At 63.0% G+C, this 112701-nt stretch carries 110 protein-coding genes and 2 pseudogenes (2 of these 112 running past the window's edge); 57 read left to right on the top strand and 55 right to left on the bottom strand.

Annotated elements, in window-relative coordinates:
* Positions 1 to 1022, top strand: partial view of a Do family serine endopeptidase gene (locus QA637_RS10635; protein WP_153436459.1) — the 3' portion only. The gene continues 481 nt to the left of window position 1, outside the view; the window shows 1022 of its 1503 coding nt (coding positions 482–1503); its start codon lies beyond the left edge, outside the window; it ends in the stop codon at positions 1020 to 1022.
* A gap of 313 nt (positions 1023 to 1335) precedes the next feature.
* Here the strand turns inward: QA637_RS10635 and QA637_RS10630 are convergent, their stop codons facing one another.
* Both QA637_RS10630 and serB read right to left on the bottom strand, forming a co-directional pair.
* Positions 1336 to 1908 (bottom strand): GNAT family N-acetyltransferase, encoded by a 573-nt coding sequence (locus QA637_RS10630; protein ID WP_184108547.1) that lies wholly within the window; start codon positions 1906 to 1908, stop codon positions 1336 to 1338.
* Positions 1905 to 2792, bottom strand: coding sequence for a phosphoserine phosphatase SerB (gene serB / locus QA637_RS10625; RefSeq protein WP_153436460.1), 888 nt, complete (start codon positions 2790 to 2792; stop codon positions 1905 to 1907). Before serB ends, QA637_RS10630 begins: the two co-directional genes overlap by 4 nt.
* On the opposite strand from serB, the gene miaA reads away from it, so the two are divergent.
* The gene (gene miaA, locus QA637_RS10620; protein ID WP_153436508.1) at positions 2791 to 3702 is read left to right on the top strand and encodes a tRNA (adenosine(37)-N6)-dimethylallyltransferase MiaA; all 912 of its coding nucleotides are present in this window, start codon (positions 2791 to 2793) and stop codon (positions 3700 to 3702) included. The two genes, serB and miaA, sit on opposite strands and share 2 nt — an antisense overlap.
* Before the next feature lie 17 nt (positions 3703 to 3719).
* Here miaA and QA637_RS10615 read toward each other — a convergent pair whose 3' ends face one another.
* The 4 genes from QA637_RS10615 to QA637_RS10600 form a co-directional block, all read right to left on the bottom strand.
* On the bottom strand, positions 3720 to 4151 hold the full coding sequence (locus tag QA637_RS10615) for a DUF6841 family protein (RefSeq protein ID WP_153436461.1): 432 nt from the start codon (positions 4149 to 4151) through the stop codon (positions 3720 to 3722).
* Between the two features lie 231 nt (positions 4152 to 4382).
* Positions 4383 to 5921, bottom strand: coding sequence for an MBL fold metallo-hydrolase (locus QA637_RS10610; protein WP_283061377.1), 1539 nt, complete (start codon positions 5919 to 5921; stop codon positions 4383 to 4385).
* A gap of 12 nt (positions 5922 to 5933) precedes the next feature.
* Entirely contained in the window at positions 5934 to 8069 is a 2136-nt protein-coding gene (locus QA637_RS10605; protein ID WP_283061375.1) for a gluzincin family metallopeptidase, read from the bottom strand.
* 223 nt (positions 8070 to 8292) lie between these two features.
* Positions 8293 to 10332, bottom strand: coding sequence for an ATP-binding protein (locus QA637_RS10600; RefSeq protein WP_153436464.1), 2040 nt, complete (start codon positions 10330 to 10332; stop codon positions 8293 to 8295).
* A 328-nt stretch (positions 10333 to 10660) separates the two neighbouring features.
* Here QA637_RS10600 and QA637_RS10595 point away from each other — a divergent pair, with 328 nt between their 5' ends.
* Together QA637_RS10595 and ilvN are read left to right on the top strand one after the other, a co-directional pair.
* Positions 10661 to 12439, top strand: a complete 1779-nt coding sequence (locus tag QA637_RS10595) for an acetolactate synthase 3 large subunit (protein WP_153436465.1) — start codon at positions 10661 to 10663, stop codon at positions 12437 to 12439.
* A gap of 22 nt (positions 12440 to 12461) precedes the next feature.
* The gene (gene ilvN / locus QA637_RS10590; RefSeq protein ID WP_153436466.1) at positions 12462 to 13034 is read left to right on the top strand and encodes an acetolactate synthase small subunit; all 573 of its coding nucleotides are present in this window, start codon (positions 12462 to 12464) and stop codon (positions 13032 to 13034) included.
* A 165-nt stretch (positions 13035 to 13199) separates the two neighbouring features.
* Here the strand turns inward: ilvN and QA637_RS10585 are convergent, their stop codons facing one another.
* Entirely contained in the window at positions 13200 to 14045 is an 846-nt protein-coding gene (locus QA637_RS10585) for an aldo/keto reductase (protein WP_153436467.1), read from the bottom strand.
* A gap of 349 nt (positions 14046 to 14394) precedes the next feature.
* On the opposite strand from QA637_RS10585, the gene QA637_RS10580 reads away from it, so the two are divergent.
* Together QA637_RS10580 and QA637_RS10575 are read left to right on the top strand one after the other, a co-directional pair.
* Complete coding sequence (locus QA637_RS10580) at positions 14395 to 14604, top strand: cold-shock protein (protein ID WP_173509830.1); 210 nt, start codon at positions 14395 to 14397, stop codon at positions 14602 to 14604.
* 155 nt (positions 14605 to 14759) lie between these two features.
* On the top strand, positions 14760 to 14990 hold the full coding sequence (locus tag QA637_RS10575; RefSeq protein WP_153436468.1) for a hypothetical protein: 231 nt from the start codon (positions 14760 to 14762) through the stop codon (positions 14988 to 14990).
* A 27-nt stretch (positions 14991 to 15017) separates the two neighbouring features.
* Here QA637_RS10575 and QA637_RS10570 read toward each other — a convergent pair whose 3' ends face one another.
* Positions 15018 to 15746 (bottom strand): class I SAM-dependent methyltransferase, encoded by a 729-nt coding sequence (locus QA637_RS10570; protein ID WP_153436469.1) that lies wholly within the window; start codon positions 15744 to 15746, stop codon positions 15018 to 15020.
* 505 nt (positions 15747 to 16251) lie between these two features.
* Between QA637_RS10570 and QA637_RS10565 the strand changes: the two genes are divergently transcribed.
* Complete coding sequence (locus QA637_RS10565) at positions 16252 to 16845, top strand: LysE family translocator (RefSeq protein ID WP_153436470.1); 594 nt, start codon at positions 16252 to 16254, stop codon at positions 16843 to 16845.
* Here QA637_RS10565 and QA637_RS10560 read toward each other — a convergent pair.
* Both QA637_RS10560 and QA637_RS10555 read right to left on the bottom strand, forming a co-directional pair.
* Positions 16837 to 17306 (bottom strand): annotated as a pseudogene (locus tag QA637_RS10560) (DUF2269 family protein). The gene QA637_RS10565 and the pseudogene QA637_RS10560 overlap by 9 nt on opposite strands.
* Before the next feature lie 2 nt (positions 17307 to 17308).
* Complete coding sequence (locus tag QA637_RS10555; protein WP_283061369.1) at positions 17309 to 18592, bottom strand: SDR family oxidoreductase; 1284 nt, start codon at positions 18590 to 18592, stop codon at positions 17309 to 17311.
* Positions 18593 to 18787: 195 nt separating this feature from the next.
* On the opposite strand from QA637_RS10555, the gene QA637_RS10550 reads away from it, so the two are divergent.
* From QA637_RS10550 to QA637_RS10535, 4 genes are all read left to right on the top strand, one after another.
* Positions 18788 to 19279 carry a GNAT family N-acetyltransferase gene (locus QA637_RS10550; protein WP_283064950.1) on the top strand — a complete coding sequence of 164 codons (492 nt, stop codon included), beginning with the start codon at positions 18788 to 18790 and terminating at the stop codon, positions 19277 to 19279.
* A 103-nt stretch (positions 19280 to 19382) separates the two neighbouring features.
* Entirely contained in the window at positions 19383 to 20024 is a 642-nt protein-coding gene (gene nthA / locus QA637_RS10545; RefSeq protein ID WP_153436473.1) for a nitrile hydratase subunit alpha, read from the top strand.
* Complete coding sequence (nthB, locus tag QA637_RS10540; RefSeq protein ID WP_153436474.1) at positions 20021 to 20680, top strand: nitrile hydratase subunit beta; 660 nt, start codon at positions 20021 to 20023, stop codon at positions 20678 to 20680. Before nthA ends, nthB begins: the two co-directional genes overlap by 4 nt.
* Before the next feature lie 13 nt (positions 20681 to 20693).
* Positions 20694 to 21080, top strand: coding sequence for a nitrile hydratase accessory protein (locus QA637_RS10535; protein ID WP_153436509.1), 387 nt, complete (start codon positions 20694 to 20696; stop codon positions 21078 to 21080).
* A 53-nt stretch (positions 21081 to 21133) separates the two neighbouring features.
* Here the strand turns inward: QA637_RS10535 and QA637_RS10530 are convergent, their stop codons facing one another.
* The 4 genes from QA637_RS10530 to QA637_RS10515 all read right to left on the bottom strand — a co-directional run bounded on the left by QA637_RS10530 (position 21134) and on the right by QA637_RS10515 (position 24140).
* Positions 21134 to 21943, bottom strand: coding sequence for an anti-sigma factor family protein (locus QA637_RS10530; RefSeq protein WP_153436475.1), 810 nt, complete (start codon positions 21941 to 21943; stop codon positions 21134 to 21136).
* Positions 21940 to 22494 (bottom strand): RNA polymerase sigma factor, encoded by a 555-nt coding sequence (locus QA637_RS10525; RefSeq protein WP_153436476.1) that lies wholly within the window; start codon positions 22492 to 22494, stop codon positions 21940 to 21942. The genes QA637_RS10530 and QA637_RS10525 overlap by 4 nt, the downstream gene beginning before the upstream one ends.
* Positions 22478 to 22852 (bottom strand): COG4315 family predicted lipoprotein, encoded by a 375-nt coding sequence (locus tag QA637_RS10520; RefSeq protein ID WP_153436477.1) that lies wholly within the window; start codon positions 22850 to 22852, stop codon positions 22478 to 22480. The genes QA637_RS10525 and QA637_RS10520 overlap by 17 nt, the downstream gene beginning before the upstream one ends.
* 199 nt (positions 22853 to 23051) lie before the next feature.
* Entirely contained in the window at positions 23052 to 24140 is a 1089-nt protein-coding gene (locus QA637_RS10515; RefSeq protein WP_153436478.1) for an AbrB family transcriptional regulator, read from the bottom strand.
* 312 nt (positions 24141 to 24452) lie between these two features.
* On the opposite strand from QA637_RS10515, the gene QA637_RS10510 reads away from it, so the two are divergent.
* From QA637_RS10510 to QA637_RS10485, 6 genes are all read left to right on the top strand, one after another.
* Positions 24453 to 25580: an ATP-dependent DNA helicase gene (locus tag QA637_RS10510; protein ID WP_153436479.1), complete on the top strand. Its 1128-nt coding sequence runs from the start codon at positions 24453 to 24455 to the stop codon at positions 25578 to 25580.
* Between the two features lie 278 nt (positions 25581 to 25858).
* A complete protein-coding gene (locus tag QA637_RS10505) occupies positions 25859 to 28954 on the top strand; it encodes an ATP-binding protein (RefSeq protein WP_283061366.1) in 3096 nt (1031 codons plus the stop codon).
* A complete protein-coding gene (locus tag QA637_RS10500) occupies positions 28938 to 30176 on the top strand; it encodes a YcaO-like family protein (protein WP_167528116.1) in 1239 nt (412 codons plus the stop codon). Before QA637_RS10505 ends, QA637_RS10500 begins: the two co-directional genes overlap by 17 nt.
* Positions 30177 to 30184: 8 nt before the next feature.
* Positions 30185 to 30952, top strand: a complete 768-nt coding sequence (locus QA637_RS10495) for a TfuA-like protein (protein WP_153436482.1) — start codon at positions 30185 to 30187, stop codon at positions 30950 to 30952.
* Positions 30953 to 30985: 33 nt separating this feature from the next.
* Positions 30986 to 32170: a gluzincin family metallopeptidase gene (locus tag QA637_RS10490; protein WP_153436483.1), complete on the top strand. Its 1185-nt coding sequence runs from the start codon at positions 30986 to 30988 to the stop codon at positions 32168 to 32170.
* 20 nt (positions 32171 to 32190) lie between these two features.
* Positions 32191 to 32916: a hypothetical protein gene (locus QA637_RS10485; protein WP_283061363.1), complete on the top strand. Its 726-nt coding sequence runs from the start codon at positions 32191 to 32193 to the stop codon at positions 32914 to 32916.
* Between the two features lie 169 nt (positions 32917 to 33085).
* Here the strand turns inward: QA637_RS10485 and QA637_RS10480 are convergent, their stop codons facing one another.
* The 7 genes and pseudogenes from QA637_RS10480 to QA637_RS10450 form a co-directional block, all read right to left on the bottom strand.
* On the bottom strand, positions 33086 to 34711 hold the full coding sequence (locus tag QA637_RS10480) for a methyl-accepting chemotaxis protein (protein WP_153436485.1): 1626 nt from the start codon (positions 34709 to 34711) through the stop codon (positions 33086 to 33088).
* Positions 34708 to 35052 carry a hypothetical protein gene (locus tag QA637_RS10475; protein WP_153436486.1) on the bottom strand — a complete coding sequence of 115 codons (345 nt, stop codon included), beginning with the start codon at positions 35050 to 35052 and terminating at the stop codon, positions 34708 to 34710. Before QA637_RS10475 ends, QA637_RS10480 begins: the two co-directional genes overlap by 4 nt.
* Before the next feature lie 450 nt (positions 35053 to 35502).
* Complete coding sequence (locus QA637_RS10470; RefSeq protein WP_153436487.1) at positions 35503 to 35856, bottom strand: EF-hand domain-containing protein; 354 nt, start codon at positions 35854 to 35856, stop codon at positions 35503 to 35505.
* 17 nt (positions 35857 to 35873) lie between these two features.
* Positions 35874 to 36113 carry a YMGG-like glycine zipper-containing protein gene (locus QA637_RS10465; protein ID WP_153436488.1) on the bottom strand — a complete coding sequence of 80 codons (240 nt, stop codon included), beginning with the start codon at positions 36111 to 36113 and terminating at the stop codon, positions 35874 to 35876.
* A gap of 292 nt (positions 36114 to 36405) precedes the next feature.
* Positions 36406 to 37071, bottom strand: a complete 666-nt coding sequence (locus tag QA637_RS10460; RefSeq protein ID WP_153436489.1) for a MerR family transcriptional regulator — start codon at positions 37069 to 37071, stop codon at positions 36406 to 36408.
* Between the two features lie 376 nt (positions 37072 to 37447).
* Positions 37448 to 38557 carry a hypothetical protein gene (locus tag QA637_RS10455; protein WP_153436490.1) on the bottom strand — a complete coding sequence of 370 codons (1110 nt, stop codon included), beginning with the start codon at positions 38555 to 38557 and terminating at the stop codon, positions 37448 to 37450.
* Between the two features lie 245 nt (positions 38558 to 38802).
* Positions 38803 to 39506, bottom strand: a pseudogene (locus QA637_RS10450) (DUF899 family protein).
* 181 nt (positions 39507 to 39687) lie between these two features.
* On the opposite strand from QA637_RS10450, the gene QA637_RS10445 reads away from it, so the two are divergent.
* From QA637_RS10445 to QA637_RS10435, 3 genes are all read left to right on the top strand, one after another.
* The gene (locus QA637_RS10445) at positions 39688 to 40440 is read left to right on the top strand and encodes a pyridoxine 5'-phosphate synthase (RefSeq protein WP_153436492.1); all 753 of its coding nucleotides are present in this window, start codon (positions 39688 to 39690) and stop codon (positions 40438 to 40440) included.
* Between the two features lie 96 nt (positions 40441 to 40536).
* A complete protein-coding gene (locus tag QA637_RS10440; protein ID WP_153436493.1) occupies positions 40537 to 41934 on the top strand; it encodes an aminotransferase-like domain-containing protein in 1398 nt (465 codons plus the stop codon).
* Positions 41935 to 42129: 195 nt separating this feature from the next.
* On the top strand, positions 42130 to 42555 hold the full coding sequence (locus QA637_RS10435) for a DUF983 domain-containing protein (protein ID WP_283061360.1): 426 nt from the start codon (positions 42130 to 42132) through the stop codon (positions 42553 to 42555).
* A 19-nt stretch (positions 42556 to 42574) separates the two neighbouring features.
* Here QA637_RS10435 and QA637_RS10430 read toward each other — a convergent pair whose 3' ends face one another.
* The gene (locus tag QA637_RS10430) at positions 42575 to 43213 is read right to left on the bottom strand and encodes an NrsF family protein (protein WP_153436495.1); all 639 of its coding nucleotides are present in this window, start codon (positions 43211 to 43213) and stop codon (positions 42575 to 42577) included.
* Between the two features lies 1 nt (position 43214).
* Entirely contained in the window at positions 43215 to 43748 is a 534-nt protein-coding gene (locus QA637_RS10425; RefSeq protein WP_184108549.1) for a sigma-70 family RNA polymerase sigma factor, read from the bottom strand.
* Between the two features lie 255 nt (positions 43749 to 44003).
* On the opposite strand from QA637_RS10425, the gene QA637_RS10420 reads away from it, so the two are divergent.
* From QA637_RS10420 to QA637_RS10405, 4 genes are read left to right on the top strand one after another with little or no spacing between them, the layout of a single operon-like run.
* Complete coding sequence (locus QA637_RS10420; RefSeq protein ID WP_153436496.1) at positions 44004 to 44327, top strand: BufA1 family periplasmic bufferin-type metallophore; 324 nt, start codon at positions 44004 to 44006, stop codon at positions 44325 to 44327.
* Between the two features lie 38 nt (positions 44328 to 44365).
* Positions 44366 to 45295 (top strand): MNIO family bufferin maturase, encoded by a 930-nt coding sequence (gene bufB / locus QA637_RS10415; protein WP_153436497.1) that lies wholly within the window; start codon positions 44366 to 44368, stop codon positions 45293 to 45295.
* Positions 45282 to 46082: an HvfC/BufC N-terminal domain-containing protein gene (locus tag QA637_RS10410; RefSeq protein ID WP_153436498.1), complete on the top strand. Its 801-nt coding sequence runs from the start codon at positions 45282 to 45284 to the stop codon at positions 46080 to 46082. Before bufB ends, QA637_RS10410 begins: the two co-directional genes overlap by 14 nt.
* 4 nt (positions 46083 to 46086) lie before the next feature.
* Positions 46087 to 46593 (top strand): DoxX family protein, encoded by a 507-nt coding sequence (locus QA637_RS10405; RefSeq protein ID WP_380784557.1) that lies wholly within the window; start codon positions 46087 to 46089, stop codon positions 46591 to 46593.
* A gap of 207 nt (positions 46594 to 46800) precedes the next feature.
* On the opposite strand, the gene QA637_RS10400 is transcribed toward QA637_RS10405, so the two are convergent.
* Together QA637_RS10400 and QA637_RS10395 are read right to left on the bottom strand one after the other, a co-directional pair.
* A complete protein-coding gene (locus tag QA637_RS10400) occupies positions 46801 to 47412 on the bottom strand; it encodes a 2-hydroxychromene-2-carboxylate isomerase (protein WP_283061350.1) in 612 nt (203 codons plus the stop codon).
* Positions 47413 to 47561: 149 nt separating this feature from the next.
* Positions 47562 to 48449 (bottom strand): SDR family oxidoreductase, encoded by an 888-nt coding sequence (locus tag QA637_RS10395; RefSeq protein ID WP_153436500.1) that lies wholly within the window; start codon positions 48447 to 48449, stop codon positions 47562 to 47564.
* Between the two features lie 155 nt (positions 48450 to 48604).
* Between QA637_RS10395 and QA637_RS10390 the strand changes: the two genes are divergently transcribed.
* Positions 48605 to 49009, top strand: a complete 405-nt coding sequence (locus tag QA637_RS10390) for a winged helix-turn-helix transcriptional regulator (RefSeq protein WP_153436501.1) — start codon at positions 48605 to 48607, stop codon at positions 49007 to 49009.
* Between the two features lie 179 nt (positions 49010 to 49188).
* Here QA637_RS10390 and QA637_RS10385 read toward each other — a convergent pair whose 3' ends face one another.
* A complete protein-coding gene (locus tag QA637_RS10385) occupies positions 49189 to 49908 on the bottom strand; it encodes an aspartate/glutamate racemase family protein (protein WP_153436502.1) in 720 nt (239 codons plus the stop codon).
* A 220-nt stretch (positions 49909 to 50128) separates the two neighbouring features.
* On the opposite strand from QA637_RS10385, the gene QA637_RS10380 reads away from it, so the two are divergent.
* The 3 genes from QA637_RS10380 to QA637_RS10370 all read left to right on the top strand — a co-directional run bounded on the left by QA637_RS10380 (position 50129) and on the right by QA637_RS10370 (position 53008).
* Complete coding sequence (locus QA637_RS10380; RefSeq protein ID WP_180938312.1) at positions 50129 to 50593, top strand: Lrp/AsnC family transcriptional regulator; 465 nt, start codon at positions 50129 to 50131, stop codon at positions 50591 to 50593.
* Between the two features lie 102 nt (positions 50594 to 50695).
* Positions 50696 to 51964 carry an NAD(P)/FAD-dependent oxidoreductase gene (locus QA637_RS10375; RefSeq protein WP_283061346.1) on the top strand — a complete coding sequence of 423 codons (1269 nt, stop codon included), beginning with the start codon at positions 50696 to 50698 and terminating at the stop codon, positions 51962 to 51964.
* Positions 51965 to 52138: 174 nt separating this feature from the next.
* Positions 52139 to 53008, top strand: a complete 870-nt coding sequence (locus QA637_RS10370) for an aminoglycoside phosphotransferase family protein (protein ID WP_283061345.1) — start codon at positions 52139 to 52141, stop codon at positions 53006 to 53008.
* A 30-nt stretch (positions 53009 to 53038) separates the two neighbouring features.
* Here the strand turns inward: QA637_RS10370 and QA637_RS10365 are convergent, their stop codons facing one another.
* Both QA637_RS10365 and QA637_RS30880 read right to left on the bottom strand, forming a co-directional pair.
* Positions 53039 to 53770: a thermonuclease family protein gene (locus QA637_RS10365; RefSeq protein WP_153436505.1), complete on the bottom strand. Its 732-nt coding sequence runs from the start codon at positions 53768 to 53770 to the stop codon at positions 53039 to 53041.
* A 700-nt stretch (positions 53771 to 54470) separates the two neighbouring features.
* Entirely contained in the window at positions 54471 to 55796 is a 1326-nt protein-coding gene (locus QA637_RS30880) for a hypothetical protein (protein WP_346283756.1), read from the bottom strand.
* Positions 55797 to 56100: 304 nt separating this feature from the next.
* Between QA637_RS30880 and QA637_RS10355 the strand changes: the two genes are divergently transcribed.
* Positions 56101 to 56667, top strand: coding sequence for a transglutaminase-like cysteine peptidase (locus QA637_RS10355; RefSeq protein ID WP_153441363.1), 567 nt, complete (start codon positions 56101 to 56103; stop codon positions 56665 to 56667).
* A gap of 216 nt (positions 56668 to 56883) precedes the next feature.
* Here the strand turns inward: QA637_RS10355 and QA637_RS10350 are convergent, their stop codons facing one another.
* The 4 genes from QA637_RS10350 to QA637_RS10335 form a co-directional block, all read right to left on the bottom strand.
* Positions 56884 to 57327 (bottom strand): TIGR02594 family protein, encoded by a 444-nt coding sequence (locus QA637_RS10350; protein ID WP_283061343.1) that lies wholly within the window; start codon positions 57325 to 57327, stop codon positions 56884 to 56886.
* 567 nt (positions 57328 to 57894) lie between these two features.
* A complete protein-coding gene (locus tag QA637_RS10345; protein ID WP_153441365.1) occupies positions 57895 to 59838 on the bottom strand; it encodes a MacB family efflux pump subunit in 1944 nt (647 codons plus the stop codon).
* 8 nt (positions 59839 to 59846) lie between these two features.
* Positions 59847 to 61109: a macrolide transporter subunit MacA gene (macA, locus tag QA637_RS10340; RefSeq protein WP_283061342.1), complete on the bottom strand. Its 1263-nt coding sequence runs from the start codon at positions 61107 to 61109 to the stop codon at positions 59847 to 59849.
* Between the two features lie 145 nt (positions 61110 to 61254).
* Complete coding sequence (locus QA637_RS10335; RefSeq protein ID WP_153441367.1) at positions 61255 to 61866, bottom strand: cysteine hydrolase family protein; 612 nt, start codon at positions 61864 to 61866, stop codon at positions 61255 to 61257.
* An 85-nt stretch (positions 61867 to 61951) separates the two neighbouring features.
* Here QA637_RS10335 and QA637_RS10330 point away from each other — a divergent pair, with 85 nt between their 5' ends.
* From QA637_RS10330 to QA637_RS10315, 4 genes are all read left to right on the top strand, one after another.
* Positions 61952 to 62800 (top strand): LysR family transcriptional regulator, encoded by an 849-nt coding sequence (locus QA637_RS10330; protein WP_153441368.1) that lies wholly within the window; start codon positions 61952 to 61954, stop codon positions 62798 to 62800.
* A gap of 176 nt (positions 62801 to 62976) precedes the next feature.
* Positions 62977 to 63624, top strand: coding sequence for a TetR/AcrR family transcriptional regulator (locus QA637_RS10325; protein WP_184108551.1), 648 nt, complete (start codon positions 62977 to 62979; stop codon positions 63622 to 63624).
* 111 nt (positions 63625 to 63735) lie between these two features.
* Positions 63736 to 64755 (top strand): ketol-acid reductoisomerase, encoded by a 1020-nt coding sequence (ilvC, locus tag QA637_RS10320; RefSeq protein WP_136509725.1) that lies wholly within the window; start codon positions 63736 to 63738, stop codon positions 64753 to 64755.
* A 392-nt stretch (positions 64756 to 65147) separates the two neighbouring features.
* On the top strand, positions 65148 to 65924 hold the full coding sequence (locus QA637_RS10315; RefSeq protein ID WP_153441369.1) for a sulfite exporter TauE/SafE family protein: 777 nt from the start codon (positions 65148 to 65150) through the stop codon (positions 65922 to 65924).
* Positions 65925 to 65982: 58 nt separating this feature from the next.
* Here QA637_RS10315 and QA637_RS10310 read toward each other — a convergent pair whose 3' ends face one another.
* The 3 genes from QA637_RS10310 to QA637_RS10300 form a co-directional block, all read right to left on the bottom strand.
* Entirely contained in the window at positions 65983 to 66237 is a 255-nt protein-coding gene (locus QA637_RS10310) for a hypothetical protein (protein ID WP_153441370.1), read from the bottom strand.
* A 161-nt stretch (positions 66238 to 66398) separates the two neighbouring features.
* Positions 66399 to 67370: an aldo/keto reductase gene (locus tag QA637_RS10305; RefSeq protein WP_153441371.1), complete on the bottom strand. Its 972-nt coding sequence runs from the start codon at positions 67368 to 67370 to the stop codon at positions 66399 to 66401.
* A gap of 130 nt (positions 67371 to 67500) precedes the next feature.
* Positions 67501 to 68532 carry a hydroxyacid dehydrogenase gene (locus QA637_RS10300; protein ID WP_283061337.1) on the bottom strand — a complete coding sequence of 344 codons (1032 nt, stop codon included), beginning with the start codon at positions 68530 to 68532 and terminating at the stop codon, positions 67501 to 67503.
* Between the two features lie 156 nt (positions 68533 to 68688).
* Here QA637_RS10300 and QA637_RS10295 point away from each other — a divergent pair, with 156 nt between their 5' ends.
* From QA637_RS10295 to QA637_RS10245, 11 genes are all read left to right on the top strand, one after another.
* A complete protein-coding gene (locus tag QA637_RS10295; protein WP_153441373.1) occupies positions 68689 to 69750 on the top strand; it encodes a LacI family DNA-binding transcriptional regulator in 1062 nt (353 codons plus the stop codon).
* A gap of 77 nt (positions 69751 to 69827) precedes the next feature.
* A complete protein-coding gene (locus QA637_RS10290) occupies positions 69828 to 70811 on the top strand; it encodes a sugar ABC transporter substrate-binding protein (RefSeq protein WP_153441374.1) in 984 nt (327 codons plus the stop codon).
* Positions 70812 to 70920: 109 nt separating this feature from the next.
* Positions 70921 to 71913, top strand: coding sequence for an ABC transporter permease (locus QA637_RS10285; RefSeq protein WP_153441375.1), 993 nt, complete (start codon positions 70921 to 70923; stop codon positions 71911 to 71913).
* Entirely contained in the window at positions 71910 to 72686 is a 777-nt protein-coding gene (locus tag QA637_RS10280; protein ID WP_153441376.1) for an ATP-binding cassette domain-containing protein, read from the top strand. Before QA637_RS10285 ends, QA637_RS10280 begins: the two co-directional genes overlap by 4 nt.
* A 4-nt stretch (positions 72687 to 72690) precedes the next feature.
* The gene (locus QA637_RS10275) at positions 72691 to 73545 is read left to right on the top strand and encodes a sugar phosphate isomerase/epimerase family protein (RefSeq protein ID WP_153441377.1); all 855 of its coding nucleotides are present in this window, start codon (positions 72691 to 72693) and stop codon (positions 73543 to 73545) included.
* Between the two features lie 215 nt (positions 73546 to 73760).
* A complete protein-coding gene (locus QA637_RS10270) occupies positions 73761 to 74006 on the top strand; it encodes a DUF982 domain-containing protein (RefSeq protein WP_153441378.1) in 246 nt (81 codons plus the stop codon).
* A 186-nt stretch (positions 74007 to 74192) separates the two neighbouring features.
* Positions 74193 to 74855 (top strand): CBS domain-containing protein, encoded by a 663-nt coding sequence (locus QA637_RS10265; RefSeq protein WP_153441379.1) that lies wholly within the window; start codon positions 74193 to 74195, stop codon positions 74853 to 74855.
* Between the two features lie 256 nt (positions 74856 to 75111).
* Positions 75112 to 75633: a metal-dependent hydrolase gene (locus tag QA637_RS10260; protein WP_153441380.1), complete on the top strand. Its 522-nt coding sequence runs from the start codon at positions 75112 to 75114 to the stop codon at positions 75631 to 75633.
* A gap of 243 nt (positions 75634 to 75876) precedes the next feature.
* Complete coding sequence (locus QA637_RS10255; RefSeq protein ID WP_153441447.1) at positions 75877 to 76794, top strand: ABC transporter substrate-binding protein; 918 nt, start codon at positions 75877 to 75879, stop codon at positions 76792 to 76794.
* A gap of 47 nt (positions 76795 to 76841) precedes the next feature.
* Positions 76842 to 77492 (top strand): L,D-transpeptidase, encoded by a 651-nt coding sequence (locus QA637_RS10250; protein ID WP_153441381.1) that lies wholly within the window; start codon positions 76842 to 76844, stop codon positions 77490 to 77492.
* Positions 77493 to 77542: 50 nt separating this feature from the next.
* The gene (locus QA637_RS10245) at positions 77543 to 77863 is read left to right on the top strand and encodes a hypothetical protein (protein ID WP_380784560.1); all 321 of its coding nucleotides are present in this window, start codon (positions 77543 to 77545) and stop codon (positions 77861 to 77863) included.
* A gap of 525 nt (positions 77864 to 78388) precedes the next feature.
* On the opposite strand, the gene QA637_RS10240 is transcribed toward QA637_RS10245, so the two are convergent.
* Both QA637_RS10240 and QA637_RS10235 read right to left on the bottom strand, forming a co-directional pair.
* Entirely contained in the window at positions 78389 to 78997 is a 609-nt protein-coding gene (locus QA637_RS10240) for a class I SAM-dependent methyltransferase (protein ID WP_153441382.1), read from the bottom strand.
* 88 nt (positions 78998 to 79085) lie between these two features.
* Positions 79086 to 80069: a threo-3-hydroxy-L-aspartate ammonia-lyase gene (locus QA637_RS10235; RefSeq protein ID WP_153441383.1), complete on the bottom strand. Its 984-nt coding sequence runs from the start codon at positions 80067 to 80069 to the stop codon at positions 79086 to 79088.
* Between the two features lie 295 nt (positions 80070 to 80364).
* Between QA637_RS10235 and QA637_RS10230 the strand changes: the two genes are divergently transcribed.
* From QA637_RS10230 to QA637_RS10220, 3 genes are all read left to right on the top strand, one after another.
* The gene (locus QA637_RS10230) at positions 80365 to 81591 is read left to right on the top strand and encodes an aminotransferase-like domain-containing protein (protein WP_283061331.1); all 1227 of its coding nucleotides are present in this window, start codon (positions 80365 to 80367) and stop codon (positions 81589 to 81591) included.
* 255 nt (positions 81592 to 81846) lie between these two features.
* Positions 81847 to 82308, top strand: a complete 462-nt coding sequence (locus QA637_RS10225; RefSeq protein ID WP_153441385.1) for a nuclear transport factor 2 family protein — start codon at positions 81847 to 81849, stop codon at positions 82306 to 82308.
* Between the two features lie 579 nt (positions 82309 to 82887).
* The gene (locus QA637_RS10220; protein WP_283061328.1) at positions 82888 to 84882 is read left to right on the top strand and encodes an acyltransferase family protein; all 1995 of its coding nucleotides are present in this window, start codon (positions 82888 to 82890) and stop codon (positions 84880 to 84882) included.
* A gap of 81 nt (positions 84883 to 84963) precedes the next feature.
* Here QA637_RS10220 and QA637_RS10215 read toward each other — a convergent pair whose 3' ends face one another.
* Genes QA637_RS10215 through QA637_RS10205 form a run of 3 tightly spaced genes read right to left on the bottom strand, consistent with a single transcriptional unit; the run spans position 84964 to position 87885 of the window.
* Complete coding sequence (locus QA637_RS10215) at positions 84964 to 85662, bottom strand: ABC transporter ATP-binding protein (protein ID WP_153441387.1); 699 nt, start codon at positions 85660 to 85662, stop codon at positions 84964 to 84966.
* Positions 85659 to 86900 (bottom strand): ABC transporter permease, encoded by a 1242-nt coding sequence (locus QA637_RS10210; RefSeq protein WP_153441388.1) that lies wholly within the window; start codon positions 86898 to 86900, stop codon positions 85659 to 85661. Before QA637_RS10210 ends, QA637_RS10215 begins: the two co-directional genes overlap by 4 nt.
* Positions 86901 to 86907: 7 nt before the next feature.
* On the bottom strand, positions 86908 to 87885 hold the full coding sequence (locus QA637_RS10205) for an efflux RND transporter periplasmic adaptor subunit (RefSeq protein WP_234887021.1): 978 nt from the start codon (positions 87883 to 87885) through the stop codon (positions 86908 to 86910).
* Positions 87886 to 88119: 234 nt separating this feature from the next.
* On the opposite strand from QA637_RS10205, the gene QA637_RS10200 reads away from it, so the two are divergent.
* Positions 88120 to 88806, top strand: coding sequence for a TetR/AcrR family transcriptional regulator (locus QA637_RS10200; RefSeq protein ID WP_283061327.1), 687 nt, complete (start codon positions 88120 to 88122; stop codon positions 88804 to 88806).
* Between the two features lie 3 nt (positions 88807 to 88809).
* Here QA637_RS10200 and QA637_RS10195 read toward each other — a convergent pair whose 3' ends face one another.
* Both QA637_RS10195 and QA637_RS10190 read right to left on the bottom strand, forming a co-directional pair.
* A complete protein-coding gene (locus QA637_RS10195) occupies positions 88810 to 89499 on the bottom strand; it encodes an RES family NAD+ phosphorylase (RefSeq protein WP_153441391.1) in 690 nt (229 codons plus the stop codon).
* Positions 89496 to 89900 (bottom strand): antitoxin Xre-like helix-turn-helix domain-containing protein, encoded by a 405-nt coding sequence (locus tag QA637_RS10190; protein WP_153441392.1) that lies wholly within the window; start codon positions 89898 to 89900, stop codon positions 89496 to 89498. Before QA637_RS10190 ends, QA637_RS10195 begins: the two co-directional genes overlap by 4 nt.
* A 291-nt stretch (positions 89901 to 90191) precedes the next feature.
* Here QA637_RS10190 and QA637_RS10185 point away from each other — a divergent pair, with 291 nt between their 5' ends.
* Positions 90192 to 92039, top strand: coding sequence for an adenylate/guanylate cyclase domain-containing protein (locus QA637_RS10185; protein ID WP_283061326.1), 1848 nt, complete (start codon positions 90192 to 90194; stop codon positions 92037 to 92039).
* A gap of 8 nt (positions 92040 to 92047) precedes the next feature.
* On the opposite strand, the gene QA637_RS10180 is transcribed toward QA637_RS10185, so the two are convergent.
* From QA637_RS10180 to QA637_RS10170, 3 genes are all read right to left on the bottom strand, one after another.
* Positions 92048 to 93097, bottom strand: a complete 1050-nt coding sequence (locus QA637_RS10180; protein WP_283061324.1) for an aldo/keto reductase — start codon at positions 93095 to 93097, stop codon at positions 92048 to 92050.
* Between the two features lie 71 nt (positions 93098 to 93168).
* Positions 93169 to 93843: a glutathione S-transferase family protein gene (locus QA637_RS10175; protein WP_153441395.1), complete on the bottom strand. Its 675-nt coding sequence runs from the start codon at positions 93841 to 93843 to the stop codon at positions 93169 to 93171.
* A 301-nt stretch (positions 93844 to 94144) separates the two neighbouring features.
* Positions 94145 to 94720: a TetR family transcriptional regulator gene (locus QA637_RS10170; protein ID WP_283061322.1), complete on the bottom strand. Its 576-nt coding sequence runs from the start codon at positions 94718 to 94720 to the stop codon at positions 94145 to 94147.
* A gap of 83 nt (positions 94721 to 94803) precedes the next feature.
* Between QA637_RS10170 and QA637_RS10165 the strand changes: the two genes are divergently transcribed.
* From QA637_RS10165 to QA637_RS10135, 7 genes are all read left to right on the top strand, one after another.
* A complete protein-coding gene (locus QA637_RS10165) occupies positions 94804 to 95712 on the top strand; it encodes an SDR family oxidoreductase (protein WP_153441397.1) in 909 nt (302 codons plus the stop codon).
* Positions 95713 to 95803: 91 nt separating this feature from the next.
* Positions 95804 to 96616, top strand: coding sequence for a class I SAM-dependent methyltransferase (locus QA637_RS10160; RefSeq protein ID WP_283061320.1), 813 nt, complete (start codon positions 95804 to 95806; stop codon positions 96614 to 96616).
* 27 nt (positions 96617 to 96643) lie between these two features.
* Positions 96644 to 97441 (top strand): citryl-CoA lyase, encoded by a 798-nt coding sequence (locus QA637_RS10155; RefSeq protein ID WP_153441399.1) that lies wholly within the window; start codon positions 96644 to 96646, stop codon positions 97439 to 97441.
* 2 nt (positions 97442 to 97443) lie between these two features.
* Positions 97444 to 98607, top strand: coding sequence for a phenylacetate--CoA ligase family protein (locus QA637_RS10150; protein ID WP_234887015.1), 1164 nt, complete (start codon positions 97444 to 97446; stop codon positions 98605 to 98607).
* Positions 98588 to 98749 (top strand): acyl-CoA synthetase family protein, encoded by a 162-nt coding sequence (locus QA637_RS10145; RefSeq protein ID WP_283061318.1) that lies wholly within the window; start codon positions 98588 to 98590, stop codon positions 98747 to 98749. Before QA637_RS10150 ends, QA637_RS10145 begins: the two co-directional genes overlap by 20 nt.
* A gap of 59 nt (positions 98750 to 98808) precedes the next feature.
* Positions 98809 to 99390 carry a VOC family protein gene (locus tag QA637_RS10140; protein ID WP_153441400.1) on the top strand — a complete coding sequence of 194 codons (582 nt, stop codon included), beginning with the start codon at positions 98809 to 98811 and terminating at the stop codon, positions 99388 to 99390.
* Between the two features lie 30 nt (positions 99391 to 99420).
* Positions 99421 to 100110, top strand: coding sequence for a glutathione S-transferase family protein (locus tag QA637_RS10135; RefSeq protein ID WP_153441401.1), 690 nt, complete (start codon positions 99421 to 99423; stop codon positions 100108 to 100110).
* Positions 100111 to 100387: 277 nt separating this feature from the next.
* Here QA637_RS10135 and QA637_RS10130 read toward each other — a convergent pair whose 3' ends face one another.
* From QA637_RS10130 to QA637_RS10090, 9 genes are all read right to left on the bottom strand, one after another.
* A complete protein-coding gene (locus QA637_RS10130; RefSeq protein ID WP_153441403.1) occupies positions 100388 to 101464 on the bottom strand; it encodes a diguanylate cyclase domain-containing protein in 1077 nt (358 codons plus the stop codon).
* Between the two features lie 360 nt (positions 101465 to 101824).
* A complete protein-coding gene (locus QA637_RS10125) occupies positions 101825 to 102901 on the bottom strand; it encodes a diguanylate cyclase domain-containing protein (RefSeq protein ID WP_153441404.1) in 1077 nt (358 codons plus the stop codon).
* 233 nt (positions 102902 to 103134) lie between these two features.
* Positions 103135 to 106362 (bottom strand): efflux RND transporter permease subunit, encoded by a 3228-nt coding sequence (locus QA637_RS10120; protein ID WP_283061314.1) that lies wholly within the window; start codon positions 106360 to 106362, stop codon positions 103135 to 103137.
* 3 nt (positions 106363 to 106365) lie between these two features.
* The gene (locus tag QA637_RS10115) at positions 106366 to 107484 is read right to left on the bottom strand and encodes an efflux RND transporter periplasmic adaptor subunit (RefSeq protein WP_153441406.1); all 1119 of its coding nucleotides are present in this window, start codon (positions 107482 to 107484) and stop codon (positions 106366 to 106368) included.
* 88 nt (positions 107485 to 107572) lie between these two features.
* The gene (locus tag QA637_RS10110; protein WP_234887017.1) at positions 107573 to 108730 is read right to left on the bottom strand and encodes an AI-2E family transporter; all 1158 of its coding nucleotides are present in this window, start codon (positions 108728 to 108730) and stop codon (positions 107573 to 107575) included.
* 570 nt (positions 108731 to 109300) lie between these two features.
* Positions 109301 to 109537, bottom strand: coding sequence for a 30S ribosomal protein S21 (gene rpsU, locus QA637_RS10105; protein ID WP_153441407.1), 237 nt, complete (start codon positions 109535 to 109537; stop codon positions 109301 to 109303).
* A gap of 149 nt (positions 109538 to 109686) precedes the next feature.
* Positions 109687 to 109974, bottom strand: a complete 288-nt coding sequence (locus tag QA637_RS10100) for a cold-shock protein (protein WP_283061313.1) — start codon at positions 109972 to 109974, stop codon at positions 109687 to 109689.
* A 126-nt stretch (positions 109975 to 110100) separates the two neighbouring features.
* On the bottom strand, positions 110101 to 110310 hold the full coding sequence (locus QA637_RS10095) for a cold-shock protein (protein WP_153441409.1): 210 nt from the start codon (positions 110308 to 110310) through the stop codon (positions 110101 to 110103).
* A 304-nt stretch (positions 110311 to 110614) separates the two neighbouring features.
* Positions 110615 to 111517: a LysR family transcriptional regulator gene (locus QA637_RS10090; protein WP_153441410.1), complete on the bottom strand. Its 903-nt coding sequence runs from the start codon at positions 111515 to 111517 to the stop codon at positions 110615 to 110617.
* A gap of 91 nt (positions 111518 to 111608) precedes the next feature.
* On the opposite strand from QA637_RS10090, the gene QA637_RS10085 reads away from it, so the two are divergent.
* Positions 111609 to 112289 carry a DUF924 family protein gene (locus QA637_RS10085; RefSeq protein WP_153441411.1) on the top strand — a complete coding sequence of 227 codons (681 nt, stop codon included), beginning with the start codon at positions 111609 to 111611 and terminating at the stop codon, positions 112287 to 112289.
* A gap of 302 nt (positions 112290 to 112591) precedes the next feature.
* On the opposite strand, the gene QA637_RS10080 is transcribed toward QA637_RS10085, so the two are convergent.
* Positions 112592 to 112701: the 3' portion of an NUDIX hydrolase gene (locus tag QA637_RS10080; RefSeq protein ID WP_234887018.1), read on the bottom strand. 286 nt of this gene lie beyond the right edge of the window; 110 of the gene's 396 nt are visible here — the last part of the coding sequence; the start codon falls outside the window, past its right edge; its stop codon occupies positions 112592 to 112594.

The raw sequence follows: 112701 nt of genomic DNA, 5'->3' as shown, positions 1-112701 counted from the left end.
CGCTCAAGGCCGTTTCCTTCGGAGACTCGCGTAAGATCCGGATCGGTGATTGGGTGATGGTGGTCGGTAATCCGTTCGGCCTCGGTGTGTCCGTTTCGGTCGGTGTTGTCTCGGCGCGCGGGCGCAACATCAATGCCGGTCCCTATGACAGCTTCATCCAGACCGACGCGGCGATCAACCGCGGCAATTCGGGCGGCCCGCTGTTCAACATGCGGGGCGAGGTGATCGGCATCAACACCGCGATCCTCTCCCAGACCGGCATGTCGGTTGGCATCGGCTTCGCCGTACCGACGGAATTGGCGATGAACGTCGTCAATCAGCTCAAGGAATTCGGCGAGACCCGGCGTGGTTGGCTTGGCGTTCGCATCCAGCCGGTTACCGACGATATCGCCGAAAGCCTGAAGATGGAGAGGCCGCATGGTGCGCTGGTCTCCGGTATCATCGAAGGCGGTCCGATCGCCAAGGGCGAGATCAAGGCAGGCGATATCATTACCCGTTTCGATGGGACCGATGTCGCGGAGATCCGTGACCTGATGCGCGCGGTCGGCGAGAGCCCTGTCGGCAAGATGGTCGACGTGGTCATCATTCGTGACGGCAAGGAGCAGACGGTTCGCGTCACGCTTGGCCGGCTCGAGGACGGCGAGCATCTTGCCAATGTGCAGACGAACGAGAACGGCGAGGGCGCAAAGCCCACGGAGCCGCCCGCTGCCCAACTGCCAGCAACCGACGCCGTACTCGGCATGAAGCTCGCAGTGCTCGACGCCGGTCGCCGCAAGAGCTTCGGCATTGCCGAAGACGTCAAAGGCGTCGTGGTCACCGAGGTCCAGCCGAATTCCGCCGCGGCCGAGCGCCGGGTGGCAGTCGGCGACGTGATCGTCGAGGTCGGCCAGGAGGCAATGGACACGCCGGAGGACGTTTCGGCGCGGATCGAGGAACTAAAGGGCGATGGCCGCCGCAACGCGCTTCTGATGATCGCCAACAAGACCGGCGAGTTGCGCTTCGTTACCGTGCAGATGGAATAGGGGCGGGCGCGCGTCCTTTCCATGCAGCATTCCGAGGGCTTTGATTTCAAGGTCACCCTAAAGAGCTCAAGCGAGCCTCCGATCGTACTCCTCCATGGCAGCAGCGGAAGGGAGACGGACTGGAGTGATTTCGCGCAACATGTGGCCCCCAGTTCCACTTGTCTCTCGGTTCGTGGTCCAATCCCCTCGGAGCAAGGTTTCACATTCTTGCCTTCTGGCTGGTTGCGCGGCGGTTCGATGCGCTCTCCGAACCCGCCAGACGTTTCGTCGCGTGGGTCGAGCGGTGTTATGCTGATAGGTCTCGAAACGGTGCCTAACCCTGCGCCGGGACGCGCCGCGTCCACTCATCCGCCGTGATCGCGTAGAGCACGTGGCGCTTCAGATGGGCATGCGTGTCGGGGACGCGCGGGTGGTCGAAGTCGCGGTTCGGGTCCGGCCGCATGCCGAGCCGTTTCATCACGGCGGTGGAGCGGGTGTTTGCGGGCACGGCGAAGGAAACGATTTCGCCGAGGCTCCGTTCGGTAAAGCCGTAGTCGAGGAGGGCCGCTGCCGCCTCGGTCACATAGCCCTTGCCCCAGAAGGGCAGGGCGAGCCGCCAGCCGATCTCGATCGTGCCGTTCGGCAGATGCGGCTCCAGATCGGTCAGCGCAAGACCGCAGAAGCCGACCGGGGTGTCGCTGTCGCGCAATGCGAGGGCAAAGAAGCCGAAGCCGGTTTCGCTGATACCGCGGCCGATGCGATCGAACAGCGCATCGGATTCCGTGCGGCTGCGGCGGAAGGCGAAGAATTCCATCACCTTCGGATCGCTGTTGATCTCGGCAAAGAGGTCACGATCGGTCTCGTTCCAGCCGCGAATGCGCAGCCTGTCGGTTTCGCGGATGATCACGCCACGAAATCCGTCTTGCGATAGCCCTGCAGGTAGAGAAGGGCCGTCAGGTCGCCGTGGTCGATGCGGATCTTCGCCTGTTCGGCGACCACGGGTTTCGCGTGCAGCGCGACGCCGCTGCCGGCAAGCTGCAGCATGCCGAGATCATTGGCGCCATCGCCGACGGCAATCACTTCGGCGGTCGAGATGCCGAGCTTGCGGGAAATGTCGACGAGCGCGTCGACCTTGGCCTGCTTGCCGAGGATCGGATGGGCGACCTCGCCGGTAAGCGTGCCGTCCTTTTCGATCAGCACATTGGCGCGGTTCTCGTCAAAGCCGAGTTTCGTCGCGATGGGGTCGGTGAAGACGGTGAAGCCGCCGGAGACGAGGGCGGTATAGTAGCCCTTGGCCTTCATGGTCGCGATCAGCTCTCGGCCTCCCGGCGTCAGCGTGATGCGCTTGGCAATCACCTCGCCGATGACACTGCCGGGCAGGCCCTTCAGCAAGCCCACGCGCTCGATCAGCGCCGGCTCGAAGGCGATCTCGCCATTCATGGCGCGGGCGGTGATCGCGGCAACCTTTTCCTTCAGACCCACTTCGGCGGCAAGCTCGTCGATGCACTCCTGGCCGATCATGGTGGAGTCCATGTCGGCGATCAGGAACTTCTTGCGACGGCTTTCGGCATCCTGCACCGCGACGTCGATCGGAAAGCCGTTCACCTCCGCGCGCAACCGCATCTCGGCGGCGTCCGGATCGGTGCCGTCCGTGAGCGGGATGTCGCAGGCGACGCCGTCCGCCAGCCAATAGACCCCGGATGCTTTTATGGCGCTCGCTGCCGCTTCCGCCAGCTCAGGCGTCAGAACAGGATTTGACGGATTGGCGATAAGCGTGGCAACGAGAGCCATGATCAAGAACCTTGAAAGAGACACGGACGCGATCCTGATAACCGGGCCGACCGCCAGCGGCAAGTCCGCGCTTGCGGTGGAACTCGCGGGGCGGCACGGCGGCGTGGTGATCAACGCCGACAGCATGCAGGTCTACGACACACTGAAGATCCTGACCGCTAGGCCGGACGAGAAGGAGATGGGCGGGATAGAGCATTTTCTCTATGGCCATGTGCCGGCCGGACAGGCCTATTCGACCGGCGCATGGCTGCGCGAAGCCGAGGCCCTTGTCATGCGGTTGCGCGAGGAGGGGCGGATGCCAGTGTTCGTCGGCGGTACCGGCCTCTATTTCAAGGCGCTGACAGGCGGGCTTTCCGATATGCCGGAGATACCGGCGACCACCCGCGATGCACTGCGGGCGCGGCTGAAGGAGGAGGGGGCCGAGGCGCTCCATGCGGAGCTTGCCGCGCGAGACCCGCAAACGGCCGCGCAATTGCGGCCGGGCGACGGACAGCGGATCGTTCGCGCGCTCGAGGTGATCGAAGCGACCGGCAAGCCGATCCATCTCTTCCAGCAGAGCCGCGGCCCCATGATCGTCGATCCCGACAAGGCGCAAAAGATCGTCGTGCTGCCGGACCGCGCCCTCCTGCATGGCCGGATCGACCGACGGTTCGAGACCATGCTTGAGCGCGGTGCAGTCGACGAAGTGCGGGCACTCCTTGCGCTCGACCTCTCGCCCGACATGCCGGTGATGAAGGCGATCGGCGTCCAGCAGATTGCCGCGATGCTGAGGGGCGAGATCAGTGAGGAGGAGGTCATCGCCACCGGCGCAGCCGCGACGCGGCAATATGCCAAGCGTCAGATGACCTGGTTCCGCAACCAGCTCGATGAAAGCTGGCAGCGGATCGACAGGCCGGAGAGCCTACTGTAACACTTTGAATTGCTGTATCAGCCGATGCCGTGCTCCTTCAGCACGGCTTCCTCATCGCCACTGATCCAGCCGAAGATCTTGGGCTCGTCGTTGCGTACCTGGACCAGATAGTGGACCTCGAAATCGATAGCCACGTCCGGGCTGTCCTCAACGTCGTAGGTGGAGCGCCAGTCGATCTTGACGAGGAAATGCTGGTTGTCGATCGGCGTGACGGTGGTCTTGCGGATCTTCAACTCCTTGGTGCCGATCGCGCGATAGCGGGCATAGCCCCTCGCCATCGAGACCTGCAGGCTGTCGTCGTTCTTGCCGGCAAGCACACCTGCAGGCGAAGCGGCGATGAACTCCGAGGCGAAAGCGAAGGTCGTCTCGTCAACGTCAATTTCGTTGGCGAGCACGCGATTGGCCATGGTTTCGTACCGCTCGAAGAAGCGTCGGAGGATCTCTTCCATGATTCCGGTCCTGGATTTTATTTAAGCAGTTTGAATGAAAACGCGCGCCCGTGCCGCGCGGTTCCTACGACGTGCCGGCAGCGCCGGCCCATCAGCCAGTCGCCGCTTGCTGGTGCTGCACGAGTTTCCAACCGACCCCGGTATCGCAATAGGTCGAGGTGCAGTAGGCGAAGTAGGGCTTCCTATCCGGGCGAGGCCTTCGGCGCGATATGAAGGGTCTCCCATCGCTGCCTATGCCGCGGTGTCGGCGACGGTGTATCCAAAGAAGAGGTCGGTTTCGGTCCGCTTGAATCTTTGCCACTCGTCGGCAGCGATGTCACCGGGTTTAGCGACATGGTCGACATCGCTGCGGAACACGCGACCGCGAGCCTTTTGCAGGAGCCTCTCCTCGATGAAGCGAAGCGGGTGCTCCCACGGCTTGTCCTTGTGCGCCGCCCAGGGCGTATTGGCCGGGATCATCGCCACGAATTCGTCCTGGAAGGCGTTGCTTGCCAGCCAGGAAAGGTTGGCATAGTCCGCCGCCACGCTGCCGTCGAGCGTGGCATTGTGGCTGCCGTGATGGCCGACCTTGTAGAGAACCGTGCGGCCGAGAAGATCGCGCGCCGTGATGATCCTGCCATTGACATTCCATTTGAGCGGCGCCCAGGAGACCCAGTTGCCACGCTGGGCGTCGCCGGTGAAAAGCAGCACCTTGCCGGTTCCGGGAAGTTCGATCGCGATAACGAGGCTGGTGTTGTTCACCTCGTCATTCAGCCGGAGAGCCAGCGTTTCCCCGCTCTCAAGCCAGTCGCTATCGATCTGCCGCCAGGCCTCGGCGGAACCCCGCTTGCCTTTGACGCCGTAGTGGTCGGCAAAAAACGCCTTCAGAAACGCATCAGGCCCCTGTTCGACGTTCTTGCGCGAAATGCCGAAGCGCGGGTCGAAGGCGCGGTTGGCGTCCTCCGGGCCGCCGTCGACCGTCGCCGCAAGCAGGCTCAGCGTCGCTCCGTCGGCCGACAGTCTGAATTCCTCCTCGCCCTGAGGTTCCAGCGAAAGCAGCAGCTCGATGTCGCGCGGCGGTCCGAGCGCGTAGACTCGCACGCCATCGACGCCCGGCAGTCGGTAGGGCTCATGGTCGGGTCGCAGGAAAACCGGATCGCCGGCAATGCGGTCGCGCAAATATTTGATGGCGCGCTTGTTGGTGATCCCTTCGATGGCAAGCGCGCCCTGTCTTCGAGGAGAGAGTGCCGGGTGTTGCCGTTTGACCTTTCTGAAGCGTTCGCGAAGCGCGTCGGCTGCATCCTCTCCGGTCTCGAAGGAAAGGAGATCGCGCAGCATCGTGCGGTTCGGCGAATGGATACCGAAGCCCGCACGCTCGAGCCGCTCGTCGGCGCCCATCAGGGCGAGCAGCGTGTCGTGGAAGCGCTCGCGCAGGCTGTTGGCGAACGGATCATCACCATCCTCGGTCCATCCCAGCCAGAGCTCGCCGATCTCGATCGGGTCGAAGCATGGCTTTCTCGTCGCGGGATCCTTCGCCGCAAAGCCGTTGACGTGATCCATGTGCTCATGGGTCACCAGCACGACGTCCAATCGGTTGGCGGTCGCTTCGGCGATGTCGGCGATCACCTTGTCGATCGTCTGGTCGGGCTTGATTTCGGAGTTCGTCCACAGGCCGCAGTCGATCAGCATGTAAAAGGCACTGCCGTCCACCTTGCGCATCGCCAGAAGAAAACAGTCGCCATGGCCTTGCCGATACATGCGCACCGTGACACCGGACTCGGGCGCCTCCATTCTGGGCATCTCCTAGCTCCCCTGTCGGTGAAGATGGGCGAAAATCTCAGGTCGAACGGGTTTGCTCCCGCCAGCGGTGAAGGCGTTTTCCCGCCTCCGCGCCTGTCGGGTCAGGTAGGCCCGCATTCTTTCGAGCTCGGCGTCGTCGCAGATGTCGCCGGGCGTGCGGATGACCCGGCGGATCTCGAAAGTCTCGGCGTCGATGAGCAGCGTGCAGCCGCGGCGAAAATAGAAATCGTGGGGACCTCTCGGCGGCTTACCCTTGTCCGCCGCCTCCTGCTTCTTGGGGTCGAGGTAACCATGGCGGGTCTGCGTCAGTTCGACGACATATTCGCGCTCCATCTGGTCGCGGTTGCCGCGGCGTGCGGCCATGCGGACGCTGTGCACCTCGATGGCCGGACTGTCGACGATCTTGCTGCGCCGGACCGTCGCCGGTGCGTCGACGTCGGTCCTGATGCGGATGATATCGCGAAGCGGCGCATTCTTGGCCTCGGTGATCAATCCCCAGAACAGCCGCCCGTAGAGGTCGCGCGCCAGCCATTCGACCTTGCGGTCGGCCTCGAGGCCGAGCTCCAGGAGATTGCGTCCGAGGATTTCCCGGAGCGACGATTTCGACCGCTTGGCGGTCTGCGGCAGGCGGTTGCCCATCGCCTTGTTCAGTTCATTAAAAATTTCCTGTGCGGTGCGGTCCAGCCCGTCGAGGAATTTCTGGCCCTCGCTGTCGTGGAAATCGCTGCGACTTTTGAGTTCGTCGATCATTTCGAGTGGCCGCGAAAGCAGATAGGCGACATCAGCTTTGAGATCGCTGAGGCTGGGAAAGGCGGCTTTGTAGTCGGCCGCTGCTTCGGCCATCGTCGGCCAGAGCAGCGTCTGGACCGAGACGATCGGCATGTCGCGCGGAACAATACCCCAAGCCAAAAAGGCCTCCATCACTGCGACGCGGTAGTTGTGCTCGTCCTCAGGGTAGAGATCGCGATCGGCGGTAATGATCGCGCGCAGATAGTCGCCGAAGGTGACGTCGACGGGCGGACAGTAGTCGAGCGCGCGGATGCACATCTGCAGGATGTGCCGGGCCGATTTCGATGCCTCCTTGGCCAGCCGGTTGATGAGATCGGGGTGCAGTGCGCCCGCCGGCAAAATGCCCGTGCCGCTCGACGCGATGCGCAGGAGATCGGATATGCGCGCGCGATAAATCGACAGGAACGCCCGGAACACGGCGGCCACCAGAATGGCACCGCGGTCATGCACCTCTTCCGTCTCGCGCAGAAGCCTCGGATTGGGCTCGTGCGCTCGCCAGATGCCGTCCTTCCAGCCGCCGAGCGCGTCGCGCAGCGCCGTTCCGCGGCCGAGGACCTGGCCGAATTCCTGGGCGAGCTGGCCGAGCAGGTTCTGGCTCTCGAGGTCGCCGCGCGTGCGGGCGATCTGGTCCTTCAACACGTCCGGATAGGAGAAATGCTGGAAGATCGCGACGATGTCCGCGAAGGCTTCGTGCAGCGCCAGCACGTCCGGATTGGTCGCCTCGCTGAAGCGGGGATGCATGCCGTCGAGCAGGGCATGCGACGTTTCGTGGGCGATGATGTCGTGGGAGAGGCACGTGAATATGATGGTCCCGGCAGGCGCCCCGGATTGGCCTTCTCCGGCCGCGAAATAGCCGAAAAGCAGGGCCTTTTTCTCGGGGCTGTAATAGGCATTGGCGTCACGCAGCGCATGCGGATAGATGCGCAGGCGCTGCACATATTGCGGATTGATCCAGCGGCCTTTTTCGTCGCGGTCGCGCGGCGCCCAGAGCGCGACACGGCCAAGGGCGCTTTCGAAATTGACGATGGTGTTCATCGCCACGGCATAGGTCATCTGCTGGTGGAATTGCGGGTTCCATTCCGCGGGCCTTAGACCATTGTCGGCGAGCAAGCTCGGATCGTGCAGATTGACCGGCCTGTAGACGAGATCGAGCGACGGGTCGAAGTCAACGACCTCGACATATTCGCCGACCGGACCGACGAACGGAACGCCGGGGTCGAGCTTGTCCATCTCCCAAGGGATCGAAACGATCACTTCGTTGAGCGGCAGCGTTTCGTGTCGTCGCCCCATGCTCGGGTCGAAGGCGAAGATTCGGAGTTTGCGCGGAGGCATGGTCGACAAAACGGACATCTGCTCCTCCCGGGATTGCCGCCGCTATGTGCTGTCCAGTCGATGCATTCCTTGAAGTTCGGCCGCCTTGATGTTGCAACAGGAAGGATTCGTCCGCGTCACAGGTTTGTCAACTCACGATTGCAAGCGCGAGTGAAGGAAGGTGACTTGCCTGGGCGTTCACCGGCGCGGACGCGCCGTGACGACCGCGAGGTGAGGGGAAGGCATTCCGCGTTGTCGCGACCTATTTGCGGATGAGGCTGCCGAGCGGGCGTTTGAGCAGGCTCTCGCGCAGCGACGAGCCCTCGCGGCGCGGCTCGGTTGCCGGCTGCGCGAGGCGTGGGTCCGGGGCTTGCGGTCTCGGACCGCTGTCCCTTTCGGCCTGGCCGGAGAGGATCTGCTCGCGGATCTGGTTGAAACGCTCGAGCTGCGGGTTAACCGGCTCGGCGCGCGGAAGCATGTCCGGCCGGTAGGGCTCGATCTCCGGCTCGTGCCAAGCTTCAGGCTCGGATGGCTGGATGGCGCCGTGGGCGATTTCCTGAATAGGCCAATCGTCTTCAAGGGTCGGGGCCTTGGCGCTCTGCGCTGCCAGGTAGCTCTGCTGGAAGTTTGAGATGTCAGGCCCGGAGATCGCCCGCATCCGGCTGACGATCGACCGCAGGTCGACGCTCGGGGACGCATCCTCGTCCGGCTTGTCGGTGATGCCGTGGGCACGCGGAAGGTGCCGGTCCTCGACGCGGGTGAAGCGCATGCGCATTGGCACAGCGACTGCCTCACCGAAGGCGATGGCTTCGCCGTTGCCAATCGAGGAGATGAAGCTGGTGGTGGAGATCGACGAGTTCGAGATCGCCGAGCGGATGATCTCCTGGTCGCGATCATTGGCAAGTCGCATGGCGAAGACGGTGGAGCATTGCGACAGGATCGTGGGGTCGAGCTCACCCGGACGCTGCGTGATGATGCCGAGCGAAACGCCGTATTTGCGGCCTTCCTTGGCGATGCGCGCGATCGCCTGACGGGTCGGCAGGAAACCGAGCGAGGCGTCGGCCGGAACGTAGCGGTGCGCCTCTTCGCAGACGACCAGCATGTGGATGCCGCCGTCGCTCCAGAGCCCGATTTCGAAAGCCATGCGGCAGAGCACCGATGCGACCGAATTGACGACTTCCGAAGGGATGCCGGCGAGTTCGAAAGTGGCAATCGGCCGGCCTTCGCCAGGGATGCGGAAGATTTTGGCGATCGTGTCCTGGATCGTATCAGTGATCGTGTTCGACGAGAACATGAAATGGTAGCGCGGATCGTTGATCGCGGAGATGATCTTGATCTTGAGCGAACGCAGATGCGGCTTGTCCGTGCGGCCCTCCAGCCGGCCGATGCGCTCGTCGATCATCGCCAGAAGATCGGCGATCCGATAGGGCACCGGTGTGTCGACCGTGATCGAACTCTTTTCGTTCTGGCGGCGCATCAGGCCGGATTCGCCGCCCTTGAAGGCCTTCTTCGCATCGGGAATGACATCGCGCAGGATGTCGAGCTCTTCCGGAACGGGCGGCCGACCGCGGAAAATCACTTCAGCGAATTCTTCCAGCCGGAAGAGCCAGAAGGGGAGGTCGAGCGTGTCCGTGTCGATGACGACTGCATGCTCCGGGAAAGCGGCAGCGAACTCATTGTGCGGGTCGAGGATCAGCACACGCAGCTTCGGGTCGGCGGCAATCGCCTTGTGCAGAAGCAGCGTGACGGCGGTCGATTTGCCGACGCCGGTCGTTCCGACGATGGCAAAATGCTTGGCGAGCATCGACGGCACGTGGATCGTGGCGTCAAGGCTCTCGTCCTGGGTCAGCTTGCCGATAACGCAACTGTCCGTCTGGCTCGACTCATAGATGCGGGCAAGGTCGGTGGCGCGGATGCGGTGGGCGATCGCGCCGAGATAGGGATATTGGCTGATCCCGGTGGAGAAGGATTCGCGCCCGTCGGGGTCGGTTTGGACCTCGCCCATCAACTCGACCTCGATGCGGAAGGTGTTGTTCGCTTGCTCGCCCCATTCGCTGGCGACCGTCTGCATTGCATAGACGAGCGCCACGACGCGGTTGGCGCCCACGGAAATGGAAATCAGGCGACCGACCGACCAGAGCTCCGTCAGCGAGGTTTCGCCGTTTTCGGCAACTGCGGCGATCGTTGCGCGCGAACCGCTGCAGCCAACGACACGGCCGAGGAAGCGATTACCTGGTTTAAGGGTGTCACGGCGATCCTGCTCTCCGGCACGGACCGAGGAATGAAGATTACTGTCGAGCAACTCAGCACCTCACGCGACGAATAGCTCGATAGATTAGCGGGGCGGATTTAATAAGTGGTTTCGTGCTCTTATCGAAGTATGTCGCTGTTTTCCGCCGTTCTGCGCGCAGTCGGAAAAGGCGTTGACGGGCAGGATTTTTCTGTTTATCAAATCGCCCCATGAAAAATTTCGCGGTTATTCTTGTGGTGGGACGGCGCATGGGCAGGATGGTGTAACCATCCGGCAGTAGCCACCCATGCGCTGAACGAGGCTCCTGAAGGGGCCTTTTTTTATGCCCTGAGAAAAGCTAATCACACCCCAAACCTTGAAAAGGGACGGAAGCAGGCCAATGAGCGGAACAGAAAACCAGATGACGGGCGCGGAGATCGTTCTCCAGGCACTGAAGGACAACGGCGTCAAGCATATCTTCGGCTATCCCGGCGGTGCCGTGCTTCCGATCTATGACGAGATCTTCCAGCAGGAAGAGATCGAGCACATTCTGGTCCGCCACGAGCAGGGGGCCGGCCATATGGCCGAGGGCTATGCCCGCTCCACCGGCAAGGTCGGCGTCATGCTCGTCACCTCCGGCCCCGGCGCGACCAACGCGGTCACGCCGCTCCAGGACGCGCTGATGGATTCGATCCCGCTCGTCTGCATCTCCGGCCAGGTTCCGACCCCGCTGATAGGATCGGATGCCTTCCAGGAATGCGACACCGTCGGTATCACCCGGCCTTGCACCAAGCACAACTGGCTGGTCAAGGACGTCAACGATCTCGCCCGCATCATCCACGAGGCTTTCCGCATCTCGCAGTCCGGCCGTCCCGGTCCGGTCGTCGTCGACATTCCGAAGGACGTCCAGTTCGCGACCGGCACCTATACCCCGCCTTCGGCCGTCCCGACCCAGAAGAGCTACCAGCCGAAGACGCAGGGCGACCTGAAGAAGATCGAGGAAGCCGTCGAACTGATGAAGAACGCCCGCCGGCCGATCATCTATTCCGGCGGCGGCGTCATCAATTCTGGCCCGCAGGCATCGCATTTCCTGCGCGAGCTGGTCGAACTCACCGACTTCCCGATCACTTCGACGCTGATGGGGCTAGGCGCCTATCCGCATTCCGGCAAGAACTGGCTCGGCATGCTCGGCATGCACGGCACCTACGAAGCCAACATGGCCATGCACGACTGCGACGTCATGGTCTGCATCGGCGCCCGTTTCGACGACCGCATCACCGGCCGCCTCAACGCGTTTTCGCCGAACTCGAAGAAGATCCACATCGACATCGACCCATCCTCGATCAACAAGAATGTCCGCGTCGACATTCCGATCCTCGGCGACGTCGCGACGGTCCTGGAGGACATGGTCCGCCTGTGGCGCGCTGCGGCGAAGACCGTCGACAAGGCGCGGCTCGAGGACTGGTGGAGCGGCATTGCCAAGTGGCGAGCGCGCAATTCGCTGGCCTACACGCCGAATGACGACGTCATAATGCCGCAATATGCGATCCAGCGGCTCTATGAACTCACCAAGGACCGCGACACCTACATCACCACCGAAGTCGGCCAGCACCAGATGTGGGCGGCGCAGTTCTTCGGTTTCGAGCAGCCGAACCGCTGGATGACCTCGGGCGGCCTCGGCACCATGGGTTATGGCTTCCCGGCCGCCGTCGGCGTCCAGGTAGCGCATCCGGAAAGCCTCGTCATCGACATCGCCGGCGACGCCTCGATCCAGATGTGCATCCAGGAAATGTCCTGCGCGGTCCAATACGGCTTGCCGGTCAAGATCTTCATTCTCAACAACCAGTATATGGGCATGGTCCGGCAATGGCAGCAGTTGCTCCACGGCAACCGCCTGTCGCACTCCTATACGGAAGCGATGCCGGATTTCGTCAAGCTCGCCGAAGCCTATGGCGGTGTCGGCATCCGCTGCGAAAAGCCCGGCGAACTGGACGAGGCGATCCGCCAGATGATCGACACGCCGCAGCCGGTCATCTTCGACTGCCGCGTCGCCAACCTTGCCAACTGCTTCCCGATGATCCCGTCGGGCAAGGCGCACAACGAAATGCTGTTGCCCGACGAGGCGACGGACGAGGCGGTCGCCAACGCGATCGACGCCAAGGGCCGCCAGCTCGTTTGATGAAAAGGTAGGAACGAACAAAATGAGTGCACATCTTCAGCCGACGGGCTCTGCCTATTTCATCGCCAAGGAGACGGAGCTTGCGGAAACGCACACGCTCTCCGTTCTCGTCGACAATGAGCCGGGCGTGCTCGCCCGCGTGATCGGCCTCTTTTCCGGCCGCGGCTACAACATCGAGAGCCTGACGGTTTCCGAGACCGAACACGAGGCGCATCTGTCGCGTATCACCATCGTCACGCGCGGTACGCCGCATGTGCTGGAGCAGATCAAGCACCAGCTCGAACGCTTGGTGCCCGTGCATCGGGTCGTCGACCTCACGGTTCGTGCCGCCAACCTCGGCCACGACCGGCCGATCGAGCGGGAGCTGGCGCTTGTCAAGGTGCACGGCTCCGGTGATCACCGGGTGGAGGCGCTGCGGCTCGCGGATGCCTTCCGCGCCTCCGTCATCGACGCCAATATCGAGCACTTCGTCTTCGAGATCACCGGCAAGCCGTCGAAGATCGAGCAGTTCATCGCCATCATGAAGCCGCTCGGTCTGATCGAGGTCTGCCGCACCGGTATCGCCGCGATGAACCGCGGCCCGCAGGGGATGTGAGGCGTAACGCTGCGTTGCGATGGCAATTGCCCCTCACCCTAACCCTCTCGCCGCAGGCGGGGAGAGGGGACTTGGGGCGGCGCGGCATATCCCTTCTCCCCGCAAGCGGGGAGAAGGTCGCGGCAGGCGGGATGAGGGGCCATTTCGGCTCGTCAATCACCAGAATCAAATAACCTCCAACCGCATCTTCCTCCTTGGCGGCGGAAAAAGCCGGTCCAATTCGGCGACGTTCTCGGCCGTGAAGTGAATGTCCATCGCGTCGCGGTTTTCGTGCGCGCGTTCGGCCGATCCGGTCTTCGGGATCGAGATGACGCCCGGGCGGCTCTTCAGGAAGGCGAGCGCCACCTGCGCTGGCGTCGCCTGGTGCGCCTTGGCGATGTGGATCAGGTCGGTGTTGTGAAGCAGCCGGCCCTCGTCGAGCGGCGAATAGGCCATGACCGGTACACCGCGGTCGCGGCACCAGGGCAGGAGGTCGTATTCGATGCCGCGGCGGGCGAGGTTGTAGAGCACCTGGTTGGCGGCGACATTGCTGCCGTCCGGGACCGCTTCCAGCTCCTCCATATCGTCGACGTCGAAATTCGAAACGCCCCAGGCGGCGATCTTGCCAGCCTTCTTCAGCGTCTCGAAGGCGGCGACGGTTTCGGCGAGCGGGTATACGCCGCGCCAATGCAGAAGATAGAGATCGATCCGGTCGGTACCGAGACATTTGAGGCTGCGTTCACAAGCGGCAACGGTGCCGGAACGGCTGGCATTGGAGGGCAGCACCTTGCTGACGATAAAAACCTCGTCGCGACGGCCCCTGATCGCCTCGCCGACTATGCGCTCCGCGCCGCCATCTCCGTACATTTCCGCCGTGTCGATCAGCGTCATGCCGAGGTCGAGCCCGATTTGCAGGCTACGGATTTCCTCCGCCGCCCTTGCGCGGTTCTCGCCCATGCGCCAGGTGCCTTGGCCAAGTACTGGAACCGTGCGGCCGTCGGGAAAGGTGGTGGTCGGGATTGGATCGTGCATCGGAAATCGTCCTGAGGTTGGCTCGACACTTCAAGTTTAAGATCCGATGCGAGAAAGTCCATCAGGACAAGCGCTGCTATCGTGGCGGAAAGTGCGTTCGTGTCGCTGCATCCTCCCGTTGCGGTAAGATGACAATATCGGCGCGGCGCCGCTAACTCGTCGAGAAATAAAAATAAATCGCGGCCTTGCAAGGGACACAATTGTAACCTACATAGTTGTAATCGATATTGATCGACGATATTTGTTTCTGCGCCTTGGCGTATCGTCACGAAGATCCTGACAAAATCGGTTTCAATACATCGCGGAAACGCGATGTTGTTTTTCCATGAGCGATTGAAAGGATGCTGACGTGGCTTCCGGAACAGTAAAGTGGTTCAATAGCACCAAGGGCTTCGGGTTTATTCAGCCGGATGATGGAGCCTCTGACGTGTTCGTGCATATCTCGGCCGTTGAGCGCGCCGGCCTGTCCACTCTCAAGGACGGCCAGAAGGTGAGCTTCGAACTCGCTCAGGATCGCCGCACGGGCAAGACGTCGGCGGAAAACCTGCGCGCCCTTTGAGTTTGCGCACGCGATTGTGCTCCATGATCGCATTAGACGAGATTATCATCTCCCGGCCTTTGACCACGGATGTACTGGCACTGGCAGGTTGAGATGATGAGGGAAGGTCGGGTTCGCCCGGCCTTTTTTTGTTGCCGTCAGTAAGGAGTAAATTGATGAAGGAAAGTCAGGCCAACAGCGTCTTCAAGCAGGGCAAGAAAACTCCGTCCGACCGCGCTGACCAGGCGACGATCGCCTCGCGCGCCATTATGGAACAGGAGAAGGTCGCTCGCGAGAAGAAGACGGCCCGTCTCCGGCAATTGCGGCTGGAAAAGGAAGCCGCCGAGGAGGCGGCAAATCCTGCCCCTGTGCCGAAAGAGAAGCGAAAGGCCCAAAAGCGGAAATAGATAATCCGCTTTCCGGATACTCGTTGCCTAACGCTGGGCGGCGATGAGAAGCATCATTGGCCGGTCGACTTCTTCCGCGAGATCGGGCGTAGCGGCGATCTGTTCGGCTTTCGGGCTCCACTCCTCGACATGGCGGATCGAGAAGCCGGCCTTGACGAGGGCGTTAACCGTAGTGCCGATCGTGCGGTGATATTTGACGACACCCTTGGCGAGCCAGTCGGTGACGCGTTTCCCCTCGGCCGAGTAACGGTCGAGCGGCCAGACGCGGCGGCCTTCGGCGTCCGTCAACCAGCCGGGGTTCGTCGGTGCCATGAAGATCGGATGCTCGATCGTGAAGACGAAACGCGAGCCGGGAACGAGACCCGCGTGGATCGTCCGCACCATCCGGTCGAAGTCCTCGATGTAGTGGAAGGCGAGCGAGCTATAGGCGAAATCGAAGCTCGCCTCCGGCAAGGCCAGGAGCTCGAGATCGGCGATGCGGTATTCGATCGCCGGGTCGCTCGTATCCTTCCTCGCCCGAGCGATCATGTTTTCGGAAAGGTCGAAGCCGATTACCTGCGCGGCGCCGTTTTCCCGCGCCCAGCGTGCGAACCAGCCGAACCCGCAGCCGAGGTCGACCACACGCAGGCCCTTGAGGTCCGGCAACACGGCCCGGATCGCCGGCCATTCGGGGGCGCCATCGAGCCCGTGTACGGATCGCGGGAGCTGTCCGTAGCCCGCGAAGAATTCGGGTTTGTCGTAGATATTTTGTGCCATCCAAGCGTTCCATGTCGTGCGCGCGTCCAATTTCCACGCGTTACTGCATGATCCCTTAAATCGGAATCGATCTAAGGACGAAATCATGCAGCAGTTCAAAGTGCTACAGCGACGTTTGCGCGTCCGGTCATCGTAGACGACAGCAGCATAGTTTTCTTCGCCGTCATCCCTGTGTTTGTCACAGGGAATCCAGCAGCGGCCCATGTCCGCGGCGCGGAAGAGTCTTTTCAGCCCAAGCACTTGGGCTGGCAGGATTCTTGTGACCGCGGCGTCCGACGCGCCGCGCTGTGGGAACAAGGAAACGGCGAAAAGCCGGATCATCCGTCCGAAGACGCCCACCAAATCCCGTTTTGTAACCATGACAAGAATTGGCTGGTCATCGCATTTACGGCAGGTAGGCTGACCTAAATTATCTAGAACCGATTCCGGTTCTGACGGATTGCCAAGATAAATCAGATGGATGTGGCGCGTCGCCACGGCGGTGCCGCGCTGCTGGAGGAAATTCATGCAACTGGATACGCTGCTCGCGCTGTTCCTGTTTGCCTTCACGACGTCGATCACGCCGGGGCCGAACAACATGATGCTGTTTGCCTCAGGCGTGAACTTCGGCTTCGCGCGCACCATTCCGCACATGCTCGGCATCGGTGTAGGCTTCTTCGTGCTTTTGCTGGCAGTCGGCCTCGGCCTCGGCGCGCTGCTCCACTCGGTACCGCTCGTCTACACCACGCTGAAATTTGCCGGCGGCGCCTATCTCGTCTGGATCGCCTGGAAGATCGGCTCGTCGCGATCGCTTGGCGAGGGCATGGCGAGTGCGCGGCCGATGACCTTCCTGCAGGCGGCCGCCTTCCAATGGGTCAACCCCAAGGCCTGGGTGATGGCGGTCTCGGCCATGGCCACGTACACGAGCGGCGACAGCTATCTCGTCAGTGTGCTCTTCGTCGGTCTCGTCTTCGCGCTCGTCAATGTGCCGAGCGTTTCGACCTGGGCTGGCTTCGGCTCGGCACTGCGGCAATGGCTTTCGGAGCCGTCGCGGCTCAAATGGTTCAATATCACCATGGCGGCGCTGCTCGTCGTCAGCCTCTGGCCGATGCTAAAATAGGGTGATGTCGGGCTTCGTCAGCATCAGCCAGAAAATCGCAATCACCGAAGCAAAGGCGGGAAACCCGCAGGCGAACCAGATGCGATAGAGCCTATCGAAGGCCGGCGGCAGGGGCGCCTTTGCTGCGACGGCCTGCTTCGCCAGGTCCCGCAGTCGAATCTGGATCCAGACCACCGGCAGCCAGAAGAGGCCGGCCAGGACATAGAGTGCCAGCGACAGTACGATCCAGCCCTCGCTAAGCGGCCAGCCGATCGCGCGCGCCAGCCGGTCAGCGGCTGCAGCACGACCGCGGTCGCGGTGAAGACCGTATCGGCGATGACCACAGTCCCGGCGACATGAGCGATGATGCGCGGATCGCGGCTGCGTTGGGCCATGACCATGAAAAAGGCGATGCCGGCGCCAGTGCCGAGTAGCACGGTGGCACCGAGCACGTGCAGAAGTCTCAGCAGATCTTCAAGGATCATCAGCGTTCGTCCAGTATGGCAAGCGCGGCGAGCGTCAGCAGGATCGACGGTGGAACCTTGACCAGCGGGCCGAGCGGATCGAGCCAGAGTGCAGGTTCGGCAAGCGTTGCCGCAAGCAGGTAGGCAAGCGTCAACAAAAGCATGCCGAGGAGCGCCCGCTTTGCCGAGGGCCGGACGAGAACCGCAAGCCCGAGCGCGATATCGGCAAAAGAGGTCGCGATCGTCGCCGCGCTTGCAAGCGGCGCCGGCAGGAAGGCCGCGAAATGAATGCTCGCCGCACCGAAGGCGAAAAACGGCACGAGGCCGGAGATGAGCCAGAAAAGCGAGAGGGCTACGATAATCAGCGGCTTCAACAGGTAGAGCCTGGCAAACCAGAGATCCTGGATGCCTGACGGGGCGGCGGCCAGCATTTCAGCGGCGGACGACAGTCCCGGCTTGAAATCCGACGATGGCCTGCTCGCGATGCCGCCGGACATGGTCGTCATCGCGGTGGAGCGCAGTGGTGAGCGCCAGCCGAGCATGCCGGCCGCATCCGCGAGCCAGGTAACCGGTCGCGCCAAGACGGGCGGCAGGACAATTACCGGAGCGGGCGGGAGGCCGAGCCAGCGGCGATGAATGACAACGAGATCCTTCAACGTCAGGCCTTCGCCGCTGCCGAGCGCAAGATCGGAGCCGGCCGGCAGGTCGCCGTTGACAGCGTCGCTGGCGGTGTTTGCGACATCGTCGAGCGCGACTGTTGCTACCGAATTTTCGGCATGGACGAGCGGGATCGCAAAGGGGAGGGCGGCAAGGGCTCTCAGCAGCGCGGAGCCACCATGGGCGTTGCGGCCGATGACCAGCGCCGGACGCAGGATGACAAAGGGTAGCCCGCTCGATGCGAGCGCCGCGTCCGCCCTGCGCTTGGTCGCCAGAAAGGCGAGATCGCTGGCGGCGCCCTCGGTTTCTGCCGATACCTGCACGACAAGCCGCAGTCCGCTGTCGCGTGCGGCCTCGTAGAGCGCCAACATCGCGTCCTCCTGGGTGGCGACGAGGTCGTCCGAAAGGCCGTCCTGCAGGGCGCCGGCACAATTGACGACCACATCCTGGCCCTCCAGTGCGTCTCGCCAATTCCCACTCGCCGTCATGCCGGCAAGGTCGGCTCTGATCCAGCGAAAGACAGGCATCTTCACCGCGGCGCGCGAAGGGTCGCGGCCAAGCCCGGTGACCTGGTGGCCGTCGTCAACGAGTTTTCTTGCGATCGCGGAGCCGATGAAGCCGGTTGCGCCGAGAATCAGGACGTTCATGGCACGACCTTAGCTGAAACCGGTAGGCGCGAAAGTACCGCTTGCAACCTCGCCGCTAGCGTCCATGTCAAGCGGAGCTTGTGCTTGCCGCTCTTCTGAGCCATGCCAGTCGGAAAGCAGCGAATGAGGAGATGAGCGGTGCCACCCATTCTCGAAGGACCGAGCATCACGCTCCGGCCCCCTTGTGACGCGGATATCGAGGCTCGCCTTCTTTTAGGGAGCGATCCGAAGATCGCCGAAATGTTCGGGGTCAGCAGAGAAGACGTGCGGCCGATAACGAGAGACAAGGCGGCCGCCTGGGTCCGGAACTTGGGTGAGCACCCACATGCCTGGATCATTGAAATTCAGGGGAGGTGCGCTGGTGAGATCAGGCTGGACCGCGTCGACCAGCATGATCGGCGCGCCTCGATGGCAATCGGAATATACGACAGCGCCTTGCTTGGGCGTGGGTTTGGCAGCGAGGCAATCGGCCTTCTTCTGAGGCATGCCTTTGGTCCGATGGGGCTTCATCGAATTGGAATACGTGTGCTCAGCTACAACGAACGGGCGATCAGGGCGTATGAAAAGTCCGGCTTTGTTGTCGAAGGGAGAGAGCGCGAGGCCGCCCTCGTCAACGGGGCGTGGCACGACGATGTGATGATGGGCTTGCTCGATCATGAATTCCTCGGCAAGGTTCCCATCGAGTGAGTTCCATCGTGACAACTTTCGGTGTCAATCGGTTCAGAAATCGATTCCGGTTCTTGTGCTAATGCACTAAAAAGAACGGCGTTTCCGGCAGAGGAGCGGCGGAATGTCAGAACATCATCATGGTGAAGGCCATGGGCACGATCACCATCACGACAATCATTTCTCCGACATCGAAGCGCGAGTGAAGGCGCTGGAAACGGTGCTGACGGAAAAGGGGTTGATCGACCCTGCGGCAATCGATGCGATCGTCGAGACCTACGAGACCAAGGTGGGGCCGAGGAACGGTGCGCGCGTTGTCGCAAGGGCCTGGAGCAACCCCGAGTTTTCCGACTGGCTGAAGCGCGACGCAACGGCGGCGATCGCGAGCCTCGGCTTTACCGGACGGCAAGGCGAGCACATGCGCGCCGTGTTCAACACGGCCGACACGCACAATCTCGTCGTCTGCACGCTCTGCTCCTGCTATCCATGGTCGGTGCTGGGCCTGCCGCCTGTCTGGTACAAGGCGCCGCCTTATCGTTCGCGCGCGGTCATCGATCCGCGCGGCGTGCTGTCCGAATTTGGGCTCGAACTGCCGGCGGAGAAGAAGATTCGCGTCTGGGATTCGACGGCGGAACTGCGCTACCTCGTCGTGCCCGAACGGCCGGACGGAACCGAAGGCTTCAACGAGGAGCAACTGGCCGACTTGGTGACGCGGGACTCGATGATCGGCACCGGCCTCGCGCTTTCGCCGGAGGTGGTGCGATGAACGGGCCGCACGACCTCGGCGGCCAGCATGGTCTTGGGCCGATCGCGCCCGAAAAGGACGAGCCCTATTTCCATGCGGAATGGGAGAAGCGGGCGCTCGGCGTTACGCTCTGCTGCGGCGCCTTCGGCGCATGGACGATCGACGAGAGCCGGCATGCGCGCGAAAGTCTACCCCCCGCGACCTATCTGTCGGCAAGCTATTACGAGATCTGGACCCGCGCGCTGGAGATCTTGCTCAAGCGCCATGGCTTTGTCACGCAGGCCGAACTCGACGCTGGCCGTATGTTGGAAAAGGGGACGGAACCAAAGCGGGTGCTGAAGGCCGAGATGGTGGCAGGCGTGCTCGCCAGGGGCGGTCCCTGTGACCGACGGGTCGCACCGCCGCCGCGTTTCGTCGTCGGAGAGAGGGTGCGCACGAAGAATTTCAATCCCGAAACCCACACGCGCCTGCCGCGCTATGCCCGCGCCAAAACGGGCGTTGTAGAGGCCGTGCAGGGTGGCTTCGTCTTTCCGGACGACAATGCTCACGGCTGGGGCGAGAACCCGCAATGGGTCTATACGGTCGTGTTCGAGGGCAGCGAGATCTGGGGTGAGGCGGCGGATCCGACGCTGACGGTCTCGATCGACGCCTGGGAGAGCTATCTTGAGCGTGTGTAAGACTTCTTCGCGATTGGACGGGAGTGCGGAGGGTAAACCGGCGTTCACTTCCCCACTGCTCGCTTCGACGGAACTGCCGAAATCCACAGAGGGCGATCCCGTCTTTGCCGAACCCTGGCAGGCGGCCGCTTTCGCCATGGCCCTCAGCCTGCATGAGCAGGGCGTGTTTTCCTGGGGCGAGTGGGCGGAAGCGCTCTCGGCCGAACTCCACAAGCCCGGCCGCAAGGCCGACGCGAGCGATTACTACGATTGCTGGGTGGCTGCACTTTCCCGGCTGATAGCGGAGCGCTCCATCGCTTCCGGATGTGAACTCGAGGCGCTCACCCGAAGCTGGCAGCGCGCGGCCGAAGCCACGCCGCACGGCAAGCCGATCATCATCGAGAACGATCCGCTGAGGTGAACGGGCAGGGCGTGCGGTAAAGCGTTGCTCTGCTCGCACCCTTGCTCCTCTCTTTACGACTCTGATGACCCCTCGAACTGCCGGTAGCATTCATGGGCGACCTTCTGCAAAAGGTCGCGTGACACCTCGCCGGTGACGGCGTAGCCGATCCCGCTGTCGATCCAGTAGAAGGTTTCGACGCCGCTTTGGCTGGCAATGCGGAAGCTCGTTTCGCGGTTCTCGGTGTCGCGGCCGAGAAGGACGGTCAGCCGCTGGCCGGTGCCGTCCTCGTACATCAGCATGGCGCCTGCCTTGCCGTTGACCGGAACGAGCCGCCCGCCGACGAGCGAGAAGCCGAGTGTGGAGAGATCGGGAATCCTCAGCGCATAGTCGAGCCGCTTGCCGAGCCAGTTGGCGAGATGCCCCTGCTCGTCGGCGCCCACCTCGACCGGGTGGCGCACCTCGCTTGCATAGATGAGGAACGCCGACTGTGCCTGCCGGGGCAGTGTTTCGCGCTCTTCAGCGATCTGAAGCGGCCTGTCGGGTGCCACGATCGCGGGTGTATAGAGGCCGGTGAGCGCGCCCGCAGCAAAAATCAGCAGACCGGCGGCGGCGCGTCTAACAATGCCACTCGATATCGCCCCGACCTTGGGCGCTGCCCGGCGCGTGGCGACGAGCACCCGATCGCTGTCGTCACTGCGGGCGTAGCTGGCGAAGTGCGATTTCAGCGCCGCGGCCTGCGCCTGCCATTGCCGCACTTCCTCTGCGCGCGCCGGGTGCCTTTCGAGCCAAGCCTCGATGCGCTCCCGCTCCGGCTGGCTCAACTGGCCATCGACATAGGCGTGCAGCTCGTCTTCGGAGACAGTGTTGAAGTCGTCGGTCATTTCGGTCTCCGCAGGGCAACCACGTTGTCGTCCTTCATCGCTTCGGCGAGCTGGCGGCGGGCACGCGACAGGCGCGACATGACCGTGCCGATCGGGATCGCCATCATCTCCGCCACGTCCTGGTAGCGGTACCCCTCGATCACCACCAGCATCAGCACCGAGCGGTTTTCAGCCGAAAGCCTGTCGAGCGCGCGTTCGAGGCGCAGCTTCTCCAGCGGGTCGGCGTTGTCTTCGGTGGCGGCGAGACCGAGGTCCTCATCGAGCTCCACCTCCGGATGCTGCGCCCTGTGCCTGTGCCGGTTGCGGTAGAGATTGGTCATGATCGTGAAGGCCCAGGCGCGCAGGTTCACCCCGCGCCACTGCGCGCGGCGCGCCAGAACCTTCTCGACGCAATCCTGCAGCAGATCCTCGCCGTCCGGATCGGAACGGGTGAGGCTGCGCGAATAGCGCCGCAGCGCAGGCATCAGGGCGAGGACTCCCTCCTCGAATGCATCGGGGGCGGTGGGGTCCGTCCCCGCGCCCCCCTCCTGACCGTCACGGCCGTGCGACATCCCATTCGCCCTTCACACCGTCGCCGGTGACATCACCCATCTTCTTGTCCTTGATGAAGAAATAGAGCGGCATGCCATCCTTCGCCCACTGCTTGCCGCCATCCTTGCGGTCGACGATGGTGTAGCCGCCTTCGGCCATGGCTTTTCCTTCGACCAGGAAGGGCGGCCAGTTCTTCGCACATTTGTCGTAGCAGCTGGAAACACCACCGTGGTCGTCCTTATAGGTGTAAAGCGTCATGCCGTTCGCTGCGGCCAGCACATTGCCCTTTTTCGATTCAACCGTCTTGACCGGCGGTGCGGCGAGGGCGGAAGTGCTTGCGACAAGGCAAATGGCGATGACTAATGGAAACGTTCTCATGGGGGCCTTCCTTCCTCAATAGGTTTCTCTCGCGGGGCAAGGATTCCCTCGTCCCGTCCTCGCTGAAGCGGAACCGCGTTCTGGCAGGTTCACAGATAAGACACGGAGGACGCAGGATTTATTCCCTATGCGCTCGTGATGGTTGAGGCGGCTGCGGGAAGGAACCGTTCGCGGCGCACAGGAGCGCGATACCGTCTGCTCAGGCGCGGTCGGCGACGAAGCGGGCGAGAGCCGGGCCGAGCAGGGTGATGATCAGCACCCGTACCGTCTGTAGTGCCATGACGAAGGACAAATCGACATTGCTCGACGAGGCGATGACAGCGATCGAATCGAGGCCGCCGGGGCTGGTGGCGAGATAGGCCGTCAGCGGATCGATGCCCGCGGCGAAGATCAGGAGAACCGCAAGCAATCCGGAAAAGGACATCAATGCCAGGATGGAGATGACCGTCGGCACCAGTGCCCGGCGCGCATGGGCCAGAATCGCACGCGTGAAACCGAGGCCGATGTTCCAGCCGAGCATGACGGAGCAGAGCGCGATCAGCCATTGCGGCAGTTCCGTCGTCAGCGCGCCGGTGATGTTGAGAACAGAGCCGATGGCGAAAGGCACGAGGAAGACGCCGCCCGGAACACGCAGGACCTTGCCAAGGAAGCCGCCGGCAAGGCCGACGGCAAGCGTTGCCAGGAAGGGGAGGCCGGCGATCGGCGCAAACCAGTCGGTCGTGGCGCTGACCTCGGCGCCGGTGACCCACAGATGGGCGACCAGCGTGGCGGCGCTGGCGACGAAGACGACGCGCAAGTACTGCATGAAGGCAACCAGCCTCGCATCGGCACCATAGGCATCCGCCATCAACAGCATGGTCGAAGCCGCACCGGCCGAGGAGCCCCATATCGCGGTCGTGCCGGGCAGGATGCGCATCCGCGTCATGATCCAGCCGCAAAGCGTGCTGACGCCAATGACGGCGAGAACGACGGCGAGGAAGAGGAGCCAGTTACCGGAAAAGGCGACCAACAGCGCGGGCGTCATCGAACCGGCGATCATCATCGCCAGGATGAACTGGACGCAGAAGTAGAGCTGACGCGGCAGGCGGATCGTGCCGCCGTTCATGCCGACGAGCGCGCCGGCGAGCATCGGGCCTATCAGCAGTCCGGCCGGAAGGCCGATCGTCTCAAGTATCGCCGTAAAGACGGCCGAAAAAGGTGCGAGCACGCACCACTGCAACGCCGGCGGCAATCGACCGATCCCTGCGTTTTCCGGCGGGGAGGGCGTTGCGGGGTGTTCCGGTCTCAAAGGCCTTCTCCGGTGTTCGCTGGCGTGTGCGGCGGGCGAACGATATGGCGGCGCAGGGTTCGGAACGGTTGGTAGCGCATAAGCGGAAAATCGGAAATCGATTTTGGGAAAAAGCGCCTGCGCGATTTCATGGTGCCACTGCTTCTAGCCGCGTTGAATGCCGCGCAGGGTAGAAGCATTTGCGACCGGTTCAAGGTGCACCGCAAAAAAGTGCCACAGCCGGATGGGTCCTTTTTAGAAGCTGCCTCGTCGAGGGCCGTGATTGCGAAATCCGCACTTGCGCACCGCCCCCGAATCCTGACACTGCGGGCCATGCAGTTCGCTCCGCAACAGGATGAGGCCTTGCAGGCCGTTTCGCGCTGGCTGAAGGAAGGGCGCTCACCGCTCTTCCGGCTGTTCGGCTATGCCGGAACCGGAAAGACCACGCTTGCCCGCCATTTCGCCGAGCACGTGGACGGCGAGGTGCTGTTTGCCGCCTTCACCGGCAAGGCAGCGCAGGTGCTGCGTTCCAAGGGCGCGAGCAATGCCAAGACCATCCACTCGCTGATCTACCGGCCGCGCGGAGAGGAGGAGGTGGAGGACGAGGAAACCGGCAAGACCTCGATCGCGCCGATGTTCTCTATCAACCGGCAGAGCCCGGTCGCGAAAGCCGCGCTGATCATCGTCGACGAGTGTTCGATGGTCGACGAGGCGCTCGGCAAGGACCTGATGAGCTTCGGCACGCCGATCCTCGTTCTTGGCGACCCGGGACAGTTGCCGCCAGTTTCGGGCGGCGGTTACTTCACCAATCAGGAACCGGATTACCTGCTGACGGATATCCACCGCCAAGCGCGCGACAATCCGATCATCCAGCTGGCCATGCAGGTGCGCGAGGGCAGCGAGATCATGCATGGCGACTACGGCACGGCGCAGGTGATCGGGCGAGGGCAGGTGACGCAGGAACTGGTGCTGGAGGCCGACCAGGTGCTCGTCGGCACCAACAGGACGCGGCGGCGCTACAACCAGCGGCTTCGCGAGCTGAAAGGCTTCACCAGCGAATATCCGCAATCCGGCGACAAGCTGGTTTGCCTTCGGAACGACCCGGCCAAGGGGCTGCTCAACGGCTCGCTCTGGCAGGTGATGAGCTCCTCGAAAGAAACGGTGAAGCCGGGCATCAACCTGATGATCCGCCCGGAAGACGACGACATGGATCGCGGCGCGGCGAAGATCAAGCTCTTGAAGGCCGCCTTCGAGGATGTCGAAGGCGAGATCCCTTGGTCCACCCGCAAGCGCTACGACGAGTTTGACTACGGATACGCGCTGACGGTGCACAAGGCGCAGGGCTCGCAGTGGAACAATGTCGTGCTCTTCGACGAGAGCTTTGCCTTTCGCGACACACGCGAACGCTGGCTTTACACGGCGATCACCCGCGCGGCGGAGCGGCTGACGATCGTCCGGTGAGGCAGGAATGCCGGCCAAGCCGGCGGATAATCCATGCACTGATCGCGGTGTTGGGGATGACCTGTCCGCATCCGATTGGCGCCGCAGGCAGATTGACATTCCACCGCCATCGATCAGTATTTGCTAATACGAGAGAATCTGGCAGACAGCATCTTGTGCGTTTTTGAGCGGGTGCGGCGTTGTTGTTCATGATAGCCTCCGCGGGAATCTGATCATGGACGAGATCATGCGGTAGCGCGACCGGCTAGTCGCGGGACGGCAGGGGGCGGGAGTGGTGCATGCTTCGCGAGAGTCGGACCAACACACCACGACGATTGACCAAGCGCGCACGGGGCGGTTCATCCACGCATGACAGCGAGCGGCGCATCGTAACCGCGCTCTGCTACGACCTCGTGGGCTCGACCGATCTCTTCCAGCGCATGGACATCGAAGACTATCAGGAACTGATGAGCGCCTTTGCGGCTGCGGCGAGACAATCGATCGCCTCCCATTCCGGCATCATCCAGCACGAGGCGGGCGACGGCGGTGTGGCGCTGTTTCCGATCGAGCTCGACGCGAAGGATGCGGCCTCGCTCGCCATCCGCGCCGGCTTGGACATCATCGAAGGCTGCCGGCGCGTCGGCCACGAGGTGAAGCGTGACGATTTGCACGTTCGCGTCGGCGTCGCGACGTCGATCGCGCTCGTCAACGAAGCAAAGATGGAGAATTGGACGCAGGAAGCTGTCACCGGCGCGGCGCTCGCCATGGCAACCCGGCTCGAATCCATCGCTGAGCCGGACAGCGTCCTGGTCTCCGAGGGCACGCGCAATCTCGCGGGGCGGTCGCATGCCTTCGTGTTCCAGGGCAGCAAGACGCTCAAGGGATTTTCCGAGCCCGAGAAGGTGTGGCGCGCGCTCGGGCACAAGATCGAGGTCAATCGCTTTTACGCATATGGAAGGCTCGGTGGTCCTTTCATCGGGCGCGAAAGCGAGATGGCTGCGATCGCCGCGGCCTGGGAGGGCGTGCTTGGCGGTGAGGGCGAGGTGCTGCTTATCGTGGGAGAGGCTGGTATCGGCAAGTCCCGGCTGTTGCGGGAGGTCCGCCGGAACACGCGCGACCGGCGATCAAAGCTGTTTTTCTTCCAGTGCCTTCCCGGCGGTTTCCGATCGACGCTACATCCGCTGCGCAACAGTATTCCGGGAGACATCTCGGAAGCCGACGGGCAACTGACGGCGGCCGCGGTGACGGACCTCTTTGAACGCAACGGCATTTACGATGAGGAAGCAACGGACGTCTTCGCCTACCTGCTCGGAGCGCAGGGGCGAAACGAGTTTTTGTCAGGCAGCGATCCGAAGGCGGTCCGCGAAAAGGCGCATCGCGCCGTGTTCCGCACGCTGAAGGCCGCCTGCCAGAACGGACCGATCGTCGTCGTGGTCGAGGACGTGCATTGGATCGACCCCACCTCGCAGGATCTGCTGGCGGAAGCCGCACAGGTCTTGCGCGAACTTCCGATCCTGCTCGTTGTCACCTCGCGCCCGCGATCGCAGGCGACGGGACACCAACCGTCCGGGAGCCCGGTGCACTGGCTCGATGCCGCAAATCCGACGCGTATTACCCTCCAAGCACTCGATCGCGACGAGACGCGGCTGGCGATCAGGGCGAGATGGCCGGAGCACAGGCTCGCCATGCTTCCCGAACTTTTCGATGTGACGGAAAGAATATCGGGCGGCGTTCCGCTTTTCATCGAAGAGATTTGCCAGTGGGCGTCGCAGAACGTGGGCGCCGACACGATGAACCTCTCGGAAAGCGTCAAGCCCAGCCACGTCTCGGCCTTCGAGAGCATCCTTGACGCTCGCCTCCAGCACTTAGGTCCCGCCCGGGATGTGGCGCGGGCCGGTGCGATTGCGGGCCCCCAGTTCACGCTGCCGGTGCTGCACGCGTTGTTACCCGATTTCAGCAAGAAGTCGCTGGCAAGTGCCGCCGATACCCTCTGCGAAACTGGATTCCTGATTCGCATCAGGGCGCCGGGGCGCACCGCCTACGGCTTCCGGCACGTACTGATCCAGGAGACGATCTACAACGCGCTGTTGCGCAAGCAGCGACAGACATTGCATCGCCGCCTTTTTGGCGCCATCAGCCAGGACCGCCAGCTCGCAGCCTGGATCGATACCGGCGAGCTCGCCGAGCATGCGGAACGGGCGGGGCTTCTCGAAAGCGCGATCGAGCTGTTCATTGCGGCGGGAAAGGAGAGCTCGAGCCGCTCGGCGATGGTCGAGGCACGCCAATATCTCGAACACGCGCTGACGCTCGCGGAGCGGATGGGCGATGGGCACGCGGTCGAGCTGCTGCAGCTTTCGGCGCTGGTCGCCCTGGGACCGATCCTCATCGGAATGGTGGGAATGAGTTCGCAGCCGGCGCGTCAGCTCTATGAAAAAGGCGTGGCGATCGCGCGCTGGCAACCGATGGAGGACCAGCCGAAATGGTTCCCGATCTATTGGGGCTGGTGGCTGACGGGCGCGGATTTTCCCGCCATGCACGATCGCGCGCTGCAGGTGCAGGCAATGCTGGCCGGAGTGGAGGATCCGGAGGTCAGGCTACAGGTCAACCATTGCATCTGGGCCATCGATTTCAATCTCGGCCGTCATCGCGAGACCCAGGCGGCGATCGAAGCGGGGCTGGCGCTCTATGACGAGCAATCGGCCAAGACGAGCCGCACGCTTTATGGCGGGCATGACGCCAAGGTTTGCGGCCTCGGACAACTGGCGCTTTCGTTGTGGCTGACGGGCCAGCCAAAGGCATCGGACGCGGCGCTTTCAAAAATGATCGCCTTTGTTGAAAGGATTGCGCATGCGCCGAGCACAGCGCATTCGCTGGACACGGAAGCGGTGTCCGCCTTCTACCGCAACGACTTTCAGCGGCTTACGGACGTTGCCGGAAGGATGGCCGAATTTGCGAGCCAGCACGAGATGCAGTCGCTTTCCGGCCTGTCGCTTCTTTTCGGCGGCTGGGCCGAGGCTCATCTCGAAAATCTAGCGGGTGGCCACGAGACGTTTCAAAGCGGCCTTTCGCTTTTGAAGCAACTCGGCACGGTCATAGACCTTCCGATTTACCTCTATATGCACGCCATGATGCTGGGATTGGCGCAGAAATACGAGGCGGCGATCGATGTCGCCAATGAGGCGATCGAGAAGGCGAAGGAAACCCACCACGCCTATTGGCTCCCCGAACTCCATCGATGCCGTGCGGTTCTCCATGCTCGAGCCAAGGCACCTCACGATATCGTCGCCGCGGATTTGCGCGCCGCTATCGAAATTGCCGAGGATCAGGGCGCCGAGGCGCTTGCGGAGCGGGCCAGGCAATCGGTCCGGGAGCTTGGCATTGTCATCGAGCGTTGAACCCGAAGACTTGCCGCTGAAGGAACGATCGCGCTCGGGTGGTGCCCTTTCCGGATTTCGGGATGCGATTCTTTCCGGCCTGCGAAGTCCTTTCGCAACGCAGACAGGGCCGGGAGAGGCCGAACACTGCCTTCGGAGGGTTCTGCCGCTCTGTCGCCGAGCGCGGATAACGCGGGTCGCGGACCTGACCGGGCTCGACCGGATCGGCCTCCCGGTCGTCCAGGTGGTTCGGCCGGCAGCGCTCTCGGAAGTGACGTCTCTCGGGCGCGGCCTCGCCATGTCGGAGGCGGCGTTGGGTGCGATCATGGAATCGCTTGAGCGGTTCTTCGCCGAGTCCGTTCCAGCCGAGCGCGTTTTCCTCGCCTCTGCCGACGACATCGGACTGGCGGAAGGGCTGTTTGAACAGCTTCTGGCACCCGGGGTCGGCTCGAACTGGCGGACCAGGGAGATCCATTGGATCACCGGGATCGACATCGCCACCGGGGCCGCTGAGCCTGTTCCCCTTGAACTTGTACATACCCGCTATACCGAGCCGCCGCCCGCCCGAGACGGCCTGTTCATCCGTACGACGACCGGTCTTGCCTGCCATACGTCGGCCTATGGCGCATTCCTGCACGGGCTGTTCGAATGCATCGAGCGCGACGCCATGGCGCGTGCCTTCGCCACGCATGGCTTCTTCGATCGCATGCGGATCGCCCCCTCGGGGTTGGGGGACCGTGTCGACCGCATAGGATCTGTTGCTGGGGAGTGCGGGGTATCGTTCGGCTTGTGGCTGGCGCCCTCGCCAACCGGTGTTCCAGTCGTCTGGTGCCAGGCGATCGAAACGGGGCCCGGCGAACCAATCCTGGCACTCCCGACCGAGGGCTATGCGGCGGGTCCAAGCGTCGCTGCAGCCGCGGCGAGCGCGATGCTGGAGGCGCTCTCGGCGCGCGCCGGCGCGATATCGGGCGCTCGCGACGACCAGACCCGAGGCCACTATCGAAGAAGCATGGACGCGGTCGTTTCCCAGGCGCGCCAACTCATTGTCGAGCGAGCGTCCACGGCGCGATATGTTTCGGGCGAAGTACCGATCGTCGACGATCTTGCTGCGCTCATCGAGAAAACAATGGCGGCACGAGTTGGACCTATACTGGCAGTGCCGGTGGGTTCCGACTGCGAAACGGGCGTGCACTGCGTGAGGGTCATCCTGCCGGGAGCGACGCCCTTTTCCATTCTGCGATGAGGATGACAATGAGCGATACGAGCGATCAGGGCCCGATCCTGGTGTTTCTCGGACCGACACTGAGGCTCGCGGAAGCGGAGGCAGTGCTCGACGCCATCTATCTGCAGCCTGTCGCCCAGGGCGACATTCTGCTTGCCGCCCATGCATTTCACCCGCGCGCGATGGTTCTGATCGACGGACAATTCGAAGACCGGCCGGCCGTGCGGCACAAGGAAATCCTATGGGCAATGGCGCAAGGAATCACAGTGATCGGCGCCGCCAGTATGGGAGCGCTTAGGGCGGCGGAACTCAGCAACTTCGGCATGGTCGGCGTCGGCCTCATCTATCGGTGGTATCGGCGCTGGCGGCTTGCGCCGGACGATGCGGTTGCCGTTCATTCGGGCCCTGCCGAACTGGGCTTTCCACCACTGACGGACTCGCTCGTTGATATTCAGCGAACATTGTCGAGCCTGATGCGCCGTGGCCTTATCGGAGCCGAGGAGCGTCGTCTGCTCACAACGATCGCGCGAGAGATGAACTTTCGGGAACGCTCGTTCGATGCAGTCTTGCGGACCGGCGGGTGGCGGGACGACGAGGCCAAGAGGCTGAGAAATGATATCGTAAGGCAGAAGAAGCGCGACGCGCTTCTTGCTCTGCAATGCGCTTCAGATCTTGCAATGCAACGTGAAAGCGTGCGCGCGCCTGATTCCTGGGTCGCGACGAATACCTTCATGCGGGACCTCGAGGCGGGCGGCATTGACTCAAATTTAGTGAACACTTATAAATTGAATCTCTAATTGCCAGATTTTCCATCGGGGGGCGATTGTGCAATGCGTCTGCCTGGGGACGATGCCCTCGGATCGGCAAACGCGCGTCTTGGCACGCGCTTCTGGATATATCCCCAGCCCCCGTTCATCCCCGGATATGAGCAACCGGATCGTGTGTGGCTGTCGATACCGCGGGACGAAATCGGCGAGGGGCCGAGCGATTTGACCGTCTACGTGGTCGATCCGCTCGTTGACAAGCAGCCTTACGGTTTCAATCAATTCCCGCCCTTCGATGGAGCGAAGCGTCTGCCGGCAATGCCTGGCCCGGATCGCCACTTCGACAATCTGTCACCCAACTCAAGGGCGTTTCTCAGCGTACATGCCTATGCCTGCGTGCGTTTCGTCCTTGACATTTGGCAGAGCTATCTGGGTCACCCGATCCGGTGGTTTTTTGCGCAGACCTTTCCGAGACTTGAGATCATCGCCTTTGTAAACTGGGACAACGCCCACGCGGGCTACGGTTTCCTGGAACTGGGGTGTTCCGACGTCGAGGGTATAAGGCGGCCGTACGCGTTGAATTTCGACACGATCGCGCATGAAATCGGTCACATTATCCTCCTTTCCGAGACGGGGATCCCGACGGCCCCTCTGCGTGACAGCGACTTCTTTGCATTTTCCGAAGCCTTTTCGGACGTGGTGTCACTGATCTCGTTTCTGCAGTTCGACTCCGCCATCGACCGGCTGCTGCGCCGAACGAGAGGCAATCTGCTGCTTTACAACGAGCTCAATCGGTTTGCGGAAACGAGTCCCGAGACCCAGATCCGTCTTGCCACCAATTTTCGCCGCATGTCCGAGACGACGCGCGAAGTGCACGACCGGGCGCTCCCTTTCATCGGCGCCATCTTCGACACCATCGTCGAGCTTTATCATCGGGAACTGGTTGAGCGCGACTGCGCCGACACGCGGCTTCTGGATTTCGATATTCGAGATTTGGAACAGGATGAATTCGACCGTTTCCGCCAGATGACGGCGGCGGCCTTCCAGGTCAAACCGATGTTCTTCAGATTGGCGCTGACCGCTGCCCGCGATGCAGTCGGACAAGCGCTTGCGGGGGCGCTGCCGACACTCGATCCAGACACGTTGCGGCTCGATCAGGCGGCAAATGCTGTCATTTCCGCCGCAAGCGGGGCGACCGCCGAACTGCTGGAAGCCAATTTCGCATGGCGTGAGATCATCAGTCAAAGATAGAGCTGGGAAAGGAGTGGAGCATGAGTGATTGCTGTGGAAATCCAAGTTTGTTCACTGACCCGGGTGAGATAACGGGACGTACGGGTCCCTACAATCCCGGAGAAATAAGGCTCTACGGAAGGCCCGGTAATATCGTTAGAAAGCCAAAAGATTCAGCCGAAGCGCATGCTTATTATAAGGAAAAAATCGGAGAACTTTTGGGAAAAAATCCAAAAATTTCACCCGATAATTACGGTGATTTTATCGAAGTGATGGAAGTTGTTATTGAAGATTTACTTAACAAAACAGTAATTTCTGCAGACAACGTTATTGTTGGGGTAATAGCATCTAAATATTTCCATTATTTATCCGTTTCCACTGGGGTGAGCGAGGGCTTTGAAAGCGTTGGAGTAATTTATGGCTATGCCTATGAAGGGCATTGCTACAAACTCCCCAAGCCGCAAATCATGATTCTACCTGTCTCCCCGCACAAAATCGTCGCGGCGAAATGTGAATGCGAACGCGAAACCGAAGACGAGCGTGGGAGTGAGCGCAAACATGATTGCAACTGCGGATGGGAGTGTGGATACAGCGCCAAGCTTGGCTATGTCGTTTGGTCAGTCGACAAACTGGAGCAGGCGGTGGCTCTCGACGTTCGCTCAGATGACCTGAAAACGTTGATCCTGGACGAGAACATGCCGGGGAACCGCTCGCCACTGGCCTATGCGCAGGCGATGTCGCTGGCGCCGCAGCGCCAACGCGATTGATGTCTTGGCAGGTCGCTCGACGCGGCGGCCAACACCCGTCGGGCGCATCGTCTTTACGAGCAACGTCGATATCGATGCGGCATCGACGTTCTATCTCACGCCAGCCAACCGGGATGCCGCCAGGCGTCGCCGGAATCTCGTCGTTCTTCAAAAACGCGCGCGCAAAGCGTTACGCGACCTTCTCGCCGGAAAAGAAACGAGGTGCGCCAACGGTGGTCCGCGCGAGCGAAGTGTCCGCCAGTTGGAAGTGCGCGATCAGTTCGCGCAGCCGGGCCGCCGCGTCGGCGAGCGCTGCGCCCGCCGCGGTCGCTTCCTCGACCATTGTTGCGTTCCTTTGGGTAACCTGGTCCATTTGGGTGACCGCGGAATTGACGCCGGCGAGGTCCGATGATTGTTCGCGCGCCGAGAGCGCGACTGCGTCCATGTGTTCGTTGACGGTCACGATATAGTTCTCGATCGCACGCAGCGTTGCGCCGGTCTCGCTGACAAGCTTCACTCCGTTCTGGATCTCGGCACTCGAATTGCGGATGAGTTCCTTGATCTCCTTGGCTGCCTGCGCCGAGCGTTGCGCCAGTTCGCGTACTTCCTGCGCGACGACGGCAAATCCCTTGCCCGCTTCGCCCGCCCGCGCGGCCTCCACGCCGGCATTCAATGCGAGCAGATTGGTCTGGAAGGCGATATCGTCGATGACGCCGATAATGCCGGAGATCTGCGTCGACGACTGTTCGATCCGGCCCATGGCGTCGACGGCTTCGGAGACGATTCTGCCGGACTGCAGGGCGCTGCTATTGGCCTGAGCCGCGACGAGGCGGGCTTCCTCCGCCCGTTTGGATGCGTGGGTGACATTGGCGGTGATCTGATCAAGAGCGGCTGCGGTCTCTTCCAGAAACGCCGCCTGCCGTTCGGTGCGTGTCGAAAGCTCGCTTGAGCTCCGGCTGATATCGTGCGAGTTGCCGTCGATAGCGGCTGCCGCGTGTGCCACGCCTTTCAAGGTTTCGCTGAGCTGCGAGACCGCTCCGTTCAGGTCGTGGCGAAGCGCCTCGAAATCCGGGGCGAAGGGTTCGGTGAGCTGAAAGGCGAGATCGCCCGCTGCCAGCCGGCGCAGGCCGGTGGCAAGCCCTGCCGTTGCCTCTTGCAGGCGCATCTGAGCGGTCTCGTCCGCTTCCGCCGTCAAACGCACGCGCTCGGCTTCGGCCGCGAGGTCGGCAGCCCTTGCCTGCTCGGCCAGCGCTGCGTTCTGGCGATGAGCCTCCTCTGCTTCGTGCGTCGCCTTTTCCGCCGAGACCAATGCGGAGACCAGCGAAAAGACCATCGCGATGAGAACCGCGCTTTCCAGCGTCAGGATGACTGCATGGAGCAGCACGCGCGAAAAATCGGAACTTTGCGGGAAAACCGCGAAGGGCGAGACGAAATAGAGAAGCAGATGATGAACGCTGACCAGCACCGCATAGCCGACGATTGCGCGCCAATCGATCCAGGCGGCGCAGATCGCAAGGCTGGCGAAGAAATACATGTGCATGTCGATCTGCAGCGGCGAGCCGGAGAAGGCGAAGACGAGCAGGGCAACGGTGGCGGCGTGAGCCATTGCCGTCACGATCCGGGTTGTCGGCCCCGTCCTGTCGCGGATCCAGCCGACGGTTGCCGATACCACGATGACTACCGCGGCGCCGACGGCGAAGCGGTCGAAGCCGTCCGCGCGCATGACAGTCGTAATAGTGATCAGTGCGACGTTGATCCAAAGGAGCGCGATGATCCCCGGCGACACCTTTTGGCGAATTTCTTCGAGAGCGCTCATTTTAAACTTTCCTGCGAGCAAGCGGCGGAGAGGCTTGCGTTGAGAACGAGCAGTGCGCCGGCGCGAAGCAACCTCGCCGGGAAATCTTCGGAGTTGGCATGCGCCAGCGAAATCCACGGCAGCCCCCCGCTGCCGACGAAGGAACCGCCGGCGGCAGCAATAAGCGATATGGCCTTTTGCGGCGGGTCGTTCGGATGCGTGACCACAAGCACGAAGGGGCCGCGGGGCATTGCCCAAGCGGACAGGGCAAGAAGAACGAAGAGCAGAAAATGGAGGCAAAGCGCTGTTTTGTTGACCGGACGTTCCCCGCGCCGTCCGTGATCATCCTGGGGGATCGCCATGGTGGTATTTTCCCGTGCTCCTCTACCGCACGTTTTCCTTAAAACCTACTCGATTTAAGGATAAAACATGCAGCAATTCAAAGTGCTACAGTGCCTTGCTCGTCTGATAAGACGCGCGGCGCTGTAGAGGTCTGTTCCGCAACGAAGCGTTTCCCTGTCCGCAAGTTGCGCGTCCAGAATTTGCCAAAATGATTGATTTAGCGTTAAGCGGCTAAAGGTGAGAGCAAGTTGTTTCTCGCGTTGCGCCGGTCATCTTAGCGGATGATTCTTCCGCGTCAGGTTCGCTCTACATGGATAAAGCTGTGGCGATCGCACGAAGACGGGGCGTTGCGTTCAAAGGGGACAGTAACGCACTCTTGATCCCGAGGCGGGGTACATGAAGCTGGGCTTCTCTTCTTGCCCGTTCCCTTGAACGTGCAAGGCGCATAACAATCACAGGCGGCCGCGCGCCTACTGAAGATGGCCGTCGCCGCTGCGGTCGGCGGCCTTGAAATCGGCCATGACCCTGTTCAGGAACTCGCTCTGGGTGAGCCTGCCGTCGCGGTTGGCGTCAGTGGCGGCAAATTGTTGCGCGTTCAGAAGCTGGCCCACTTCTTCTTTGCGCAGGCTGCCGTCCTTGTTCTTGTCCAGGCTCGCGAAAGCGGAGGTCATGAAGGACTCGTACTCGGACTGGTCGACCGCGCCATTCCTGTTGCGGTCGAGCCGATCCATCTGGCCCTGGTTCATGGCCGCCGGCCGATCCTGCGCCGCGGCCGCAATGGCCTGTGAAAGTGCGAATGCGGCCAGCAGCACTATCCTTTTCATGATCCCGGCCCCTCGCATCAATAGCAGGTCAAGGCATTGCCGCCTGCCGCGCCCAGCGTGGCGCCGGAGCCAACAGCCCAGAGTTGGCCGGTTCCCGCGCCAATGGTCGAGCCGACCAGGCCGCCGACAACCGCTCCGCCGACTGTACCGGCGATGCAGCCGAACTCGCCAGCGCGGGTGCTGGAGGTCGTCATGGACTGGCAACCGGACAAAGCGAAGCCGCCTGCGAGAAGGATCATTACAGTGAGCTTGTTCATCTTTTCCTCCAAGTATATCCGCGCGCATGCAATAAAGATCGGCGGACGCGCCATTTTCTGGCGCCGGATGGAAATAAGCTTCTGAATATGCATCTCGGCTAGCGAGAAGCTCTTCTGCTCGGTCAGAAGCATATCGCTGGCAAGACATGCGGGTCGTCGTTAAAGACGTGCCTGGCCGTGCCCAAATGTTACTGCCGCACCGGGGCGGTGACAATTGTCAGGGCCTATTCCGCTCGTCAAATATTACGACAGGTTGTATCGGTTTGTGGTCGGCCTGAACGTTTTTTCTTCCCTACTCCGATGCAATGAGGCCGGCGAGAACGGCCTTGGCGACGGCTTGAAAGCGATTGTGTGCGCCGAACTTGCGGATGATCCCGGATTCCAGCGTGAGCGCCGCGGTCAGGTCCATGTCCATCAGCTCGGCTATGCGGGAGGCGGGATAGCCTACGGCCATGAAACCGAGGCAATTGGACTCGATCGGCGACAGGTGGACATTCTCCGCTCCCGTCGGATCGTCTTCGCCCTCCACCGATCTCGCTTCGAGCAACTCGGCGATCTTTTGCATCTGACGGCGCAGGATCGATTGCTGGGCGGCGAGCTCGCGGCGACGGGCCTGCAAGGCGGCGTCGAACAACTCGTCGGCGCGCGCCTGGCTTTCGGCGCGATCAAGTCCCGCCATCAGCTCCTGGATCGCGGCGATCGGCATGTCGATCTCCCGGCAGGCATTGATCACCGCCATGCGACGGACATGATCCTCGCCATAAACGCGCATCGGTCCCATGCGGGCTGCGGTCAGCAGGCCCTTCTCCTCGTAGAAATGCAATGTCCGGTGCGTCACCCCGAAAACCTCCGCCATCTCGGCGATGGCGAGCCGGTCGTCCTGACCATGGTAGGGCACGGGCAGTTGCGGCAGAAAGCCGAAAGTGTCGTCTGCGTGTTTTCTGGAATCCTGCGACATTTCCAATGTCCCCCGTTCCGAGCGTCGCAACCCGCCAGCCCTGTGGCGGAGACCGTTCGTCCAGCCAAGCGTCCGGCCGGTTGTGGACCTCGACACCTGCTGCTCGTGGGACACATCCGTGCGCAAGCACGGCTACTGCTGACCAATGTGCAGGCCTGCGACGAAACCGGTCGACACAGGTCCGTTAGCTGGAGCCCCGTCACGCATTCGCCCGAACGCGCGGTGCTCCAGTGAGCAACCCGGCATGAAATCCAACGCACGCACTCACGGTAAGTGCGAATCACTCAAATGAACAGTCCTTAATATTGCAGGAAAAACGCAGCTTCGGACTGAGTGCAGTGGGGCACACGGACTCATCCATTGCGCGCGACATGCGTCAATGGCCGATGACCTTGAGTGGGCTGTTGGCGGAAATGATGAAGAGCGGCTCGTCGCCCTTGAGCGGACCGAGCTTCTGCTGGCAGTCCCACGCCTTCTCAAAGCTGTCGCGCGTCAGCAGCCGGCGGTAGCGCGCCGTTGCGGTCATGCATTCCATAAGCGTGCTCTGGATTCTTTCCGCAGCGGCGTGGGCGTAGATCTCGCCGTCGACGGCAAAAAGCAGCGCGGCAAGCGAAGTACTTTCGAAAAAAACGTCCGGCTCGCTCGTCAGCCGTTCCGCGCTGATGAAATCACGCCGCAGCGGGATGCCAACACCATCATGCGAGAGGGTGATGCGGATGCCTGCTGCGGGCGCGTCGTACCAGGCGAGGTCGATCGAGAAAGCCAGAGCCTGATTGCTGGAGGCGGAAGCACCTTTGTCCTTGACCGCGCTCGCCTTGGCGAGCGTCTTGTGGCGAAGCGCCGCCTCGTGGAGTGCATTTGCGAATTGCCTGGTGGCTTTATGTTCCGGGCCGGACACGCTGATGCTGACTGACGGCAGGCCGCGGATGGCCGCCATAGGACCCGCGACGAGCTTCGCCTCCGCATCGATATCCAGCGTCATTTCGGGCGAGGGGAGGGGTGCGAAGAGGAGCAGCGGCAGCACGCTGAGAACCGCCCAGGGAGAAGACAAAGGAGCCGGCTGCCAGGGAGCGCGGCGCCCGGACAACGACCGGCTGGCGACCTTTTCCTGCTTCACCGAAACCTCGCCGGCGTCGCCGACTTGCACGCGGTGATACTCCGGGACATACGTTCCCTTCGGAATGGTGATCTGCCATTTCTCGCTGGCGCCTTCAGTGTCGTAGAAGGCCTTGAGCTGCTTGCGCAACTTGCCGGCGTGGACGCGGACAAGGGGGTCTCCGTCGGCATTGAAGCTCTGGTCGCGGCCGAAGACGTCGACGCCGATCGAATAGCCCTTGAGCTGGGCGCCTTCGCCGATCATTTCCTTTTCGACGACATAGGCGAGGAAGGCGCGCAACCTTTCGGACCGCCGAAAGCTGCGGCTGTCGAGAATCCGGCGCAGCGCCAGCCGGATCGTCTCGTCGCAGGGCCTTTCGGCTGGCGTCATCGATGTAGCTCCACAAGATAAAGGCGGAATGCCGGAACCAAGATTGCCGGGAAGAAACAACTTAAACCTGATTCGGACCTTAAGCCCAAAAATGGCGGTTGTCAGGTTCGATGGCAATTAATCGCACTTTTTCTGAAATACGCGACTCAGGCCTGCGGCCGGGCATCGGCAGGATCGCGCTCTCCCGCCAGGTGTGACGGGAGAGCGCGTGCAGATCGCGAATGCGACGATGGTCGGCGGCGCTTTCACCCGCCGTTGGGATATTCGAGCTTCGGATACCAATCCTTGCCGCGGCCTTCGGGCGTGGTGTCGAGGAGGGTCCACAGCGGGTCAAGGTCCGGCGCGCCGCGCGGGTCCTGGCCGGGATCGGCCATCTTGCCGTTCATTTCGCTGCTCCAGAAATGCCGGATGATGCCGTCGCGGCGGGTGAAGACCGTGTAGCCGGGGACATCCGCATCCTCGGCGCTGACATAGTCGCGGGTAAAGGTGCCGTCTCCGTCGGAATAGACCTTCAAGCGTGTCCAGCCGCGTGCCTTCTTGGCCGCCATCAGCCGTTCGATCGGCGAGCGAGCAAGCAGCGCGAGCGCGACGCGCTGCTCTATATCCGGCACCTTGCGCTCCCATGCTCCCATCAACGAGGTGCACATGGGGCAAGGTTTTTCGCGCTGCGGGCCGAACATGTAGCTGTAGATGATGAGCGTGTCCTTGCCGCCGAAAAGATCGGCAAGCGTGACAGGCCCGTTCTCGCCCTCGAATCGATAGTCCTTGGTAACTTCTCCGCCCGGCGGCAGCTGCCGGCGCAGTTCGGCCACGCGCTCGATATGGCGCCTGAGTTCGATTTCCTCCGCCAGAAGCGCATTGCGGCCCGTCGATAGTCGTCACTTTCATTGGGAAAGCTGGCATGGTTCCGCGCTGCCAGTTCGTTTGCCGGGATGAATGTGGTCGTCATGATCGCCTCCTCTTGCTTCTATGCGATTTACCTTCATCTTGCCGGATAAACGTTGATTCAACATAATTTCGTGATGTCAAAACGTGGGATGAGGCCATACAAAACGGCGATTCCGGTTTTATAAAATCTGCGGTAGAACAGCGACATCAATGATGTTGCCCGCCTCTGTGAAAGTTTCGACATGCCCGCAAAACTGTCCGTGAATCTGAATGCCGTCGCGATGCTGCGCAACCGGCGCGATCTTCCCTGGCCGTCCGTTACCGGGCTTGGCCGAATTGCCCTTCAGGCAGGGGCGAGCGGGTTGACCGTTCACCCGCGGCCGGATCAGCGCCACATCCGTTTCTCCGACCTCCAGCCTATCCGCAACCTGATCGACGACGAGTTTCCGCAGGCTGAATTCAACATGGAAGGCTTCCCCAACGAGGATTTTCTTCAACTGGTCGAACGGCACGAACCGGAGCAGGTGACGCTGGTGCCGGACGATCCGGCGCAGGCGACCTCGGATCACGGCTGGGATTTTCGCAAGAACCACAACCTGCTTGGGAATGTAGTCGGGCGGCTGAAGAAAAAGGGCTTCCGCGTTTCGCTCTTCGCCGATGGCGATCCGGATCCGGAGGCATTGAAGATCGCCAAGGAAACCGGGGCGGACCGGATCGAGCTTTATACCGGCCCCTATGGCGGCTGCTATGACGAGCCCGAGGAGGCCGAGCGGATCGCTGCAGAACTCGGCCGCACCGCGGAAATCGCGCTTGACCTCGGCCTTGCCGTCAATGCCGGCCACGACCTGACCGTCGCCAACCTGCCGTTGCTGGCAAAACACATCCCGGCGCTCGCCGAGGTTTCGATCGGCCACGGCCTGACGGCGGACGCGCTGGAATATGGCATGGCGGAGACGGTGCGCCGCTTCCGTCGTGCCTGCGGCGAGGCGATCTAGTCTAAAGAATAGTCGTATTCAGGCGAATGCGACGGCGCTTGCTCTGGATGCCGAATCCATGCAATATCCATACATTGTCGAAACGGGATGTTGTCGATGGGCAAGGATCACGCACGTCTTTCCTGGATGCCGGCGCTGAGCAGGGAGGCGGGGCCGCTTTATCTGGCGATCGCGGATGCGTTGGCGACGGATATCGCGGCCGGCGAGCTTAAGGAGGGAACGCGATTGCCCCCGCAGCGGGCGCTTGCGGGCGTGCTCGGCATAGATTTCACCACCGTCAGCCGCGCCTATAACGAGGCGCGGGCGCGGGGACTGGTCGAAGGCCGCGTGGGGCAGGGCACGTATGTCAAGGCGCGGCGAAAGAATGGCGGCCGATCGTCCGGCGGCGGGCTCGTCGACATGAGCATGAACCTGCCGCCTCTCTTCGACGATCCGGGACTCATCGCCCGGATGTGGGGCGGCATCGATGCCCTTGAGGACGAGCGGGGATTGGAGCTCCTGCTGCGCTACCAGGCGGTCGGTGGCGCCCTGTCGGATAAAGCGGCGGGGGCGACCTGGCTGCGGCCGAGGCTCGGCGAGGTGGCGGCGGAGCGTGTGCTCATCTGCCCCGGTACGCAAGGGGCGCTGCTCGCCACGGTCAGCATGCTTGCCGCGCGCGGCGACGTGATCTGCGCCGAGGCACTGACCTATCCGGGACTGCGGTCGCTCGCGGCCCATCTCGGGATAAGCTTTGCTGCTATTGCGGTGGATGAGCAGGGGTTTTTGCCCGAGGCGTTCGAGGCCGCTTGCGTCAAGCACCGGCCGAAGGCGCTCTACTGCAACCCGACGCTTCATAACCCGACGACGGCGACACTGTCGCTCAAGCGCCGGGAGGCGGTCATCGCAATCGCCCGCAGGCACGGCGTTGCGATCATCGAGGACGATGCCTATGGCGCGCTGCCGACTGAACCCGTACCGCCGCTCGCCACGCTTGCTCCTGACCTCGTCTATTACGTGGCCGGGCTGGCCAAGTGCCTCTCACCGGCGCTCCGCATCTCCTATCTCGTCGTTCCGGATGGCGCAAATTCCGTTGGCCTCGAAGGCGCGATCCGCGCGACTGCCGGCATGGCCTCGCCGCTTTCGGCGGCGATCGCCACGCGCTGGATCGAGGATGGAACGGCGGATGCGGTGCTTGCGGCCATTCGCACAGAGGCCGGACGGCGCCAGCGGATCGCGGCGGAAATCCTGCCGGCCGATCGCGTGCTGACCGATCCGGAGGCCTTTCACCTTTGGCTCACGCTGCCCCCCGGCTGGACACGCGGGGAGTTCACCGCCCGCCTGCGTACAGCCGGGATCAGCATCGTCACCAGCGATGCGTTTGCGCTCGCCAATCCGCCCGAGGCGGTGCGGTTGGGGCTGGGGGCAGCGGAGACACGCGCGGAGCTTGAGCGCAGCCTCGCCATCATCGCCGATCTTCTCTTGCAATCGCCGGCTGCGGTAAACTTCGTCGTCTGAGCGCCGAAATCCGGCGCAATTGTCGCAGGCGTTTATGCATACAATAATTTGACAATGTATGCTTTGTATGGCTGATTGTTTCCGAAGCCGGCGAGGGCGCGGATTGTCCGCGGCCACCCGGCATGTCGGCACCGAACGAGCGCATTTGAAATGCGCACCTGCCTGCCGCCGACGCGATCCTGGAAAGGAAAGACAATGTCTTCACACGAAGATTGGCCGGCCCTTCCGCCGTTGCAGACGGGCCTGCGCGGCCGCTGCCCGCGTTGCGGCCAGGGGCATCTGTTCCAAGGCTTCCTGAAGCTCCGCCCGGAATGCGAAGTCTGCGGGCTCGATTATTCCTTCGCCGATCCGGCCGATGGCCCGGCCTTCTTCGTCATCTGCTTCGCCTGCGTGCCGAGCGTCTTCCTCGGCGTCTGGCTGGAGGTGCAGTTTGCCGCACCGCTGTGGGTGCATCTGCTGACGACCGGTCCCTTCATGCTTCTCACCTGCATCCCGCCGCTGCGGCCGCTGAAGGGCTGGCTGGTCGCCAGCCAGTTCTTCTACAAGGCGGAAGAAGGCAAGGTCGTGCGTAGGGCCCTGCCGCCGGCGCCGGAAGGGCCAAAGGCAAGCGCGACCTCCTGACTGCGATGCGGCCGACGCGTCACCAGCGGGCGACGTAGCGGCCGCCGAGGGTTCCGAGAAGTGCGAGGATTGCGGTTGCGATCGTGTACCAGGTCGCGACGAACAGGGGTGAATCGTCGGTGCAATGGGAGGCATAGAACGTCGCTGCGATGCCGCCGGCCGTAAGCCCTGCGATCGCACCGGCGAGCGCCGGATGGGACGGGGCACCGTGGCGTAGCGCGAGCAAAAGCAGCGCGAGCGGGCCGACCCCGATCAGCGGAATGAAGGTCAGGCAAACCAGGCTGTTCGTCCCGACAAGCCTGGTCAACCACGTTTCGGCGGGTGCGACGACAAGCTCGATCGCAACCCCCGCCAGGATGAGTGCCGGGGCGATGGCCAGATAGAGCAGCCCGCCGCGCGGATCGGTCTCCGGGCGCGACAGCATGCGCAAAGGGACAAAGGCGCTTGCGGCAAGGGCGATCGTCACCACGAATTTGAAGAGAAACCGGACTGTCTGGGCGGCGCCGGCGATGTCTGGCCGGGGACCGAGCAGCGCGAAAAAGACCGCCGCGGCGATGGCGATCGCGATAAGGACAGCGGCCCACCAGGCGGTGTTCATTGGCATGCCGGTTCGCCGGCTGTCCGCAGCAAGACCCTTGATGAGTTCGTGCGTCTCCATGTCAGTCTCGTCCAAATCGCCTGGCGATGGCAGTAAGGCCACGATGAAGTGCGACGCGAACTGCGGTTTCGTTCATGTCGAGGCTCCGGGCGGTCTCTGCGATCGTGCGCCCTTCCACCGATATCGCCGTAACCACCGAACGCTGGCCCGGCGTCAGTGTTTCGAGTGCGCGGCCGATCTCCCAATCCCGCGCCGTCTCCGTTTCCTCGGCGGCCAGCCGGTCTTCCATCTCGCTGATCTCAACCCGAGGATGACGGCCTTGCCGCCGCAAGGCATCGACCAGCTTGTGCTTTGCAATCGCGTAGAGCCATGGCGTCACCGGACCATCACTCCGCCAGGTGTGGCGCTTCACATGGATGGCGAGCAGCGTTTCCTGAACGATGTCTTCCGGATCCGGGCCGCCGAACGCCCTCCGCCGCGCCCAGACACGAACGAGGCGAGCGGCCTCGTGCAGGAAGTTGCCATAGGCTCGCTCGTCGCCGTCGAGCGCCGCATGGAAAAGTCTGGCGAGGCTCCTTTCATCCACGCCGTCCACGAGTGCTTCCTCCCAATTCGCTCGTCTTTGCCGTTCGTTACATCGCCGCCGGCAATCCTTTGGCTAAAATAGGACGACGAAGAGTGTAAAGCGGTATTCCGCCTGTATCCTCGGCCTCCCTTCATCGTGATCTGGCAGGGGACGCGGGCTCACGAAAGCGTGTAGACGCCGAATGTAACATATCTCCCGTTGGTGCGAACGAGCCTCTGTGTGCCTTGGAACGGCACACCAGGAAACCAACACGGAGACGAAGTCATGTCTACGAAATCCACTATAAGCGCGGCCCTGCTGGCGAGTGCGGTGGCAACTGCGGTGTCGTCGCTCGCGATCGCCGCGCCGCTCACGGAGGCCCAGGTCAAGGCCGCGATGGATGCCGGCAAAGAGAAATGCTACGGCGTCGCGCTCAAGGGCCAGAACGACTGCAAGGCCGGCCCGGGCACGACCTGCCAAGCCACGTCGACGGTCGACTATCAAGGCAATGCCTGGAAATTCGTCGACGGTGGTACCTGCACGACGATGGACCTGCCGGACGGCCGCAAGGGCTCGCCGGAACCGCTGTCGCGCGATCTTCCCTCTTAATTCAGATGCAACACAAGCGCCGGAAAGCGGAGGCGACGATGGCCAAATTGGCAATTCGCGCGGATCGTGGCGCGTCGGAAGGCTCCCGATTTCCGGCGCATTCGATCGACGGACTGGCAGGCACCAGTTTCAAGCATGAGCACATCACATCCATTCTCGAGGAGCAGGCGGACAAGCGTGGCTTCTTCGAGGTTCACGCGGAAAACTACATGGGCGAGGGCGGGCCGCCGCACGCGGCGCTCGCGCGAATACGACAGGATTATCCGGTTTCTCTTCATGGCGTCTGCATGTCAATCGGCGGACCGCAGCCGCTGGACAAGGCCCATCTCGACCGTTTCGCGCGACTGATCGAGCGATACGAGCCCGCGCTTGTCTCGGAGCATCTCGCCTGGTCGACGCACGCCACGACCTATTACAACGACCTTTTGCCTCTGCCCTATACCGAAGCCACCCTGCGGCGTGTCGCCGACCATATCGACGAGGTTCAGGAGACGATCGGGCGGCCGATACTGCTGGAGAACCCGTCGACCTATCTGCTCTTCAAGGAATCAACGATGAGCGAAACCGCGTTCATCGGCGAACTGGTCAGGCGCACGGACTGCGGCCTGCTGCTCGACGTCAACAATGTCTTCGTCTCGGCAACCAATCATGGTTTTTCCGCCCTCGACTATCTCGCGGATTATCCGCTCGAACATGTCGGCGAGATCCATCTGGCTGGCCACGCCGAGCAAGAGGACGACGAGGGCGAACTCCTCCTGATCGACAGCCACGACGGACCGGTCGCCGACGCGGTCTGGACGCTTTTCGACATCGTGATCGGCCGGTGCGGGCCGATCCCGACGCTCATCGAATGGGACAGCGCCATTCCCCACTGGCCGGTGCTGAAGGCGGAAGCTGTGGCGGCACAAGCGATCCTCGATCGGCACGCCGGCGCATTCCTGCGGGAGAAGAGCCATGCGCGCGGCTAGGGAAGGTCTTTCCCTGACCGATAACAGTCTGGGTTATCCGGAGGGCTTCGTACCAGCGCTGCTCGATCCCGGCTGCCCCACGCCCGCCCTCGTCGCCGGACCGAGGGGCAAGGCCGCCAACAGGCGCTTCAACGTCTATCGCAACAACGTGACTGTCAGCCTGATCGACGCGCTCGCCGCGGCATTTCCCGCGACGATGCGCGTCACCGGGGAGGCCTTCTTTCGCGCAATGGCCCGGTTTCACGTGCGGGAGAGGCCGCCGACGTCGCCGCTTCTCTTCGAGTACGGCCGGGACTTTCCCGCCTTCATCGAGCGTTACGAATATGCGCGATCGATGCCGTGGCTGGCCGACGTTGCCCGCATCGAGCGCGCCTGGCTCGACGCCTATCATGCGGCGGACGCGCCTGTCCTCACGCCATATGCCTTGGCGTCGTTTCCGGCACAAGCGCTTCGCGACGTTGTCCTCGAGGCGCACCCGTCAACGCGCTTGGTCCGCTCGGCCTATCCGGCGGTGACGATCTTTTCCGCAAACCGCGGCAGCGGCCCGGTCGGCCGCATCGAGACGAGGGAGCCGGAGAACGCGCTTGTAACGAGACCGGCGCTCGACGTTGAGGTTCGCCGCCTTCCGCCGGGCGCCGATGTCTTCCTCGGCAGTCTCCTGTCAGCCGAGCCGCTCGGAAGTGCTGCCGCGACGGCAAGTGCGCGCTGTCCGGAATTCGATCTCGCAACTGCCATTGTCGTGATGCTTGAGGCCGGGGCCCTTGCCGCGGTTCGCCAGGGAGGATGAGACGGTGACTCTCGTACCAAAATTCTTCGAAAGACACGAAAACTGGGGCGGCGGAGGCTGGCTCGGCCGGATCGACGGCCTGATTGCCGCCATTGCGCCGATCTCTCTCGCCCAGCTTGCCTTGCGTTTGGGACTTGCCGTACCCTTCTGGCGCTCGGGCATGAGCAAATGGGACGGCTTCCTGCAGCTCAACGATGTGGCCGTCCTGCTCTTCACCTCGGAGTTCCAGTTGCACCTGCCGGGTGGCCCCTATGCATTCCCGGCGCCGGCCACGACGGCCTTCGTGGTCGCTTGCGCGGAGGTGCTGCTGCCGACGCTTCTTGTCCTGGGGTTGGCGACGCGCCTCGTCGCGCTCGGACTTCTCGCAATGACGATTGTCATCCAGCTCACCGTTCCGGATGGATGGCCGATCCACTTGACCTGGGCGGCGATGGCGCTTGGGGTCATTGCTTGGGGTGCGGGCAGGTTGTCGATGGACCGGTGGATTGCGTCCGGGAGGGGAAACCGATAGGCGATCGGCCCCTCATCCCGCTGCCGCGACCTTCTCCCCGCAAGCGGGGACAAGGGACCCGTTGTGCCGCTTGAGATCCCTCTTGCCGTCTGCGGAGAGGGGACCTGGCGGGTGCGGCATATCCCTTCTCCCCGTCAAAACGTGGAGAAGGTGCCGGCAGGCGGATGAGGGGCAACTTGCCACCCGATGCGCCGCGACGATTAGGTTTCACCCCGGGTTTCCCAGATCCAGATTGTGCTGCCATTCGATCGCATCTTCCAGGCGATCGTGGCCCCAGAACAGTTCGCCATCCGAGACGAAGGAGGGCGAACCGAAGATGCCGATCTCCTTCGCCTCTCTGGTCGCTGCGTCGAGCGCCTCGACCACGGCGCCGGAGTTTGCCTGCTTCAGAACGCGGGCGGGGTCCTGTCCCGCTTCCCTGATGCTCGCCGTGAGGCTCGGCTCGCTGCCGGCAGGGTCGCGGTCGACGAACCAGCGGCGGTAGGCGGCCATCGCATAGGCCGGGCACCAGCCTTCACCGGCGGCGAGCACCGCGACGCGGTTGGCCTGCTCCAACTCGGCCAGCGGGTAGGGGATAGGCAGCCTCAAGGGCAGGCCGAACTTCGCGGCGCGCCGCTCGATGTCGCGCCACATATAGGCCGCCTTGAGCGGCCTGTCGGCGAAGGGAACGTCGTTTGCATCAAGCTGGATCGCGCGGGCGTCGAAGGGCCTCCAGCGAACCTCGACGTCCGCCCTTGCGGCGACTTCAGTAAGCCGCATGACCGCCAGAAAGGTATAAGGGCTTCCTATCGAGAACCAGAAGTCGATCGGTGCCGTCATTGCTCTTCCTCCCCTGCTGCATGAGTGTCCGCTCAGCGCTGTAGTCGCGTGTTGAACGCAGGAGAGGTAGATAGAGCCCGGACATTGCTCGCCAATGCAGCCTTCGACAAAAAGCCCCGGACGGTTGAGACCGGGGCTGTGCGGAGGGCTTATTGGAGAAGCGTTGCCTTGCTCGCTTCGAGGAATGCCGGGAGGCTGATGGGCGTCTTGCCGGTCAGCGAGGCGAAATCCTCAGTCACCATGCCGATATGGCCTTCGCGGGTGTTGCTGTCGAAGGAGACCACGATCGGGATCAGGACGTCGGGCAGCCCGGCACCCTTGAGGCCACCGGCGAGCGCTTCATCGGAAATGTGGACGACCTCGAGCTCCTTGCCCGTGGTGCTGGCGACGAGCGCGGCGATCTCGTCGGTCGAGTGCAGTCCGGCGCCGGTGAGCGTATAGGTGCGGCTTTCCGTGGAGCCGGAGAGGAGTGCCGCCGCCGCCGCTTCGGCCGCGTCGCTGCGGGCGATGTGGGCGAGACGGCCGGCACCGGCGGAGGAGAACCACTGCCCAGTTTCAAGGGCGTGCGGCAGGGCCATGAAGAGGTTTTCCATGTACCAGCCGTTCCTGAGGATCGTGTAGGGAATGCCGGTCTCCTTGATGGCATTTTCGGTGCCGAGATGATCGGGCGCGAAGGGGATGATCGAGGTTTCCGGGTTCGGCATGGAGGTGTAGAGGATATGCTTGGCACCGGCCTTCTTGGCTGCGGCCACGGCATTCAGGTGCTGTTGCAGCCGCTTGCCCGGCTGACCCAACGCGTCAGTCGAAATGATGAGAATGCGGTCGGCGCCGGCAAATGCCCTTTCGAGCGAAGCGGGGTCGTCGAAGTCGGCTGCGCGGGTCTGCACGCCCTTGGCGGCGTAGGCGGCGAGTTTCGTGGTGTCGCGGCTGGCGGCGATAATGTCGGCCGGCCTCACTTTGCCGGACGCGAGCAGCGCATCGAGCACGAGCTTACCGAGCTGACCTGCAGCGCCGGTTACGAGCAATGTTTCGGACATGGTCTTCCTTTCGTTCGCCTTCCAGCCATCTCTCACCGAGTGTTGAGATCATTGCGAGCGCTGGTCTCTTTTTGAGATTTGCTCTTATCCCGTAATCTGCTAAGAGCTGTAAAGAAGGCAGTTTTTGCTGCGGTGGTTACGGAAAGGATACCGCCATGAACAGGACGACAGGCGCGGTAAAGGGGAAGCGGGTGGTAATGGTGTGCGGCGTGCCGATGGATATGGCCAATTGTCCGGTGCGTGACGTGATGGACAATATCGGCGGCAAGTGGAACTCGCTGATGATCCTCTCGCTCGCCGAAGGCCCTTTGCGCTTCTCACAGCTCCGGCGGCTGATCCCGGACATTTCGCAGCGCATGCTGACGCAGACGCTGCGCGACCTGCAGCGCGATGGATACCTGAGCCGCACGGTCTACCCGACGCAGCCGCCGAGCGTGGAATACAGTCTCACCGATCTCGGCCGGTCGTTTCTCGTGCCGCTTAAACTGTTCGTCGACTGGTCGCTCCAAAATCACGATGCGATCCGCAAGGCGCGGGCGGAGTATGACGCGGTGGCATGAGCCGTTGCGAACATGATCTTGTTTGCTTACCGTTGCTTCGGCCGCGTCGCACTCGCTGAAATCGCATTTATCTGGCTAAATACCGTGTGAATTCTTCGCGCCTCCGGACGACGGTTTGACTGCCGGGCCCAGAAGCACTTGCCAGTGTCTGTAGCTGAAAAGCGAGCTCGCGCCGCAGCTTACGCGGCGCAGCTCACCGCTTCACCGCCGAGCGCAAATTCGACGGCGGCTTCGGCATGGATGGCGGTGGAATCGAAGCCCGGCAGCGGCAGATCGGCGGAGTCGAGGATGAGGCAGATCTCGGTGCAGCCGAGAATGACGGCGTCGGCGCCTTCGGCCTTGGCCTTCTCGATGAGGGCGACCAGCGCCCGGCGCGACGCCGCCAGCACCTTGCCGGCGCAAAGCTCGTCGAAAATGACGTTGTGGGTGAGCGTGCGGCCCTCGGCATCCGGGACCATCAACTCGATCCCGTGCCTTTTCATGCGCTCGGCATAGAAGCCGTGCTCCATCGTGTAGCGCGTGGCAAGCAGCAGCGGCTTGCGGCTGCCGGCCGCCTTCAACCGCTCCGCGGTCTCGTCGATGATGTTGATCAGCGGTACGTCAACCGATGCCTGCACTTGATCGGCAATCAGGTGCATGGTGTTGGTGCAGATCAAAACGCATTGCGCGCCGGCGGACTTCAGCCCGCGCGCGACGTCGGAGAGGCGCTGAGCGGCGTCGTCCCAGCGGCCGGCCTTCTGCAGGTCGACGATCTTCTGGAAGTCCACCGAGTGAAGCAGCACTTCGGCCGAATGCAGCGCGCCCAAGCGCTCGCGCACGGCCTCGTTGACCATGCGATAGTAAACCGCCGAGCTCTCGAAGCTCATGCCGCCGATAAGACCGATCTTGCGCATTTCCATGGTTCCCTCGTTCTTAACCAGACGTTAACAGCGGGACGAAGAAGATCGTGTCTTGCCACCTTCTGATCCCGTTCCATTGCTAAAAGTATGGCGCGGCTTTGACCGGATGTGTTTGCTTTGATGGAGAGATCTGGGGAAATCTGCGCGCAATATTTGTGTCACTGTCGCATTTTCCGCAAATCATTGGCGTCAAATGGGTCGGCAGCGAGGAGTCACTGGCGTGTTGGATGAGAGAGACCGGAAGCTGCTGGCGCTCCTGCAGGAGGATGGCAGCGTGGCCATGAGCGACCTTGCGGAGCGCGTGAACCTGTCGCTTTCCGCCTGTTCCCGGCGCATACAGCGACTGGAGGAGGCGGGCTATATCGCGCGGCGCATCGCCGTGCTCGACCGGGAAAAGATGGGCGTGCCGACCACGGTCTTTGCGCTGATCAAGACTGCGCATCATTCCGACGAATGGATCGAAAAATTCCGGCGCGCGATCAGTGATATTCCCGAGATCGTCGAGGCACACCGGTTAACGGGGAACTACGACTATATCGTCAAGGTCGTGCTGCCGCGCGTCGAACATTACGACGTCGTCTACAAGCAGATCGTTCGCAAGGTGGAACTCTTCGACGTTTCCGCCTCCATTTCCATGGAAGTCTTGAAAAGCGGTACGGCCGTGCCGGTCGGTTACGCTGAGTAGCGTCCTGTCGGGCGCGAACTATATTGCAGGGGAGCCATGCCGAACAGGCGGTTGCGTACCGCCTTCCGAAGGCGGACAGTTTCCGAAACGAGGCGGAATGCGATGCAGGAAAAACATCACGTCGTTGTCATCGGCGGAGGCTTTGGCGGGCTGCAGCTTGTCAATGACCTTCGTGGCGCGCCCGTCCGGATAACGCTGATCGACAAGCGCAACCACCATCTCTTCCAGCCGCTGCTCTACCAGGTGGCAACGACACTGCTGGCGACCTCGGAGATCGCGTGGCCGATCCGCAACCTTTATCGCGACCGGCCGGAGGTGACCACGCTGCTCGGGGAGGTGGTGGGCGTCGATCCGGCTAACAAGAGCGTTATCCTGACCAGTGGCAAGCCGGTCCCTTACGACACGCTGGTGCTCGCGACCGGCGCCACGCATGCCTATTTCGGCCATGACGAATGGGCACCGGTGGCACCCGGATTGAAGACGCTGGAGGACGCGACGACAATCCGCCGGCGCGTGCTTCTCGCTTTCGAGCGGGCGGAGCTCGAGGAGGATCCGGCGAAACGCGATGCGCTGCTGACCTTCACGGTGATCGGCGCTGGGCCGACCGGTGTGGAACTCGCCGGCATCATCGCCGAAATGGCGCATCGGACGCTCCCGGGCGAGTTTCGCCGCATCGATACGCGACAGGCCCGGGTGGTGCTCGTCGAGGCAGGGCCGCGTATTCTTCCCGCCTTCACCGAGGAGCTCTCGGCCTACGCGGCCCGCGAGCTCGCAAAACTCGGCGTCGAGGTGCGCACGGGGGCTGCCGTCACCGACTGCACCGATGCCGGCGTCATGATCGGCGACGTCTTCGTGCCGAGCTCCACGCTGGTCTGGGCCGCAGGCGTGCAGGCCTCGCCCGCCGCCCGCTGGCTCGGCATCGAGGCGGATCGCGCCGGCCGCGCCATCGTCGAAAAGGATCTAAGCGTTCCGGGACTGCGCGATGTCTTCGTCATTGGCGACACCGCCTCGGTCATCCAGGAGGAGGGCAAACCGGTGCCGGGCATCGCGCCCGCCGCCAAGCAGCAGGGCGCCTACGTTGCCCGGGTGATCCGCTCGAGGCTCGCGGGCAAACCTGTGCCGGGGCCGTTCCGCTATCGCCACCAAGGGAGCCTTGCCACGATCGGCAAGCGTGCCGCGATCATTGATTTCGGCAGGATCAAGCTCAAGGGTGCGCTTGCCTGGTGGATCTGGGGCATTGCCCATATCTACTTCCTGATCGGCACGCGCAGCCGCTTCGCGGTCGCCTGGAGCTGGCTATGGATTTATCTCAGCGGCCAGCACAGCGCCCGGCTGATTACACAGAAGGAGACGCTGCGGCAGGAGCGATGATGAGCAAAGTGGTCGCGGCTTTCATCAGCCGATGCCAAGACGCAGCAGAAGCGACTTGAAAGGCTAAACGTGACCAATTCCCGTAGTTTAGGGCTGCGCGAGCCCGGTTTTGCCCTTTGCTGCATTATGCCCTACAAGGTTGCTAACTTTCACTGACAACATGCAACTCTTGGTGTGCCAACCATCGATACATCTCTCGTCAGCCGGTTGATCGCCGCGCAATTTCCGAAGTGGGCGGATCTTCCGATCCGCCCCGTCCGGTTCGGCGGATGGGACAATCGGACCTTTCATCTGGGTAGCGACATGACGGTGCGGCTGCCCAGTGCGGCGCCCTATGCGCTTCAGGTCGAAAAGGAACAGCGCTGGCTGCCGGTGCTGGCGCCGCGGCTGCCGCTTTCCATTCCCGTGCCCTTGGCTCAGGGCCGGCCGGGCGAGGGCTATCCCTGGCCGTGGTCGGTCTACAAGTGGCGGGAGGGCGAGATCGCGACCCATGCGCCTATCGCGAACCTCTGCGCCTTCGCGACGGCGGTGGCACTCCAGAAGGTCGATCCTGCCGATGGGCCGCCGCCGGGGCAGCACAATTTCTTCCGGGGCGGACCGCTCGCCGTCTATGATGCCGAAACGCGCCGCGCGCTCAAAGCCCTTGACGGCAGGATCGATACGAATGCCGCACGCGCCGTCTGGGAAGCGGCGCTCGTCTCGACATGGCATGGCACGCCGGTCTGGTTCCACGGCGACGTCAGTTCCGGCAATCTTCTGGTCGAGGACGGCCAGTTGAGCGCCGTCATCGACTTCGGCACCTCCGGCGTCGGCGACCCCTCATGCGACCTCTCGGTCGCCTGGACCTTTTTTCATGGCGAGAGCCGGGAGGTGTTCCGCGCCGCGCTGCCGCTCGACCGTGCGACCTGGGCGCGCGGTCGCGGCTGGACGCTCTGGAAGGCGCTCATCGTCTATGCCGAGGTTCCAGGCACCGATCACCTCGAAGTGGAGAAATCGCGCCGTGTGATCGAGGCTGTGCTCACTGATCACGAACGTTTCGGCTAAGCGCGGACCGCAAGGTGAAACGGGTCCAACTCAGCCGGAGACGCGGGCGACCGAGCGGCCACACCAGGAGGACGGTTCTCCGGCCCGTTTGCGCACGAGCCCCTCGGAGACCAGGACGTCTCCGAGCGATCGTCCGTCGCGCATTACCAGGCGCGGGGCTCCGCCTTCCTTGCCGGTGCTGCCCTTCGACCCAACCAGCGTGAATTTGCCGGCATTCAGCAGTTCGCGCAGCCGTTGCTTGGCGTAGAAGCCGCGCGCGCGTTCCGCTTCGCATTTCGCCTCTTTCGTCTCCGGCGCATCGATGTCGGCGATTAGGATCATTTCGCCCTTGAAGAGGAAGGTATCGCCGTCGACCACGCAGTTGTCATTGCGAATGCCGCAAAAATAGAACGTGTTGGAATCTGCAAACCGCGGCGTTGGCTGTTCCATCGGCCGCCCGACCGGAGCCGGCGGAGCAAGCGTCGGCCTTCCGGTGACCAGGGCAGGGGGGACGGGCGTCGGTTTCCGGGCGATCGAACCTGTGTGCTCTTTCGGTCTCGGCGCTGCTCGCGCGGCGACCACCGGCCTCGTCTTCGTCTCTTTCGGCGAAAGCATGGCGACGACTTCGGAGGCGCCGGGCAGATCGGCTAGTTTGGCCCGATGGTCGTAGGCCGCGATGCCGCCGATGACAAAGACTGCCGCGACATACCACGGCGCCATGCCACCGCCATTGCCCTTCCGGCTTGCGCTGCGCTTCCGTCTCTTTGAACTCGCCTTGGCCATCCGATTCGGTCCTCGATTGCGCCGGCATTATCGGAGCTAGGGGTTGCTGAAAGGTTGCCATCCCGCCCGCCGAAGTGGGCGATGGCGGGCGTGCATGGAAGCCACACGGAGATCGTCCGGTGCGTGTGTCGGCTCACGGATTCTTGTTTCTGTTGCGTAGCTGTATGGGATAGTCCGGCTCCGTGATTTGCCGGATCGAGAGCGGCTTGCCGAGAAAATCATCCGCAATTCAATGCGTTGCATCCGTCTTGCGAAGCTCTGGAGCGCGCGATTGCGCCCTACAGCGCCGCGCGTCTTACCAGGCGCGCAAAGGACGCTGTAGCATTTTGAATTGCTGCATGTTCCTACCCTCAGATCGGGTACGATTTAAGGAAATATGCCGTGGAGGGAATGCCGGCCGGTCCGATAGTTGGCGGATCGGTCTCCCCTCATCCTGCGAAACTGGCTGGCGATGAGGGCCGCTCCGCGCGCTCCGTCGGAATGGGCGGAGCCAACGAAGTCGGAATGGGCGGAGCTAAAGAAAGGGGGCGGGCCCTTGTAGCCCCCGCGGCTTTTCGGTCGCATGAAGGCTACGGGAACCCGCCAATCTCGGCAGGGCAGTCCGCTTTCAGGTGAGGCCTGAAAGCGGAGAGATTCCTGCCGCGCGCGCTTTTATATAGTGCGCACGGTGCCGCGTTCATTCGAACGCGCCATGCATCCATCAACGATTGGCGTCGCTTTGCTCGGACTTGCCGGGAATTCCGTCACCGCCGCCGTTACCTTTACCATTGTTGGCTTGGCCGCCTTTACCTGCGCCGTCGTCGCCTTTGCCAGGTGCCTTGTCCTGACCCTTGTCCTGACCCTTGCCGGGCGCCTTGTCATCGCCCTTGCCGGGCGTTTTGTCGCCGCCGTTGCCGGGCGCCTTATCGCCAGCCTTGCCCTTACCTTTGCCGCCGGTCTTGTCCTTGCCGTTACCGCCGGTCTTGTCCTTGCCCTTACCGCCGGCTTCGTCCTTGCCCTTACCGCCAGCCTTGTCCTTGCTCTTGGCGCCGGCTTTGTCCTTGCTCTTAGCGCCGGGTTTGTCCTTGTCCTTGCCGTCGGCCTTGCCTTTGTCGCCGCCCTTGTTGTCGTCGCCTTGGCCATTGTCGCTTTGGCCGCCGCCGCCGTTGTCGCCGCCGCCGTTGTCGCCGCCGCCGTTGTCGCCGCCGCCGCCATTGTCGCCACCGCCACCGCCGTTGTCGCCGCCGCCGCCATTGTCGCCACCGCCACCGCCGTTGTCGCCGCCGCCGCCGCCATTGTCGCCGCCACCGCCGCCGTTGTCGCCGCCGCCGCCGCCATTGTCGCCGCCGCCGCCGTTGTCACCACCGCCGCCGTTGTCGCCACCGCCGCCGCCATTGTCGCCGCCACCGCCGCCGTTGTCGCCGCCACCGCCGCCGTTGTCGTCGCCGCCGCCGCCGTTGTCGCCGCCGCCGCCGTTGTCGCCACCGCCGCCGCCGTTGTCGCCGCCACCGCCGCCATTGTCACCGCCGCCGCCGCCATTGTCGCCGCCGCCGCCGCCGTTGTCGCCGCCGCCACCGCCGTTGTCGCCGCCGCCGCCGCCGTTGTCGCCACCGCCGCCGTTGTCGCCACCGCCACCGCCATTGTCGCCGCCGCCGCCGCCGTTGTCGCCACCGCCGCCGCCGTTGTCGCCGCCGCCGCCGCCGTTGTCGCCGCCGCCGCCGCCGTTGTCGCCGCCGCCGCTGCCGTTGTCGCCGCCGCCACCGCCGTTGTCGCCACCGCCGCCATTGTCGTCAGGAGGAGGAGGGCTGCTGCCGCCGCCACCGCCGGTGCCGCCGCTACCGCCAGTGCCACCGCTGCCCGTGCCACCGCCTTTGGGCGGTCTGGCATCACTGCGCTCGCCGCCGGTCGAGGCACCCTTTATGGTTGAAGTCGACAGGGGAGGGCACATTTTGATCTGTGCAGGTGTGAGGATCTTGGAGCGGTTGAGCGCTACGCAGCAGGCGGCGAAGTTATCTTCAGTCAGCGGGCTGCATTGGTTTGCAGTCATACGCTGTCGCTGTACTGCGTTCGCGTCTGTCGTGAGAACTACCGATGTTATTGATGCTGTCGAGAGGATAAAGAAAATATTTAATACGGACTTGTTTAACTTACACATTACACAACTCCAACAAATAAATATTTGAAATAAGTAGTAAATAATTCGCGTAAAGCGCAGGAGGGTCAAGTTACGAATTATTAGTAGTACCGCCACAACATCGCCCAATTTCGGGCTAATCAACCTTGAGTTAATCCCCTTTGGTTATGCGTTGTTGGACTCGGGAGCGTTACGCCCGCCGTTGGAGGTCATTTTCATGAAATGTTTCATCGCGCTGACCGCATCTTTGTTGCTGTTCGCAATCCCGCAGGTGGCCGATGCTGGCACGACGATGAGGACCGGCGGCAAGGCCTTCGCGCCACCGGCTTTCGCCTCGTTCTGCACGCGCGAGCCGCGCCTGTGTAGTACCGTCGGCGGAAGCAAGCTGGTCGTTCTGCACCCGGAAAAGGCGAGCGAGCTGCAGCAGGTCAACCGCGCGGTCAATGCGCGCATCAGAGAGCGAAGCGATCTGGCAAACGTCGGCCGGGACGACGATTGGCGCGTGCCCACGGCCTATGGCGACTGCGAGGACTTCGCCATCCTGAAGAAGCGGGAATTGCTCAAGCGCGGCTGGCCCGCCTCGGCGCTGCTCCTGACGGTTGCCCGTTATCGGGGTGAGGGGCACACGGTGCTGACCGTGCGCACCAGCGAGGGCGACCTCGTGCTCGACAACATGACCAATTCGGTGCGCGACTGGTCGAGGACCCCTTATGATTATTTCGCCCGCCAGTCCCAATCGAACGGCCGACGCTGGGAATTGATCGCCGGCGCGCAGCGGATCTGAGCCCCACAGCGCCGCGCGTCTTCTGAGACGCGCTAAAGTTGCTGTAGTACTTTGAATTGCTGCATGAATTTGTCCTCAAATCGATTCCGATTTGAGGAATCATGCAGTAGCCGCTGTTAGGCGGCCCCGACCGTGCAGATGCGGGCGCAACCGCCAGCGGCAGCGCATCCTTCCAGGCATGCGACTTCAATACGTCGGAGTCGCGTCTTCCCGCGGCTATCTTCGTACGGCGACGACCTGTCTTCGACTGAACTGCGACAGTTGAACGCGCCCCGACTGGTTGCCGCCAATCAGTTGTGCGGTCGACTTGGATAGGGCGGAGAGGATCCCGACATGGTATCCGCGGCCGGTGCGCACGACGATGACGTCGCCAGGACGCGCAAAGGCGAGGCGCACGGGTGCGCCGAAGTGCAGCCAGGAACTTGCGAAACTATAGGCTTTGGGTGGCTCTCGGCCGGCCCTCCGGGCAACCATGCCCATAAAATGGCCGCACCATGGCGTGCGGGCGGGATTTATGCCGAGGGCGGCGCGCAGCCGCCTGTTGTTCTTGACTTCATGCAGTCCGGTAAATTGCTGAGCCTGGGCCAACATGCCGGCGGTAGCCGTATCCGGCATTGTGCAGGCGACATATATTGCGGCGAGAAACGCTAGAACCCTCATGGCTTGAGTCTCCTTGCCATTTTTCGGTGTGCGTTCGCTGCTTTAGAGCCATCCGCCTCTGTGCGGAGCCGCTGAAAGCGAGTAAAGTGCTTTGGAATCAAAGCACTAGAACGCCATTGCGCGCTCGCACGAACGCGCAATAATCCACCCTCGGGCTCGGCCGAGCCGAGTCCGCTTCTGTTTTGTTCTCTATCCAGCGCGCAGAACGGTGGCGTCCCCGTATTGCGTCGAACGCTGCAACACGGCCCCAACAGGCGGGCGAACCGAGAGGTTCGGGCCCAACTCTAACGAAACAAAAATTCGGTATTCCCCTGCCATCCGCTGGATAGCGAGCGGACTTTGCCGGCTGCGTAAAGCAAAATTGTGGCAATGGCTCTATTCGCGCCATTTCTCCGCGTCACAAGCCCCGGAGGACCCTCCACAGGCGGCCACAGGTGATCTATCCAGGATTGTTCCGGTCTGTTCCGATACCCGGATATGGTTAGTTCCTTCGGGTTGTTCGGGGCGTCGCGATGGAAGGCGCTAAGGTGAAACGGGCGGCCGTCCTCGCGGGTGGCCTCTTCCGGATTAATCCGCGCTCAGAGCCACCGCTGGCTGGAGGCGGGAGGCGTTGCGGGCCGGCAGGAAGCCGAAGAGCAGGCCCGTGAGGAACGAGCAGGCGAATGCAAGCGCCACGGGCCCGATGGTGAAGCTTACCGGCATGCCGAAGGTCTTGGCGAGGGCCCCGGTGCCCAATCCGGCAGCGACGCCGATCGCTCCGCCGATCGCCGAAACGACCAGCGCCTCGACGATGAACTGCACGAGGATGTCGCGCTCGCGCGCGCCAGTCGCCATGCGCACGCCGATTTCGCGCGTCCGCTCGCTGACGCTGACCAGCATGATGTTCATGACGCCGATGCCGCCGACGAGGAGCGAAATCGCCGCGACCGACCCGAGGAAGAGCTTCATCGTGTTCGACGTCTCGGTGAAGGCCTCGCGCACCGACGACATGTTGGTGATCTGGGTGTCTTCCCTCTTGTGCCGCTCGTTGAGCAGCGCCTGGATGCGATCCTGCGTCAGGTCGATGGCGGAAGAGTCCTTCACCTCGACGGTGATCGTGCGGATGTTGCGCTGGCCGAAGATGCGCATGCTGCCGGTCGTCAGCGGCACGAGGACGACGTCGTCCTGGTCGTTGCCGCCGGCGCTGGCGCCTTTTTCGCTCATCACGCCGATCACCTGGAAGGGGATCTTGTTGACGAGCACATACTGGCCGATCGGGTCGGAACCGTCCGCAAACAGCGTCTTCACCACGGTCTCGCCGAGGACGGCGACGGGAGCGTAGCCTTCCATGTCGTCGCGGTTGATGAACTCGCCGCGGCCGACGCTCCAGGATTTCGCCGCCGTGAACTGTGGCACCGTGCCGTTCGCCGTCGTCTGGTAGTCGACATTGCCACGCCTCAGCGTCACCGTGCTTGTCATTTCCGGCACGGCGAAGGCGACGTTCGGCAGCTCCTGGATCGCGTCGGCATCGGCCGGCACGAGCGTGACGTTGCTTCCACCGGCGCTGCCGCGGAAGTTGGCCATGCTCGGGCGGACGAGGAGGAGATCCGAGCCCATCGAAGAGATACGGTTCAAGACGGAGTCCTGCGCGCCGGTGCCGATCGCGAGCATCGCCACCACCGAGCCGACGCCGATGACGATGCCGAGCAGCGTTAGAATTGTGCGGAAGAGATTGGCGCGCAAAGCCCGCATCGCCATCTTCACCGCCTCGGAGACATCGGCGATCGCGGCAAAGCCTTCGCGGGTGCGCTCGGCGAGTCCCAATGCGCCCTCCGGATTGCTGCGCCCCTTCTTCGTCCGGTCGGCGATGATGCGGCCGTCGTGAATTTCGATCAGCCGGTCGGCCTGTTCGGCGACCTCGCGCGAATGGGTGATGACGATGACGGTGTGGCCGTCCTCGTTCATTTCGCGCAAGAGCGCCATCACCTCGTCGCCGCTCTGGCTGTCGAGCGCGCCGGTGGGCTCATCGGCGAGGATGACGCGCCCGCCGTTCATCAGCGCCCGGGCGATCGACACGCGCTGCTGCTGGCCGCCGGAAAGCTGGCTCGGCCGGTGGTCGAGTCGCTCGCCGAGCTTCAGCGATTTCAAAAGCTCCTCGGCGCGGTCGTGCCGGTCGCGCGCAGGCATGCCGGCATAGACCGCCGGCACCTCGACATTCTCCCTGGCGCTCGCCGTCGGGATCAGGTTGTAGGCCTGGAAGACGAAGCCGAAGGTGCGGCGGCGCAGCGCCGCAAGCTCATCGCCGTCGAAGCCGGAGACCCTTTCGCCATCGATCAGGTATTCGCCCGACGTCGGCTGGTCGAGACAGCCGAGAATGTTCATCAGCGTCGACTTGCCGGAGCCGGACTGGCCGATGATCGCGACGAATTCGCCGGCCTCGATGTCGAGCGAGATATCGTGCAGCACCTCGACGGCGAGATCGCCGTTGAAATAGGTCTTGCTGACGTCCCTGAGCGAGAGAAGCGTGGTCATCTGCTTGCTCAGAACATCGGCGGCATGCGTATGCCGCGCGAACGGTTGTTGCGTGCGCTGTCGCCTGTCGAGGCGGACGCCGCATCGACCACGATACGATCGCCTTCCTCCAGCCCGCTGACGATCTCGGCGCTGACGCGGTTGCGGATGCCGACCTCGACGGCGCGGGCCTCGGTCGCGCCCGAGGGCGTGACAACCGTAACCTGCGCCTTGCCGTCGCCGTTCGCATGGATCGCCGCGCTCGGCACGACAAGCACGTCCTTGGCCGCAGCCTCGACGAAGAACACCTGCGCGCTCATCGACATCATCAGTTCGCCGGTCGGGTTGGGCACGTCGAAGAGGGCGTAGTAGAGAACGACGTTGTTTTCCGTGTCGGGCATCGGCTGAATCTGCCGCAATTTGCCGGTGAAGCGTTTGCCGGGCTGGCCGAGCAGGGTGAAATAGGCGTCCATGCCGATTTTCAGCTTGCCGACATCGGCCTCGGAGACCTGAGCCTTCACCGTCATCGTCGAGAGATCGGCGATCGTGACGATCGTCGGAGTCGTCTGGTTGGCGTTCAGGGTCTGGCCTTCCTTGGCCGGGTTGGCGACGATCGTGCCGGCCATTGGCGCATAGATCTTGGTGTAGCCAAGATCGACCTTGTCCCCGGCAAGCGTCGCCTTCTGCTTGCGGATCTGAGCAGAGATGGCGTCGACGTCGGCGGCGGCGGCCGCATGGTCGGCAACCGCCTGGTCAAGCGTCGATTGCGAGACGCTGTTGGTCGCGACCAGATTGCGCTGGCGCTCGATGTTTGCCTGTTTCAGCACGAGCTGCGCCTTCTTCGAGACGAGCTGTGCCTCCAGATTGGCGAGTTCCGCCTGGTCGATCTCGATCCGGTTCTCGATGGTGGCTGGGTCGATTTCGGCGACGAGCTGGTTCTGTTCGACCTTGTCGCCGATCTCCACGTGGAGCGATTTCAGCTGGCCGGAAACCTGTGCGCCGGCGTCGACGGAATCGATCGCGTCGAGGGTGCCGACGGCGGTGACGCTGTCCTCGATGTCGCCGCGCGCGACGACCTGAGTGATCATCGCGGTGGCAGGCTCGGCCCCGTATTGGCTCCAGGCATAATAGCCGGCGCCAAGCACGGCGAGGAGAACGGGCGCGGCGATCCAGAGGCGCGAGCGGCGTTTCCGGCGAACCGGCGGCGCGGCTGCCGGGATGACACGCACATTGGCGGGCGCGGGCTTGAGCGCCGTCGCCTCGTCCCTGATCGTCTTCGCTGCCCTGCTCATGGCCTCACCGCTTCGCTGGCGTTCATTGCTTCTCAAGATAGAGATGAACGAGATCGGCGAAAAGCATTGAGATCATTATATTTTTGTAATGTGTGCGAGGCGCCGGCGGATATCCGGCGCCCGAAACATCATCTTCACCAACAGCTTAGGCTGCGTCGTCTTTCCGGGCGGTGAGCGTGGCGACGTCGGTGACGCAGGCATGGCGGTCGGCGAGTGCGGCAAGTTCCGCGATATGCAATTCACCCGCTGTTACGGCGCCGGCCGGATAGGGCAGGTCGCGGGTGGCGCAGGCATCGGCCGCGATGGTGATCTCGTAACCGAAATCGAGCGCGGCACGCGCCGTCGAGGACACGCAGTTGTGGGTCATAAAGCCGGCGATCACGACCTTCGTGCCGGCGTCGCCGACGAGATCCGCAAGGCCGGTGCCGGAGAAGGCGTTCGGGCGCGGCTTTTCGAAGATCGCTTCGGCGGGGAGCGGTTTCAGTGCATCGACGAAGGCGCCCCGTTCGGCGGCACGATCGAAGGGACCGCCGGCAGCGCCCTTGTGGGCAACATGGATGATCTTCGCGCCAGCCTGCCGCGCGGCGGCAAGGAGGATGCCGGCGCGCTCGACGGCGGCTTCCGCGTCGACGAGCGTCAGCGGTCCGGAAAGATACTCGTTCTGATAGTCGATGAGGATCAACGTGGCTTCACCAAGCGCCGGTGGCATGGGCTGGCGGCCGGCGAGGGAGAAGAGGGTGAAGGGCGAGGTCGTCATGGCGGGCTCCATTGCCTGTTTAGATGCTTCACCCTATGCTCCGCGAAAACGCCGAGGAAGTCGAAATATTCAGAGGTGAACCTGCATGATTGCAGAGAGCTGGGCTGATCTCGAACTGCTCGACCATATCGTCCGGGGCGGGACGCTGAGTGCCGCTGGGCGCACCCTCGAGGTCGACCAGACGACCATTGCACGCCGCCTCGCGGCGCTGGAGCGGCGGATCGGGGCGGCGCTGTTCGACCGCATCGGGGGGCGGCTCACGCCGACGCCGGTGCTTGCCACGGTGCTCGATCGGCTGCGGACGATTTCGGAGGAGGCGTCGCTGTCGATGGCAGCGCTGAAGCGGGCGACGGCGGAGCTTCACGGCCACGTGCGCGTGACGAGCGTCAGCTTCGTTCTCGGCCGCATCATTGCGCCGGCGCTGGGCGACCTCGAACGCAGCCATCCCGGCATCACCCTCGATCTCGTGGCTGACGACCAGGCACTGAGCTTCGAGCGCCGGGAGGCCGACATCGCCGTGCGCCTCGGCCGCACCGGCGAGGACACGACGCGGATCAAGCGCATCGGCGCGATCCGTTTCCGGCTCTGTCGTCCCGCCGGCCTTCCGTCGGGCGAGCACCCGGTCGTGCGCTACCGCGATGCGCTGGCGCATGTGCCTGAAATGCTGGCGCTCGACCGGGCGAGGCCGAGGGCACGCGTGGTGCTCTCCGCCGACAAGCTGGAGATCCTGGCCGAGGCGGCGCTTGCGCTCGGTGCCGAGGTGATGCTGCCGGAACTCTCCGCCCGGCGCGATCCGCGCTTCGAGATCGTCGACGAAGCGACGGCCGTGGCCGACCGCCCGGCCTATCTGATGATCCATCCCGAAAGGGCGCGCGTACCGAGCGTCGAAGCGGTCGCCGCCTTTGTGGAGGCGGCGCTGCGCGGGTGGAGGTAGCTGGCCGCGCCACACCTCCTCCCTGCCGGGACCAGTCACGGTGCGTCTGCAACAGTGCCCACATGCGAAGGCGGACGAAAATTCACCACGCCGGTCAAAATCGCCTTGACGCCTTTTCGCCACCGCATTAGAAACTTGCGAACCGTACCGTACGGTACTGACGGAGCGATGGCGAAGTGCAGGACGTCTTGGAGAGCAGGGGGGCAAATGCCGCAAGCGGCCTGACCGAGCGGCAGGGCGCCGTGCTCGAACAGGCGCTGAGACTGCTCGTCGACGGTGGCGAGAAGGCGCTGACGACCGCGGGCATCGCGCGGGCCGCCAATTGCTCCAAGGAAAGTCTCTATAAGTGGTTCGGCGATCGCGACGGGCTGCTTTCGGCGATGATCAGCTACCAGGCGAGCAAGGTCAGGACACTCGACGTTTCCGCCGGGGCACTCGATGTGGAGGGCCTGCGCCGGCATCTCGTCGCCTTTGCCAGGGACCTCCTCGACGTGCTCGCCGGCGACGTCTCGCTGGCGCTGAATCGCTTGGCGATCGGCCAGGCGAGCCGCGAGGGATCGAAGCTCGGGCATATGTTGCAGGAGCGCGGCCGCCGCCAGATCGGCCGGCGCGCCGGCGCGCTGCTCGAGGCTGGCCGCAAGGCAGGGCTTCTCGCCTTCGACGATGCCGAGGAGGCCTATGGTGCGCTTTACGGCCTCGTCGTTTCCGACTGGCATTTGCGGATGCTGCTTGGCGAGGAGCCGAGCGAGATGAAGAAGGGTTTCAGCCGCAGGGCGGAGCGGGCGGTCGACGCCTTTCTTACGCTCTACGGCAAGAAAGGGTAGCGGCGGGTCTCAAACGGACGCATAAGCCTTTGCGAAGATCAAGGGATCTTCCGGGTCGTGCGTTTGGGCCAGCCAGTGGAACAACAGACCAGCAAAGGGAAGGAAAATTCGATGCGCGTCTATTACGATCGTGATGCCGATCTCAACCTGATCAAGTCCAAGAAGGTCGCCATCGTCGGCTATGGCAGCCAAGGTCGCGCCCATGCGCTGAACCTCAAGGATTCCGGCGCCAAGGAAATCCGCATCGCGCTGAAGCCGGGCTCGGCAACGGCAGCGAAGGTCGAGGCCGACGGCCTTCAAGTTCTCTCGGTCGCGGAAGCGGCCAAGTGGGCGGACCTCATCATGATGGCGACGCCAGACGAACTGCAGGCCGACATCTACAAGGGTGAGATCGCCGACAACATCCGCGACGGTGCGGCGATCGCCTTCGCCCACGGCCTCAACGTCCATTTCGGTCTGATCGAGCCGAAGGCCTCGGTCGACGTCGTCATGATCGCCCCGAAGGGCCCGGGCCATACGGTTCGCGGCGAATACCAGAAGGGCGGCGGCGTTCCCTGCCTCGTTGCCGTTCACCAGAACGCTTCCGGCAACGCGCTTGATCTCGCTCTCTCCTACGCCTGCGGTGTCGGCGGCGGCCGCTCGGGCATCATCGAAACCAACTTCAAGGAAGAGTGCGAAACCGACCTCTTCGGCGAACAGGTCGTTCTCTGCGGCGGTCTGGTCGAACTCATCCGCGCCGGTTTCGAAACGCTGGTCGAAGCCGGCTATGCTCCGGAAATGGCCTATTTCGAGTGCCTGCACGAAGTGAAGCTGATCGTCGACCTGATCTACGAAGGCGGCATCGCCAACATGAACTACTCGATCTCCAACACCGCCGAGTGGGGCGAATACGTCACCGGCCCGCGCATCATCACCGAAGAAACCAAGGCCGAGATGAAACGCGTCCTCAAGGACATCCAGACCGGCAAGTTCACCTCGGAATGGATGCAGGAGTACCGCTCGGGTGCGGCCCGCTTCAAGGGCATCCGCCGCGTCAACGACGCTCACCAGATCGAGGAAGTCGGCGCGAAGCTGCGCGGCATGATGCCCTGGATCGGCAAGAACAAGCTGGTCGACAAGGCAAAGAACTAAGCGAGCGCGCATGACCCCGGAAATCGCATCGATTTCCGGAAAGGGTTATGCGCCGTTTTCAAGTGTGCCGCGTCCCTGTGCAGATGCGCAGCTCGGCACGCCTTATCTCCGAAGAGGCGAAAGGAAGCCGGGCGTTTTGCCTCGGCCTCCTTTCTCGACGACCGTTCTTGATCGATTCCAATAGATTAAACGGGCTGTGAGCGGAAAACCGCTCGCACCTCTCGTCACGCTCCGAGAATTGAATTGGCCGTACTCGCGGAACAAGCTCGCCCATGATCCGTTTTTCTGCTTGCCAAGAGCATTCCGACTGCAACTTGGTCGAACCATAGAGCCTCCGTGTGCCGATTGCATACGTCAGGTTGGTGCGACGGCAACTCATGCGCGGAGCCCTCATGGAAGACTTCCTGCTGTTTGCGGTAGTCGGGTTTCTGGCCCAGTTGGTCGATGGAGCTCTTGGGATGGCCTATGGGGTGATCTCTTCAACAGTGCTCCTCGCCTTTGGGGTGCCCCCCGCGCAAGCATCAGCTTCAGCGCATGCCGCGGAATTGTTCACCACCGCCGCTTCCGGTTCGGCTCACCTTTATCATCGCAACGTCGACTGGAAGCTGTTTCGGCGACTGATACCCTTTGGCGTTGGCGGGGGTATGCTCGGCACTTTTGTCCTTACCTCGTTTGAGGGAGATCAGGTCAAGCCATTCGTCACAGCCTATCTCGCAGTCATTGGGAGCTGGCTGTTGTTGCGGTCGTTTCGTCGTATCCCCACCAACCCCGTGAAGCTGAGAATTGTGGCGCCGCTGGGCGCAGTCGCCGGATTTCTAGATGCGGCGGGCGGTGGCGGCTGGGGCCCTGTCGCCACCACCGGTCTACTTGGCGCCGGTGGACAGCCGCGATACGTAATCGGGACGGTCAATGCGACCGAATTCCTGATCGCACTTTCAGTTTCGTTGAGCTTCCTCGCCACGATTGTAACCGGCCATTGGGAGCAAGCCGGCGAAACCCGCAATTACTTCACATCTGTCAGCGGACTGATCACCGGGGGCGTTCTTGCGGCGCCTCTTGCAGGATGGGTTGTCAAGGCATTGCCAGAAAATGCGCTCCTGCGGCTCGTCGGCTCCCTGATCACGCTTTTGGCCGGCTACCAGACGCTCGAGCTAACCGGATGGCTCTAAAAGCGCGAGGGAGCACCGGCCTCCACGGAGCCCGGCGCTTCCTTGCGCTTGCCGGACGCTACATCGGCTCGTTGCCCTTCATAGCTTTGGACATATGCGTCTTGCACTTTTCCATGTCCTTCGCGTTCATGGCCTCTTTGGCCATGGCGAGTTCCTTTTTGGCATAATCCTTCTTCATTGCATCGGTGATTTGGCCGACGTCGGTTTCGAGCTTTGTCATCGCCGCCTGATCGCACTTGATATCTGCCTGGGCAAAGACGGGCGATGCAACAGCCGTGAGCATGGCAGCCGCAACCAACACTTTGTTCAACATGGTGGAACCTCCGATGTTCTCAACTGCACTTCGCGTGCAATAGGTGGAGTTCCAACCATCGTCCTCGACTTCGGTTCCATCCAGACGCGCCTAAGTGCCGCGATGCGCGCTCGAGATGCAACGAGGAAGCGGTTCGGGCTCGCAAACCCTTGATAGGAGGCTCAATCGCGATAGAAATTGCGCGGCCATTTGTGTGCGCGCAGTTTCTCGCGCTGACCGGCGGGAAGGCCGCGTCCATCGCCGATCGCACAATTGCGTTCTACATTGCGGACCGAGCGCATGCCGGGGATGACGGTCGATACGGCCGGATGGCTGAGCACGAAGCGGAGCGCCGTCTCGGCGAGCGCGTCGGGGGCGATTGCCAGGTCCTCGACGATTTTTTGCGCGCGTTCCTCGACTTCGCGCTTGCGGTCGCCGCGGAAATAGTTGGCCCTGAAGTCTCCCTCCGGGAAGGCCGAGTTGGCGCGGAGTTGTCCTGTCAGGCCGCCCTCGTCGAGCGCGACGCGGACGATCACGCCGACATTGTGGCGCTTGCAGGCCGGGAACAGCTTTTCCTCGGGCGTCTGCTCGAAGATGTTGTAGATCACCTGCACGCTGTCGACGACGCCGCTTTCGATGAGGGCGAGGGCGTTTGCCGGCTCGTAATCGTTGATCGACACGCCGAAGAAGCGGATCTTGCCGTCCCGTTTCAGCCGCTCGACAGCCTCGAGCCAGTCGCCGCGGCCGACCCACTCGTCCGACCAGACGTGAAACTGCTGTACGTCGATGGTGTCGACGCCGAGGTTCCTGAGGCTGGTCTCGGTGCAGGCGACGACGTGGTCGGCGGGAAAGCCGTCCTCGACCGGTGTGCCGGGACGGGCCGGCCATATCCTGTTTTTCGGCGGGATCTTGGTTGCGACGTAGATCGTCTCGGAGCGTTCCTTGAGCAGCCTGCCGACCAGCCTTTCGCTGTGGCCCTCGCCATAGCCGAGCGCCGTGTCGATGAAGGTGAGGCCGAGGTCGATCGCCCGGTTGAGCGCGCGAGCCGATTCCTCGTCGTCCGCACCCCTCCAGCCGCTGTTGCCGATGCCCCAGGCACCATAACCGATTTCGGAAACGCTGAGGCCGGTACGGCCGAGTGTTCTGTAGTGCATGGCTTTTCTCGCAGGTGGGATTGAACGGGTCGATCCGGAACGATCGTTTGCAGGTCGCCTTCTACCTAGGTTTCGGGCAAGGGAAGTCAAACGCGACCGGCGGCAACAAGGCCTGTTTGTGGGGCAGGGGCTAGTTCCTGTCGACCGGCTTCGAGCGCATGCGCGACACGGTTTCGCGCTCGGCGCGCTTGCAGCGCATTGGCGGCAGGCCGCGGTCCATCAGGTCCATGTCCTCGAGCACCATGTCTCCCATGCGTTTGAAGGCGATATCTAGCGCGCCGGCGCGGTGGGCCGAGCGCAGGAAGCCGGGAAGCGCGCGCACGGGATGATCGAGGCTCAGTGGTTCCTCCGGAAAGACATCGCTGGCCGCGACGATGTGCTTGCTGCGGACCGCCTCCATCAGCGCCTCGAAATCCACGACGCCAGCCCGGCTGAGCAGGATGAAGGCAGCACCTTTGCGCATCTTCGCGAAGGCGTCGGCGCCGAGAAAACCCTGGTTCTCGCTGGTGACCGAGGCGACGACGAAAACGAAGTCGCTCCCGGACAGAACCTCATCCAGGGAGCCCGGCTCCACGCCGTGCTCGATCAGCATCGACGGCGGCAGCCAGGGGTCGAAAACCCGTGTATGGGTGCGGAAGCCCGAAAGCAGGCGGTTGAGCGCCTTGCCGAGGTCGCCGAAGCCGATGATGCCGACGTCGGCGCCGGAGATGAGTCGAGCCGTGCGGTTGCCGTCACCGCCCCACAATTCCTTGCCTTCGCGGAAGGCTAGATCCGCATCGACGATATCGCGCGCAAGGTTGATCGCCAAGGCAAGACCAAGCTCCGCCACGGGCTCGGCAAAGACCGCGCCGGTCGTCACCACATGGATGCCGCGCTCGAACAGCGTCTCGTAGGGCATGTTGTTGATCAGGTTGGTCTCGACATTGAAGACGCAGCGCAGCGACTGCATCCTGGCCAGCAGCGCATCCGAAATCGGCGGCTGGCCGATGATGTAGCGGGCGTCGGCCAGGATATCGTTGTGCAATCCTGCAATACCGCTGTCGGTTGTCTCGACGATCCGGTAGCCGGCGCGAAGCCGGGCGAGTGCGGGCGGGGTGAAAATGAGGTCGAGTGTACGCGGTTCCGGCGCGCTGATCACCAGCGGCAGCGAATTGTCGGACATGGCTTCTTCCTCCCGGTCGGCTCCTTCCGATGCATTCGGTACATGTACCGCTGACGCTCAGGTTGTACGCCGAATGAAACGATTTACAATACGAAAAAATCGATTTATCGCTTGTTGTGCGACACTCGGCAGACTGCTTGCTCTCGGGAGGAGAGGATGGTTCATCGGGAAGCGCATGCGCGGCGGCCGTCGATCCATGACGTGGCGAACAGCGCCGGCGTCTCTGCCGCGACGGTGTCGAAAGTCCTGCAAGGTGTCGCGACGGTGAAGCCCGAGAACGTCCAGCGCGTGTTCGACGCGGTGGAACTGCTCGGCTATCGCGTCGATCCGCTCGCCTCGGACCTGAGGCGGGCCAAACGCCGGATCATCGGCGCGATCGTTCCGGAATTCGAAAGCGAATTCTTCGGCTCCATGATCACACAGCTCGAACGGCTGGCCGAGCAGCGCGGCTATGCGCTGGTCGCCGCGTCGAGTCGGGAGTCGGAGGCGCGCGAAAAGGAAATCCTCGCCCGCATGCATGATTGGCGCGTCTCCGGCGTGGTGCTGGCGCCGGTGCGCAACGAGCACGGACCGGCGGCGGGCTTCATGAAGAAGAACGGCATGACCGGTGTGCTGATCGACCGGGTGCTTGCGGACGATGCCTTCGATACCGTTTCGGCCGACAGTGTTTCGGCGAGCGCCGCGGTGGCGCGCGAGCTGGTCGAGAGAGGCCATCGCCATATTCTCGTGCTCGGTCTCGGCGAACAGGCGGCGACGGTGCGCGCCCGGCTGGAGAGTTTTCGCGAGCGCGCGCTGCAGCTCGCCCCGGACACACGCGTCGACGTGATCCTTTCGGAAAGCGATGTCGAGCCGCTGCGGTCTTCGCTCCGAGACTATTTCGCCAAGGGCGAGCGGCCGACCGCCGTCTATTCGCTGTTCCTGAGGGGCACGCTGGTGGCGCTCAGCGAATTCCGACGGCGGGGATGGCACTGCCCGAACGACATTTCGCTTGTCGGCTTCGACGATGCCGAGTGGATGCAGGTAACATGGCCGGCGATCGCCGCGGTCGTTCAGCCCGTCAGGCAGATCGCCATCGAGGCCATGGACGTGCTGTTTCGCCGGATCGGCGGGGAAGGGGGGCCGCCCATGGCGCGGCTCGAACCATGCAAGGTCTTGATGCGGGAATCCGTTGGGTCGCCAGGTAGCGGACCGCATTCCGGGGGAGGAAAACGACAATGACCCCGATTGTCGAAGACGGAAGGCAAGCGCCGGATCTGGCTGAAACTCACGGTGCGTGACATCAACTGGAGGAAACGATGCAACCATTTGTCGCAAAGATAAATCGATTTACTTTGGCGTTGGGCGTTGCAATGGCCTTCGCCGCGCCCGCTATCGCCGAAGATGGCGAATATGGCGTCCTGATGAAAACGCTCGCCAATCCGTTCTGGGGCGCCATGAGCCAGGGGGTCGAAGACGGCGCCAAGGAAGCCGGCGTGAAGTATTTCCTGCAGGCCGCCGAGAGCGACCAGGCGGCCGAACCGCAGCTCAACCTCTGCAACACGATGCTGGAGCGCAAGCCGGTGGCGATGATCACTGCGGCCATCAACTCGACAAACCTCTTGCCGTGCCTCAAGGCGGCGCAGGACGCCGGAATCAAGGTCGTCGATCTCGACGGCAATCTCGACCAGGCCGTGCTCGACAAGGAGGGCATAAAGATCACCTTCCGCATCGGCTCGGACAATGTCGCGGCGGGCGCGCAGGGCGCCGAATATTTGGTTGAGAAGCTCGGCAAGGACGCCAAGGGTCCGGTGCTGGTGATCGAGGGCCTGTCGGGCAACGTTACCGGGCAGAGGCGCGCGCAAGGATTTGCGGCACGGCTGAAGGAATTGGCGCCCGGCCTCGAGGTCGTCGCCTCGCTGCCCGGCGACTGGGACCGCGGCAAGGCGGCCTCGATCACCAACGACATCCTGACCCGCAACCCGGACCTCGTCGGCATCTTCGCCGCCAATGACGGCATGGCGCTTGGTGCGGTCGAGGCTGTCTATGCCGCCGGCAAGGGCGACCAGGTGACGATCATCGGCGTCGACGGCAATTCCGACGCGGTGAAGTCGATCAAGGACGGCAGGCTCAACGCCTCGGTCGCCCAGCTTCCCTATCTCGTCGGAAAACAGGCGGTCGAAAACGTCAAGAAGGCGATCGCCGGCGAAAGCGTCACGGCGGACATCGCGGTGCCGACGCTGGTGCTGACCAAGGACGTGCTCGACGCCGGCAAGGAGCCGATGCTTCAATACGTCAAGTGATCTTTGCCGAACCCGGCTGGCGCGCCATCCCGCGCCAGCCGGACTTTCAACGTGTTACATGGACCATTGTGCGTCTGGAAAGACGCACGGCGCTGTAGAGGTGGAAATCATGGCACATGAAACGTCGCAGCCCGGCCTCTGGGCGCGGGCGCAACGAACATCGGTCGAGCAACTGCACATACGGCTGGAATCCTTCATCGTCCTGATCGTGCTCAGCGCCGTCATGGCCATCCTGTCACCGTTCTTCCTGTCGCTCAGCAATTTCTTGAACATTCTGCTTGCCACCTCGACGATCGGCGTGCTGGCGATCGCTGCGACCTATGTCATCGGGTCCGGCGGACTGGACCTGTCACTCGGCTCGGTGATGGGACTTTCCGGCGTGGCGGGCGCCTATGTCGCCGTCAATCTCGGCGCGCCGTCGCCCGTGGGGCTTGCCGCCTGTATCCTGGCCGGGGCGGCCGCGGGCTGCGTCAACGGCCAATTGATCACACGCGCCTTTGTCCCGGCCTTCATCGTGACGCTCGGCATGCTGGGGCTTGCGCGCGGGCTTGCGCTGGTCATTTCCGACGGCCGGGTGATCTATGGCCTGCCAGCGGTGATGGTCTATGTCGGGCAGGGGCGGCCGCTTGGCATTCCGATGCCGGTGATCATCTTCGTCATCACCGCGATCGTCGCCCATTGTGTGCTCGCCTATTCGAAGTTCGGCTGCCACACCATGGCGCTCGGGGACTCCGAAAGTGCCGCGCGCGCCGCCGGCATCCGCGTCGAGCGCCACAGGCGCATCCTCTACACGCTCTCCGGCGCGCTCGCGGGGCTCGCAGGCATGCTGTTCATGGCGCGCATCAACTCCGGCGATCCGACGGCGGGCCTCAATTACGAACTGACGGCGATCACCGCGGCTATCATTGGCGGCACCAATCTCTTCGGCGGCCGCGGTTCCATTCTCGGCACCATGATCGGCGCGCTGATCATGGGCGTGCTGCAGAACGGGCTCAACCTGCTCGCGGTGCAATCCTACTATCAGCAGATGGCGATCGGCGCGGTGCTGATCCTCGCGGTCTTCATCGATCAATATCAGGTGCGCAAGGAGAGCCGCGTATGACCCTTCTCACCCTCTCCGGCATCCGCAAGAGCTTTGGCGCGGTCGACGTGCTGCATGGCGTCGATCTTTCCGTCGACAAGGGCGAGGTCGTCGGCCTCGTTGGCGACAACGGCGCCGGCAAGTCGACGCTGATGAAGACGATCACCGGCATCTACCGGGCCGACGCCGGCTCGATCGAGTTCGACGGCAAGGACGTGCTGCCGCTCGACCCCGGCGCGCGGCGCGAACTCGGCATCGAGATGATCTATCAGGACCTGTCGCTGGCAAAACAGCAGGACGTGGCGAGCAACATTTTCCTCGGCCGCGAGCCGACACGAAAGCTGTTGGGGCTGTTTCCCGGCTTCATCGACAAGGCCCGGATGGACCGCGAGGCGGCAAGCATGATCGCGCGGCTCGGCGCCCACCTGCCGTCTATAAACCGTTCCGTCGGCTCCTTTTCTGGCGGCCAGCAGCAGACCGTGGCGATTGCCCGGGCGCTCACCTTCAATCCGAAGCTCGTCATCATGGACGAGCCGACGGCAGCTTTGGCCGTGCGGGAGGTGCAAAGCGTGCTCGATCTTATCCGCCGGCTGAAATCGGAAGGCATTGCCGTGATCCTGATCTCCCACCGCCTGAACGACGTGCTTGCGGTCACCGACCGAATCGTCGTCCTGCGTCACGGGCGGGCCGACGCAAATCTCGCCACCGCCAGAACCAACATGAGCGAGGTCGTCAGCCGCATCGTCGGTGGCGGCGACCTTTCGGCTGCGGCCATGCACGAACAACGGGGCTGACTTCATGAACATCTTCGGATTGCACACTTTCGCGATCGCGCCGGTCTGGGATCTCGCACGTATCGAGCCGCAAATGGACCGGCTCAAGGAGCTCGGCATCGGGCTTCTCGAAATTCCGCTGCTGAGGCCGCGGGAAATCGACACCCGGCGGACGCGTGCCTTTGCCGGCCATTATGGCGTCGAACTCATACCGTCGCTCGGGCTGCCCCGGGCGCTCGATATCGTCGCACACCCGCAGGACGGGCTCGACTTCCTGGAGCCCGCCTTCCGGGTCTGCGAGGAAGTGGGCAGCTTTGGCCTTGCCGGCGTCACCTATGGCTCGATCGGCAAGACCACGGGCCGTGCGGCGACGACCAGGGAGATCGATGGCATGTGCCGGTTTCTCGAACGGGCGGCGAAGGCGGCGAGGTCGCACGGCCTGAAACTCGGCATCGAGCCCTGCAACCGTTACGAGACTCACCTCATCAACCGCGGCATTGACGCCGCGCGGATCATCGAGCGGATCGGTGCCGACAATATCTTCATTCATCTCGACACCTATCACATGCATATCGAGGAGGAGAGTTTTGCCGCCGGCTTCGAGGCGGCGGCGCCCCATCTCGGCTATGTGCATGTCTCCGAAGCCAATCGCGGCGTGCCGGGACGCGGCATGCTGAACTGGCAGGCCTGCATGAAGGCGATCGCCGACATCGGCTACGAAGGCCCGATAACGCTCGAGAGCATGAACCATGTCGACCAGGACATCGCGGGAGGGCTGGCAACATGGCGACCGGTTGCCGAAGACCCGCGCGACGTCATCGAGGTCGGCTTGCCGTTCCTGCGCGAGGCGGCCCGGGCGGCCGGCCTGCAACTGGGCTGAAGGCACAAATAGGCCGACGCTCGGCGGCGCTATGCCGCCGCTTGCGTCTGTGCGCTGCCCGCCGCATCCTCGAACGATGAACGGCCGACGGTCCTGAGAATCGTCGGGTTTCAAAGATTTTTCAGCACTGCCGCTCCCGGGCACGACTTCAAAAAGACGATTGCTACGTTACCTACTATAGCGTCCAGTAGCGTTGCCCGACGGGAAGACGAACTATGAGTGCCGGTCCTTGGAGCGAGTGTGTTGTTGTGAGGTCTGGCGACGGCACGTTGGTGTTTGTGTCCACCACAAGCGAGGCTCTCGCAATGCTGCAGGAGGCTTGGCCGCGACGGAAAGGACCCGCCTATCACGCTGCTGTTAGCGCATGCGAGGAGGTGCTGAGCGGCCATCTGGCGCCTTATGTCGCCCGGATCGCATTTCTGGATGCCTCCAGGGAGGCGGGCATCGCCGTTGCACCGTAGCCGCCGGATCAGCGAAGCCGATTTTCGCGCTTCGGTGTATCGGAAAAATTTGAAAATGTTCGGCATTTCCTGCATCTTTCCTCCTCTCAGACCAAATCCGTCAGGCAGAATGGATGAGTCCGGGGCATAGACTCAGCTGCGACGGCTCGAATGGTTTCGTTTCTCCCGCAACAGGTGGAGGCCCACATGCGCGCCGATGAAATCATGACGATAAACGTGGCCACGATCAGTACGGGAAGCAGCGTGCGTCACGCGATCGAAACCATGGTAGCGAAGGGGCTGAGTGGTCTGCCTGTCATTGATGACGATGGCGCGGTGGCGGGCATGCTGACGGAAGGCGATCTCTTGCGAAGGATCGAGCTCGGAACCGGGCGAGGTAGCGCGACGGCCGAGAGCGCCCTGGTCGATCTCGACCGCTACATCCGAAGCAACAGTTGGCGCATCAGCGATCTGATGTCGACCGAGGTCTTCACGGTTGGCCGCGACGCGCCGATCGGCGCCGTTGCCGAACTGATGTTCAAGAACAAAATAAAGCGCGTGCCGGTCGTGGAAAATGGTGCGCTGGTCGGCATCATCAGCCGCGTCGACCTGTTGCGCGCGATCGTCGACGTTCGGGGTGAGGGCACGGTCAGGGGAGACGAGGCGCTCGCCGTAGCGATCCGCGCGCGCCTACGCTCCGAACTCGGCCTCGACCCGGAAAAAATCAAGGTCTCCGTGGAAGCCTGCCAAGCCGTGCTTGAAGGCAAGGTGAAGAGCGAGCTGGAGCGTCGTGCCATCAAGGTGCTGATGGAGAATATCAACGGCGTCGAGAGCTATGTCGACAGGCTGGTCGTGGAACAGGAGATTTAGCCGCCCACGTTCTTGATCTTGGAGACTGGCGCCGTGCGCGGTTGGGGCGCCCGCCGCGAAAGCAAGATTCTTGTCGTGATGCAACTGAAGGCCAACCCCGAGGCGGCGTTCCAATGTGCTCTCAGCACGGGCACGACAGTCGCGCGATGGCGCAGAGGGTGCATCCGCGGAATTGACAAAAGCGGTTGCAGCTGGCAATTCCCGCTTACCACCTATGGTTCTCGTTGCGAGGACCGATTATCAAGGACGCCGCCCCTTGTTTATCGCACATTTGCCCGCCGGATATCTGCTGACGCGCCAGATGGCGAGGAAGCGCGAAACGGCTTGGCGCGGACTGCTCGCGGTCGGTCTGCTTTGCTCCGTCCTGCCGGACTTCGATCTCATCTATTTTTATGTAGTCGATCATCGGCGAACACTGCACCACGACTACTGGACCCACACCCCGCTATTCTGGATTGCGGCCGCGGCGGTCATCGGTCTGGTACTTCTGGTTTCCGGCAAGCGCGAACGGCTGATATTCGTATGGGCCGGCCTCCTCAACATCCTGCTGCATCTCGCAATGGATTCTGTGGCCGCGGATATCAGATGGTTTTATCCGCTGTCGGAGGCGCGGCTGAACCTCGTCCACATCCCCGCCCGCTATAGCCCCTGGTTTCTAAATTTCCTTCTGCATTGGACATTTGCCGTCGAGCTCATGATCCTCATTGCCGCGGTGGTCGTGCTCCTCAAGAGCCGCAGGAAGCGAGGTTTTGCGACGGGCCCGACAACGACAAGTTGACGGACGGGAATAAGCTGGTGCATCCTGCCGGCCATCAAGACATGCCTGTATAGCATTCCGGGTCGCGTGGACCCCGCAAACAGATCAACTGCATGCGCATTGCGTACGTAGCGTCCGACATGGCGCGACGCTGCAGACTTCGACTCATAGCGTTCATTCACAATCAGCCGCTGTATTCGGGGAATCTGTTCGGAGGGCACTGTGAAGAGAAGCACGAAATTTCGCGTGGCCGCCTTCGCAGCCATGCTCGCCACAACTGTTGCCCTTGCGGCCGAGGCAGCCGATCTGGTGATCGCCATGCCCAACTGGCCGTCTGGACAGGCAACGGCCAACATCCTCAAATTGAGCATCGCCAAGAAGTTCGGTCTCGATGCGGAAGTGCGCGAACTCGGAACGATCAACGCCTTCGTCGGGCTCGACAAAGGCGAGGTCGACATCCAGCCAGAAGTCTGGCGGCCGAATTTCGAGGATCTCATCAAGAAATACGTGACCGACAAGGGTGCCGTCGTCTTGAGCGGGCGCGCCGTGCCGGCCTGGCAGGGTCTTTGCGCGACGCCTGAAGCCGTCGCTGCCGGCCTCAAGACGATCGCCGATCTCAGCGACCCGGCGAAGACCGCCGTGCTAGACACCGACGGAGATGGGCGCGGCGAAGTTTGGATCGGCGCGCCGACGTGGCTTTCGACGGGGATCGAGCGGGTGAGGGCGAACAGCTACGGCTATGCCGCGAACGTGACGCTCGTCGAGACGGAGGAGGAGGTGGCGATGGCGGCGGTCGATGCGGCGGTCGCGACCGCGCGGCCGATGGTTTTCTATTGTTACGCGCCGCACCACGTCTTCGAGCTGCACAAGCTCACGCGCATCGAGGAGCCGGTGCATGACCCGGCGAAATGGAAGATCGTACCGGCGGACGATCCGCTGTGGATCACAAAGTCGAGCGCGGCCACCGCTTGGGGCACCGCGCATTTCCACATCGCCTATGCCGCCGCCTTCGGCAAAAAGCACCCCGATATCGCGAAGTTCCTGGAACAGGTGGACTTCTCTCCGGAAGAAGTGACGGCGATGAGCTACGCGGTGGAGGTGGAGCGTCAGACGCCTCCGGACTACGCGAAGGAATGGGTCGACGGCAACGCGGCGCGCATAGACGGGTGGGCAAAGCCATGACGACGATCCGGGACGGCCTTGGGACCCAGGTAAAAGGTGGCCGAAGGATGCGGAAAATCGGCTTGATCGCGCTTGCCGCGGGCCTCTGCCTCGGGCCGCTGGCGGCGCTCGCCGCGACGCAGATCTACGATGCCCGCACGAAGAAATGGGTCGACTACGACAAGCGCAAGGCACGGCAGTATTTTGCGCGCAACAAACAGGTGCCGGAGGCCTTCCGCCGCCAGGTCGTACCGTTTCGCACGGCCGAGCCGCCGGGCACGATCATCATCGACGGCAACCAGCATTTTCTCTATTTGGTCCAGCCCGGCGGCCAGGCGATCCGCTATGGCATCGGCGTCGGGCGCGAGGGCTTCGGCTGGGCCGGCATCGTTCGCATCGGCCGCACGGCCGAGTGGCCAACCTGGACGCCGCCGCCCGAGATGGTGGCGCGCGACCCGAATGCGGCGAAGTGGGCAGCCGGCATGCCGGGTGGGCCGGACAATCCGCTCGGCGCGAGGGCGCTCTATCTCTACGAGGGAGAGAACGACACGATCTATCGCATCCACGGCACGGTGGAACCCTGGACGATCGGTCTCGACGTTTCCTCCGGCTGCATCCGGATGAACAATGACGACATCATCGATCTGCATTCTCGCGTGAAAATCGGCGCGAAGGTCATCGTGCTGATGCAGGGGGCGGCGCTCTACAAGGGTGTGTGAATGGGGGCGTTTGAAAATCGCCAGCGAAAGCGACATTCGGAGGTGAGGCTTTGTCGACGACCAGGTTGAACGCATATTCGATCGCGCGCGGCGCATTTGTTGCCGCCGGCGTCTCGCTTCTTGGCGGATGCCAGTCATCGGCGCCTGAGCCGCAGAACATGGCCCGCACAAGCCTGCAAACTGCGCCCGCCGATCTGCAGCTTATCTGCGCCAATGCGGTTGTCGCCCAAGCCAGCGGCGCCAGGGTTCTCCCAACGAGTTCGCGCCAGCTCGATGCGACGACCTACGCCGTCGATGTCGATGCCGGCGGGCGCAAGTTCAACTGCGTCGTCGACAGCAGCGGCAGCGTCAAATCGGTGCAGCCCGCCTAAGACCTATCCCGGGAAATCCGGTAGCGGTTTTCATCCGCCATTCCGTCGCGTCAAAATCAGTGCGTTCGGCTGTTTCAACGAATCTGCCGAACAACTTGCGGCGCGACCGCGCCATCACGTTCCGCTTTTCATCTCCGCCATAGAGTGGCGCATCGGAAATCTGAATGGCTCTGCTGAAGAGGCGACCAGATTAAAGCGGTCCGATCTTGTTTGAGTTTCCGTGAATATATCATTGTGCACCGCAGAATACTATTGTGCGACGCAAATCTTACCTTCCTAAACCAAGGTATTCCGAAATATTATTCTGCATTTCTCTTCCTCTGGAGACCAATTCGTGTTCTGATGTGTTGGTTGGCGGGAGGAAGCGTAATGACGACGATTCTGCAGCACTTCGCGCTCTTCGATTTCTTCATTCTGGCTGGAATCTGCTTCCTGCTGATCTGCAGCTACTGGGACGAAGGGGAGGTCTGAGCGGCACAGTCGAACTAAAAGGCCTTGCAGACCGGGTGCGTCCGGCCTTCTTTACTATTGTTCTGCTGAAATCGGTTTTGCAGCCGACACATGCAACCAGCGGGTCGGCTCTCCGTCGTAGCCGCCGCCGTCAGCTTCGCCAATCTCGATATTCGCCCAACCGTTTGTGAACTGTCGCATCAACCAGTCCCGCGAGGGATAGTTGTAATAGCGCCCGAAGCGATCGTGGCCTTCGGCGTTTCCTGCCTTGAAGCTGGCATGGAGTATTCCGCCGCCTCTCAGCGCGCGCAGGATGCGCGTGAGGACGCCGGATAGATCGGATCGCGGCACATGCAGGAGGCAGGCTTCCGCCCAGACCGCGTCGAAGACGTCGTGCCATCCGATCTGGTCAAACCGGACGACCTCGACCGGCCGCCCGAGTAGCCGCTCCGCCTCCGCCGCAAGTTCCGGCGAGCCGTCGGTTGGCGTCACATCGAAACCCCTGGCAAGCATATAGGCGCTGTCCTGTCCGCCGCCGCAGCCGAGTTCGAGAATCCTGGCGCCGGGTTCAAGTCTGGCGAGGAACCGGTCGAGGCGTGCCGCCGGCGCCTTGCGCTGCCGATTTGCATAGGTTGCTGCGTTGTCGCGGTAGAAGGCATTCGTCTCGTCGCTGAGCGGCGGCATCTCATTTCCTTCATCGAACGTCATGGTGCCTATAAGGCGCGCCGTCAGTTCGGACAAGCGCCGAGGGGAGACGCGCGGGTGACGGAATCTAGCGCGTGCCTAGCAGCGTATTGAACGCTTTCAGATCGACGTTTCCGCCGCTCAAGAGAATGCCTGCTCTTGCGCCCGGGCAGGGCAGCACACCGTGCATTATGGCTGCAGCGGCCAGGCAGCCGGTCGGCTCCACGATGATCTTCATGCGTTCGGCGAAGAATCGCATGGTTTCGACCAGTTGGGCGTCGGTAACGGTTATGATCTCGTCGACCGTGCGTTTCAGGATGGCGAAGTTGCGCTCGCCGATATGGGTGACGATCGCGCCGTCGGCGATGGATTTCGGCGGCGGGATATGCACGACCTCGCCCTTCCTTAGCGATTGCTGGCCGTCATTGCCCGCCTCCGGCTCGACGCCGACGATCCTGCAGACGGGTGAGAGCGCGCGGGCGCTGAGCGCGCTGCCAGCGAGCAGACCGCCTCCGCCGAGCGGCACGACGAGCAGATCAAGTTCTCCGACGTCCTCGATCAGTTCCAGCGCGGCCGTGCCCTGTCCCGCAATCACGTCCGGATGATCAAAGGGCGGGATCAGCGTTGCGCCTCGCTCGGCGGCGAGACGTTGGCTGATTTCCTCGCGATCCTCGGTGTACCGGTCATAGAAATGGATCTCCGCGCCATAGGCCTTCGTCGCCGCGATCTTTATCTCCGGCGCGTCCGTCGGCATGACGATCGTTGCCGGAACGCCTTGAAGTCTTGCCGCATAGGCCAGCGCTTGGGCGTGGTTGCCGGAGGAGAAGGCAACAACACCGTTTCTCCGGGACGATTGGTCGAGTGCCGCGACCGCATTGTAGGCACCGCGAAACTTGAACGCACCGGCGCGCTGCAAATTCTCCGCCTTGAAGAACAGAGACGCCGCAGCGATTCCGTCAGCCGTCCGCGATGTCAAAACGGGGGTGCGATGCGCGGCACCGGAAATGCGCTGCCGCGCCGCTTGAACGTCCTCGAATGATGGAATCTTAAGTGAAGTGGACGCTGATGACATGCCGTTCACGCAACCTCCCGACGCGGTTCCCACGGATAGAGGGAGCATAGCGCGCGACATCCGCGCGCGCTACACAGCGCGCCTATATCTCACGTTACGTCATGCAAGTAACCATGCGGCAGAAACTGGTTTCGTAAGTCGGGAACCACGAAAAAAGAACTGATTTAGGTCAATAACGTTGACATAAATTAGCGGACGTGATCCTGTCGCTGGACAATCGACAAAGAAACGCGGGACATCGGAAAGCCGCTTCATCTTCCGCGGTCCCGTTCCCACGACCTCGAGGAAACCGCCCATGCTGCATTGGGACCATATCTTTGCGACGCGTTCGAGCCGGATGCGCGCCTCCGAAATCCGTGAGCTTCTGAAACTGCTCGATCGTCCCGATATCATCTCCTTCGCCGGCGGCATTCCCGATCCCGAACTCTTCCCCGACGCGGAATTCAAGGCGGCCTATGCCGAGATCTTCGGCGGCCCGGCCGTCAGCGCGGCGCTGCAATACTCGGTAAGCGAAGGTTACCGGCCGCTGCGCGAGTGGCTGGCCAAGCAGATGGCGGCCCTCGGCATTCCGGCAACTGTCGACAACATCTTCATCACCTCCGGCTCGCAGCAGGCGCTCGATTATCTCGGCAAGCTGTTCCTGTCGCCGAAGGATACCGCGCTCGTCACCTGGCCGACCTATCTCGGTGCTCTGCAGGCCTTCAATGCCTATGAGCCGAACTACGACCAGCTGAACCCCGGCGGCAATCGCACGCCGGAGGCCTACCGCCAGCAGGCGGCTGAGGCCGGTGGCCGGGTGAAGTTCGCCTATCTCTCCGCCGATTTCGCCAACCCGACCGGCGAGACGGTGGACCGCGCCGGCCGCGAGCGCGTGCTCGACCTCGCGGAGGAACTCGACGTTGCCGTGATCGAAGACGCGGCCTATCAGTCGCTGCGCTATGACGGCGAGGCGATCCCGCCGATCCTGGCGCTGGAAATCGCACGCAAGGGCGACATCAACAGCGCCCGGACGATTTATTGCGGCAGCTTCTCGAAGACGCTGGCGCCCGGGCTTCGCGTCGGCTGGGTCTGCGCCTCCGAAGCGGTGATCCGCAAGCTGGTGCTGATGAAGCAGGCAGCGGACCTGCATTCCTCGACCATCAACCAGATGGCAATCTGCACTGTCGCCGTACGCGGCTTCGACGAGCAGGTGGCGAAGATCCATAGGGTCTACAAGCATCGCCGCAGCGCCATGCTGGCCGCACTCGGAAAATACATGCCGGCAGGGGTGACCTGGACCAAGCCGGAAGGTGGCATGTTCGTCTGGGTGACGCTGCCGAAGGGCACGGACGGTGCCGAGCTGCTGGCGAAGTCGATCCAGACGGCGAAGGTCGCCTTCGTCCCCGGCCGTGCCTTCTTCGCCGATGGTTCCGGCGAGAACACGCTGCGCCTGAGCTTCTCCTGCGCCAACGACAAGATGATCGAAGAGGGCATCCGCCGGCTCGGCGACCTGATCCGCGGCGAGGTGGCCGAGGCTGCCTGAGTCGCAAGGAACGACCTGAGCATTTTTCGAGAGGGCCTGGCGGAAACGTCGGGCCTTTCTGCTTATCGGCCTGCTTATCGGCGGAACTGTCCAGCGCTCGGTCGTGACAGGGCCCGTGGCCTCATTCTCAGTTGCGAGCAATGGTGATTGGCGGCAAACTTATGGGCAGCCCACGCTTCTCGCCTGACGAGAGAGTGGGCTGTCATCGTTTCCGATTCATGCGCGTTGTGCAGTAACCGAAAGGGGAGGACTGCCATGACCGATCGAAGCGAACTTGAAAGCATCGTGCAGGCGATCTACCAGGCGCGGGCCGACAACGACCTCGACGCGTTGATGGCCTATGTACATCCCGACTGCAGCTTCCGTATCGCCGGAAGCGCTGGGCTCGGCCCGATGTGCCGGAAGATCGAAGGCGGCGACGCCGTGCGCCTCAATTTCAAGGAATTGATAGACGTCTGGGATCTCTCTAGGGTGGAAACGCTCGCCCTTCATATCGATGGCGAGACGGTTATCGCTCATCGCGCCGGCGAGATCCGTTTCGTTCCGGGCGATGCCCGCTTCGAAACCGAGTTCATCGACAAAATCACCTTCAGGGACGGGCTGATGGTCGAGATCACGGAGTTCGTCGATACGCTGCAACTGTTGGAGGTGACCAAGCCTCTGGACACCACCCTGCGGCCTGAGGGCATCGCGGTGTCAGGACAAGCGGGCGCGTAGCACGGCTACGGCGGTTTCAATCCGCGCCGAATCGGCGAACCTGGTCCGTGCGGCGGCCCGCTCTCGAAAACAAATGTTCTTGACGCCTGGAATGACGCCCGCGATCCGCGGGCGTCCCCACAGGTAACGGTGGCTCTCCATTTTCCCTTCCTTGACGGCATAAACCTGAGCGCCGCTGACAGAGAATTGCGCTTCCACGCCGGGCCGGACAGGTCATCTCGGACCGCTGAGTTTCTTGCGTTTTCGGCGCGCCGACCCTTCGTTTTTGAGGGGGCGTGTTTGTCGGTTCCATCAATCCGTGGTTGCGACGCGGAGGTGTGCCACGGAGGGGCGTCTGCACGGCAATGGTCCGGTTCCTCTGAGTCGCCTCAGAGCCGCAAACGTGCGGGCAAGCGCGCAAACTTCAGAAAGAATTGAAGAAAGCCCCATATTGCCGCCTCATTTTCGGTCAGGATCACCTCCGCGACGACGTGCTGCATTGCGGCGCAAGATGCTGCGTCGCATCAAAATCACCGTTTGCCTCCAGATCTGTTCGTGCCATGAATGACTGGGGCGCCTGAGAGAAATGCAACCAGTGGTATGAGTATGCAAGCGGCCCCAGGAACCTTTCGCCCGGACATCGAAGGACTGCGCGCCTTGGCGGTCTCCGGCGTCGTCGCCTTTCACTTCGGCATGACCGGCCTGCCCGGCGGCTTCGTAGGCGTCGATATCTTCTTCGTCATATCCGGATACCTTATCACCCGGCATCTGCAGCAGGAGATTGCCAGGAGCGGCACGGTCAATCTCTGGCGCTTTTACGGTCGGCGCGCCCGCCGCCTGCTGCCGGCCTCATTGTTCGTCATCCTGTTGACGCTGCTTTTCGGCTACTTCATTCTCTCGCCGTCCGAGCAGCAGTTCTATTCGAAAGGATCGCTGTTTGCTTCGTCCTATATGATCAATCTGTGGCTCATCCGCTGGACGGTTGATTATTTTGCGTCGGACGCGTCGAATAACCCCTTCATCCATTACTGGTCTCTGTCGGTCGAGGAGCAGTTCTATCTCGTCTGGCCCGCGCTCCTCCTGGTCCTTGCGCGGCTTCGTCCCGGCAAGCGCGGTCTGTTCCTGCTGCTCGCCGGCGTGGCCGCGGTTTCCTTTGCTGTTAGCTGGCGGGTAACTGCAATTGCTCAGCCCTGGGCTTTCTATTTCTCGCCGCTGAGAGCCTGGGAATTCGCCGCCGGTGGCCTGGCTTCGATGGCGGTCCCGCAGGAGTGGGCAAGGCGGTTCCGCTTTTCGCCAGCGCTCGGCTGGTTGGGGCTCGCCTTGATCGCGGCGGCCTATCTGACCGTCACGGAAGAGATTCCTTTTCCGGGCTCGATTGCCCTCGCGCCGGTGCTGGGCACGGTGATGGTGCTTCTCAGCGGCGCGCATGAAAGCCGCATCGGACCGAGGTCCGTTCTCGCCCTTCAGCCGTTCCAGGAGATCGGAAAGCTCTCCTATTCCCTCTATCTCTGGCACTGGCCGGTCATCGTCTATGCGGGAATCCTTGAGCCGGACCTGACCATCGCCCAGCGGCTCCTGTGCCTGGCGCTCACGCTCGTCCTCTCGCTTTTGAGCTACCATTTCATCGAAAATCCGGTGCGCCACAGCGGCTGGCTGGCGGCCAAGACGAGCCGGTCGCTGGGACTCGCTGCGCTGCTCACGGCGACGGGAGCGACGGTTGCCTACGGAAGCGCAGCTTTGGCGAGCTTCAACCTCGACTCCGAGCAACAACAGGTCCTCAAAAGCGCCGAGCGGAAATCGGCTGCGCGGGAATTCGATTCGGCCTGCGTGCTCGAAAGGGACGAGATTGCGCCAAAGGCCTGTGAATTCGGCGCCAAGAATCCGAAGAAGACCATCGTTCTCTTCGGCGATTCCCATGCCGACCACTGGTCGACGCCGCTCAAGCGAATTGCCGAAAACAACGGCTGGCGGCTCGTCACCTATCTGAAGTCGTCATGCCCAGCGGCAAGTGTCACGACCTGGAACTCGGTGTTGGCACGGAACTACAGCGAGTGCGACCAGTGGAGGAAGCTGGTGTTCGGCGAGATCGCCTCGCTGAAGCCGGATGTCGTGATCCTTTCGCAATATTCCTCCAGCTACGTCAAAAACGACATCAATTACATATCGAGCTACCAAATCGACGTCGGCGAATGGGCGAAGGGCATCAAGCGCACGGTCCAGACATTGAAAGACACCGGCAGCGATGTCGTCGTGCTTCGGGACGGGCCGTTGCACAAGTCCTATCTGGACAAATGCGTTGCGCGCGCCCTGTGGCAGGACGAGAGCCCCAGCGTTTGCGACACACCGCGCAGCGAGGCCGTGGAGGAGATGATTCCGGCGGCGGAACGAAAGGTCGTTTCGGAAGCGGGGCATGCGTCCTATGTCGACGTCATCGATCTCTTCTGCAACAAAACCACTTGCCCCGCCGTGATCGACGGGAAATTGACGTTCCGCGATCGTCATCACATCGCCGCGCCCTATGCGGAATCTCTTGCGGCTCGCCTTCAACGCGCGATCTTCGGCGAAACTGTCGACGGCGGGGTCAGGACGGAGTAGGGCTACGGCCGCTCTATTGAGGAGGGTACCGAGCGGGACCGGACCGCATTGTCGGCTGCACGCTGGTATCGTGCGCGTTGTTTAAAGTCCCGGCTTGGCGCCTTCTTCCTCGCTGATCCGGCCATCGACGAGATGGATGCGCCGATGCATGCGGGCGGCCATGTCGAGGTCGTGCGTGACGGCGACGACCGTCTTGCCGCGCTCGTTGACGAGCGCTTCCAAGATTGTAAACACCTGTTCCGAACTCTTGCTGTCGAGGCTGCCGGTCGGCTCGTCGGCGAGGATGAGCGGCGGATCGTTGGCGAGCGCTCTGGCGACCGCGACCCGCTGGCGCTGGCCGCCGGAAAGCTGGTCGGGTCGCTTGTGGAGGTGATCCTCCAACCCGAGCGAGGAGAGCAGTGCTGTCGCCCGCTCGCGCATCTCGGCGCGGGTGAGGTGGGCGAGCTTGCGCATCGGAATCTCGACATTTTCGCGCGCAGTGAACTCGGGCAGCAGGAAGTGGAACTGGAACACGAAGCCGATATTGCTAAGGCGCGTCACGGCGCGCTCCTTCTCGCTCAGCGGTTCAGCATCACGGCCGCGAATTTTGATCGTTCCCGCGGTTGGCCGGTCGAGCAGACCCAGGAGATAGAGGAGCGACGACTTTCCCGATCCGGAGGGGCCGGTCACGGCGACGAACTCTCGCTCGCCGATACTAAGCGTGACATCCCTCACCAGCGTGACTGGCACGGCCTCGTGGAGAATACGCGTGAGGTCCGTCGCCTCGATCAGGCTCGTCATGTCGCGCCCCGTATGATGTCGACCGGATTGAGATGGGCCGCGCGCCGGGCCGGCAGGTAGCCGGCGACCGCCGCAGAGCCTAGCGCGGAGGCTGTCGCGATCAGGTAGTGGAGCATGCTCCAGGCGATCGGCAGCCGCGTCATTTCCTGGCCGGTTGCGGCAATTTCGAAGTGCACGAGGGAAAGCGCATAGGTGATGGAAAATCCGAGCGCCCAGCCGAAGAGCGAACCCGCGCCGCCGATTGCGAGCCCTTCGAGAACGAAGAGGCGCTGCATGTCGGCCTCCGAGAAGCCGAGCGATTTCATGATCGCGATGTCGCGCGCCTTCTCGTGGGTGATGGTCGAGATGATGTTGAAGATGCCGAAGCCGGCGACCAGCATGATGGCCGCCACGACCGTATACATGATGATGTTGCGCACCACGAGCGCCTCCAGGATGGATTCGTTCGCTTCCTGCCAGGCAACCGCCTTGTAGCCGAGTTCCGCCTCGACGCGCCGTGCAATCGCGGGCGCGGCATTCGGATCGTCGAGCTTGACGCTGATCCGGTTGATCGCGTTCGGCCGGTTAGAAAGGATCTGCGCATTCTTCTGCAACACATAGGCCTCGCCTTCGTCGCGCGCGGTGGTCCCGGTGTGAAACAGCCCGACGATCTTGAAGTTGCGGGTAAGACCCTCGGACGATACCGCGGTGATGGTATCGCCAAGCCCGGCGCCAAGTCTCGAAGCCATGGTATCGCCGATCACGACATTGTTGCCGCCGGCGGTGAGCGCGGCGAAGCTCCCTTCGCGGAAATCCTCGACGATTGGCGAGACGCTTGCTTCCCGTTCCGGATCGATGCCGATCACCACGGCGCCCACCTCGCGGCCGGAATAGCGGATGACGCCCTCGGCGTGGAGCGTTGCGGCGAACCGTCCCGGTATCCATTCCTCGAGCCACGCTTGCGCCGCCGTCGGGTTGATGATGCCGCGGCGGTCGTCGCGCGGCCGCAAGCCCGATATGGCGGCGACCTCGAAGACGTCTTCCGCCGGCTGCCGGCGCGCCGAGCGCTGTTCGTCGCTGACCTCGACATGCGGCATGGTGTCGACGAGCTGGCGGACGAAATCGTCCTGGCCGCCCTGCATCAGCGCCGCCATCGCGATGGAGAAGCCGACGCCGACCGCCACGCCGACTATCGCGACGGCGGTCTGGCGTCCGCGACCGGCGATGTGCGTCCATGCGATATCGAGGATAAGATGCATGATGGCCTCAGTTCCCGCTGCCTCCCGCAATGGTCACGCGCGTGCCCTCGGCAAGCTCGGCGGGGAAGGGGGAGATGACCTGTGCCGTTTCCTCAAGTCCCGAAAGTACCTCGACGCCGCCCGTGCCGCGTATGCCGGTTTCGATCTCGCGCAAGCGCACGTCACCTCCCTCGACCACGGCGACACGCTTGCCGCTGATGGCGCCCGAGGGAAGGATCAACGTGTCCGGCGACTGGCGCACGATCACGTTGACATCGGTGGACATGCCGATCCTGAGCGGCGTGTCGTCGGGCAGGCGGAAGCGGACGCGGTAGGTCTTCGTCACCGGATCGCCCTTCGGCGTGATGATGTCGACGACCGCCTCCAACTCACGCCCGGGAAACGCGTCGGACCGCAGCAGCGCCCGCTGGCCCACCTCGACGCGCGGGATGTCCTCCTCGTTCACTTCGGCCGTGACGATCAGGGGCTTCGGTTCGCCGACCCAGAAGAGCACGGTCCCGAGCTCCGCGACCTCGCCGATCTCACCATCCTGGCGCAGCACCTGGCCGGCGCTCGGCGCGCGCAGCACGTAATTCGCGAGCCGCGCCTGCTGGGCGGCCACCAGCGCTTCCAATTGCGCCACTTCGGTACGGGCCCTGTCGACCTCCTGGACGCTGGCCGTGTTGCGTGCCGAAAGCGCGAGCTTGCGGCGATACTCCTCCTGCGCCAGCGACAGCCGCGCCTGGAGTTCACCGCGCGTGGCGCGCGCCTCAGTGTCGTCGAGGCGTGCGAGCACATGGTCCTTTTCCACGCGCTCCCCCTCGCAATTGCACTGTTCGACGATCCGCTCGCGCACGGTAGGGGTAACCTTGGCCCAGATGCGAGGTTCCACGACGCCGCTCGCATAGACGATTTCGGCCGCATCGCCACGCTTGGGCTTGACCACGGTCACGGGTGCCGGACGGGAGATGTACCAATAAGCCGCCGCACCCACCGCCGCGGCCATTGCAATACCGATTGCGTAACGCTTCAACCGCACGAATCTCTCCACGAACCCGAATGCCTTGCGCCTTGCCGATCTAAACGCGCAAACGGCGCAGAAGACTTTGATCTGGAGCATTCCACTTTAACGCAGACGCACTCTAGTAATAGACCGACCGTCGGTCTATTATCAAGTCATACTTCCACTGCGGGTTTCGCGCGGCCCGATATCGCTAACGCTCCCATTCCAGGACGACCGATGGCTCGAATTAAAAAATCGCCGGATGTTCGAACGAATGAGCTGATCGATTGCGCGCAGCGTCTCTTTTTCGAACACGGATACGAGAATACGACTGTCAATGACGTCATCCGGGAGGTGGGCCTGTCCAAGGGTGCCTTCTACCACTACTTCGCGTCGAAAGAGGCGCTGCTGGAGGCGGTGGCGGCGCGAATGGCCCGCCAGAGCCTGGACGAAATGCGGCCGCTTCTCGAAGATCCATCGCTCGACGCCGTTGGCCGCCTGAACGCGCTTTTTGCCAGCTCCCGGCGCATGAAGGTGGACATGGCCCCGCAATTGAAGAACACCTTCAATGCGCTGTTCAAGCCGGAAAACATCGTGCTTTACCACCGCATCGACGAGGCGTTGACCGCCGTCACCCTGCCGTTCATGACCGAAATCCTGCGGCGTGGCCAAGAGGAGGGAAGCCTCGATGCGCCCGATCCCGAAGCGATGGCGCTGATGCTGCTTAACCTACGACTGGGTGTCGCCAAGGTCATGCACCGCGCCCTGCAGCAGGCGGAAGCCGGCGACGTCGAGAGCGCGGCGGCCATGCTCGATAGCTGGATGCAAAGCTATGGTCTGGCCGTAGAGCGGACCTTGAAGCTCCCCGAAGGATCGATCCAGGTCACGGAACCGGGCTTTGCCCGTGCGTTTCTCGCCGCCTAGGCCTTACATCTGGGACAAGATGCGGGGCGCCGGCGAGCCTGTCCATTCGAAGGTTATCGTGCGGCCCTGGCGGATGTTCTGGATGACGGAGGGGCGGAACACGGCGAGGCATTCGCCCTCGGGGTGGCGGGCCGAGGGATAGATCACGCCGTTGCCTCCCTTGGCGAGGATGGTGCCGGCGAGCGCCTGGCCGGCCGGATAGGCGATCGCCGGATCGGGATCGAGATAGGCCGCACCCCTTTCGCCACGCACGTCATGGAAGCGGCAGAGGAAACCGGCGATCAGTTCCCGATAATGGCCGAGGTCGTTGAAATTTCCGGCGTCGCGGAGCGCCCGCGTACGGTGGAAGATGATTTCCGCCTGGCAGGTCTCGCTTGCGAGCGCCCCGAAGGCGCAATACCAGGCGCCGCGCTCCTCGCCATTGAAGCGGTTGCCCGGCGGGCGGGCATGGCAGAACGCGGCGTTGATGAGCGACCAGCCATAGCCGAAGGATTCGTTGAGCAGTTCGGCGGGGCTGACGCCCGACGGCAGCGCGACGGGACTCAGCCGTGCCGAGGTCTGCGCCTCCAGCCGGTTGAGGATTTCAATCTCATCCTCGTTGTCGCAAAGCGGAGTGACCGCCGGTTCGTCGATATAGGCGGTGGATATCAGCCGGACGGTGGCGGGATCGGTGAAGTCGATTTCGGGGATCATAGCCCACCGCGCAGGCCGTCGACATAGCGGCGGACGCGGAGCATCTGAGGGATGCCGCCCTCGATCATCGTGGCGACCGGCGTCTTGCCGTTGAAAACCGGGCCGGTATTGGCCGATTTCGGCCAATCATAGGTGAGGGGGCCGTTGAAGAAGAGGCGCAGTCCCTTGAAGATGCCGACGATCAGGCTCGCGCGCGTGCGCTTGTCCTGGTCGAGCTTGCCCCGGAAGTCGCCGGCCTTCATGCGGTTCCAGGTGGCGATCGGCACGTCGAAGAGCTCGGCCGACTCCTTGTTGGTCAGCTTCCAGAACTCGCAGGCGCGCACCACCGCCTTGACGATGACGGCTTCTTCCTGTTTCGCCGCGCCCCGATCCGGGACTATTGCGGGCTGCGGGCTGGACATGATCGTCTCCTCTGATTTGCTCATCTATATCATATGATATCAACAGAGCATTTCAAGGGGCGGCGAGTTCATCGCCAAGTCGGTTGTGGCGCCCCAACTGACTTGACGGGTGGTGTACGTTGTCGGTCGCCATCGTCACCCGGACTGACCGCATCCCGGTCGGCCGTGCTTGGCAGCCGCACATGCATCGCCGCGCCTGCTCGGGGCGTGAGCAAGAACGCAATCCTAAATCTGGTGCCGTTCCGGGTTCAAACCTGATAAGTTTCATCTCTCGGAAGGAGAGGTTTTTCGATGAAGCGTCGCCTCACCACGATCCTTTCGGCCGACGTGGCCGGTTACAGTCGCCTCATGGGAACGAACGAGGCTGAAACGCTCGCGGCGCTGACGGCGCACCGGGCGGAGCTGGTGGACGCCATGGTCGCGGACCATCAGGGGCGCATCGTCAAGCTGATCGGCGACGGCATGCTGGTCGAGTTCGAGAGCGTGGTGAGCGCCGTCGATTGCGCGGCCAAGATCCAGCAGGGGATGCGTGCGCGCAATTCGGCCGTGCCGGTGGACCGGCGGATCGAGTTTCGCATCGGCGTCAACATCGGTGATGTGATCGTCGAGAACGACGACATCTTCGGCGACGGCGTCAACATCGCGGCTCGGATCGAGAATTTCGCGAAACCAGGTGGTGTGGCGGTGTCGGCCGCGGTGCGCGAGCATGTCGGCAACCGGCTCGATCTGATTTTCGAGGATGCCGGCGAACAGCTCCTGAAGAACATCGAGCGGCCGGTCCGGGTGTACAACGTCGTTCTTGATGCTCCGCAAGCGGCAAGCGACCGGTCTGATCGGGTGCCGGCCGTGGCGCAAAAGCCGTCCATCGCCGTCCTGCCGTTCAACAATATGAGCGATGATCCCGCACAGGAGTATTTTTCAGACGGTATCACCGAGGATATCATCACGGATCTCTCGAAAATCTCCGGCCTTTCCGTCGTCGCCCGGCACACGGTCTTCGCCTACAAGGGCACGCGGGTTACCGCGCAGCGCGTGGCGGCCGAACTCGGCGTCAGCTTCCTGCTGGAAGGAAGCGTGCGCAAGGCGGGCCAGCGCGTCCGCATCACCGGGCAATTGATCGATGGCAGCGACGGACGGCACGTCTGGGCCGAACGTTATGATCGGGACCTCACGGACATTTTTGACATCCAGGACGAGATCACGCAGGCAATCGTCACGCAACTGAAGATCAGGCTGCTACCCAAAGAAAGGAAGGCGATCGAACAGCCTGTCACGGCGAGTGTCGAGGCCTATAACTACTGCCTCAAGGGGCGAGAGCTCTTCTATACGATGACGAAGGCATCCCTGCAGCATGCCCGGCGGATGTTCACTTACGCGGCGGAACTCGATCCGCGTTTTGCGCGTGCCTACGCCGGTATCGCGGACTGCGATTCCTTCCTGTGCGGATTCCACGGTGAGCATGTTCCGCCGGAATCGCTTCTTGAGACCTGCGCCAAGGCGCTGGAGCTCGATCCCGATCTGCCGGAGGTGCACGCATCGCACGGCTACGCGCTCTCGACGATCGGACGCCATGAGGAAGCGGTAGCTGCTTTCGAGCGCGCGCTTGCGCTCGATCCGAATTCCCACGAGGCTCACTACTTCTATGCACGCCACTGTTTTGTCCGGCGCAATTTTGAAGAGTCCGTCGCGCACTTCGAGCGCGCCGCCGAAATCCGACCCGACGACTACCGCTCTCCGATCCTTGCAGGAAACGCGCTCGATCACCTCGGGCAGCTCGACAAGAAGGAAAGGCTAAGCAGGATCGGCCTCGAGCGCGTCGAGCGGAGCTTGGTGCAGCATCCGGAAAGCTCGGACGCCGCCCAACTCGGCGCGTGCGCATGCGCGGTGATGGGCGATCGCGATCGTGCGCTGGAATTGGTCGCGCGGGTCAAGACGATCGATCCGGAGGATACGCACGCACGCTACAATATCGCCTGCGTCTATGCGCTGCTTGGAGAACAGGACCAGGCCATCGATTTGCTGGAACAGTCTCTGCCGTTCGTTTCTCCGGAACTTCGCGCCTGGTTCCGCAACGATACCGATCTCGATTCCATCCGCTCCCATCCGCGCTACGCGCAGCTTCTGAAAATGGCGGAGTAGGACGCCCTTTAAACATGCGGCCCGAGCAACGACAGGTCGGCCTCGCCGAGGCGATCCTTGGCTGTCCATAGCTGGTGCCAATAGGGGTAGATGACCGGCGGCAGGCTGACGGCGTCGAGCAGCTCGCGCTCCTCCTCGGTAAGCTTGAGGCTGGCGGCGGCGAGATTGTCGCGGAACTGTTCCTCCTTGCGCCCGCCGATGATGACGGAGGTCACACCCTTGCGGCCGATAAGCCAGGCGAGCGCCACCTGCGCGGGCGAGACGCCGCGCTCGGCGGCGATCGCCACCAGCATGTCGACGATCTTCCAAAGCCGCTCCTCGTCGCGGATCGGCGGCTCGTTCCAGCCGGCGAGCTGGCGCGTGCCTTCCGGCGTCTGGCCGCGCCGGTGCTTGCCGGAAAGCAGTCCGCCGGCGAGCGGGCTCCAGACGAGCACGCCGAGGCTCTGGTCGATCGCGATCGGGATCAACTCGTATTCGGCCTCGCGCGCTTCGAGCGTGTAGTGGATCTGCTGGCTGACGAAGCGCTGGCGATGCTCGTGGGCGCTGACGCCGAGCGCCTTCATGATGTGCCAGCCGGAATAGTTGGAGCAGCCGATGTAGCGCACCTTACCCTGGTTGACGAGCGTGTCCAGCGCGGCAATCGTCTCTTCGAGCGGCGTCTGGCCGTCCCATTGGTGCACCTGGTAGAGGTCGATGACATCCGTCTTCAGCCGCTTCAGGCTCGCCTCGCATTCGCTGATCAGGTGATGGCGCGAGAGGCCGCCGTCGTTCGGGCCGGGGCCCATGGAAAAGCGCGCCTTGGTGGCAATCAGCACGCCGTTCTTGCGCTTGCCGCCGAGGACTTCGCCGATGATCTCCTCCGATGCCCCGGCGGAATAGATATTGGCGGTGTCGATCAGGTTGACGCCGGCATCGAGGCAGAGGTCGACATAGCGGCGGGCTTCGTCGAGGCCGACATTGCCGACCTGGGCGAACTTCCCTTCGCCGCCGATGGTCATGGTGCCCATGGTGATCGTCGAGACTTTCAGGCCCGAGCGGCCGAGCAGACGGTATTCCATTTCCCGATCCTTCCGTGGTTTTCGACAGCGTCCTGTGCATTCCGTCGCATGATGTCACACAGCGCGCGACGTCAAAGGAAGCGCGCGGGAATCGCGTCATGGTAGGGAAACAGGGGGAAGTAAGGTCGCGCCTCCGCGAGCGTGCGCTGAAAAGAGGGGCGCTCGAGCAGCCGCTCGAAATAGGCGGCGAGATTGGGATGCGTGCCGTCGAAAGGCACGACGATGCCGGCATAGAAGAGGGCGGGGGCGGCGGCGCAATCGGCAATCGTGAAGCTCTCGCCGATCACGAAAGTCCTGTCGGCCACCTGCCGCTCAAGCATGTCATAGGCGACAGGCAGTGCCGCACGTGCATCGAGGACGCCGCGCCGGTCATTTTCACCCATCGCCCGCAGCTTGTCCGTGACGATCTTCTGCATCGGCACCTGGACATAGAGATCGAAGAAGCGATCCCAGAGCCGCGCTTCGAGGGCCTGCGCGGCGTCGAGCGGAATAAGCGGCCTCCTGCCGGGGTAGTGCCGCTCAAGATATTCGATGATGATCGAGGTTTCCGGCACCGTCTGGTGTCGGGCGTCGTCATGCAGAACCGGAATCTTGCCGACCGGCCAGAGATCGAGGAAGTGGGCGTGCTCGTCCGCATCAGCTAGGTCGACCAGCCGGCTTTCGAAGGGTGTTCCGGACTCATAGAGCGCGATCAGCACCTTGTGGCAGAAGGAGGCGAGCGGATGGAGATAGAGGGTAAGCGCCATGTCGAAATCCCTTGTCTTCGGGCCGATGCCGTCGCGCCATGACTATAGGGCGCAATCGCGGTGGGAAAAAGGGGAGCCGGAGGGTTCCAGCCGCGGCGCGTCTCGCCGTGAGCAACTAGGGCTTCGGCTGCTTTTATCCGCGGCTTCCCCTTGCTCCGTCATCCTCGGGCTTTGACCCGAGGATCCAGAATCCAGCCGCCACTTCGGGCTCGCGACGTGTTGTCGGCTGCCTGTGCTTGGATCCTCGAGTCATGCCCGAGGATGACGGTGGAGTACGAAGATGAAGAGAGAACCGACGCCGTCATGGCCCCGAAGACGATCCCGTGAACGCGGCAACGAAGCGGTCGAGGCTCTGGCGGACGTAGTCCTGCACCGGCATGCGCGGGTCAAAACTCCACCAGAGAAGGGCGCCCTGCCATTGCGAGGCCATCATCAGGCCGATGCCGGCGGGGGCGGCCGGCACGCCGGCGAAGCGCGCATCGATCGCGTCAGACAGCACGCCACGCCAGTGCGCGCCACGGGCGCGGAGCGCCGGATCGCGCAGATCCTCGCGCAGGATCATGAGATCGTCAGCATAGGATTCGATGCCGCCATAATCGCCGGAAAGGCCGACCAAGAGCGCCACCGCGCCTTCAGGCGCCTTCGGTGTGCTCTCGGCCAGCTCAAGTGTCAGGCGGTCGAGCCGGTCCCAGGCCTGCGAGAGCGCCGCCTGGATGAGGCGGGTCTTGCTTTCGAAACGCTGCACCAGCGTCGAGGCGGAAAGGCCGCAGCCGGCAGAGAGCGCTGCGAAGGTCAACGCGTCCGGCCCTTGCCTGCGCATGATCGCGAGCGCCATGTCGAGCACGTCTTCGTCGGGCAAGGTTTTGGGGCGAGGCATTTTGGACCTTTATTTATAACCGAATAAGCGTTTATATATAGAGCTCACGCCAAATGCCAGATCAATTTCGATGGGAGGAAGCGATGTCGCTTACGGGAAAAGTGGCGCTTGTGGCCGGCGGAACGCGCGGCGCCGGGCGCGGAATCGCGGTTGAACTCGGGGCAGCGGGTGCGACCGTCTATGTCACCGGGCGGACGACGCGCACGGAGCAATCGGAGTACCAACGGCCCGAGACGATCGAGGAGACGGCGGAGCGAGTGACAGCGGCAGGCGGCGTCGGGATCGCAGTCCAGGTCGACCATCTGCAGGCGGAGCAGGTGAGGGCGCTCGTCGACCGCATCCGCCAGGAACGGGGCCGGCTCGACATCCTCGTCAACGATATCTGGGGCGGCGAGCGGCTGTTCGAGTGGAACAAGCCGGTCTGGGACCACGATCTCGAAAACGGGCTGAGGATACTAAGGCTTGCGATCGACACGCACCTGATCACCGCGCATTACGCGTTGCCGCTGATGATCGAGCGGCCGGGTGGTCTTCTCGTCGAGGTGACGGACGGAACGGCGGAGTACAATGCCGAACACTATCGGCTCTCGCCCTTCTACGATCTCGCCAAGGTCTCGGCGAACAGGATGGCCTGGGCGCATGCGAAGGATCTTGTGGCGCACGGCGCGACGGCGGTTTCGCTGACCCCCGGCTGGCTTCGCTCGGAAATGATGCTGGAGGCTTTCGGCGTCACGGAGGCCAACTGGCGCGACGCGGCTCAGAAGCAGCCGCACTTCGTCATCTCCGAGACGCCGCAGTTCGTCGGCCGCGCGGTCGCAGCACTCGCTGCCGACCCGGACACGGCCCGGTGGAACGGCAAGTCTCTTTCGAGCGGCGGCCTTGCCAAGGTCTACGGCTTCACCGATATCGACGGCTCCCGGCCGGATTGCTGGCGCTACATGGACGAGGTGATGGATCCCGGCAAACCGGCGGACGCGACGGGATATCGATAAGGCCATCGACGTCTGACCACCACCTTCCGCGCTCCCCTCGACCGGCGTATGATCGCGCCTTCGACATCTGTTTGACGGGAGGGCAGGCACGATGGCGGAAATCGACAAGGTGTTTGCGGGGGCGATACCGGAGCTCTACGATCGACTGTTGGTGCCGCTTATCTTCTCGGATTATGCACGCGATCTTGCCGCGCGCGTGGCCCGGCTGAAACCCCACGACATACTGGAGATCGCGGCCGGAACCGGCGTCGTCACCCGCGCGCTCGCGCCGCAAATGGACGCCAACGCGCGGCTCGTCGCGACCGACCTCAACCAGCCGATGCTTGATCTCGCGGCACAAAAGCAAGGGGACGATCCGCGCATCACCTGGCGACAGGCGGATGCGTTGGCGCTGCCATTCCAAGCCTGGAGCTTCGACGTCGTCTTCTGCCAATTCGGCGTGATGTTCTTCCCGGACAGGGTGCAGGCTTACCGAGAGACCCATCGCGTCCTGAAGCCGGGCGGCTATTTCCTCTTCAATGTCTGGGACGCGATCGAGACGAACGAATTGGCGCACGTGGTGACGGAAGCGCTGGCCGCGCATTTTCCCGCCGACCCGCCGCGATTCCTCGCGAGAACGCCGCATGGCTATGGTGACCCCGCCTTAATCCGCGCCGACCTGGAGGCGGCCGGTTTCCGCAACATCACGCTGGAGACGCTGGAAAAGAAATACGGCGCGCTTTCGGCCGAGGAGATCGCGACCGGTTTCTGCCAGGGGTCGCCGCTCAGAAACGAAATCGAGGCGCGCGATCCTTCAGGCCTCGGCGGGGCGACGCGGGCGGCAACCGACGCCCTTCACCAGCGCTATGGCGAAGGCGCAATCGACGGGCGCATCAGGGCCCATGTCGTGGCGGCTAGCCGTTAGCGCAGTTTCATGCGGCCGGAGGAACGTATGCAAATCGGCAAACAGCGTGCGGCGACGAGCCGGATCTCAACGGTAAGTGCGGATCGGGTCGAGGTGCGCGGCCGCGATCTCTGCCGCGACCTGATGGGGCGGCTGACGTTCACGGAATACTTCCATCTGCTGACGACCGGCCGGGAGCCGACGGAGGACCAGCGCTATTTTCTCGACCTCTTGCTGATCGCGATAGCCGAGCATGGCATGATGCCGACCGTGCAGGCGGCGCGGATGACGCTCGCGGCCGACCCGGATTCGCTTCAGGGCGCCTTGGCGGCCGGTCTTCTCGGCTGCGGGCCGGTGCTGGTCGGAACCGCCGAGCTCTGCGGCGCGCTGCTGGTGAAGGCCGAAGCGCGCATCGCTGCCGGCGAGGATGCCGATGCTGCGGTGCGCGCGCTGGTCACCGACATTCGCGAGGCGGACGGCAAGCTGCCGGGCTTCGGCCATCCGGTGCACCGTCCCGTCGATCCGCGCGCCGAGCGCATTCTCGAACTTGCCGATGAGCGCGGCGTGAGCGGCACGCATGTGAAGCTTGCGCGGCTTACCCGCACGACCGCCGCTGAAGTCTGGGGTAAACCGCTGGTGATGAACGTGTCCATGCCGATCGCCGCCGTGCTTCTCGACCTCGGGTTCCCGGTGACGATGGTCAAGGCGATCCCGCTGCTCGCCCGGGCGGGCGGCATTCTCGCGCACCTGACGGAAGAGCGGGTAAACCCGATCGGCTTCGCCATGGCGTCGGCGGCGGAGGCATCAGTTACCTACAGGACAGACGAAGAGGAGGGGGGCGGCTGACCATGCTTGATCCCGAGATCGAAACGCTGCCCTGGCGCGAGCAAGTCCGGCTCGACGACGCGCTCTATCGACAACAGATCGAATATCTGCTCGCCCGTTCGCGCTTCTATCGGACAAAATTGGAGACCGCCGGCTTCCACACCACTGCCGAGATTGGCGGTCTCGCCGCCATCGTCGATCTGCCCCTCACCGAGAAGAGCGAAATCCGCGCAAGCTGCAGCGCGGCCGATCCGATGGGAACGCATGTGGCCGCGCCGATCAGCGAGATTGTGCGGATCTATTCGACCAGCGGAACGACCGGGACGCCGAGCTATATTCCGCTGACGGCGGGTGACCTCGACAACTGGGTGACGACCTCGGCGCGCAGCTATTCCGCCTCCGGCATCCGGCCGGGCGAGGCGATCGTTTCCACCTACAACGCCGGCCCGTTCGTGGCCGGCGCAGCGCTCGCCGCCTTCGACCGGCTGGGCCTGTGCCATATCCCGGTTGGCACTGGACACACCGAGCGGCTGATGGCGGCGATCCGCCTTTTGCGGCCCGCGGCCGCGGTAATGACGCCCTCCTATGCGACCTATCTCGCGGAATGGGCGGCGGAGCGCGACTTCGATCTGAAGAGATCGAGCGTCAGGCGACTGCTGGTCGCCGGCGAGCCCGGCGGCGGCGAGCCGAAATTTCGGGCGCGGCTCGAAGAGGCGTGGGGTGCGAAGGTTACCGAGGCGATGGGCATCGGTGATATCGGCGTGTCGCTCTGGGGCGAATGCGAGGAGCAATGCGGCATGCATCTCGGCGGCCGCGGCGTCGTCCATGCCGAACTGGTCGACCCGGAAACCGCCGCGCCCGTCGCGCTTGAGGACGGCGCGCGCGGCGAACTGGTGCTGACGCATCTCCAGCACCGGGCGGCGCCGATGCTCAGGTTTCGCACACGCGATCACGTGGAGATGTGGACGTCGCCCTGCCGCTGCGGGCGGACGGCGCCGCGCGTGCGCTGCATCGGCCGAACCGACGACCTCCTCATCGTACGCGGCGTCAACATCTTTCCCTCGGCCATCCGCGACGTGGTCAGCGAATTTGCGCCGGCCGTCAGCGGCATGATCCTGGTGAGGCCCGTAGCGAGGGGGCCGCGACAGGCCGCCCTTGCCGGTCTCGGTGGAACTCGGCAAGGATAGCGAAGGCCGCGCGGGGCTCGCCATAAGCATCGAGAAGCGCATCCGCGAGGTGCTGGTCGTCTCGACGCGCGTGGAGATCCTGCCCTGGGGGTCGCTTCAGCGCAGCGAATACAAGTCGAAACTGGTGCAGAGAGCGGAGTAAGATCAGACTTGTGCGGCTTGCGTCGACGCGCCGCCAAGCAAAAAAACGGGAGGATGACGATGCGAAAGCTGCAATCGCAAGGGGTTCATCACATCACGCTGGTCGGCGCGGACCGCCAGACTTCGATCGATTTCTGGGAAGGCTTGCTCGGCATGCCCTTTGTGTTCGAGCAGCCGAACCTCGACCGGGCGACGGAAAGTCACCTTTATTTCGATCCGGGCGACGGCCGGCTGATCACCGTCTTCACGGACGAGAACCGCAAGCCCGACTCGAAGCGGACCTCGACCGACATCGGCTGCGTGCACCACATCGCCTTTGCCGTCTCGCGTGCGACGTTTCAGCAGGCGGTCGAGCGCCTGAATGAGCGGGAGATCCGGCACAGCGGGGTCAAGGACCGCGGCTTCATGGATTCGATCTATTTCGAGGATCCGCTCGGGCTGCTTGTCGAACTCGCCTCCTATCGTTTCGAGCCGCCGGCCGGCCACACCCACGCCGAGGTACTGATGGAGGCGCACAAGGTGCGAGTGGCGCGCGGCGACTACAACATCGCCGAGGTGCACCTTGCCGACGCCATCGAGGCGCTGACCGAACGGACGCGGGGCTCGCTGTCGGAGGATCGGACGCCGAAGAACCCTTACTGATGAGAGTGGGACCAAAAGGGAGGAGCAATCATGCCTGAAATCAAGCTCAACGTGATCAAGCCCAGCGTCAACAACATGACGGCGCGTGTCTTCATGCGCGCGGCGGGCCTCGATTTCAACGAGACCGACGTCTTCGGCCAGACGCGTACGCCCGAATATCTGGCGAAGGCGCCGTCGCATCTGACGCCGATGATCGAAATGAGGGACCTGCCGATGGGGGCGCTGTGGGAAAGCTGTGCGATCATGCAGTATCTCTGCAACAAGAACGGCCTCGACGACCTCTATCCGAAAGACCCCGAGGCGCGCGCGATGATCGACAGCGCCATGTTCTACCTGATCGGCACTTTCTATCCCTATCTCGCCCGCGCCACCTATCCGGCGCTCAACTTCCCGCAATATCCGGGCGAGGTCGGCTACAGCGATGCCGACCCGGTGGCGAAGGAGCATGCGCGTATGGCCGCGACCGAGGCGCTGGCAGAGCCGCTCGAGGTGTTCCACAGGTTCTTTATCGGCAACAGGTCCTTCATCGGCGGCGCAAAACCCTCGATCGCCGACATCAGGCTTGCTGCGACGCTCGAGTTCCTCGCGGTGATCGACTATCCGCTGCCGGATTGGGCGAAGACCTATATGGCGTCGATGGAGGAGGCGCTCGGCAGCGCCTATAGCGAGCCGGCGGCAGACGTTCGCAGCTACATTAGTTATGTGCGCGGTCAGAGGTGACAGGGTAGAGCGTACTTAGGTTGAACCAGCGCATTGTGGTGGTTTGCTGCGGGTTCGCATAAGCACGACGCATTGTTGTTTTGCCGCCGGGCCTTCTCTTTCGGTCATCCTACTGCATGATTCCTTAAATCGGAATCGATTTAAGGACAAAATCATGCAGCAATTCAAAGCGCTACAGAGACCTTTGCGCGTCCGATTGGACGCGCGGCGCTGTAGCGCTTGACCCGAGGATCCAGAATCGCGCCGTCGCTTTGCTCGCTTGCGCCGCACGCAAGCCTCACTTCCGATAGAGCATCCAGTCCTTGCGGGTGCCGCCACCTTCGCTGCCGGCGAAGAACACGACCCGGTCGCTCGCTGTTTCGGTGGCGGTCTGCAGGGCCTTTTCGGCGTGGCCGACCAGTTCCGAGGCGGTGCCGGCGTCAAAGGTGGTGCTGCACCCGAAGCGGGCGAGGACCACCGGCATGCGGCGCTGGCGGTTATCGAATGCGCTCTGGCAGCTCTTCTTCAACTGGTCCGCCACCTTCTGGATTTCCGCTTCGGCGCTCGTCCAGACGAGGATGCCGATCTGCGGCCGGTCGAGCCATGCGGCGAAGTCGGTCGCCTGCACGATCTGCGACACGACGAAGCCGAGCCGCTCCAAAATCGCTTCCTTGAGTTTGACGAGTTCCTTGGCCTCGAAGGGTTCGAGCGCCAGCAGATTGCAGAGGATGAGCGATGTGCCTTCGGGATAACGCTCGCCGCCATAGAGTTCGGCGAGTTTCTTGTTGAAGCCGCGGCGGTTGGCGAGGTTGGTGGCGAGGTGGGTGAATTTCGTGCGCTCGAATTCCTCGACGTCGCTCGCAATGGCCGCGACGGCCGTGATTTGCGTCGAAACGCTTTCGAGCATCTGCGTGCTCTTCGACTGCTGCACCTCTGTCAGTTGCCGGATCGCCTGCAGGTGGGACTGAATCGACTTCGTGTCTCTCGGGTCCATCGAAGAGATCTTGCCGGTCGCCTGGCCGAGCAGGCTCGAATAGCTGGAGAGCGAGCTGTGGCCCGATTGCAGCGACTCCTTCAGGGTCGAAAGCTCGCTCTGGATGCGGTTGGTGGATTCGTCGAGGAGCGACTTGCCGAAATGATGCGGCAGATAGGCCCGTGCGAGTGCATCGACCTCTTCCTCCGCGATCGGCTTGGCGAGGCGGGCAAATTTCTCCCGGAGCTCCGGATTGCTGCCGCTGATGATCTCGTACATGAGCTCGTAATTGACCGGAGAGGCATGAATCTCCAGCCGGTTCAGCGTGGCAAAAACGGTGTAGCAGAGTTCCTTGCGGCTCTGATCCGCAAGCTGTTTCGGGGAGGAATTCGCAATCGCCATGGTGCAGCGCCTTTCGCATGAAGCGTCACAGGCAAATGCACCTGGGACGACGGTCGGACAGGTACGCGGGGGGCCGGAGCCTCGTATCGATATGCAGCAGCGAGTGGTATCGCGTCCGACTCCGCCATTCATGCGATTTGATTGACGCGACCGCGTCCCGTCGGACAACCTAGAGTAAGCTCTCGTCCATTAATGACTGGTGAATTAGCAAACGATAATCGGCCGGAAACGGCAAAGCGGTCCCGAAGTTTGCGATCGCGGCTGTGAAACAGCAGTAACTGCCCTCGACCGATCCGGTCAGGGAAGATGCAGTCTGAAAAGGGGAGCCGCGCGAATGAACGCGTGGTGAGGGCAGAAAGGTCAGCGCTTGTAGAGCGACCAGTCTTTGCGTTGGCCGCCAGCCTTGCTGTCCAGGAAGAAGACGACGGCTTCGTCGGCCTGTTCGGTGGCGGTTTCGAGCGCCGTTTCGGCGTGGATGAAGAGGCTCGCCGCCGTGTCGGCGTCATAGGTCGTGCTGCATCCGAAATGGGCCGTGACGGCGGGCATGCCCGGTCGCTGACCACTGAAGGCGCGCAGGCAGTTCATGCGGATGTGCTCGGCGACCCGCTGGATTTCCGCTTCGCTGGTGGTTCCGACGAGAATGCCGATCTGCGGCCGGTCGAGCCAGGCGGCGAAATCGGTGGCGTGGATGGTCTGCGAGACCACGGAGCCGAGGCGCTGCAGGATCGCTTCCTTGTGCTTGATCAGTTCCTTCTTCTCGAAGGGTTCGAGCGCCAGCAGATTGCAGAGGATGAGGGCCGCGCCGTCCGGATAGCGCTCGCCACCGTAAAGCTCGGCGAGCTTGCGGTTGAAGCCGCGCCGGTTGGCGAGATTAGTGGCGGCGTGTGTGAACTTCGCCCGCTCGAACTCGTCGAGGTCGCCGGTAATCGCGGTCACCGCCGAGATATGGGTCGAAACGCTTTCCAGCATCTCGTCGCTCTTCGAGCGCTGGATGTCGGTCGCCGCCCGGATCGCCTGCAGCTCGGACTGGATCCTTTGGGTATCGCCCGGATCGATCGAGGAGAAATTGCCGCTCGCCTGGCCGAGCATGGTCGAATAGCTCGAAAGGGAGCTGTGGCCCGATTGCAGCGACTCCTTCAAAGTCGAGAGTTCGCTCTGAATGCGGGTGGTCGACTCCTCGACCTTCGACTGGCCGAAATGGTGCGGCAGGTACATGCGCGCCAAGACATCCAGATCCTCCTCGGTCACGTCGCGGCCGAGGCGCGCGAACTTCTCGCGCAGTTCCGGATTGTTGCCGCTGATGATTTCGCACATCAGCTCGTAATTGACCGGCGAGGCATCGATCTGCAGCCGCTCCAGCGTTGCGAAGGCATTGTAATAGACATCCCGGCGGATCTGCTGCGCAATATGTTTCGGCGAAGGGCTCACGACAGCCATGGTGCGGCACCTTTCAAGAAAAGCGTCTGATGCGCGACGGGGAGGGAACGCATGAAGCGGAAACCTCGGATCGGAAAAATGGCGGCAAGGATCTTCGATCCCGCGTGATGCGGACGGAACGATGCCTGATGCATCCGATCGAACAGCCGAAAGTAAGCGAACGCGCGTTAAGGGCGGGTGAAAGGAATAGGGAGAATGTTTGGGGTTGTGGGGATTTTGGCCGCGACTGCCCCTCAATCCTGCCCGATCGACGCATGGGGGCGCGTCTCGTCGCCATGCTCGTCCCGCGTCTCAGCAGCCTCCCTTACCGCCGGCGGTACGCTTGTTCCGTGCTCCCTCAGCCCGGCGAGCTTATGGCCGCGTTCGCGCAGCCACTGGAAGACGACGTAGAGGGCGGGGATGATGAAGATGCCGAGGAGGGAGGCGGCGAGCATGCCGCCGGCGACGCCGGTGCCGACGGCGCGGCGGCTGAGCATGCCGGCGCCCTGCGCCGTCACCAGCGGAATCAACCCGACGATGAAGGCGAAGCTTGTCATCATCACCGCGCGGAAGCGGGTACGCGCGCCCTCGACGGCGGACTCGACGATGCCGGCGCCTTTCTCGCGCCGGAATTTGGCGAATTCGACGATCAGGATCGCGTTCTTGGAGGCGAGCGCGATCAGCACGACAAGGCCGATCTGGGCGTAGATGTCGAAGGAGAGGCCGGCGATCAGCACCGAGACGAGGGCGCCCGCGACGCCGACGGCCACCGACAGGAGCACCGGAATCGGGATGGTCCAGCTTTCATAAAGCGCGACCAGGAAGAGGTAGGCGAAGAGCACGGCGAGCGCCAGGATCACCGTCGTCTGTCCGGCGGCCTCGAGTTCCTGCAACGCGGTGCCGGTCCACTCGTAGCTAAAGCCCGGCGGCAGCGTGGTGGCGGAAAGGGCGGCCATCGCTTGCAGCGCCTCGCCCGAGGAGACGCCGGGGGCGGGCTGGCCGTTGAGCGTGATCGAGCGGTTGTTGTTGTAGCGCACCATCGACTGCGGGCCGACGATATAGTCGACGCGCGCGATGGACGCGACCGGCACCATGCCGCCCGAAGCATTGCGCACATGCAGGCGCTGGATGTCGTTGACGGAATCGCGGTCGGCCTCGGCCGCCTGGAGGTTCACCTTCCAGCTGCGGCCGAAAAGGTTGAAGTCGTTGACATAGTAAGAGCCGAGCGTGCCTTGCAGCGTCGCGAAAAGATCGCTGATCGAGACGCCGAGCGCCTGCACGCGGTCGCGGTCGATGTCGAGATAGAGCTGCGGCGAACTTGCCGAATAGGTGGTGAAGGTCGGCCCGAGCTTCGGGTTCTGGTTGGCGGCGATGATCAGCCCGCCGGCTGTCGCGGCGATGTCGGCCGCCGGGCGGCCCTGCAGGTCGAGCAGCTGATATTCGAAACCGGAGCCGGTGCCGAGCCCGAGGATCGGCGGCAGGTTGAAGGCGAAAACCTGTGCCTCGCGGATCGTCACGCCCTTGGCCATGGCCGTCGCGACCGCGCTGTTGACCGAGGCCGAGACCGCCTCGCGCTCGGCAAAGGGCTTCATTGTGACGACTGCGAAGGCGCTGTTCGACTTCGAGATGCCGTCGAGGAAGCTGTAGCCGGCGACGCTGGTCACGTCCTGCACGCCTTCGATGCCACGGAGGAAATTCTCGACCTGGCGCAGCGCTACATTGGTGCGATTGTAAGAGGCGCCTTCGGGCAGGCGCACTTCCGTGAAGAACATGCCCTGGTCTTCGCTCGGCAGGAAGCCGGTCGGCACGATGCGGAACAGCCAGCCCGTGGCACCGATCGCGACCGCGATCAGAACGAGGCCGATGATGGCGCGCCGCGCGATCTTTTCCGCGACATAGACATAGCCGTCACGGCCGTTGTCGATGCGGCGCGACAGCCAGCCGAGAACGCCGCGCTTCTCGCCGTGATGCGGCTTCAACAGGATCGAGCAGAGCGCGGGGCTTAAAGTGAGCGCGTTGATGGCGGAGATCACCATCGATACCGAAACGGCGACCGCGAACTGCTGGAAGAGCTGACCGCTCAAGCCCGGGATGAAGGCGACCGGGACGAAAACGGAAAGCAGCACGAGGGTGATGGCGACAATCGCGCCGGTGATTTCGCCCATCGCAAGGCGCGCGGCCTCCGGCGCCTGCATACCGGGATTTTCCTCCATCACCCGCTCGATGTTTTCGACGACGACGATCGCGTCGTCGACGACGATGCCGATCGCCAGCACCAGCGCCAGCAGCGACACGGTGTTGAGCGAGAAGCCCATGGCGAGGATCACCGCGAAGGTGCCGATGAGTGCCACCGGAACGGCGACGAGCGGAACCAGCGTCGCGCGCCAGTTGCCGAGGAAAAGGAAGACCACGATGATAACAAGCACGAAGGCCTCGACCAGCGTGTGCACGACGTTTTCGACGCTCGCCTCCACGAATTCGGAGGTGTCGTAGGAAACCTTGTAGGTGAGGCCTTCCGGGAAGGCTTGCGCCAGGCGGTCGAGTGCGGCCCTGACGCCCTCGGCGGCTTCAAGCGCGTTTGCGCCGGGCGCCAGATAAGTGCCGATCATCGCGACCGGCTTGCCATTGAAGCGGGCGCTCGAATCTGAACTCGCCGCGCCGAGTTCCACCTTGGCGACGTCGCGGATGCGCACGAAAGAGCCGTCGGGCTCGGCGCGCAGCACCACATTCTCGAACTGCGCCGGATCGGTGAGTCGCCCCTGGGTCTGCAGGTTCAACTGGAAGAGGGGATCGTTCGTCATCGGCTGGGCGCCGATGCGGCCGATCGCCGCCTGGATATTCTGGGCCTTCAGGGCGTTGATCACGTCCGTCGGCGTCATGCCGAGGCTTGTCAGCCGGTCGATGTCGAGCACGACCCGCATCGAATAATCCTGCGCGCCGAAGAGCGAGGCGTCGCCGACGCCAGGCACGCGCTTGATCGTATCCATCACGTTGATGGTGGCGTAGTTCGACAGGAAAAGGTTGTCGAAGTTGGTGTTCTCACCCTCGCCATAGATGGCGATCACCTGCATCAGCGCGGAGGATTTCTTGCGCACACTGACGCCGGTCTGCCTGACTTCGGAGGGGAGCCTCGCCTCGGCGAGCGAGACGCGGTTCTGCACGTTGACGGTGGCGATATCCGGATCGGTGCCGACGGCGAAGGTCACCGTGAGCGTGTAGGAGCCGTCGGCGCCGCTCGTCGACTTCATGTAGAGCATGTCGTCGACGCCGACGATCTGGCTTTCGATCGGTTGCGCCCCGGTCGACTCGACCACCTCGGCGCCGGCGCCCGGGTAGCTGGCTGTCACGCTCACCTGCGGCGGCACGATATCGGGAAACTGCGCGATCGGTAGCGCGGTGAGCGCGATCAGCCCGGCGAGCGTCAAGACGATGGAGATGACCGCGGCAAAACGGGGACGATCGATGAAGATCTCGGAGATCATGGCTCAGCCGCCCGTTGCCAGTGCCGCATCGACGGCGATACCTGGCCTGACCTTGCCGACGCCATCGGTGATCACCCGTTCGCCCTCCTTGAGGCCCTTGGCGATCACCGCCTGGCCGCGAGCGGTCCGCTGGACGTCGACACGGCGAAGCTCGACCTTCGAGTCGTCCCCGACCACCATGACGAAGGCGCCTTGCTGGTCGCGCTGGATCGCCTGCTGGGGAACGGCGAGCACCTCCTGCTTGTCGGTCGCTTCGAGCGTCACGCGCACCAGCGTGCCGTCGAGCAGGAGGGCGTCGGGATTCGGAAACTCGGCCCTGACCGTGATCGTGTCGGTGCCCGCAGCGACATTGCTGGAGACGAAGTTGATCGTGCCCTTCTTTGGATAGGTGGTGCCGTCCGGCAGCAGAAGCTCGACATTGGCATCGCGGCCGACTTCGCCTCTCAGCGCGCGCTGGCGATATTCGAGAAAGATGGCGGTCGAGACCGGGAATTCGACATTGATCGGATCGAGCCGCGTCAATGTTACCAGCGCGCCGGAATCCGGACCGACCAGCGCCCCGACATCGACGCTGGTAAGGCCGAGGACGCCGTCGAAGGGCGCGACGATCCGGGTATAGGAAAGATTGAGCTCGGCCGCCTGCTTGCTGCCGGTGAGGCGGACGATATCGGCCTCGGCCTTCTTCACCTGCGCATTGGCGGTATCGACCGTTGCCTGTGCGACCGTGTTGCTGGAGATTAGCCGCTGCGCGCGGTCGCGCTCGAGGACGGCGAGGTCGCGGGCTGCCTCGGCGGCCTCGATCGAGCCCTGGATCTCCTGGACGGCAGCCCGATAGGTGCCGTCCTCGACCTCATAGAGCAAGGTGCCGGCGGTGACCTTATCGCCTTCGGTGAAGTTGACTTTCTCCAGGAAGCCGGAAACGCGGGCGCGAATATCGACCCTCTGGATCGCCACCACCTTGCCGGTGAAATCCGCGCTTTCGCGCAGATCCATGATCGCGGCTGGCGCGACCACGACGGCGGGCGCCGGTGCCTGTGCCTGCTGAGCGAAGGCCGTCTGCGATGGAATTGCGACAAGCAAGCCCGCTGAAAGGGCGGCAGCCAGGATCCTCGAACCACGCATGCAACGTCCTCCTATGAACGAAACAGCTTTGAGGCGGCCCTTATTCTCCGCTGGAATATTGAAACCAGAGCATCTTCACCGTGGCAAGTCACGCAACTTCAGATTGATCGCTTGTCGACAGATTAGTTGCGTCCGGAGTCGAGGCGTCTCGCCGGGCCGAGCCCATCCAGGCGACGACGAGATCATAGAAGACGCCGAGCACGATCGGGCCGAGGAATAGGCCGATCAGCCCATAGGAGAGTGTGCCGCCGATGACGCCGGCGAGAATGACGAGCATCGGCGTCTTCAGCCCGCGGGCGACCAGCATCGGCTTCAACACGTTGTCGATCAGCCCGATCAGCGCGAGGATCAGCGTCAGGCCGAGGGCGGCGCGGGTCTCCATAGACATCCACGCCCAGATGACGACCGGCAGGAGCACCGGGGCCGGGCCGATCTGGATGATGCAGAAGATGAGCACTGCGAAGGCGAGCACGCTCGCCCCAGGAATATCGAAGAGCGAGAAGGCGAGCCCGGCAAGCAGCGCCTGCAGCAAGGCCACGCCGATCACGCCGCGTGCGACATTGCGGATCGTCGCGCCGGCGAGATCGACGAAGCCGGCGCCGCGGTCGCCGGCGACCCGACGGGCGAAAATTTTCAGTCCTTCGCCGAGCCGCGGACCGGGGCGGAAGAGAAAGCCGGCGATGATGACCGAAACGATAAAGCCAATGAGGTCGACGCCGATGCGTGCGATCTTGCCAATTACCGTGCCGCCCGCCTGCAGCAGCGACGGCGCAAGACGCTGCAGCGTCGCTTCAAGATTGCCGGAGGCCTGGGTCCAGGCGGTGTGAAGCCATTCGCCGATCAGCGGCCAGTCGCGCACGGCATCCGGCGGCGCCGGCACCGCAAGTGTACCTGCCGCCAGCTTTCCGAGAAGCGCCTGTACGGCTTCGGCGAAGCTCAGCGCGATCGCCGCCAGCGGGCCGGCGATCACCATGAGCGCGAGGAGCGTGATTGCCGCCGCCGCAAGGCGCGGCCGACCGCCGAAGAGGGCGGTCAGCGCCTTGAAAAGCGGATAGAGCGCAACCGCGAGAATACCGGCCCAGACGGCGATGATCGCGAAGGGGGCGACGAGGGTCAGCGACAAGTAGGCGAAAAGCGCAAGCACCCCGAGCCGCAGGAATTCGGTGACCCGAGGCTCGATCGACGCCGGGCTGGCCGAGCCGCTTGCGCCGGCTTCCGCCTTGACCGGAGCTTGCACATCATCCATGGCGACTTCCCCACTGCATTTATCCTTAAATCGTACCCGATTTAAGGATAAAAACATGCAGTAATTCAAAGTGCTACAGCGTCCTTCGCACGTCTGATAAGACGCGCTGCGCCGTAGGGGCGAGAAACGCCCGCCGTCCGCGCGCCCCTGCAACGGTCGGCAAGTCCGCGTGATCCAGCTCTTTGAAGCGACGCAATTCCGGACGGAAAACCGTTGCACACTTTTCCTGGAATCGCTCTGACTTCAGTTCAGGACCGGATCAGGCGGCGAGGGGAGTGTACAGCGAGGGTCGGGTGGCGGGAAGATGCGCCCGGACACGCGCCGTCCGGAAGGCGAGCTTCAATCGCCGGGGGCTACGGCGCGCCTTCTGCATGTTTCTTCAAATCGTCGCCGACTTAAAGATGAAATCATGCCGCAATTCAAAGTGCTACAAGCGCCCCTGGCGTGCGTCTGAAAAGACGCGCGGCGCTGTAGTGGGGCGCGCAACGCTCATTTAAGCAGTTTGAATTTCTGGATCGATTGGCCCGGCCGGAGCGAAGGCGAACTCCCTTCCCCGGCACGGATTTTCCGCTATCGGGCGCGGGCGACCTTCTTCGGTCCCGGCAGCAGGCCCTCGCGCTGGAGCTTCTTGCGGGCCAGCTTGCGGGTACGGCGAACGGCTTCCGCCTTTTCGCGCGCACGCTTTTCGGACGGCTTTTCGTAGGCGCTACGCGCCTTCATTTCGCGGAAAACGCCTTCGCGCTGCATCTTCTTCTTCAAAACGCGAAGGGCTTGCTCGATATTGTTATCCCTGACGAGTACTTGCAAAGTCTGTCCTTCCTTTCAACGGCAGGTGCCGTGTTACGCGTTGCTCGAATGCGGTTTCGTCTGACGCGGAGAGGGGGCTCCCCGGTTCAAAATCCCGGACGGCACACCGCCTGGCGTCACCCGGAAAACGATTGGCTCAAGTGATTGTTTCACTTGGCTCCCTTTGTGCTCAACGGTTTGAGCCATGGTTTGCCGCTCACCGTCGCCGCCCCGTCGTCGTGGCGAACCGGCAAGTCCGTTTCGGAGGCATCGATGTCGCTCTCGAAGATGCGTCGGTCGAAGTTCTCGGTGCCGAAGCGGACGCGATACTGCGGCTCGCCGTATTCGGCCGCCGGTAGGGTTCCGACGATGCGGCATTTTCTATCGTCGCTTGCCGTCCGGGTGAGGTCGGCTCTGAGTACGACCGTGTCGCCAACACTGTAGCTGTTGCGGCTCATCGCCATCTCCTTTGCCGAGACCTTCCGGAGGCAAAACAAAAAGGCCGGGCATTACCCCGACCTCTTCCTGTCATTCGCTTGGCGCTGCTGCCAGTACATCCGTGGTCAGCGGCGGCGAATGACAAATTACGCAGCGCGCAGATTGTCCGCCGAGCTCTTGCCCGACTTGTTGTCGCGCACGATGTCGTAGCTGACCTTCTGGCCCTCGACGAGCGAGCGCATTCCGGCGCGTTCAACCGCGGAAACGTGCACGAACACATCCGTCGTGCCATCGTCGGGCTGGATGAAACCAAAACCCTTGGTGCTGTTGAACCATTTTACGGTGCCTGAATTCATAACGATTTCCTTTCAATCGTTGGAGTTTCCGGACGAATATTCATCCGATTTGATCGATATTTGAGAGGAAATCTGTCGAGCGCGTCGGCGCTGAGGCAAAGGTCACAAGCAATGTTCGACGGGTCATATATAGACGTTATTAGCGGATATGCAATGGACGGGCGGAAATTAATCGGGAAAGCAGGTTTTGGGTGACGCGGAAATACGATCGCGCCCGATGGGAACCCAAGATAATATTTCCGAGGACCATCGACACGCTGGCCGGCGTGTGCAGGCAGCGGTTTGGGAGCGGGGTGCAAACGAGCTAACCGGGCCGCCCGAGCACGTCGAGGAGCCAGACGAGACCGGTGTCCATCAACGCCGCCTTCGGCACAACCGCCTGGACGCTGGGGCTGCCGAGGCCCAGCGGCAGCTTTGTGGTGGCGACGGCGAAGCGCTCCGCATGCATCGCGACGAAGCGCTTCGGCAGAAAGCAGATCAGCTGCGTCTTGCTGACGAGATCGAGCGCCAGCAAAAAATTCGGCACGGCCAGGGCTACGCGGCGAGAGAGGCCGCGGCTTTCGAGCAGCTCGTCGACAATGCCCCGGGGGTCGCCTCTGGGGGCGACAAGCAGATGCTGCATGCGGCAATAGTTCTCGAGCGTCGGGTTTTCGAGGAAGGGATGGCCGCTCCGCGCTGCGACGACGAACTCTTCCTCGTAAAGCGGTTGCGCGGTGAAGCGGGCCGGCAGCTCGTAAAAAGGGGCGATCGCCACATCGATCAGCCGCCCATCGAGATCGGAAAGCGCCGTCTCCATTTGCATGTGACGCACGACGAGATCGATGCCCGGCGCGTTGCGGGCGATCTCGTCGAGCAGCGGCGGCAGGAAAACCGAGAAGCCATCGGCCGTGCCGATCGTGAAACGGCGACGGGCGCGCGCTGGATCGAAGGGCTCGGCCGTGGAGATGACGCTTCTCACCCGCGCGAGAATATCGGCTATCGGCGTCGCCAGTTCCTTGGCGCGATCGGTCGGCACTACGCCCTTCGGAGTCTTCAGGAAGAGCGGATCATTGAGCAGCCGCCGCAAGCGGCCGAGACCGTGGCTGACGGCCGAGGCGGAGAGGTTCAGCCTTTCGGCGGCGCGGCCGACATTCCCCTCGTCAAGCACTGTTTCGAAGAGCACCAGCAGGTTGAGGTCGGCGCGCGACAGGTCGATTTCATTCAGCATAATGCTGAAATCATATCACTTCATTCAGTATCCACAAAGTCGTAGGTCTTCGGGGAGGCCCCTGCGGTCTCCCAACCAACTGGAGGACGAAATGAGCGACTTCATCGGGTATATCGAAAGCTTGGCGCTCTGCAGCTTGCAGCCAGCGGAGGGGCAGGGCCAACCACCGGCGCGTTCCGATGCGGCCGTCAACGCGCGGCTGCGCGAAGCGCTCACCGGCGAGGCGCTTGTCGGCGAGGACAAGGCGGCGGCGGTCATCAACTTCTGGCGCGACGCGGGACCGACACGTTGGTTTGCAAAGGAGCCGGAGTTCGACCGCGCCTTTCGCGAGCGCTTCCTCGCGAGCCACGAGGCGGCGGCCCGCGGTGAATTCTTGAATTGGACGGTTTCGCCGGAGAAGGCGCTTGCGCTCCTTCTTCTCCTCGATCAATTCCCCCGCAACGCCTTTCGCGGCACGCCGCGCATGTATGAGACCGACGCCCTGGCGCTCGGCATCGCACGCGCCGCCGTGGACGCGGGTTACGATCTCAAGGGACCGGCCGACCTGCAGCTCTTCTTCTATCTTCCGTTCGGCCATTCGGAAGAGCTTGCCGACCAGGAGCGCTCCGTCGAACTTGCCCGCCGTCTCGGGGAGCCGAGCCTTTCCCACGCCATAGGCCACCGCGATATCGTCCGCCGCTTCGGCCGCTTCCCGCACCGGAACGGGATTCTCGGGCGGACGATGACGGAAGAGGAGCAACGGTTTCTCGACGCGGGTGGGTTTGCGGGGTGAGAGGGGGCGACGAGCGGACCCCTCCTGCATGTTTCCTTAAGTCGTAGCCGATTTAAGGATAAAAACGTGCAGCAATCCAAAGTGCTACAGCGTCCTTTGCGCGTCTGATAAGACGCGCGGCGCTGTAGTACAGGCCGAATCTCCTCCGACGACGTGAGCTTCGATGTCGTTGTTTTCAACGCAGCGAGCTACCGCATCTGAGGCAAGAAACAAAAATCCTCGGGTTACCCCGACTTCTTCCTGTCATTCGCTTGGCGCCGCTGCCTGTCCATCCGCAGTCAGCGGCGGCGTATGCTCCCCGATCAGCTCCCGGTAATGCGGAAAGATGTGATCCGCGGTGAGCGGGGCGAGCGCCACGCCGTCAATGTCGAACGGCGAAACCCATTCACTTCCTCGATTTCGGCCGCGGGGT

It is taken from the genome of Sinorhizobium terangae, from assembly GCF_029714365.1.
GTDB lineage: Bacteria > Pseudomonadota > Alphaproteobacteria > Rhizobiales > Rhizobiaceae > Sinorhizobium > Sinorhizobium terangae.
The sequence above is the reverse complement of the archived record's forward strand: the minus strand, read 5'-3'. Positions and strand labels throughout refer to the sequence as shown.

Bases quoted from the DNA above. Each gene is read 5' to 3' on its own strand.
- QA637_RS10115 (WP_153441406.1), bottom strand. From the start codon at position 107,484: ATGCGTGGTTCGAGGATCCTGGCTGCCGCCCTTTCAGCGGGCTTGCTT.
- QA637_RS10130 (WP_153441403.1), bottom strand. From the start codon at position 101,464: ATGGCGATTGCGAATTCCTCCCCGAAACAGCTTGCGGATCAGAGCCGC.
- QA637_RS10375 (WP_283061346.1), top strand. From the start codon at position 50,696: ATGCAGGAAAAACATCACGTCGTTGTCATCGGCGGAGGCTTTGGCGGG.
- QA637_RS10235 (WP_153441383.1), bottom strand. From the start codon at position 80,069: ATGTCATCAGCGTCCACTTCACTTAAGATTCCATCATTCGAGGACGTT.
- QA637_RS10160 (WP_283061320.1), top strand. From the start codon at position 95,804: ATGGCGGAAATCGACAAGGTGTTTGCGGGGGCGATACCGGAGCTCTAC.
- QA637_RS10250 (WP_153441381.1), top strand. From the start codon at position 76,842: ATGCGGAAAATCGGCTTGATCGCGCTTGCCGCGGGCCTCTGCCTCGGG.
- QA637_RS10090 (WP_153441410.1), bottom strand. From the start codon at position 111,517: ATGCTGAATGAAATCGACCTGTCGCGCGCCGACCTCAACCTGCTGGTG.
- QA637_RS10175 (WP_153441395.1), bottom strand. From the start codon at position 93,843: ATGGCGCTTACCCTCTATCTCCATCCGCTCGCCTCCTTCTGCCACAAG.
- QA637_RS10430 (WP_153436495.1), bottom strand. From the start codon at position 43,213: ATGGAGACGCACGAACTCATCAAGGGTCTTGCTGCGGACAGCCGGCGA.
- QA637_RS10470 (WP_153436487.1), bottom strand. From the start codon at position 35,856: ATGAAAAGGATAGTGCTGCTGGCCGCATTCGCACTTTCACAGGCCATT.
- QA637_RS10265 (WP_153441379.1), top strand. From the start codon at position 74,193: ATGCGCGCCGATGAAATCATGACGATAAACGTGGCCACGATCAGTACG.
- QA637_RS10205 (WP_234887021.1), bottom strand. From the start codon at position 87,885: ATGGCCGCGGCGGTGGGTGCGGCGGCTTATTGGTACATCTCCCGTCCG.
- QA637_RS10345 (WP_153441365.1), bottom strand. From the start codon at position 59,838: ATGACCACGCTTCTCTCGCTCAGGGACGTCAGCAAGACCTATTTCAAC.
- QA637_RS10155 (WP_153441399.1), top strand. From the start codon at position 96,644: ATGCAAATCGGCAAACAGCGTGCGGCGACGAGCCGGATCTCAACGGTA.
- QA637_RS10485 (WP_283061363.1), top strand. From the start codon at position 32,191: ATGAGTGATTGCTGTGGAAATCCAAGTTTGTTCACTGACCCGGGTGAG.
- macA (WP_283061342.1), bottom strand. From the start codon at position 61,109: ATGAGCAGGGCAGCGAAGACGATCAGGGACGAGGCGACGGCGCTCAAG.
- QA637_RS10150 (WP_234887015.1), top strand. From the start codon at position 97,444: ATGCTTGATCCCGAGATCGAAACGCTGCCCTGGCGCGAGCAAGTCCGG.
- QA637_RS10255 (WP_153441447.1), top strand. From the start codon at position 75,877: ATGCTCGCCACAACTGTTGCCCTTGCGGCCGAGGCAGCCGATCTGGTG.
- QA637_RS10310 (WP_153441370.1), bottom strand. From the start codon at position 66,237: ATGTTGAACAAAGTGTTGGTTGCGGCTGCCATGCTCACGGCTGTTGCA.
- QA637_RS10475 (WP_153436486.1), bottom strand. From the start codon at position 35,052: ATGGCGATCCCCCAGGATGATCACGGACGGCGCGGGGAACGTCCGGTC.
- QA637_RS10210 (WP_153441388.1), bottom strand. From the start codon at position 86,900: ATGCATCTTATCCTCGATATCGCATGGACGCACATCGCCGGTCGCGGA.
- QA637_RS10295 (WP_153441373.1), top strand. From the start codon at position 68,689: ATGGTTCATCGGGAAGCGCATGCGCGGCGGCCGTCGATCCATGACGTG.
- QA637_RS10390 (WP_153436501.1), top strand. From the start codon at position 48,605: ATGAACAGGACGACAGGCGCGGTAAAGGGGAAGCGGGTGGTAATGGTG.
- QA637_RS10505 (WP_283061366.1), top strand. From the start codon at position 25,859: ATGCTTCGCGAGAGTCGGACCAACACACCACGACGATTGACCAAGCGC.
- QA637_RS10305 (WP_153441371.1), bottom strand. From the start codon at position 67,370: ATGCACTACAGAACACTCGGCCGTACCGGCCTCAGCGTTTCCGAAATC.
- QA637_RS10215 (WP_153441387.1), bottom strand. From the start codon at position 85,662: ATGACGAGCCTGATCGAGGCGACGGACCTCACGCGTATTCTCCACGAG.
- nthB (WP_153436474.1), top strand. From the start codon at position 20,021: ATGAACGGGCCGCACGACCTCGGCGGCCAGCATGGTCTTGGGCCGATC.
- QA637_RS10165 (WP_153441397.1), top strand. From the start codon at position 94,804: ATGTCGCTTACGGGAAAAGTGGCGCTTGTGGCCGGCGGAACGCGCGGC.
- QA637_RS10395 (WP_153436500.1), bottom strand. From the start codon at position 48,449: ATGTCCGAAACATTGCTCGTAACCGGCGCTGCAGGTCAGCTCGGTAAG.
- QA637_RS10610 (WP_283061377.1), bottom strand. From the start codon at position 5,921: ATGGAGGCGCCCGAGTCCGGTGTCACGGTGCGCATGTATCGGCAAGGC.
- QA637_RS10330 (WP_153441368.1), top strand. From the start codon at position 61,952: ATGATTGCAGAGAGCTGGGCTGATCTCGAACTGCTCGACCATATCGTC.
- QA637_RS10490 (WP_153436483.1), top strand. From the start codon at position 30,986: ATGCGTCTGCCTGGGGACGATGCCCTCGGATCGGCAAACGCGCGTCTT.
- nthA (WP_153436473.1), top strand. From the start codon at position 19,383: ATGTCAGAACATCATCATGGTGAAGGCCATGGGCACGATCACCATCAC.
- QA637_RS10530 (WP_153436475.1), bottom strand. From the start codon at position 21,943: ATGACCGACGACTTCAACACTGTCTCCGAAGACGAGCTGCACGCCTAT.
- QA637_RS10495 (WP_153436482.1), top strand. From the start codon at position 30,185: ATGAGCGATACGAGCGATCAGGGCCCGATCCTGGTGTTTCTCGGACCG.
- QA637_RS10480 (WP_153436485.1), bottom strand. From the start codon at position 34,711: ATGAGCGCTCTCGAAGAAATTCGCCAAAAGGTGTCGCCGGGGATCATC.
- QA637_RS10335 (WP_153441367.1), bottom strand. From the start codon at position 61,866: ATGACGACCTCGCCCTTCACCCTCTTCTCCCTCGCCGGCCGCCAGCCC.
- QA637_RS10190 (WP_153441392.1), bottom strand. From the start codon at position 89,900: ATGTCCAGCCCGCAGCCCGCAATAGTCCCGGATCGGGGCGCGGCGAAA.
- bufB (WP_153436497.1), top strand. From the start codon at position 44,366: ATGGCCAAATTGGCAATTCGCGCGGATCGTGGCGCGTCGGAAGGCTCC.
- QA637_RS10225 (WP_153441385.1), top strand. From the start codon at position 81,847: ATGACCGATCGAAGCGAACTTGAAAGCATCGTGCAGGCGATCTACCAG.
- QA637_RS10200 (WP_283061327.1), top strand. From the start codon at position 88,120: ATGGCTCGAATTAAAAAATCGCCGGATGTTCGAACGAATGAGCTGATC.
- QA637_RS10280 (WP_153441376.1), top strand. From the start codon at position 71,910: ATGACCCTTCTCACCCTCTCCGGCATCCGCAAGAGCTTTGGCGCGGTC.
- QA637_RS10095 (WP_153441409.1), bottom strand. From the start codon at position 110,310: ATGAATTCAGGCACCGTAAAATGGTTCAACAGCACCAAGGGTTTTGGT.
- QA637_RS10085 (WP_153441411.1), top strand. From the start codon at position 111,609: ATGAGCGACTTCATCGGGTATATCGAAAGCTTGGCGCTCTGCAGCTTG.
- QA637_RS10385 (WP_153436502.1), bottom strand. From the start codon at position 49,908: ATGGAAATGCGCAAGATCGGTCTTATCGGCGGCATGAGCTTCGAGAGC.
- QA637_RS10410 (WP_153436498.1), top strand. From the start codon at position 45,282: ATGCGCGCGGCTAGGGAAGGTCTTTCCCTGACCGATAACAGTCTGGGT.
- QA637_RS10565 (WP_153436470.1), top strand. From the start codon at position 16,252: ATGCAACTGGATACGCTGCTCGCGCTGTTCCTGTTTGCCTTCACGACG.
- QA637_RS10440 (WP_153436493.1), top strand. From the start codon at position 40,537: ATGGGCAAGGATCACGCACGTCTTTCCTGGATGCCGGCGCTGAGCAGG.
- QA637_RS10285 (WP_153441375.1), top strand. From the start codon at position 70,921: ATGGCACATGAAACGTCGCAGCCCGGCCTCTGGGCGCGGGCGCAACGA.
- QA637_RS10605 (WP_283061375.1), bottom strand. From the start codon at position 8,069: ATGTCCGTTTTGTCGACCATGCCTCCGCGCAAACTCCGAATCTTCGCC.
- QA637_RS10365 (WP_153436505.1), bottom strand. From the start codon at position 53,770: ATGGCCAAGGCGAGTTCAAAGAGACGGAAGCGCAGCGCAAGCCGGAAG.
- QA637_RS10230 (WP_283061331.1), top strand. From the start codon at position 80,365: ATGCTGCATTGGGACCATATCTTTGCGACGCGTTCGAGCCGGATGCGC.
- QA637_RS10570 (WP_153436469.1), bottom strand. From the start codon at position 15,746: ATGGCACAAAATATCTACGACAAACCCGAATTCTTCGCGGGCTACGGA.
- QA637_RS10420 (WP_153436496.1), top strand. From the start codon at position 44,004: ATGTCTACGAAATCCACTATAAGCGCGGCCCTGCTGGCGAGTGCGGTG.
- QA637_RS10400 (WP_283061350.1), bottom strand. From the start codon at position 47,412: ATGACGGCACCGATCGACTTCTGGTTCTCGATAGGAAGCCCTTATACC.
- serB (WP_153436460.1), bottom strand. From the start codon at position 2,792: ATGGCTCTCGTTGCCACGCTTATCGCCAATCCGTCAAATCCTGTTCTG.
- QA637_RS10275 (WP_153441377.1), top strand. From the start codon at position 72,691: ATGAACATCTTCGGATTGCACACTTTCGCGATCGCGCCGGTCTGGGAT.
- QA637_RS10110 (WP_234887017.1), bottom strand. From the start codon at position 108,730: ATGGATGATGTGCAAGCTCCGGTCAAGGCGGAAGCCGGCGCAAGCGGC.
- QA637_RS10120 (WP_283061314.1), bottom strand. From the start codon at position 106,362: ATGATCTCCGAGATCTTCATCGATCGTCCCCGTTTTGCCGCGGTCATC.
- QA637_RS10240 (WP_153441382.1), bottom strand. From the start codon at position 78,997: ATGCCGCCGCTCAGCGACGAGACGAATGCCTTCTACCGCGACAACGCA.
- QA637_RS10140 (WP_153441400.1), top strand. From the start codon at position 98,809: ATGCGAAAGCTGCAATCGCAAGGGGTTCATCACATCACGCTGGTCGGC.
- QA637_RS10435 (WP_283061360.1), top strand. From the start codon at position 42,130: ATGTCTTCACACGAAGATTGGCCGGCCCTTCCGCCGTTGCAGACGGGC.
- ilvC (WP_136509725.1), top strand. From the start codon at position 63,736: ATGCGCGTCTATTACGATCGTGATGCCGATCTCAACCTGATCAAGTCC.
- ilvN (WP_153436466.1), top strand. From the start codon at position 12,462: ATGAGTGCACATCTTCAGCCGACGGGCTCTGCCTATTTCATCGCCAAG.
- QA637_RS10455 (WP_153436490.1), bottom strand. From the start codon at position 38,557: ATGACGCCAGCCGAAAGGCCCTGCGACGAGACGATCCGGCTGGCGCTG.
- QA637_RS10300 (WP_283061337.1), bottom strand. From the start codon at position 68,532: ATGTCCGACAATTCGCTGCCGCTGGTGATCAGCGCGCCGGAACCGCGT.
- QA637_RS10445 (WP_153436492.1), top strand. From the start codon at position 39,688: ATGCCCGCAAAACTGTCCGTGAATCTGAATGCCGTCGCGATGCTGCGC.
- QA637_RS10355 (WP_153441363.1), top strand. From the start codon at position 56,101: ATGAAATGTTTCATCGCGCTGACCGCATCTTTGTTGCTGTTCGCAATC.
- QA637_RS10555 (WP_283061369.1), bottom strand. From the start codon at position 18,592: ATGAACGTCCTGATTCTCGGCGCAACCGGCTTCATCGGCTCCGCGATC.
- QA637_RS10290 (WP_153441374.1), top strand. From the start codon at position 69,828: ATGCAACCATTTGTCGCAAAGATAAATCGATTTACTTTGGCGTTGGGC.
- QA637_RS10460 (WP_153436489.1), bottom strand. From the start codon at position 37,071: ATGTCGCAGGATTCCAGAAAACACGCAGACGACACTTTCGGCTTTCTG.
- QA637_RS10525 (WP_153436476.1), bottom strand. From the start codon at position 22,494: ATGTCGCACGGCCGTGACGGTCAGGAGGGGGGCGCGGGGACGGACCCC.
- QA637_RS10510 (WP_153436479.1), top strand. From the start codon at position 24,453: ATGCAGTTCGCTCCGCAACAGGATGAGGCCTTGCAGGCCGTTTCGCGC.
- QA637_RS10350 (WP_283061343.1), bottom strand. From the start codon at position 57,327: ATGAGGGTTCTAGCGTTTCTCGCCGCAATATATGTCGCCTGCACAATG.
- QA637_RS10595 (WP_153436465.1), top strand. From the start codon at position 10,661: ATGAGCGGAACAGAAAACCAGATGACGGGCGCGGAGATCGTTCTCCAG.
- QA637_RS10315 (WP_153441369.1), top strand. From the start codon at position 65,148: ATGGAAGACTTCCTGCTGTTTGCGGTAGTCGGGTTTCTGGCCCAGTTG.
- QA637_RS10195 (WP_153441391.1), bottom strand. From the start codon at position 89,499: ATGATCCCCGAAATCGACTTCACCGATCCCGCCACCGTCCGGCTGATA.
- QA637_RS10520 (WP_153436477.1), bottom strand. From the start codon at position 22,852: ATGAGAACGTTTCCATTAGTCATCGCCATTTGCCTTGTCGCAAGCACT.
- QA637_RS10465 (WP_153436488.1), bottom strand. From the start codon at position 36,113: ATGAACAAGCTCACTGTAATGATCCTTCTCGCAGGCGGCTTCGCTTTG.
- QA637_RS10615 (WP_153436461.1), bottom strand. From the start codon at position 4,151: ATGGAAGAGATCCTCCGACGCTTCTTCGAGCGGTACGAAACCATGGCC.
- miaA (WP_153436508.1), top strand. From the start codon at position 2,791: ATGATCAAGAACCTTGAAAGAGACACGGACGCGATCCTGATAACCGGG.
- QA637_RS10185 (WP_283061326.1), top strand. From the start codon at position 90,192: ATGAAGCGTCGCCTCACCACGATCCTTTCGGCCGACGTGGCCGGTTAC.
- QA637_RS10170 (WP_283061322.1), bottom strand. From the start codon at position 94,720: ATGCCTCGCCCCAAAACCTTGCCCGACGAAGACGTGCTCGACATGGCG.
- QA637_RS30880 (WP_346283756.1), bottom strand. From the start codon at position 55,796: ATGACTGCAAACCAATGCAGCCCGCTGACTGAAGATAACTTCGCCGCC.
- QA637_RS10180 (WP_283061324.1), bottom strand. From the start codon at position 93,097: ATGGAATACCGTCTGCTCGGCCGCTCGGGCCTGAAAGTCTCGACGATC.
- QA637_RS10135 (WP_153441401.1), top strand. From the start codon at position 99,421: ATGCCTGAAATCAAGCTCAACGTGATCAAGCCCAGCGTCAACAACATG.
- QA637_RS10100 (WP_283061313.1), bottom strand. From the start codon at position 109,974: ATGAGCCGCAACAGCTACAGTGTTGGCGACACGGTCGTACTCAGAGCC.
- QA637_RS10270 (WP_153441378.1), top strand. From the start codon at position 73,761: ATGAGTGCCGGTCCTTGGAGCGAGTGTGTTGTTGTGAGGTCTGGCGAC.
- QA637_RS10125 (WP_153441404.1), bottom strand. From the start codon at position 102,901: ATGGCTGTCGTGAGCCCTTCGCCGAAACATATTGCGCAGCAGATCCGC.
- QA637_RS10585 (WP_153436467.1), bottom strand. From the start codon at position 14,045: ATGCACGATCCAATCCCGACCACCACCTTTCCCGACGGCCGCACGGTT.
- QA637_RS10220 (WP_283061328.1), top strand. From the start codon at position 82,888: ATGAGTATGCAAGCGGCCCCAGGAACCTTTCGCCCGGACATCGAAGGA.
- QA637_RS10575 (WP_153436468.1), top strand. From the start codon at position 14,760: ATGAAGGAAAGTCAGGCCAACAGCGTCTTCAAGCAGGGCAAGAAAACT.